This is a genomic window from Amycolatopsis sp. NPDC058340, assembly GCF_042723975.1.
Lineage (GTDB): Bacteria > Actinomycetota > Actinomycetes > Mycobacteriales > Pseudonocardiaceae > Amycolatopsis.
The window spans coordinates 67,102-176,295 of sequence record NZ_JBHXIB010000011.1; the positions used below are offsets into that span (position 1 = coordinate 67,102).

Here is a 109,194-nt window from a genome sequence, read left to right on the forward strand (position 1 = left end):
CGATGGAGTCCGTGAAGGCCTCCTTGAGGGACTCTGGGTCCCTCAAGGAGGCCTTCACGGACTTACCCCAGAGCTCTCCAAGCACCTCCGAACGCCATGAACGGTCCTTTACTTGCAGATTTCGCAAGGAAAGGACCGTTCCCAGCACGCGCAGCGGTGGCTCAGGGGCCGTCGACGCCCGGCGTCCAGCTCTCCGGGTCACCGGATTCGGTCAGCACCGGCTGGTACCGCGCGAAGCCCTCGGGCGCGTCCGGATGCCACGGGAAGTGCCCGTCCGGTGTGGCGACGATCAGTTGCAGCGCCGGGAAGTCCCCGTCCGGGTAGATCAGGAACGCGCTCCCGAAGTACTCGGGATAGTGCCCCTTCGCGACCCGTTCGAAGACCACCGGCGCGCCCTCGAAGAAATCGTCGTAGCGCTTGCCGACTTCGAAGATCTCGCCGGCGGCCGCGCGGTCGACGTAGGCGTCGAGAAGGACCGGCCCCATGTGCTCGGGCAGTCCGATCACGACCGCTTCCGCGACGTTGTGCAACGCCCAGGCGCACGCGGTGAAGCAGAAGGCCGCTTCCTCCTCGTCGCCTTCGACCGCGATGACCGCGTTCCCTCTCGCCTTCGCCTGCGCCTCGATCCACTGGATGAGTTCGGTTTCTTCGGCGGTGAGGGCATCGGCTTCGGAGGTCGTCACGCGCGACATTGTGCCCCACGCGAGCGCCCGCACCTAGTCCCGGGACCGATTTTCCGCGGCATGGCGGGAAAATCGATCAGCCGACCTCGGCCATGACCTCGTCCGACACATCGAAGTTCGCGTAAACGTTCTGCACGTCGTCGCAATCCTCGAGCGCGTCGATGAGCTTGAAGACCTTCTTCGCGCCTTCGACGTCCAGCGGGACGCTGACCGACGGAAGGAACGTGAGGTCCGCGGACTCGTACTCGAAACCGGCTTCCTGCAAGGCTTTCCGGACCGGGACGAGGTCGGTGGCCTCGGAGACGATCTCGAAGTTCTCGTCGAGGTCGTTCACCTCCTCGGCGCCCGCGTCGAGGACGGCCATGAGGACGTCGTCCTCACCGGCGTCACCCTTGGGCATGATCACGACGCCCTTGCGGTTGAACATGTAGGCGACCGAACCCGGGTCGGCGAGCGAGCCGTTGTTCCGGGTGAGCGCGGTGCGCACCTCCATGGCGGCACGGTTCTTGTTGTCGGTGAGGCATTCGATCAGCACGGCCACACCGTTCGGGCCGTAGCCTTCGTAGGTGATGGTCTGCCAGTCGGCGCCACCGGCTTCTTCACCGGCGCCGCGTTTGCGGGCGCGCTCGATGTTGTCCTGCGGGACCGAGTTCTTCTTGGCCTTCTGGATGGCGTCGTAGAGCGTCGGGTTGCCGTCCGGGTCGCCACCGCCGGTCCGGGCCGCCACCTCGATGTTCTTGATCAACCGGGCGAAGAGCTTGCCGCGCTTCGCGTCCAGGTTGGCCTTCTTGTGCTTCGTGGTGGCCCACTTGGAGTGGCCGCTCATCTCTCCTCCATCTACTCCTGTGCCCGCCGCTGAGCACAGTGTCGGTTTTGCTCAATCCTGTCGCACGAGGTCGACGAACAGCCTGTGCACGCGTTCGTCCCCGGTGAGTTCGGGGTGGAACGACGTCGCGAGGACCGCCCCCTGCCGGACCGCGACGATCCTAGCGGCCGCATCCTCGGAGCCCGGCATTTCGGGGACACTGGCGAGTACCTCGACCCCGTCGCCCGCCTTTTCGACCCACGGGGCGCGGATGAACACAGCGTGCACCGGGCCGCCTTCGATACCGGTGAAGTCGAGGTCGGCTTCGAAGGAGTCCACCTGCCGCCCGAACGCGTTGCGCCGGACGACGACGTCGAGCCCGCCGAGTTGCCGCTGGTCAGGCCGTCCGTCGAGGGCCTGCCGGGCGAGCAGGATCATCCCGGCGCAGGAGCCGAACGCGGGCATCCCGTCCGCGATGCGCTCGCGCAGCGGCTCCAGCAGTTCGAAGGTCTCCAGCAGCCTCGACATCGTGGTCGACTCGCCGCCCGGCAGCACCAGACCGTCCACTTCGGACAGTTCGCCCGGACGGCGGACCGGCAGCGCACGCGCGCCGGCGCGTTCCACCATCGCGGCGTGCTCCCGCACGTCGCCCTGCAGTGCGAGCACGCCGACCACCGGCCGTGCCCCCGTCGCGATCGCCACCCGACCTCCCGAAAGACCTTCCCCTTAGCTTAGGCGCCTCGGGGAAGGGCCAGGTCAGGGGACCCCGGCCAGCCTCAGCAGGGCGGCGGTCGCGGCGGCCGCGACGACGACCAGCGCGAACGGCGCCTTGCGCCAGGCCAGCACGCCGCCGACCAGCACTCCGGCGGGCCGGGCGTAGCCGGCGAACTCGTGTCCCTCGGTGAGCGCGGCGACCGCGACCAGTGCGGCCAGCAGGACTACGGCCGAGCGCGCCATCAGCTTCTCGGCCTTGGGCGACACGGTGAACCGCGCCTTCAGCACCGGCCCGGCGAACCGGAAGGCGAAGGTCCCCGCGGCCAGCACGCCGCCGGCGATGATCAGTTCCAGCGGATCCATCAGTGCACTCCCTCGGGTTCGCGTTCGACGGGTTCCTTGGCGGCCACTCCGGCCAGCACGCCGACCAGCGCGAGCAGCACCGGCAGCCCCGCGGGCAGGAATGGCGTCGTGGCCAGCGCGACGGCCACACCGACGAGTACCGGCAGCCGGGCCGCGCGGTCGCGCAGCGACGGCAGGACCAGGGCGAGCAGGACCGCCGGGAACGCCGCGTCGAGGCCGAAGGCATCGGTGTCGCTGATCGCGGTCCCGGCGTACGCCCCGGCGAGGACGCCGACGTTCCAGCAGACGAACAGGCCGATCCCGCACACCCAGTACGCCGCCTTGCGCCGCTCTTCGTCGCGCTGGGCCAGCGCGAACGCGACGGATTCGTCGATCATCAGGTGGCTGCCGACGATCCTCGACGACCACCGCTTCCCCAGTACGTCGCCGATCGCGAAGCCGAACGGCAGATGCCGCGCGTTGGCCAGCAGACCCGCCGCGACTGCCGCGACCGGGCTGCCGCCCGCGGCGATGATGCCGACGAACATGAACTGCGAGGCACCGGCGAAGACCAGCACGGAAAGCAGCATCGGCGCCCAGATCGGGAAGCCGGAGCCCACCGCGATGGCGCCGTAGGAGATGCCGACAATGGTGTCGGCGAGGCAGACCAGCCCGATGTCACGGAGAAGATCGCGCCCCAGGACACGAGTGGTTGTTCGCCATATCGAACGCATAGCGTCATACAATGAACGAACGCAGCCGTGTTCGTCAAGGCGAACGCAACGACCGATGGAGCGAACGCATGTCCCCGACCGCGTCCGACGGTGCCCCACTGGACGTCATCGCCATGTCCCTGCGCCGGGAACGCGCCCGCACCGGGCTGTCCCTCACCGAGGTCGCCAAACGCGCCGGCATCGCGAAATCCACGCTCTCACAGCTGGAGTCCGGCACCGGGAACCCGAGCGTCGAGACGATCTGGGCGTTGTGCGTCGCGCTCGACGTCCCGTTCTCGCGGGTGGTCGAGCCGGAACGCCCCCGGGTGCAGGTCATCCGCTCGGGCAGCGGCCCGACGGTGTTCGCCGAACACGCCGACTACGCCTGCACGCTGCTCAGTTCCTGCCCGCCCGGTGCCCGGCGCGACGTGTACCTGATCCGCGCCGAGCCCGGGAAACCGCGGCTCTCGGATCCGCATATGAGCGGCATCGTGGAGCACATCGTCCTCAGCGCGGGCCGTGCCAAGGTCGGGCCGCTGGACGAGCCGATCGAACTGATGCCCGGCGACTACATCTGCTACCCCGGCGACGTGCCGCATATCTTCGAGGCGCTGGAACCGGGCACGTACGGCGTGGAGATCGCCGAGTACACCTGATCAGGCCGTCTCCTCCGCCTTCTCTTCGGTGACGTCGGCCAGTTTCCAGCCGCCCCTCCGCCGCAGCACCAGGACGTAGTACGCGATCGACAGCAGGGCGACGCAGGCGGTGACGATCAGGCTCGGCCGCCCGACCGCCGGGTCGAGCACGTTCTGGTAGACCACGAACACCAGGACGCCGAGCGCCAGCACCGGCGCGACCGGGAACCACGGCATCCGGTACTTCGCGTGCGCGGTGGCGCCGGTGCGCCTTCCGACGATCGCGCCGAGGCAGAGCGACGCGTAGACCGCCACGATCGACGTACTGGTCACCACCAGCAGCAGTTTCGGGTCGACGAAGCAGAGCAGCGCGGCCACCAGGCCGGTCCCGACGGTGGCGACCCACGGCGTCCCGAACTTCGGGTGCACCGCGGACAGCGCCCGGTTGACCGGCGACGGCCACGCGCGGTCGCGGCCGCTGCTGAACAGCATCCGTGAGCTGATCAGCACGATCGCCAGCACGGCGTTGATGATCGCGAGCGCCACCGCCAGGCCGATCACGGTGTCGAGGGTGCCGCCGCCGCGCGAGCCGATGAAGTAGGACAGCATGTTCTCCGAAGCGAACAGCGCGTTCAGATCGGGCGCGCCGAGCAGGACCGCGGTCACCGGGATCAGCTCGGCGAGCACCGTGATGCCGAGGGCCATCAGGATCGCGCGCGCGATGCCGCGTGAGGCGTCCTGCGTCTCCTCGCCGAAGTACACCGCCGAGCCGTAGCCGTTGTAGGCGAAGATCGCGACCGAGGTGGCGATCGCGATGGCGCCGACCGTGGCCGGTCCGCCGTCCGAGGCGACCGGATGGGCCAGCAGCTCGGTGAACGACCGCGCCGGGTTCAGCAGCCCGAGCGCGCTGACCACGATCAGCGCGAGGATCTCGATCGCCAGGAAGATCCCGGTGACCCAGGCGTTGAGCTTGATGTCGAGCACCCCGACGACGGCCGCGATCACGCAGGTCACGGCGGCGATCACCGAGCCGGGTACGCCGGGCAGGAGCACGCCGAGATAGGTGCCGACGCCGAGCGCGATCACCGCGACGATGAGCACCTGCGTGATGATCATGAGGCCGAGTACCGCGAAGCCGGGCAGGCGGCCGAGCGTGCGGGTGACGATCGCGTACTCGCCGCCCGCCAGCGGGAACGCCGACGCCAGTTCGGCGTAGACGAAGGCCATGAACACTCCGACCACCGCGGCGGCCACGAAGCTGTAGAAGGCACCCGTCCCGGCGCCGGAGATCACTCCCGGCGCGATGATGAAAACCGACGAGGCGGGACTGATCGCGGAGAGCGTGATGAGCAGCGTGCCGAGGGTGCGCAGACCGCGGCGCAGGGCGGGAGTGGACACGGCCGACCTCCTACAAGGTGGGTTCCTTGAATCTCCTTCGAAGAACTGTTGAGCACGCATCAAAGGCCCTCGACGGTGTGACGTCAAGAGCTGATCGCGCGCAGCTCTTGCGTTTTTCGAACAAGATTCGAAGAATGAAGCCATGGCGAGACCGAGCAAGGCACCGGAGCGACGGGCCGAACTGATCGAGGTGGCCAGACAGGCCGTCCTCGAACGCGGCGTGCTGAACCTGCGGCTGAGGGATGTCGCCGAGGGCGCGGGCCTCTCGCCGGGTTCGGTCCTGTACTACTTCCCCACCCTCGCCGATCTGCTCCAGGAGGTGCAGCGCGAGGCGGTGGCGCGATTCTGCTCGGCGAGGGAACAGGCCGCGGGCGCGAAGACGAAACCGTCCGACCGGTTGCGGGCGATGATCCGCAGCGGCCTCCCGACCGGTCCCGACGACGAACTCTGCGTGCTGCTCTACGAACTCGGCACGATCGCCCGCCGCGATCCCGTGTACGCCGCCCGGCACATCACGCTCTACGAGCAGCAGGTCCGGATCTACACCGGGATCCTCGAGGCGGGCGCGGCCACCGGCGAGTTCACCCTGACCGCGGACCCGGTGTCGATCGCGCGGAACCTCGTCGCGCTGGAAGACGGCTACGGCCTGCACCTCACCCAGGCCGTGCCGACGCTGGAAACCGCCACCGCCGAAGCGATGCTGCTCTCCTACGCCCGCACGGCCACCTCGAACCCCTTGGCGCCTGTCGGCGGAGCTGAAGATGCACCGGAAAAGGGACCGAAAGCGTGAACCCGCTGCGCCGTTTCACCCGCGGGTTGACCTACGAACATTTGGAGGACCGTCCATGACCCGCGCCCGCGACCTGGGTGTCCCGCTGCCCGGCCGGACCGGCGAGCACAACGCGCTCACCGACGTCCCCGGCGTCGAGATCGGTTTCACGACCCTCGTCGAGGGCGAATCGGTGCGCACCGGCGTCACCGCCGTCCTGCCTCGCGGGCGCGAGGACTTCGCCGTGCCGTGCGCGGCCGGGACGTACGCCCTCAACGGCAACGGCGAGATGACCGGCACCGCGTGGCTGGCCGAGACCGGGTCGCTGACCCTGCCGGTGCTGATCACCTCGACGCACGCCGTCGGCGCGTGCCATCGCGGCACGATCGACTGGGTCGTGCGCGAACGGCCCGACGTGGCCGCCGAATGGCTGCTGCCGGTGGTCGCCGAGACCTGGGACGGCTACCTGAACGACAGCACCGCACCGACCATCCACAGTGGACACGCCATCGCGGCGATCGACGCCGCGCGCACGGGTCCGGTCAGCGAAGGCTCCGTCGGCGGGGGCACCGGGATGACCTGTTACGGCTTCAAGGGCGGCACCGGCACGGCCTCCCGCGTCGTGTCCTATGGGGACGACGAGTACACCGTGGGAACTTTGGTACAGGCCAACTTCGGCTCACGTCGCGAACTCACCGTCGCGGGCGAGCACGTCGGCGCCGAGCTCGGTGCCGACAATCCGATGGAGGAGGCGTGGGCGGCGCCGCCGGGCGCGGGGTCGGTGATCGTGATCGTCGGCACCGACGCTCCCCTGCTGCCCGGCCAGTGCACGTCGCTCGCCCGCCGTGTCCCGCTCGGCCTCGCCCGCACCGGCACCGCGGGTTCGCATTTCTCCGGCGACCTCTTCCTGGCGTTCAGCACGGCGAATCCGGGGGCGCTCACCAGCCGGTTCCCGCGGACGGACGAGGCCGAGTACGAAAGCATGCGGTTCGTCCCGTGGGGCAGGCTCGATCCCTTCTTCGAGGCCGTCGTGCAGGCGACCGAGGAGGCGGTGCTCAACGCGCTGTTCGCGAACGAGGAGATGACCGGTCACCGCGGGCACCGGGTTCCCGCGCTGCCGACCGGGCGCTGGGTCAGGGGACGGCCGGCGGAAGGTCCATGATGCCGGTGGCTTGCGACCAGGCACAACGCCAGATGCCGCCGGCGTCGGTGTAGACGTCGGTGTGCCAGGCCTCGTGCCGCGGGATGTCCGCCCCGTCGACGGTGAGTTCGATGACGCACCGGTAGCGGAGGACGACGACGTCGGTGCCGACGATGGCGTCCACGTCGCCGGTCAACCCCAGTTCCCGGTAGGCGACCCGCCCGGTGGTGAGGAGATCCAGGTATTCGGCCTTCGTCCACACGGTGCCGGTCGGGTTGCACAACCGGTACTCCGGGGCGTGCAAGCGATCGTAGGCGCCGCGATCCACGTCGAGGAGGCATCGGATCCGATCCTGCTCGGCCTTGATCACTCGGCCTGCCACATCATCGGTCACAACCGCTCCTGTTCACTCGACCATGGCCTCGGCTACACGGTATCGACGGCGACCCGCCGGGCCAAGGCATCAGGTCCTGATCAGCACCTTCTCCGACGGCGGCCGGTCGCCGGATCTCGCGCGGATCCGCGCGAGATCCAGCCGGACCCGCGAGGCGCAGATCTCGTCGGAAAGCGAGTCGAGCAGTTCGAGCGCGTGGCGCAGGCACGACATCGCGCTCCGCCGGTCTCCGCGCCGCAGGTGCAGTTGTCCCCGCCTGCGCAGGACGAGTGCCGTGCGATGCGGGTCGTTCAGCTCGGCGCAAAGCCGCCCGGCCTCGTCGAGTTCCGCTTCGGCCTCGTCGAGAAGACCGAGCTCCGTGCTCGCGACGGCGTACGACGTGTGCGCGTGCGCCATGCCGACGACGTCACCGATCTCGCGGAAGACGGCCAGCGCCCGGCCCGCCGTCGCGCGCGAGGTCTCGGGCCGCCCTGCCGCCCGCGCGAGCACGCAGAGCCCGGTCAGGGCCCTGGCCCGGCCCGCCCGGTCGCCGATCCGGTCGCTGATCCGGCATGACTCGGTGAGCGCTTCACACGCCGCCCGGAAGTCGTCCCGGTACAGGTGGATCTGGCCGATTCCCCGCAGCAACGCGGCTTCCCCGCGCGCGCATCCCGACGCCCTCGCCGCGGTGAGCGCGCATCGGTGGCACCGCGACCATTCCGCGTACAGTCCACTGTGGTCGAAGTACGACGCGGCCACGACGGCCAGTTCCCAAGCGAGCTCGCCGAGCCCGGCGTCGGCCGCGTGCGAGACCGCGGCCTCCAGCGCGGGAACCTCGTCGCGGAACCACGAAAGCGGTTCGGCCACCAGTCCTTCGTCGAGCGAGGTTCTGGCCGCGGTGCCGGGCTCCGGTCGCAACACGCTGCGGGACAACCGGTCCGCCGCCTTCTCCGCGAGCCAGAGCCAGCCGCCGAGCACCCGCTCGGTCGTGTCCGCGCGGTCCTGCTCGGGTTCGGCGGCGACCTCCTCCACGGCGAACGCGCGCAAGAGATCGTGCACCCGGTAACGGGGAGCGCCGGTCGCGCGCGGGGCGGGCTGGACCATGTTCCGATGCCGCAGGTCTTCCAGCGCGCGAGACGTCACTTCCGGCGGTCCGTCGTCGGCGAGCGCCGCCGCCCAGGCGGGGAAATCGGCCGGAGGCAGCAAACCCAGCCTGCGGAACAGCCGTTGCCGGTCCGGCGCCAGCTGCCGGTACCCGAGGGACAGACTGCCTCGGACGGCGAGATCCCCCGCGCACAGCCAATCCAGCCGCCGTCGTTCGACGGAGAGCTCCCCCGCGACGTCGGCGAGCCGCCAGCCGGTGCGGTCGCCGATCCGGCTGCCGACGATCCGCAACGCCAGCGGGAGCCCGCCGCAGTGTTCGAGGACCTGTTGGGCGGCAACGGGATCTTCGTCGACCTCGGTGAGCTTCCCGAGCAGGGCCTCCGCGTCGGCCGGTGGCAGGACGTCGACCGGGACCTGCCTGCCGAGTTCGAGCCCGGCCAGGACCACCCGGCTCGTGACGATCACCGCGCAGCCGCCACCGGCGGGCAGCAACGGCCGCAATTGGGCCTCACCGGCGGCGTCGTCGAGCACGAGCAGCACGCGGCGCCCGTGGACCAGGCTGCGGAAGAGGCAGGCGCATTCGTCGACGTCGGCCGGGATCCCGTCGGTCGGAACGCCGAACGCGCGCAGAAACCCGGCGAGCACGGCCTCCGGAGAACGGGGCTCGTTCGTGGTCCCGCGCAGGGCCGCGTACAGCCTGCCATCGGGATAGTCGTCCGCGACCTGATGCGCGAGCCTGATCGCGAGCGAGGATTTCCCGATCCCGCCGGCGCCGGTCAACAGCACCACCGGCGGGGTTTCGCGGCCGTCGTCCCGGCGCAGTTCCGCCAGCAGATCCGCGATCAGCGCGTCCCTGCCGACGAAGTCCGGGATGCCCGGCGGCAACTGGCTCGGCACGGCGGGTTCCTGGAACGCGGGATATTCGCGTGTCGTCATGCCCTGGCCGTCGCGCAGGATCTCGCAGTGCAGGGAGCGGATCGACGGCGACGGCTCGACCCCGAGTTCGTCGACCAGCGTGCGTCGCCATCCGGCGTAGACGTCGAGCGCCTCCGCGACCCGGCCGGCCCGGGCGAGCGCGGTCATCAACAGCCCGCAGACCCGTTCCCGGAACGGGGCGGCCGTGAGCAGGTCGCGGAGTTCCGGCACCAGCCGGTCGTGCTCGCCGAGCCCGAGTTCGGCCTCGGCCTTGTCCTCCAGAAGCGAAAGCCGCTCCTCCTCCCAGCGCGCCACGACCTCGGCCGCGGCGGGGATCCCCGCCAGTACCGGCCCCCGCCACAGTTCGAGCGCGTCCCGGAAGTGCTGGGCCGCTTCGCGATGGCGGTCACGGGCCAGCAGTGCACGACCCTGCGCGGCGAGGCAGGTGAACCGGCCGGTGTCGGTGTCCTCCGGCCGCGCGTCGAGCTGGTATGCCGCTCCCCTGGTCAGGATCGGCTGTTCGCCCCGTGGCGAGCGCAAGGCGCGGCGCAGGCCCGAGATGAGGCCCTGGATCTGGACTTTCGCCGAGACCGGTGGCGTTTCGCCCCACAGCTCGTCGATGATCCGGCCGGACGGCACCGGACGGCCCGCCTCGATCAGCAGGAGCGCGAACACCCGGCGCGCCTGTGGCGGACCGAGCGGCAGGTCCGTGCCCTGCCACTCGGCCGCGGGTTCACCGAACAGGCGATAGAAATAGAAGTTCTTTTCCTTCACCGATTTCTCCCCCGGTAAATCGAGACACCCCAGTCGAGCGTCTCAGAAATATCCGGGGGCGGCGTCCGGCATTCGAAGGAACAACTCGTTCAGCAGGCGCTGGCCGAGGTGTAAATTCTCAACGAAGTCGCCTCGTCGTTGTCGCCGCTCCCGACGTACGACGACCGGGCGCCCGCCTGCATGCAGCGACTGGTCCCGCTGCCGATGTTGTAGTACCAGCGGGCGTCGACTCCGCGTCGGTTGTACCAGGACGACATCTGGTCGTTGAATCCGTAGTCGACCAGGTTCTTCAGGCCCGCCGACTGGAACTGCAGCCGCCTGCCGTTGAAATCACGGTGCTGCCACAGGCACACGTAGTTCGCGTCGCAGTCCCCGGGTGCCATGGGCGAGAGGGACAATTTGGTCGTCCCGCCGTTCCAGACGACCTCGTCGCCGTCGACCTTCCACCCGGGGGCGAGCTTCGCCGCGTCGATGCCGGCGGCCTTCAGCGTGGCCGCCCCGTCCGTCGCGGCCGAAGCGGGCGTCGCGACGAGCGCCGTCGCGATCGCGGCGGCCCCCAAAGCGGCGGAAACGAACCGAAGAGTGCGCATTTGTCCTCCTTGATCCCGGCGTGCCCTCCGCACGCCGGAATCAAGGTCCCGCGCTCCGCTTCCCGATGCCTAAGCAATCGAAAAGGGAACGCGTTTCCTGCGCTTAGCTCCGCTGGTCGCCGATCAGAGCCAGTCCGCCTCGATGCCGCGGGCACGCAACGACTCCAGCGCCGCTTCGTTGCCCGTGAAGAGCAAAGTCATCGACTTCAGGTTCGGAAAGTGGGCGACGTCGGCGAACTCGTCGACGTCGAACAGGGAGTCCTCGCCGTCCCAGTTCGGCGCGATCTCGAGATAGATCTCGTTGCCGCCGTCCATCTCGATCTCGGTGATCTTCTCCGCGAGCTCCGAGGGAACCTCGAGCTCCGCGAAGTAGGCCAACGCCTCGGGGATCGCCTCGACGCTCCCGGCGTCGTAGATGAAGCCCTTCTCGGCGGCGTACTCCCGCAGGTCGAACTTCGGAAGGAGTTCCTGGTCGTACATCAGCTCTTGGACCACGGCGAGCTTGAAGTTGAGGTCCGCGAACTGGATCGTCTGGCTCATGTCCGGACCCTATCGGCCGGCGTATCCGATCGGGTCCGGTTCCGGGCAAGAGGTCCGATGGCAGGATGGTGGCCTGATGACAGCACTGACACTCGACGACGCCCGGAAGGGCCTCGCCTCGCAACCGTTCAGCGTCCTGCTCGGCGCCCGGGTGGCGGCGTTCGGCGACGGCGCGGCGACGCTGGAACTCGACATCCGCGAAGACCTGTTGCAACAGAACGGATATCTCCACGGCGGCGTACTCGCCTATGCCGCGGACAACGCGATCACCTTCGCGGCCGGGACCACACTGGGTCCGGATGTGCTCACCGGCGGCTTCAGCATCAACTACCTGCGGCCGGCACAGGGAATCCGGCTCGTCGCGGAAGCGCGGGTCCTGCACAGCGGCCGTCGTCAGGCGACTTGCCGCTGCGACCTGCACGTGATCGGCCGGGACGGGACCACGACGCTGAGTGCCGCGGCCCAAGGAAGCGTGCTGACCAGGAACGGCCCCGCCCGCTGACCGACGTGGAACGGCCCGGCGCTCGTGGAAGAGCACCGGGCCGTCGGGTTCACCAGCCGCGTTCGGACAGACGGTGCGGCTCGGGCACGTCGTCGACGTTGATCCCGACCATCGCCTCACCGAGGCCGCGCGAAACCTTCGCGATGACGTCGGGGTCGTCGTGGAACGTGGTGGCCTTGACGATCGCCTCGGCACGCTGCGCCGGGTTGCCCGACTTGAAGATGCCGGAGCCGACGAACACGCCTTCGGCACCGAGCTGCATCATCATCGCGGCGTCGGCCGGGGTCGCGATACCGCCCGCGGTGAACAGCACGACGGGGAGCTTGCCCTTCGCCGCGACCTCCTTGACGAGCTCGTACGGGGCCTGGAGTTCCTTCGCCGCGACGTAAAGCTCGTCCTCGGGCAGCGAGGAGAGGCGGCGCAGCTCCGCGCGGATCTTGCGCATGTGCGTGGTCGCGTTCGAGACGTCGCCGGTACCGGCCTCGCCCTTGGACCGGATCATCGCCGCGCCCTCGTTGATACGGCGCAGCGCCTCGCCGAGGTTGGTCGCTCCACAGACGAAGGGCACGGTGAAGGCCCACTTGTCGATGTGGTTCTCGTAGTCGGCCGGGGTCAGCACCTCGGACTCGTCGATGTAGTCGACGCCGAGCGACTGAAGCAGCTGAGCCTCGACGAAGTGGCCGATGCGGGCCTTCGCCATGACAGGGATCGAGACGGCCTCGATGATGCCGTCGATCAGGTCCGGGTCGCTCATCCGGGCGACGCCGCCCTGCGCGCGGATATCCGCGGGGACCCGCTCGAGCGCCATCACCGCGACGGCGCCGGCGTCCTCGGCGATCTTCGCCTGCTCGGCGGTGACCACGTCCATGATCACACCGCCCTTGAGCATCTCCGCCATCCCGCGCTTGACCCGGGCGGTGCCGGTGAGCGAGGTGGTGGCCGTGTTCGTGGAGTCGTCAGACACTGCTGGACCTTTCGGAAAGCGCACGAGTGAGGGTGACGCCTCCGAGGGTAGGCCGCTTTTGGACCTCTGAAGCAGGCCAGTTCGCGGCGATTTCAGCAGTCCACTGGGTGATCTGGCCCGCGTTTCGTCCTATGGATGCGGTAGTTCGCCGTCGAACCACCGCATCCAGAGGACGAAACGCGTCAGGGGGCCAGGCCCTGCTCGAAGGCGAACAGGCCGTCCGGGTCGTACTTCCGCGCGATCCGGCGCAGCCGCGGCAGGCTTTCGCCGTAGTACGCCTTCGCCCACTCCGGCATCTCCGGGTCGATGTAGTTGATGTACCCGGCCCGCCCGTACTCGCGGCCGAGTTCGTCCCGGACCCCGCCGATCACCTGGCGGGCGTACGCCTCGCCGCCTTCCAGACCGCGGATGATCTGGACGCTGCCCAGCGCGGACCGGTGCGGGAAGCACGACTCGCTCGACGGCACCCGCGCGATCGCGCCGCCGTACGCGTCCACGATCGAGTACAGATGCGGATCGCTCGCCAGCAGCGCCGCCAGCGCGTCCGGGTCGGGCACGGGATGGGTCAGCATCCGCGAAGTGGCCACGTACTCCCCGCGCTCCGCCACCGCGGCGGGGAACGCGGCCTCCTGGGCGAAGGTCCGCATCGTGGCCAGGTGGCCCCGTTCGGTCACTTCGCGTTTGGTCGGCTGAATGCCGACGCGGCGGATCAGATCGTCCAGCAACGGGTTCACCCGCGCCGCGGAGCCGACGAAACACCCGCCGCAGTTCGCGGCCGTGGCGCCGAGGCCCATCCCCGACCACAACTCGTCCGGCATCGCGGGCTGCCACTCCTGCCAGGCCGCGACCAAGGCCGCCAGCGCGGCGGGCGGGAAGACCAGGTTGAAGTCGGTCAGCGTCCTGGCCGCCGCCGTGCGGAAGGTGAACGACGTGACGATGCCGAAGTTGCCGCCACCACCGCCACGTAACGCCCACAGCAGGTCCGGCGCGGTCTCCTCCGACACCAGGCACGCCTTCCCGTCCGCCCCCACGAAACGAACGGATTCCACGTTGTCGCAGGTCAGGCCGTACTTCCGGGCCAGGACCCCGATCCCGCCGCCGAGGGTCAGCCCGGCGATGCCGACCTGAGGGCAGCTTCCGGCGGGCAGCGCGCGGCCCGCCGCCGCCAAGGCCTCGTACACCGGGCCGAGCCGCGCGCCCGCCCCGATCTCCGCCCGGCCACCGGGCAGGATCCGGACCGCGTTCAGCCGGGACAGGTCGACGACGAGCCCTTTGTCCACTATGGAATAACCGGCGTAACTGTGCCCGCCCGACCGGGCCGCGATCGGAATCCGCTGCCTGGCCGCGAAATCGACACAATGGCGGACGTCGTCCTCGTTCGCGCAGACCGCGACTCCGGCCGGAAGCCGATGGTCGTAGAGGCTGAAGAACCCGAGCCTCTTTTCGTCGTAGCCGGGGTCGCCGGGCCGGAACAGCTCACCGGCCAGCCGGGCGCGCAGCCGTTCCCACGGACCACCGCCCTCGGGGATCGCGGCGGGCACCGCCGCCATCATCGGGACCGCCCCAGCCAGCCTCAGCACCGTGCGTCTGTCGAGCTCCATCGCTCATCCCCCACCGTCGGATCCGCCTCCGGGTGTCCGCCATCGAGCATAACGGCGCGTCGACATTCGGGGGGTCCCTCGCCGGTCGCCTTGCCGCGACGCCCTTCGCGGGTGTGTGATCGAGGACACACCTGTACGCGGCATCGTGTGGTGAGGAGATCGGCATGGCCGACAAACAGAGCAAGAACGGAGACTCCGGGGCCGCCGTCGCTGTGGACGACCCGGCGAAAGTCCGCAACGTCGTCCTGGTCGGCCCCTCGGGATCAGGCAAGACGACCCTCGCCGAAGCGCTGCTCGCCGCGTCCGGCACGGTCACGCGGGCGGGCTCGGTGGTGGAAGGGACCACGGTCTGCGACCACGATCCCGCCGCGGTCCGGCAGCAACGGTCGGTCGGCCTTTCGGTCGCGCCGGTCCTGCACCAAGGCCACAAGATCAACCTCATCGACACCCCTGGGTACGCCGATTTCGTCGGTGAGCTGCGGGCCGGGCTCCGTGCCGCCGACGCGGCGTTGTTCGTGGTCTGCGCGGCGGAAGGCGTCGACGCGGCCACGAGCGCGGTCTGGGAGGAGTGCGCCGCGGTCGGGATGCCGAGGGCGGTGGTCGTCTCGCGGCTCGACCATCACCGCGCCGACCCCGAAGGCGAGATCGCTGCCTGCCAGGACGCCTTCGGCGCCGGCGTCCTGCCGCTGTACCTGCCCGCGCGCGACGGGCTCGTCGGGCTCATCACGCGCCGCTATTTCGACTACTCGCAGGGCTTCCCGCCCCAAATCGGCGAACCGGACGACGCGGAGCTCACCCGGATGACCGAGGCTCGCAACGAGCTGATCGAAGGGGTCATCGCCGAGAGCGAGGACGAGTCCCTGATGGACCGGTACCTCTCCGGTGAGGAGATCGCGGAGGACACGCTGATCGCCGACCTCGAGACCGCCGTCGCCCGCGGTTCCTTCCATCCGGTGATCCCGGTGTGCGCGACGACCGGCGTGGGGCTCGCCGAAGTCCTCGACGGGATCGTGCGCGCCTTCCCGTCGCCGCTGGAGCACGTCCCGCCGGAGGTCACCTCGCCCACCGGGGAGCCGCACGCCGGGCTCCGCGCCGACCCCGACGGCCCGCTGGCGGCCGAGGTGGTCCGGACCGCCGTCGACTCCTACGTCGGCCGGGTCTCGCTGGTGCGGGTGTTCTCCGGGACACTGCGCCCGGAACGGTCGGTGCACGTCTCGGGCCACGGCCTCGCCGAACGCGGCCACGAAGACCACGACGCCGACGAACGGGTCGCGCATCTGTACTCGCCGCTCGGGGCGAACCTGCGCGAAGTCCCGTACTGCGTCGCGGGCGACCTCTGCGCGCTCACCAAGGTCGGCTCGGCGGAAACCGGCGACACCGTTTCCTCACCGGAAGACCCGCTGATCATGAAGCCGTGGGCGATGCCGGAGCCGCTGCTGCCGGTCGCCGTCGTCGCGAAGACGCGCAGCGACGAGGACACGCTGGCGCGCAACCTCTCCCGGCTCGTCGCGGGCGACCCCACGCTCCGCCTCGACCGCAACGCCGAGACCAATCAGCTCGTGCTGTGGTGCATGGGCGAGGCCCATGCCGACGTCGTGCTGTCGCGGCTGCGCGCGGGAGGTGCCGACGTGGGCACCGAACCCGTCCGCATCAGCCTGCGCTCGACCTTCGCCGGGCCGGCCCGCGGGCACGGACGGCACGTCAAGCAATCCGGCGGGCACGGCCAGTTCGCCGTCTGCGACATCGAGGTCCTGCCGCTGCCGAGGGGGTCGGGTTTCGAATTCGTGGACAAGGTCGTCGGCGGGTCGGTGCCGCACCAGTTCATTCCGAGTGTCGAGAAGGGGGTCCGGGCGCAAGCCCAGCGTGGGATCGTCGACGGCCATCCGCTGATCGACATCCGGGTGACCCTCGTCGACGGCAAGGCGCACAGCGTCGACTCGTCGGACGCCGCGTTCCAGACCGCCGGCGCGCTGGCACTGAAGGAGGCCGCCGCGGCGGGCAAGATCTCGCTGCTCGAACCACTCGAAGAGGTGGCGGTGCGGCTTCCGGACGAGCACCTCGGCACCGTGCTGGGCGATCTCTCGTCCCGGCGCGGCCGCGTACTCGGCACCGAATCGGGTGAAGGCGGCCGCACCATCATCCGCGCCGAGGTGCCCGCCGTGGAGCTGCTGCGCTACGCGATCGACCTGCGTTCCCTGACCTCGGGTACGGCGACGTTCACCCGCAGGCACGCCCGGTTCGAGCCGATGCCGGAAGGGGCGGTGGCCTACTGAAACTCGAAGCCGCCCGGCCGCCCGTTCCGGTCGGCCAGCAGACCGGCCAGGGTGGCGACGGCGATCTCGGGTGGCGTGCGTGAGCCGATGTTCAGCCCGACCGGGCGGTGGACGCGCGCGATCTCGTGGTCCGGGACGTCCAGTGCCTTGAGCGCGGCGACATGCGGGCCCGCGTGGCGCGGATTGCCGAGCACCCCGACCCATCGCGCCGGGCGGTCCAGCACGGCCTTGAGCACGGCCCCCAGCTCGGGCCGGTCGTGATCGGTGACGACGACGTCGGCGTCCGCGCCGAGTTCCGGCACCGTCGTGACGGCCTCCAGGCCGGTCTCGACGTCCGTCGCGCGTGCGCCGTCCGGCTCGAACAGCACGGCCTTGTAGCCGAGATCCTTGCCGTAGCGCAGGAGGAACGACGCGACCGGCGTCGCGAACACCGCCACCAGCAGCCGATCGCTCATGGGTCCGTCCTCCTAAAGTTCGGGCTCGGCGATCTCGAAGTATTCCGGAAGCGGGGCCGTCCCGGCGAGGCCGAAGTACCGGACCTTCCGGCGTCGCCGCAGATGCAGGGTGTCCCGGACGGCGTCGTTGTGCACGCGCCGCGCGATGACGACGCGGTGCTCGGCGTCGGTCAGCTCTTCGGCCAGCGGGGCGGGCAGGGCCGCTCGGTCGACGCGTGCCAGCCGCAGCGTCAGTTCGCTTTCTTCGGCTTCACGCTCCGGCCTCGGTGCCCGCTCGGCCCGTTCGCCCAGCGCGCGCAGCTCCTCGTCGCCCAGGATCGCGGCGGCCGCCCTGGCGACGACGGCGCGCCGAGCGAGGGCGGCGTCGAGGGCTGCCCAGCCCGCGTCCGTGCGGACGTGCAGCCGGTCGAGCCGGTTCGCCGTCGCGAGCAGGAACAACCCGCCCAATACCACGATCGCGGCGACGAGACCGCCGATCCACACCCAGGTCGTCACCGGCTGAACTCGCGGTCACCCGCGCCGACCCGCCGGGGGTCGGCGGCGATCGCCGTTTCGTACACGCGCAGGACCTGCGTGGTGACCACGGACCAGTCGAACATCGCGACCCGCTCCCCGGCGGCCGCCGCCAGCGACACCCGCCGGGCCGGATCACCGAGCAGTTCGCGCAGGCCGCCGGCGAGCGCCGCCGCGTCGCCGGTCTCGGTCAGCATCCCGGCCTTGCCGTCGTCGAGGACACGGCGGAACGAGTCCAGGCCGCTCGCCAGCACGGGTGTTCCCGCCGCCATGGCCTCGGTGAGGATCATCCCGAAACTCTCGCCGCCCGTGTTCGGCGCGCAGTAGACGTCGACGCTGCGCAGCGCCCGCGCCTTCGTCTCGTCGTCGACCTGGCCGAGCAGCTCGATATGCGGCGCCAGCTCCGGCCCGGCCTCGCGCCGGAGCTGATCGGCGTCGCCGCGGCCGACGACCAGCAGCCGCAGCTCCTCGAACTCCGGCAGCAGCGTCCGCAGCGCCTCCAGCAGCACCCCCATCCCCTTGCGGGGCTCGGTGTACCGCCCGACGAACCCGACCGTGCCGCCCGCTCGCGGGTAGCCGTCCAGCGGGAGCGCGCGGGAGAAGAAGTCGACGTCGACACCGTTGGGCACCTCGACCGCGTCACCCCCGGCGTGCTCGACCTGGACCCGGCGGGCCAGCGCCGAAACCGCGATCCGCGCGGTGATCTTCTCCAGCAGCGGCCGCAGCACCGGCTGGAACGCCGCCAGGGTGCGCGAACGCGTCGTCGCGGTGTGGAAGGTCGCCACGATCGGTCCGTCCGCGACCTTCAGCGCCAGCAAGGAAAGGCTCGGCGCGGCGGGCTCGTGCAGGTGCAGGACGTCGAAGTCGCCGTCGCGGATCCACCGCCGCACCCTGGCGTAGGACACCGGGCCGAATTGCAGCCGCGCGACCGAACCGTTGTACGGGATGCCGAGCGCCTTCCCGGCGGGGACCACGAACTCCGGGACGTCGGAGTCCTCGTCCGCCGGTGCGAGCACGGAGACCTGATGCCCGCGTGCCAGCAGCGCCTTCGCGAGATCGATGACGTGCCCCTGCACGCCGCCCGGTACGTCGAACGAGTACGGGCAGACGATCCCGATCTTCATGACCCGCGCCTGAGCCATCGGCTCAGCTCGCTTCGCCGAGGTCGGCCTGTTCCCCGGCTTCGAAATCGGAGAGCCAGAACTTCTGCATCATGTGCCAGTCGGCCGGATGCGCGGCGATGTCCCCGGCGAAGATGTCCGCCAGCGCCTGGGTGGCCGCCGGCACCTCGGACCGGTTCGTGACCCGGATCCGCGGATGCAGGCGGATCTGCCAGCCGTCCTCGGTGAACCAGCAGCCTGCCGGGATCAGCGCGGCGCCGGTGGTGGCGGCCAGCCGGGCGGGCCCGCCCGGCATCCGGGTCTGCTCGCCGAAGAACTTGACCGGCACGCCGGAGTTCGTCAGATCCCTGTCCCCCACCAGGCAGATCGCCTTGTTCTCGCGCAGCCGCTTGAGCAGCACGCGCATCGCCGAGCTGTCGCCGGTCAGCGGGACGATCTCGAAACCGAGCGATTCGCGGTAGGACACGAACCGCTGGTACAGCGACTCGGGTTTCAGCCGCTCCGCGACCGTGGTGAAACCGCCGAGGTAGTCCGCGAGCCAGACGCCGGCGGCGTCCCAGTTCCCGCTGTGCGGCAGCGCCATCACCGCGCCGTTGCCCTCCGCGAGGGCGGCGTCGAGGTTCTCCACCCCGGTGATCGACTGGGCGACCTTGCGGCTGACCTCCTTGTGGTCCATCGAGGGCAGCCGGAACATCTCGTGCCAGTAGCGGGCGTAGGAGCGCATCGCACGGCGGGTCAGTTCGTCGAGTTCGACGCCGTCGGCCTGCGGCACGACCCTGGCGAGGTTGCGCCGAAGCTGGCGCACTCCGCCGCCGTCCCGCCGGACGGCCAGATCGGCACCCAGCCCGAAGGTCACCGAGCCCATCGACTCCGGCAGCCAGCGCGCGAGCCGCCAGCCCGCCGCGTAGCCGAAGTCACTGAGCCGCTGGGAGAATCCGCTCATGCCCCGCCCTCCGCGGCGGGTGGCCCCGCCGCCTTGGCGGCCCTCGCCGCCTTGGCCACCGCGGAGGTCCGCTGCAGCAGGGTGATCACCGAAAGCACCGCGAGGAGCCAGAGCGTGATGTCCACGGTGTACGGAACGCCCAGACCGTGCAGTCCGGTTCCCACGAGGGCGATGATCAGGCGTTCCGCGCGTTCGACGAGGCCGCCGTCCGCCTCCAGCCCGGATGCCTCGGCGCGGGCCTTCACATACGAGATGACCTGCGCGAGCACCAGGCAGATCAGCGCGGCGGCCGCGGCCGGGCGGTTGTCGTCGTGGACGAAGCACCACCAGGCGATCGCGGCGAACAACGCGCCGTCGACCAGCCTGTCGCAGGTCGCGTCGAGGACGGCCCCGAAGGCCGTGCCGTACCCGCGGGCGCGGGCCATCGCGCCGTCGAGCAGGTCCAGCATCGCGAAGCCCCAGACGGTGAAGGTGCCCCACAGCAGCATGTCGTTGGGAAAGAACCCGAGCGCGCACAGCACCGCCCCGGCCGTGCCGATGACGGTCATCGCGTTGGGGGTCAGACCGGCGCGCACGAGCACCTTCCCCATCGGGTCGGTGACGCGGGAAACTGAGGCGCGCGCGAAAATGTTGAGCATCGGTTCTTCAGGTGCACCTAAAGCAGCAGGGTCGGGTGGCCGCCCGAAGCCTATCCACCCGCACCGACACCCGTCGTCGCGCCCGCCCCTGGACCGGCTCCCGGTCAGTCCGCTTTGGCCAGTTCGGCCGAGTCGGCGAGGTCCGCGAGACTCTCTTCCCGCAACGCCAGTTCCGCCTCGGCCGCGGCGCATTTCGGCGACAGCCCCGCCAGGACGGCGGCGCTGATCTCGCCGAGCGCCTTCACCTGTTCGGGGGTCAGCGGATCGAAGAGGCTCTCGCGGACGGCCTCGACGTGCCCGGGCGCGGCCTCCTCCAGCGCGGCGAAACCCTCGGGGGTGAGCACCGCCCAGGAACCGCGTTTGTCGGTGGGACACGACTCACGCCGTACCCAGCCGTTCGCCTCGAGCCGCGCGACCGCGTGCGAAAGCCTGCTGCGCGACGCCTTGCGCGCGTCGGCCAGTTCACTCATCCGCAGCCGCCGGTCCGGCGCCTCGGACAGGGCGACGAGCACTTCGTAGTAGGTGTGGGGCATGCCCGCCTCGTGCTGAAGCTGGCCCTCCAGATGCGCTTGCAGCATCCGCGTGGCCGCGGAGAAGTCGCGCCAGACTTTTTGCTCCTCGTCGGAGAGCCATCGGGGTTCGGACATGACGCCCATTCTACCCCTGGTTGAGCGCTCAACCAAATTGCGCTACAGTCATGGTTGAGCGCTCAACCAGCTCAGGGTTCACCACAGACTTTGGAGATCGACTTCATGACCACCACCGAAATCCCGGGCTACGTCGCAGGCAAGTGGACGATCGACACCGCCCACTCCGACATCGCCTACACCGTGAAGCACCTCGGCCTGGCGAAGTCCCGCGGCAACTTCACCGCCTTCACCGGCGAGGTCGTCACGGCCGACAACATCCTCGACTCGTCGGTCACCGTCGAGATCGACGCCGCGTCGGTCGCCAGCGGTGTCGACGGGCGTGACACGCACCTCAAGTCCGAGGACTTCTTCCACGTCGACGAGCACCCGGTCATCACCTTCCGCTCGACCGGCATCCGCGAGGACGGCGGCGACTACGTCATCGACGGCGAGCTGACCTGGCGCGGCAAGAGCGTGCCGGTCTCGCTCGAGGCGGAGTTCAACGGCATCGGCACCAACCCGGCCAACGACAACGCCACCACCCTCGGCGTCTCGGCCACCGCCACCGTGAACCGCCGCGACTTCGGCATCGGCCCGGAGGGCAACGCCTTCCTGTCGGAGAAGGTCAAGATCGACATCGAGCTGCAGGCCGCGCTCAACGCCTGAGCCACTGCGCGTGAAGGCCCCCTTCACTCGGCTGAGCCGAGGGAAGGGGGCCTTCACGCGCTTCACGGCCCGGAGCTACCAGGCGTCCGCCAGCAACTGCCGCGTCTCCCCCAGCAACTGCGGCAGCACCTTCGTGTGCCCGATCACCGGCATGAAGTTCGCGTCGCCGCCCCACCTCGGCACCACGTGCTGATGCAGATGCGCGGCGATGCCGGCGCCGGCGATCACACCCTGGTTCATCCCGATGTTGAACCCGTGCGCCGACGACACCTCCCGGATCACCCGCATCGCGTGCTGGGTGAACTCCGCCACCTCGACGGTCTCCTCCGGCGTCAGGTCCGTGTAGTCCGCGACATGGCGGTACGGCACGGCCATCAGGTGACCCGGGTTGTACGGGTACAGGTTCAGCACCGCGTACACCGTCTTCCCTCGCGCGAGGATCAGCGCGTCCTCGTCACTCTTCTCGGGGAGATGACAGAACGGGCACCCCTCGTCGGGTCCCTTCGACCCCTGCACGTAGGCGAGCCGATGCGGGGTCCACAGACGCTGCAACGCGTCCGGGACCCCCACACCGTCCTGTCCGACGGTTTCAGGGCCATCGAGGCCCGTCACCGGAGTACCGCCTCCAAGCCCGCCACGGTCGGCGAAGCGTTCTCACGGCGCTCGACCCAGCCGGCGATCGCCTCGACCGCGTCGGCCACCGGGACGCTGTTGATCTGGCCGCCGTCGCGGAACCGGAACGACACCGCGCCAGCCTCGACGTCCTTCGCGCCCGCCAGGAGCATGAAGGGCACCTTCTGCGTGGTGTGGGTGCGGATCTTCTTCTGCATCCGGTCGCCACTCGCGTCGACGTCGACCCGGATCCCCTTGGCCCGCAACGCTTTCTCGACCCCGCGCAGATGCTCGACCTGGTCCTCGGTGATCGGGATGCCGACCACCTGTACCGGCGACAGCCACGCCGGGAACGCGCCCGCGTAGTGCTCGGTCAGCACGCCGAAGAACCGCTCGATCGAGCCGAACAGCGCGCGGTGGATCATCACCGGACGCTGACGGCTGCCGTCGGCCGCGGTGTACTCCAGTTCGAACTTCTCGGGCAGCATGAAGTCCAGCTGGATGGTCGACATCTGCCAGGTGCGGCCCAGCGCGTCCTTCGCCTGCACCGAGATCTTGGGCCCGTAGAACGCGGCGCCACCCGGATCCGGCACCAGTTCCAGCCCGGAGTCCACGGCGGCGGTGCGCAGCACTTCGGTCGCCTCGTCCCAGACCTCGTCCGAACCGATGTACTTCTCGTCGTTCCGAGTGGACAGTTCGAGGTAGAAGTCGTCGAGACCGTAGTCGCGCAACAGGTTCAGCACGAAGTCCAAAAGGGACTTCAGCTCACCGGGGACCTGCTCCAGGGTGCAGAAGATATGCGCGTCGTCCTGCGTCATGCCGCGCACGCGGGTCAGGCCGTGGATCACGCCGGACTTCTCGTAGCGGTACACCGAACCGAACTCGAACATCCGCAGCGGCAGTTCGCGGTAGGAACGCCCGCGCGAACGGAAGATCAGGTCGTGGAACGGGCAGTTCATCGGCTTGAGGTAGTAGTCCTGGCCGGGTTTGCGGACCGAACCGTCCTCGTTGTGCTCGGCGTCGAGGTGCATCGCCGGGTACATGCCGTCGCGGTACCAGTCGAGGTGACCGGAGGTCTCGAACAGCGCGCCCTTGGTGATATGCGGCGAGTAGACGAAGTCGTACCCGGCCTCGACGTGCCGCTGGCGCGAGTAGTTCTCCATCTCCTGCCGGATGATCCCGCCCTTGGGGTGGAACACCGGCAGCCCCGAGCCGATCTCGTCGGGGAAGGAGAACAGGTCCAGCTCGACCCCGAGCTTGCGGTGGTCGCGCCGCTCGGCCTCGGCCAGGCGCTCCAGGTAGACGTCCTGCGCCTCGGCGGATTCCCACGCGGTGCCGTAGATCCGCTGCAGCTGCGGGTTCTTGTCGTCACCGCGCCAGTACGCGGCGGCGACGCGGGTGAGCTTGAACGCCGGGATGAACTTGGTGGTCGGCACATGCGGGCCGCGGCAGAGGTCGCTCCACACGCGCTCCTTGGTGCGCGGGTCGAGGTTGTCGTAGATGGTCAGCTCGCCGCCGCCCACCTCCATCACCTCGGAAGTGTCCACTGTGGAGTCTTCGGACTTGATGTCGACGAGTTCCAGCTTGAACGGCTCGTCGGCCAGTTCCTTCTTGGCCTCGTCGACCGAGTCGAAGACGCGGCGGGAGAACTGCTGCGCGCCCTTCACGATCTGCTTCATGCGCTTCTCGAGCGCCTGCAGGTCTTCCGGGGTGAACGGGGTGTCGACGGCGAAGTCGTAGTAGAAGCCGTCCTTGACCGGCGGGCCGATGCCGAGCTTGGCCTGCGGGAACTGCTGCTGCACCGCCTGGGCGAGCACGTGGGCGGCCGAGTGGCGGATGACGCTGCGGCCGTCCTCGGTGTTCGCCGCGACGGCTTCGACCTCGGCCTCGGCCTCCGGGGCCCAGGACAGGTCACGGAGGTTCCCCTCGGCGTCGCGCACGACGACGATCGTGTCCGGCCCCTTGGTCGGCAGCCCGGCTTCGCGGACCGCGGTGCCCGCCGTAGTGCCCGCCGGTACCACCACGCGCGGGGCGGTTGCGGCTGCTACTGACGACGGCTGGGACACGATGGACTCCTAGGCAAAGTTGCGTTCTTCCGACAAGTTTGTTGCGATGTTAGTCGTCTCGCCCGGCGCGGCTCACGCGCATTACCCCTAACGCCACGAAGGCCTCCTTCCCATCGGAAGAAGGCCTTCGCGTATCGGGGAACGAGGTCAGACGGTCTCGACGACCTCGTCGAAGTCCAGCCGCGGCAGGCGGTCGAACCAGGGGTTCTCGCCCGGCTTGCCGACGTTGATCACGACGAGGGACTTCCACGGCTTGTCCGCGAAGAACTCCTTGTCGATGCCCTCGGCGTCGAAACCGGTCATCGGGCCGGCGGCCAGCCCGGCGGCGCGGACGCCGATGATGAAGTAACCGACCTGCAGCAGCGCGTTGAGCTTGGCGGTCTCGACGCGGCCCGCCTCGTCGGCGAACAGGTCCTTGGCGCCCGGGAAGTGCGGGAAGGTACGCGGCAGGTTCTCGTGGAACTCGGTGTCGGCGGCCAGCACGACGGTCACCGGCGCGGCCTCGGTCTTGGCGCGGTTGCCCTCGGACATCAGCGGGGACAGTCGCTTCTTGCCCTCTTCGGTGCGGATCACCAGCGCGCGCAGCGGCTGGTTGTTCATCGACGTCGGGGCCCATTTGACCAGCTCGTAGATCGCGCGGATCTGCTCGTCGGTCACCGTCTCGTCGCTGAAGTTGTTCGCGGTGCGGGCTTCGCGGAACAACAGGTCCTGAACGTCCCGCGGGAGGTTCAGGGCTTCGGTCAGCTCAACGCTGGTGGTCATGGGTGGATCTTCCTTCCGTACGCGTCCTGTACCCGTCCCAACCTAGTTGAGCGCTGAACTATTTCTCGCTCAACTATCTCTGCGTGTGGGTCCGGTCACAGGAACGCGTCAGTAGGCACCTCGTCCCTGCACCACGGCGCGGAAGGTCTTCCAGAGGATCACCAGATCGAGGGCGAGCGACCAGTCCTCGACGTAGCGCAGGTCGAGGCGGATGCTCTCGGCCCAGCTGAGGTCGCTGCGGCCACTGACCTGCCAGAGCCCGGTGAGCCCCGGCTTGACCAGGAGACGGCGCCGTGCGTCGGGAGCGTACTTCGCGGTCTCTTCGGGCAGCGGCGGGCGGGGGCCGACGAGCGACATCCGCCCGCTCACGACGTTGAGCAGCTGCGGCAGTTCGTCGAGGGAGTAGCGGCGAAGCAGCCCGCCGACCCGGGTCACCCGCGGGTCCTTGCGCATCTTGAACAACGGGCCGGCGCCTTCGTTGTCCGACTGGAGATCCTGCTTGAGCTTGTCGGCGTTCGTCACCATCGTGCGGAACTTCAGCATCGTGAAGGTGTGCCCGTCGCGCCCGACGCGACGCTGCCGGTAGATCACCGGGCCGTGGTCGTCGAGTTTGATCGCGACCGCGATCGCCAGCAGCAGCGGGGAAACGAGCGTGAGGAGCAGGGCGGAGCCGAACCGGTCGAGAGCCTCCTTGACCAGACGGCGGCCGCCGGTGAACATCGGCGCGGTCACCCGCAGCAGCGGCATGCCGAGCACGCCGGAGACGTTCAGCCGGGGTCCGGCGACCTCCATGAGCATCGGCGCGACCACCATCTCGGCCGAGGTCCCTTCGAGATCCCAGGCCAGCCGCTGAAGGCGCTTCGGGTTCCAGTGCTGATCGGCGGTCACGGCGACCACCCGGTAGCCGCCGCGGCGCACGTGGCCAGCGAGGTCGTCGAGCTTCCCGACGATCGGAACGCCTTCCACCTCACCGCTCCCCCGCTCCGCGCCCGCACCGGAATACGTGCAGACGGCTTCCACCCGCCAGCCGACATGGGGATCGGCCTTGGTGCGGGCGATCAGATCGGCGACCGTGTCCGGACTTCCGGCCGCGAGCACCGGCAGCAGGCATTCACCGAGCCGCCTGCGCCGGTGCAGCACCTGTCTCAGCGCATATCGCTGCAGGAACATGAAGACCGAGATCATCGGGACGACGATGAAGACCCACGGTTGCACGGCGAGCGCGCCGAAGAGCAGGCCGCCCAACGCGACGAGGACGGCCGTGGTCACCAGGCCACGCCCCAGCGTCCGGTATTCCTCCGCACCCTCGCCCAGTACACGCGGGCTCCAGGCACGGCAGGCCGACAACCCGAACAGGAAGGCCGCGGCGGTACCGAGCGCGTGCATGTCGTGCGGATCGGATCGATCGATCAAGAAGGCGCTCATCACGATGAGCACGAACGCGGTGAAAACGTCACTACCGATGACCCAGGCGCGGTAGCGCGATTCCCACGCCGCGTACGGGGGCCGCGCCGACGTGGTGTCGACCGCGGCGGCATCGCCCGCACCCCTTTGCGGAGGAAGCGGAATCGACTGGAGGTCGATGTGCTGCGGCGTCCCGTTGACGGTGGACGACGGCCGCACCGACTCTTCCATCAGACCTCCCGGAGTGGGGATTCCCGAACGCCGGATCAACACGCTGAGTAAATGAGAGCGATCTCGAAGAGTGATCGATTCTCAAGGTCCCTCAGCGGCCGATGGGGCGACACACGCCAAGGTATCGGCCACTCTCCGGCCATCGTTACAAGGATTTCCAGCCACACCCTGGGCGGGCATCCGGCAAATGAATGCCGTGTTGATAACAAGATGATGACGATGCGTAATAGGCCGTATCCTCCGAACAACTACTCAAAGTAGTCACGAATTCCCATGACTCCCGGCCACTTGGAGCACCACTTCCCCGATCGGCCGAACAGCCCGGAAAACTCCACAATGGACGGTGCGCGAAAGTCGATCTCCGGCCGGTCCACTGTGGATTCCACGCCTCGGGAGGACCGCGGCCCGCCGGGCGCGCCCACCTACCTTGTCAATCGGTCACCGGGGTGGCGTTTCGTCACATCACGTCAACGTCACGACGGCCTCGCGGCCGGAGCCGGACGGGTGAGCCGCCCGCCCATGCCCCACATCACTTTCTTCGTGGTCTGGACCTTTGCGGGGACGTTTCGTGCCGAGGATCACAAAGAAGTCTCGTTGATCGGATCATGTGACATTTTCGCGTCGCGACATGAAGGCTCCGGCGAATGTCCACACCGGCCGGAAGGGCGGGCTTCGGAGATCTTCGAAGCGGCGGCACCCGCGCCACGGATGGATCCGCCCGCGTCGGCCGGGCCGCCCCCGACGGCAGAAGTACCGCCCCCACACAACCCGCGTCCGACCTGGGGATCGAATGCCGCCGGACGGCTCACCGCCGACAGTGGCCGAGAATGAATCAAGGCCCCGGACCAACGGTCCAGGGCCTTCATCCGGTGGGCGATACTGGGATCGAACCAGTGACCTCTTCGGTGTGAACGAAGCGCTCTCCCGCTGAGCTAATCGCCCGCTCGCGGTGTCCGGGAGACTCTACCCCACGACTTTAGGGGGCCTGCAAACGGGTGGTTCCCTCCGACCACACTCCGCTCACCAGCCAATACGGAGCGAACAACCACGAGCTAGCCGGGGCTGTCACGGCCGGGGGCCGCCCGCGACGCGTTTCGACATTCGTGCGACGGTGCTATCGCGTGACGACTAAACCGCGCAGTATGTACGTGTGGACTGCCTGCAGGGCGCATGTAGGGCTGCGCGTCGCGCGGGTGATGATGGGGTGACGGAGCACGGACCCGGGGTCCGATGACCCCGTCCGGGTGATCTGCGGCAAAACCGCGTTCCGATCAGCCGGCCGACACGTCACATCATCGCCACTCGGTTCGACCGGGCCGGGAAGGAGACGAAGGGTAGGACGATGCGCAACGATCACGTGACGCTCCGCTCGACGGCGGTGTTCGACCTCCTGGCACCGCGGACCCCCGCGGTCCCGGTCAAGGTGGAACTGCGATACGACACTCGCGACCCGTACGCGGTCGTGGCCGCCTTCCGCACCGGCCGCGCCGGCTGGGTCGAGTGGGTCTACGCGCGCGACCTCCTCGCCGACGGCCTCCTGGCCGACGCGGGTGACGGCGACGTACGCATCCGCCCCTCCGTCGAAGACCCCGAGTCCGTCCTCATCGAACTGAACTCGCCGTCCGGGCACGCCATGTTCGAGGCGTCCGCTCAGGAGCTGGCCGACTTCCTCGACCGGACCTACGACGTCGTGCTGCCGGGCAACGAGCACCTGTGGGTCGACGTCGACGACGCCCTGACACACCTCATTCCCAACGATCTTGCCTGATGACGGCCTTGCGAACAGCAAGTGGCACCCCGGTTGCAGAGCCGTTTTCGGGATCGGATAGTGTTCACACACACCACGGCGACGGGGTGAGAGACAGAACCGCGAGGTCCTGAACTCCCATCCAGACCGAGGATGTGCGGATGTAGCGCAGCTGGTAGCGCATCACCTTGCCAAGGTGAGGGTCGCGGGTTCGAATCCCGTCATCCGCTCGGAAGGCCCTCTCGGGCCTGACACGGTGGAGTGGCCGAGAGGCGAGGCAACGGCCTGCAAAGCCGTGTACACGGGTTCGAATCCCGTCTCCACCTCGCGCGATTAGCTCAGCGGGAGAGCGCTTCCCTGACACGGAAGAGGTCACTGGTTCAATCCCAGTATCGCGCACCATCTGTTTTCGCAGGTCAGAAGCCCTGCTCCTCCTCGGAGGGGCGGGGCTTCAGTCGTAAAAAGGCGATGAAAAGGCGATGGCCTTCGGGGCCGTCTCCAACTGCCCATCACGGAACGTGGCGTGCAGGTGCGGGAACCACTCCCCTAGCTTCGTCCGCTCACTCGGGGTGAGCGCGACCAGCGACCCGATCCACCGGGTCTCGAGCGTTTGGAGAATCTGGCGGCGCATCAGCGGGGTCACATGGTCGTAGACCCTCGCGATGCCTTTCATCTTTTGACCCAATCGTGCTCTGCGGGCGACCTCGGGGATACCGTCCTCGGCGAGCCAGGTGCTGTGACTGTGCCGGCCCTCGTGGAAGGTGAACGTCGGCAGGATCGGCTGCACCACTTCCGCCGACCGCGTGTGTTCAGCGTCACTGCCGTCCCAGACCGGGCGCCAGTAGCGGTTGCGGAAGTTCGACCGCCGCAACGGCGCGCCCTCAGCGCTGCAGAGCACGAACGGGAAGCTGTGGCTGTCGATCAGCTCCTCGTAGAAGACCGCGATGCTCGGCGGCAACTCCACGCTCCGAGTACCCGCCGGAGTCTTGGTCCGGCCCTTCTTCGTTCGGCCGCCCTGTCGTCTCGGCGTCACCGGGCGATTCGGCCGCGGCCCGAGATCAGCCAACCGCGAGGTGTCGATCCGGCGGCCGCCTTTGAACAGACGTCCACCGATCTCCTTCAACGGCTCACGGATCTGGATCGCGCGTGCTTCGTTGTCATACTCGTGCCGCTGCTGACCCACCAGCTCGCCCCAGCGGGACCCGGTGTAGAAGTCAAGCAGCCCGAGCACGAACCCGGCGAGCCCGAGCCCGCTCTCGTACAGCCGCATCGACGCTCGCAGTGCCTGCACCGGTGTCGCGACGAGGTTCTCGACCTCGAACTCACCCGAGGTCACTCGGATGCCGGCGCACGGGTTCGCCGGTATCTTCCTGGCCTTGACCGCGGCGCCGAGGATCGTGGAGAACAACGAGAAGATCGACGCCACCGACGAGTCGGCGTAGTCCTCGTGCAACTCCGAGAGCCACTTCTCGATCTCGACGTAGCTGTTGAAGATCCCCGCCAGCGGCCAGGACGACCACTGCGGCAGCAGATGGTTGTCCAGAAAGGACCGGTACTTCGCCAGCGTCGTCGGCTCTAGCCGCGGACCGACCGCGTCCATGAACTCCTCGGCGAACACACTGAACAACATCTCCGCTTCCCGAGGGTCCAGCCACAGGTTGCGTCGGATCAACGCCTCCTGCTCAACGCCCCACGCCTCGGCAGCCTTCTCTGAGTTGAACCCGGCGCGGCTCCCCCACGTCCCGTCAGGACGTTTGAACCGAGCACGCCACCCTGGCGTTCTACCGCCAGTCGGTTGCGCATAGGCCATATCGAACACACTCTCTTCCTACGGAGAACTCCCGGAACGCCCCGGGACTGGACCGGCCGACGCTCACGCCGCACGCATGCCACCGCGATACGGACGCACCGAACTCTTCGTCAACTGCACGATCTCGGCGACGTCCTCCCGGCTGAACCGGTAGTGCTTGCCGAACCGGCGATGCGGGAACGCCCCGGCCGCGGCCCGGTCCTTCAACGACCTCGGCGACAAGCCGAGCAACGCACCAACCTCCTCGGCCGTAAGCAGGGCATCGGGATCACGCGGCGCGTGCGCCGCCAACGCGCGGATCGCGTTGGCGAGGTCCCGGATCGACGCCGCTAACGCAGCACCGTCATCGACAGGCTCCGGGGCGGAAGCGCTCATCCGCAGAGACTCGTCCGTCACAACAGTTCACCTCCTCCAGTGATGCGGACAGCACGTATCGCCCTGCACGGCTGCGTCACCGGACAGTTCCGGCGCCCGCAGACGTGAGGGCTCGTGACAACGGATCAGCTGATCAGGCGCGGTAGCGTCGGCCGATCGCCAGCTGTACCAGCTGAAACAGCTGGCGCACAAGGCAAACCTGAGCCGAGCTGGAGACCTACCCGATCGCGTGAACTACCGCACCGCCCGGATCTCCCACCGCGTTCGCCGGACCCCGTCGACACCACGGGACTCGCGCGGTCGGGACACTGTGGACCAACCCGCCCGCGGCCGCAGGTCCGCGACCGGACGAAACCCCGCCGCACGCAGACTCGCGCCGCTCTCCCCGTCCTGTGTGTAGGTGATCAGGCGCTGGAACCCGAGGGTCCGAGCGACACGCCACGAAACTCCGTACAGCTTGGAGTTGGCGTTGCGAGTCCCGGTCGTGCAGGTGCGTGTCACCTCAACGCTTACCCCGTCATCGAGATGACGGGCGACCGGGCGCCCGACGATCGCCACGCCGACGAGTTCGGTCTCGTGCGCGACGCCCACCGCGAACTTCATCCCGCGTGGTGGTCGATGGTGCCGGTGATGTGCGGCGATGAACTCGCACGCCTGCCGGAAGGTGACGGGAACAATGGTCAAGCTCAACGTCGTCACCTCCCTCCCGGCGGGCCGGCATTCGACGGATCACAGGCGGCCCACAGTGGAGAGTCGGCCGGGTCTGAGTCCGGACTCGAATTGTTCGGATCGGCCGACGGTGTAGTCGGTGGACAGTCTCTGCGTCCGAGTCCGGACTCGGACCGCAATGCCACGACCGCCACTCGGCGGGCAAGCGGTGGCTTCGCCTCGAGTCGGCCAGCGCTAGCCGCTCGCTCGTTCACGCCGCCGCCTTGCCGACGCCGACGAGCGCACTGCTGTCGGCATCCCGATCCGGCGTGACCCGACGGGAGCGCGGCGACAACGTGGACGGCGGCGAGACCGGCTTGGCCAGGACCGAATCAACGCCGTGCGGATCGGCCCTGAACACGAGAACCGTCTCGTGCGCCGACAGAGCGATCGGATGCTCAAGTGCGCGCTCCGCTCGGACGGCAGTGCGCCGTGGCGCGAGAGTCGTATGTGTATAGGTACGGCCACGTTTGACAGTGGCGGTAAGAGCAAGACAGCGCGCGACCGGCGCCAACCCGACCCCACTGGCGATCCCGACGATCAAGCTCGGAACGTCGAGCAAGTCATGCCGAACGGGGTGCCGCTGCGGCGCACAGGTGACGACCACGTAGCCGCCGGGACGCACCAGCGACCGGTACTGCGAAAGAAGACTCCGTAGCCGATCCACCGCCTCATCGACGTCGCCGTTCGCACCGGCCGGGTGCAACGTGGTCAGGAGGAGCTCGACGCGTCCGGTCAGTCCTGCCGTTGCTACTTCCGCACCACGGTCGAGCAGCCGTTCCGGAAGGCGCTCGTACAGATCAACGAGGATTGCAATCTTCGCTGCGCACACTGTTTCGTGTCGGCGACGCGCGTCGGCACGCAGATGCCACTGGGCGAGGTGATCGAGAAGGTGATTCCGCGCCTAGCTGAAGCCCGGGTCAAACGGGTCACCCTGACCGGTGGGGAGCCGACGATCCACCCTGACTTCCTGGCGATCGTGCGTGCGTTCCGCACGGCCGGGATGGATGTCGGGATATGCACCAACGCCACCACTCTGGACGCGGTCCAGATCGCGACGCTCGCCGAGCTGGCCGTGCATTGCAACGTTTCCCTCGACGGGTTCGCCGCCGATTCCCACGGTAAGTTCCGGGGCGATCGCGGCAGCTTCGCTACCACCGTGGACACTGTCGAAAGGCTCGGCAAGGCCGGGATCCTGCAGGGACTCTTGTGCACGCCGAACACGTTGGCAGAGAACGATGAATATGCGAGGCTGTGCGCGTTCGCGCGCGCGAACGGTGCGCGCTACGTACTGTTGAACCCGTTGGGCAGTATGGGCCGCGGGGTCAAGTCTCGGGCAAAGCTGGCGAAGACGAGTTTGCACATGCGGGAGATCTTCGAGCTGACCGCGCCCTTCGATGGTCCGGAGCTGGACGTCGCGCACATCCGCTTCCCGAACGTCGAGCGCCGCCCGCTGGCCGGTTGTGAGGCCGGCACGATCATCTACGTGTTCACCCCCGGCGAAGTCACCGTGTGCCCGTACCTGGTGTTCGCCGCCCGGACCCCTCAATCCCGACACACCGATACAGAGTTCATCGTCGCCAACATCTTCACCGACCCTGACATCGCCACCCGCCTGGACGACTACCGCTTCCGCGACCGCTATCAGGTCGGCGCCAATCCCACCTGTACAGCGTGCGCAGTGAACTCCTCCTGCGGCAAAGGGTGCCCCGCTGCGGTCGTTGCCGGCGGTGGCCGGATCGGCGACGTGGACAACGAGCAATGTCCAGTCGTCGACGGAGCACACGGCGAGGGACGGCGGCTGCTTCCGCTGATGCCGGCATGACCTGCCGGTTCGCTGATCCTCAACGCCTGCCCGGCACGCTGATCACCCTCGATGGCCCCGGCGGCGTGGGCAAATCCACGACCGCGGACTTGGTCGGCGAGACGCTGGCCGCGGCCGGGTTGCCCGTTCACGCAACGGCACAACCCTCACGTGCGCCGCTGGGCGAACTGGCCCGGCACGGCACCGACGCCTACCGGGACATGACCTTGGCGTGCCTCTGCGCCGCCGACCGGCATCACCAGCTCGACGCCGAGATCCTGCCGGCGCTCGATGACGGGCAGGTCGTGGTGTGCGATCGCTACGTCGCCTCGTCTCTCGTCCTACAAGGCCTCGACGGTCTGCCTGCCGAGGTGGTGTGGCAGCTCAACCACGGCGTCTACCAACCCGACCTGTCGATCATCCTCACCGGTGATCCACAGGTCATCGACTCTCGCCTCCGGGCCCGTGGCGGACACAGCCGCTTCGAACGCGCCGCGGACAACAGCGCCCACGAGACCGACCTGTACATCCACGCCGTCGCCAGCCTGCAGGACAGAGGCTGGCCGGTGACCACGGTGGACGCCACCAACGGGTCACCCGGGACAATCGCCTCTACTGTCGTGTCCCTCATCCAGCAGGTTCTGAGCGAGAAGAGCCCGGCATGCCTCTGAGTCTGATCACCGTCAACGTCGGTGCCCCGTCTCTCGACCGCGCGCGGCGCCAGCTCCGCTGGCTCGCCGAGCGCTCCGAAGACGTGCTGGTCCTGACCGAAACCAAAGCCACCGCAGGCAGCCAGTTCCTCGCCGAAGCATTCACCGCAGCCGGGTACGCCGTGACCTTTCCCGAGCACGCCCCTGGCGAACTCGGCGTCATGATCATCAGCAAGCTCGCCGTCACACCCGACCCGCTCAGCACCGCCATGGACTACTTGCCGGCCCGTGCCGCCGGGGTCGTCGTTGACACCACTGACGGACCGCTCCGCGTCGCCGGCGCCTACGTGCCGTCCCGCGACTCCAGTGCGGACAAGACCGAACGCAAGATGACCTGGTTACAACGCTTCCAAGACGCCCTCGACCACACGGCGAACGACACTCCGCTGCTGCTGCTCGGCGACCTCAACGTCCTCGAGCCCACCCACACACCAGCCCACCGCGGCCAGTTCGCCCCCTTCGAGTACGCCTTCTACACCGGCCTGACCGACCGGCACCACCTCGTCGACCTCTTCCGGCACCTGCACCCCGACCAGGTCGAACACAGCTGGGCCCGCCGACCGGAACTGGGCTACCGCTACGACCACGCCCACGGCTCCTTCACGCTGGCCGAACGGCTCACGGTCTGCGACTACGTCCACGAAACCCGGAAGATCGGCCGGGGCGGCACCCGGCTGACCGACCACTCCGGACTCGCCGTGCAACTGACGCTGGACCCGACCAGCACGCTGCTAACGTCGGACCCCGCCGCGGCGTCCACATCAGCTGAGCCGGAGCCCACGCTGTTCTGATACAGGCTCCGCTCTCGTCGGCCGCCGGGACCCATTGCCGCCCGCCGACCACGAGGGACCACCACAGGATGACCAGCACCACCACGCCCCGAATCGGCGCCCGCGTCCTCCTGCTCGACCCTGCCGACCGCGTGCTGCTCATCCACGCCCTCGACCCCACCGACCCCGGCCACCACTGGTGGGAACTACCCGGCGGCGGACTCGACGACGGCGAAACCCTCCACGACGCGGCCCGCCGCGAGGTCGCCGAAGAGACCGGCCTCACCCTCACCGCGATCGGTCGCAAATTGTGGACCCGCGAATCCCGCTTCCGTTACAAGAACCGCGACCACCACCGCATCGACCACGTCTTCCTCGCCCGTACCACGACCACCACACCCGAGGTCGCGCTTAAACCCACCGAGAACGAGAAAGCCGGGTTGATCGAGCGACGCTGGTGGACAGTGGACGACCTTGAGGACTGCAACGACAAACTCCTCCCCGCCGAGATGCCCGACCTGCTGAAGGCCGTGCTCACCGGACAGTTCAACGACACGCCCCTCGTGATCGCTGGCTGACCAGACGCTTCACCACCAAGCTCGCGGTCAGCAAGATCGGGAGACCCGCGAGATCAGCCGCGACCACCGAGTTGATTCGTCCAGTGTGACCGGTCAGCTCGGCCAGGAGCGAATGCGACTCCAGGTCCCATACCTGCAGATCGGCGCCGGCCGCGGTAGCGACGACCGCCCGCCACGTCTCGCCCTAGCCACGATCCTCGACTCGTCGAAGACCACTCTCGGAGGCTGGTGCCGGGACCACTTGACCCTTTCCCGACGCTGCGCCAGATTCCAGATCCTGGCCGTCCCTTCCACCATGCCCGCGGTGACCCTTCACATCGTCGTCATCCGCGATGGGTCGCAAGATGTTGTGCGATCGCTTGACGGTACGGACGTACTGCGGAAGCAAAGATGACTCGCCGGCTCCTTGAGTAGCTGAACCGATCAGCTCGGTGTGGCCTCTTGCCAGGTGCAGAGAGGTCGCTGAGACCCCACATTCTGATTCTGTGTTGGGATTGACCAGCTTTCTGTCGCGCACTTGCCGCTTCGGGCACGCCGATGATCATCGGTATGGCGACCTCGACAACGGAGCGGTATGAGGTGTGCGTCTCGGCAAGCCGCCGCCGGCGACGGGATATCCCCACCGGCCAGCCGTACAAGTACACCGAGCCGCAGGTCGAGCGGCGGGAGCCTGGTGGGAGCCGGCTTCGCCATCCTGTTCACTTGCGTGTGGAGCGGGTTCATCGTCGGCACCAGGACCGTAGCGCCGGGCACGCTCGGCTTCTGGCGCTTCCTCGTCGCCACCGCCGTGCCGGGCGCCAACGGTTCCTTCAGCGGGCAACCGCATGATCACTCCTCGACACCTACCGGCCGTTCTCTTCGGCGACTCGGCTCCTGTTCCAGCTTCGCCTCGCGGGCGCGCGAATCGCGGAGACAGGACAGAAAGGCACTATTGGAGCGCCGTCCGTCTCACGGGCGGCACTCTCCCTCCTTTGTGGACTATCGATCCAAAGCGGGGGCGCCTCCTTCCGGAGAACGGGCGACGATCACCGGGCAGGGCGCGTAGGACAGCACGTGCTGGCTGGTGGAACCGAGCAGCATTCCGGCCACTCCGCCCCGGCCCCGGCTGCCGACGACGAGCAGCTGCGCGCGGTCTGCGTGGCGGAGCAGTTCCTCGGCGGGACGGCCGCGGACGATCGCCCGCTCCACGGTGACGTCGGGGTATTTCTCCTGCCAGCCGGCGAGTCGTTCGGCCACTACCTCGCTCTCCCGTTCCTCGATGTCGCGTGTGTCGAGCGTCCATCGTGCTTCCTCGAACAGGGCGGAAAGGAAGGCATTGTCCCAGGTGTGGACGGCGATGAGCGGTGCCCGCCGCCACGATGCCTCCTCGAAGGCCAGCGCCAGCGCGGCTTCGCTGGTCCGGGTGCCGTCGATGCCGACGACGACCGCGCCCTCCGTGGGCGGGTCTTCCTCGCTGGCATGGGGGCGCACCACCGCGACCGGGCACTTCGCATGTGCCGCGAGCCCGATCGACACCGAGCCGACCAGCATCCGCCCGAGCGGACGGATCTCTTCCGGGCCCAGCACCAGCAGACCGGCGTCCTCCGACATCGCCAGCAACGCCTGCGCCGGCTTCTCGTAACGCAGAATCAGCTCGGCGTCCACGGAGGGTTCGGCCTCCCTGACGGACTCCCGGGCCTTCCGGAGCAGACGCAGTCCCCGCATCCGCGCCATGTCCGCGAGCTCGTCATGCGTCGGCAACGGCTTCGGATACTCCAATGAGTCCTTGTCGAACGCATGGACAAGCCGTAGCCCGACACGGCGACGCCGGGCCTCCGCGGCGGCCCAGCGCACGGCCGTCAACGAGGACGCCATTCCGTCGACCCCCGCAATTACGGCATTGTCAGGGAATCCGCTCATGAGTCTTCTCCTTGATGTACAGCTGGTTGAGGCGGCGCCCGTTCAGAAGCCGGTGCCGAGAAGTTCGTCGATCGAGCGTCGCGGGGAGTGCGGGACGTCGCCCGAGGGGAAGCCGAAGCGCATGAGTGCTTGCAGGAAGCCGGAAAGCTCCAAATCCTCGGACAGGCCGGCTCGTACTTCGGGCAGATGCAGTGGCTGTGTCAGAACCGACCCGACGAGTCCTTCGTGGACCGCGTCGAGCCAGGTCAGCTGCAACGCGCGTCCGGCACGAAGATGATCGTGCCGGGTATCACCTGGCGTGACGAACGCCAGCAGCGTCTCCTCGGTGAGCCTCCGCTTGAGGACCTCACGATCAGGCAGAGCCGTCGACTCACGGACCAAACCCGCCCACGGCAGTGACCCAGCCGGACGAGCGCTCGATGCCAGGCCTGTCCCGTGCAGGTGCCCTTCGTCGCGAAGCGTCCACAGGGACAGCTCCCGCTGATAGGCCCGGTCATGCTGATGGGTCTCGGCGGCGAATACGAGCAGGTCCGCGACCCTGCCGAGCTCGATCTCGTCGAGGACCGGCCTGGCTTCGATGCCGTTCAAGGACGCGGCGTCGCGGAGGCCCACGATCTGGTGCCTGGTCAGCGACCTTCCCGAGAAACGACGGCGATAGCTGTGCCGTCGTTTGATCGCGGAATACCGGTTCAGCTCCGAGACCGAGGGCGCCAGCGGACCGTCCGGTTCGACGGCGGCCACCACCTCGGGCCTGCCCGGGTCGGGGAACTCCGCGGTGTGAGCCCGGTGGCCGAGCACACGGATGGCGAGTTCGAGATTGGCCAGCGCGGCACCACACGACAGGAGGCGATCACGACCTTGCGGATCGTGCTCGGGAAGCTCCAGTTCCCGCCGCTCGACAAGGACGAGCAAACCGTCCTCGAAGTTCAGCCGCCAGGGCTGAATGTTGTGCACCGACGGCGCCCGCAGCACCGCCTCCGCCAATACCTCCAGCTCCGCGGGCGACCAGCGCTCCGTCGGCCTTCGTCCGGGCATTTCAGTCCTCTCGTACCCCTATCGCGTACCTCTACGATGCGTCGCCGCGCCGGGCAGGCAGCAGATTCGGAGGACTCGGATCACCAGGACCAAGTACCCCACGACGGTGTGACGGCTGCGCCGGACGGAACGGACGAGTACGGTCGAATTCACGACCGAGTGCGACGCAGGGAGGTCACGAGGCATGACGACCAAGGTGTTCCTGGTCGACGACCACGAGATCGTCCGGCGGGGACTCGCCGATCTCCTCGGCAACGAACCGGACATCACGGTCGCCGGTGAAGCGGCCTCAGTGTCCGAAGCCCTCGCTCGAATCCCGAGGAGCGACACGGACATCGCCGTACTCGACGTCCGGCTTCCCGACGGCAACGGCATCGAACTATGCCGGGAACTGCTCTCGACCCAGCCGGACCTGCGCTGCCTGATGCTCACCTCCTATGCCGACGACGAAGCGCTGTTCACCGCGATCATGGCCGGAGCATCCGGCTTCGTCCTCAAACAAGTACTCGGCAACGACCTCATCTCCGCCATCCGCACCATCGCCTCCGGCGGCTCACTGCTCGACAGCCGCACCACCGCCGCACTGATGAACCGCATCCGCCGCGAACGAAATCGGAACGACCCCACCACCGGCATGTCCGGCCAAGAACGCGCGGTCTTCGAACTGATCGGCGAAGGCCTCACCAACCGCGAAATCGGCGAACGCCTGTTCCTCGCCGAAAAAACCGTGAAGAACTACGTCTCCCGCATCCTCGCCAAACTCGGCCTCCAACGCCGCACCCAAGCCGCGGTCCTGGCCACCGAACTCAAAAAGGACTCCGGTTCGACACTGTTCGGCGACCGATAAGCCCCGTGGGCGATCACCCTGCCAGGCGCAGCGGTGGCACTCCGGCGGACCACAGGTCGCGCCGATATCGCAGGAGCCGCGCCTTCAAGTCGCTGAGGTCGGTCCGCCGATCCGGTGGAACGGGCGCCGCGAGCGACCCGCCGGCGGACTCGATCGCGGCCACGAACCGGGCGACGTCGGCGGGTGGCGGCACGAGATCACCGCCGAGGTAGGCGAGTACCAGCAGGTCTTCACCCGAGTGGGTCTCCATGGCGAAAGCCCAGCCATGGCGCTCGTCCCACAGCAGGGCCGTGTCCCGGTCGGGACGGCCAGGCAGCCGCGCGTCCAGCGCGACATACGCCGACGCGGGGTGATCGAGGTCCACGGCGCAGGACTCCGTCCCCACCCCGACCGTGGCACTGACCTCGGTCAGGTAACCGGCCAGCCCGCACCGCAGGTCGTGGTCGGCTTCGATTCCGGTAAGCAGCGAAATCACCTTCCGTCGGATCGGGACGTCGACCGGTCGCTTCGATCCGGCCTTTCGGCCCAGACCGTACGAGTTCCCGGCGGTCATGGGATGGCGTCACACGGCCCCCGGCCAAAGGACTTTCGTCCCCATCCCGAAATCCCGGGCGCCGAAGCGGTTCCTCGGGACCCGTGGCCGTAGCGAACGGGACCAAGGACCCTCTCCCCCGCCGCCCCGCGGACCGGATGCTGCCTTGGTCAACATCGTCCGCGCGAGCAGGAGAACCGGATGAACGCCCTGGACCTCGCCCGATGGCAGTTCGGGATCACCACCGTGTACCACTTCATCTTCGTCCCGTTGACCATCGGACTGTCCTTCCTGGTCGCCGGGATGCAGACGGTCTGGGTCCGCACCGGGGACGACCGCTACCGCCGGATGACGAAGTTCTGGGGAAAGCTCTTCCTCATCAACTTCGCCATGGGCGTGGCGACCGGCATCGTGCAGGAATTCCAGTTCGGCATGAACTGGTCGGACTACAGCACGTTCGTGGGGGACATCTTCGGCGCGCCGCTGGCCATCGAGGGGCTGCTGGCGTTCTTCATGGAGTCGACGTTCCTCGGCCTCTGGATCTTCGGCTGGGACAAACTGCCCAAGAAGCTCCACCTGGCCACGATCTGGATCGCCTCGATCGGCACCGTGCTCTCGGCGTACTTCATCCTGGCCGCGAACTCCTGGATGCAGCACCCGGTCGGCTATGAGGTCAACCCCGTCACCGGCCGCGCGGAACTGAAGGACTTCGGCGCCGTGCTCACCAATTCCACCGCCGTCGGCGCGTTCGCGCACACCATCACCGCGTGCTTCCTCACCGCGGGTATGTTCGTCGTCGGGATCAGCGCCTGGCAGCTCAAGCGACGGCGCGACACCGACGTCTACCGGCCGTCGATGAGGATCGCGCTGATCACGGTGCTGATCGCCGGTTTCGGTGTCGTCCTCACCGGTGACCTGCAGGCCCGGCTGATGACCGAGCAGCAGCCGATGAAGATGGCCGCCGCGGAAGCGCTCTACGACACGGTGGCGCCCGCGTCGTTCTCGTTGTTCACCATCGGTTCTCTCGACGGCTCCGAAGAGAAGTTCAGCATCCGTGTGCCCGGCCTGCTCTCCTTCATGGCCACGGGGAGCTTCGACGGCCGTGTCGAAGGGATCAACGATCTTCAGGCTGCCGGGCAACAGCAGTACGGACCCGGTGAGTACCGGCCGGACATCCCGGTCAGCTATTGGACATTCCGCCTGATGATCGGCTTCGGCTTCCTCTGCATGCTCCTCTCGGTCGTCGGCCTCTGGCTCTTCCGCCGCGGCCGGACACCGCGAGCCCGCTGGTTCTTCCCCGCCGCGACGGCCGCGATCGCCCTGCCCTTCCTGGCCAACAGCGTCGGCTGGATCTTCACCGAAATGGGCAGGCAGCCGTGGTCGGTGTTCGGGGTGCTCAAAACCGCCGACTCGGTGTCCCCGACGGTGTCCGCCGGCAGCGTGCTGACCTCGCTGATCGTCTTCACCGTGCTTTACGGCCTGCTCGCGATCGTCGACGGCTATCTGATGGTGCGCTACGCCAAGGCGGGACCGCCCCCGCCCACCGCGCCGGACGTCGATGCCACCGATCCCGACGAGCCGCGCCCCGCGGCCTTCGCCTACTGAAGCCGCCGCCCCGAAACTGGAGACCTGTCATGGCCCTCACCGACATCTGGTTCCTGCTCATCGCTCTCCTCTGGACCGGCTACTTCGTGCTCGAAGGCTTCGATTTCGGCGTCGGCACCCTGCTGCGCGTCCTCGGCCGCGACGACACCGAACGCCGCGTGCTGATCAACACGATCGGCCCGGTCTGGGACGGCAACGAAGTCTGGCTGCTCGTCGCGGGCGGCGCCACCTTCGCCGCCTTCCCGCTCTGGTACGCGAGTTTGTTCTCCGGCTTCTACCTGGCGCTCTTGCTGGTGCTCGTCGCACTGATCCTGCGCGTGGTGGCGTTCGAGTTCCGCGGCAAGATCGACAGCACGCGCTGGCGGAACACCTGGGACTGGATCATCGTCGTCGCTTCGACGGCTCCGGCCCTGCTGTGGGGTGTCGCCTTCGGCAACATCGTGCACGGTGTCCCGCTCGACGCGCAGCACCACTTCACCGGTACGTTCTTCACTCTTCTCAATCCGTACGCGCTGCTCGGCGGATTGGCCACGCTGAGCCTGTTCACCTTCCACGGCGCGGTCTTCCTCACGCTCAAGACGACGGACGCGCTTCGGGACCGGGCCCGTAATCTCGCCAGGTCACTCGGTGCCGCGGCGATCGTGTTCGGCGGCGGATTCCTCGGCTTCACCGCGCTGGAGCACGGTGGCTGGTCGTGGCTCTCGTCCGCCGTCGCGGCCGTCCTGCTGGTCGCGAGCGTCCTGTTCGCCACCGCCGAACGGGACGGGGCCGCGTTCGCGGGCACCACGGGCGCGATCATCGCCGTCACCTTCACGCTGTTCTGGTCGCTCTATCCGAACGTGCTGCCGTCGACCACGGACGCGGCGTTCAGCCTGACCACGACCAATGCCGCGTCCACGCCGTACACGCTCGAGATCATGACCTGGGTCGCCGCCGTGTTCACCCCGATCGTGCTCGCCTACCAGGCGTGGACGTACTGGGTGTTCCGCAAGCGGATCAGCCGGTCCTCGATCCCGGCGGGTGGCGGCCTTCCCGTGGCACGCCGATGAAGCCGCTCGACCCGCGGCTGCTTCGCCACGCGAGCGCGGTCCGGCCGTTCGTCGTCGCTTGCGCCGTCCTGGGTGTGCTCACCGCGATGCTGGTGATCGCCCAGGCGGAGCTGCTGGCGAAGACGATCACGTCGGCTTTCCTCGACGGCTTGTCGCCTCGTGACCTGCTGATCCCGCTCGGGTTGCTGCTGCTGGTCGTGCTCGTCAGAGCCGGGATCGCCTGGCTCGCCGAGACGGCGGCACACCGTGCCGCCGCCCGGGCGCTCTCCCAGTTGAGGGAGACCGTGATCGCGGCCGCGCTGCGGATCGGTCCCCGGCGGGCGGAGCGGTCACCCGCGGAGATCGCCGCGCTGGCCACTCACGGCGTCGACCGGCTGGAGGGGTACTTCTCGCGATATCTGCCGCAGTTGCTGGTCGCGGCGGTGGTACCGCTGGTGATCGGCGTGCGGATACTGGCGGCAGACTGGGTGGCCGCGGTGATCGTCGGCGTCACCGTACCGCTGATCCCGGTGTTCATGATCCTCATCGGTCTCTACACCCAGCGCGACGTCCGCAAGCAGTGGAAGGCGCTTTCGGTGCTGGGCAACCACTTCCTCGACCTCGTCGCCGGGCTGGCCGAGCTGACCGCGTTCGGCCGCGCCCGTGCGCAGATCCGCTCGCTGCGGGAGATCACCGAGCGCTACCGCACCCGGACGCTGCGGACCCTGCGCGTCGCGTTTCTTTCCGCGCTCGCGCTCGAATTGCTGGCGACGCTGTCGGTCGCGGTCGTCGCCGTGTCGATCGGCCTCCGCCTGCTCGGCGGTGAACTGGACCTGCGGACGGCGCTGGTCGTCCTCATCCTCGCGCCCGAGGTGTACCTGCCGCTCCGGGCGGTCGGCGCCAGATTCCACGACAGCGCCGAGGGCCTCGCCGCGGCGGAAGAGATCCTCGCGCTCGCCGACACCCCCTCCGGAGACACCGGTACTTGTCCGGCACCCGACCTCTCGAAGCTGTCTGTCGGCTGCGAAAACGTCACGGTCGAGGGCCGATCCGGGCCGATCCTCGACGGTTTCACCCTGCGTGTGCGGCCCGGCGAGGTCGTCGGGATCACCGGACCCAGCGGAGCGGGCAAGTCGACACTGCTCGACCTGCTGCTCGGCTGGCGCCGGCCCGACCTCGGCCGGGTCGTGGCAGGCGGCGTCGACCTGGCCGACATCGGGCGGGCGACCTGGCATCGACGTCTCGCCTGGGTACCGCAGCGGCCCCACCTAGTGGCCGGAACCGTGGCGGAGAACATCAGGCTGGGCTCCCCCGGCGCGACCGATGACGTCGTACGCGCGGCAGCTCACTCCGCCGCCCTCGATGTCCCGCTGGACACCGTCGTCGGCGAACTCGGCGCCGGACTGTCCACCGGGCAGCGCAGGCGCGTCGCGCTGGCCAGGGCCCTTCTGCTCGACCGGCCACTGATCCTCCTCGACGAGCCCACCGAAGGAGTCGACGCGGAGACCGAGGCCGCGATCCTCGACCGGCTGCCCCGAGTGCTCGCGGGACGGACCGCGGTGATCGTCAGCCACCACCCTGCGGTATTGGCCCGCTGCGACCGGGTCGTCACCTTGGGCACCCCGCCTCGGACCGCGCGGACCGAGCCACCGCGGGTGGAGAAGCCCACGACGGCTCGCCCAGCCCCCGTCGTACCGGACGCCGGATCCACCACAGTGGACGGTCCGGTCCCGAGATGGAAACCACTGCTGGACGCCGTACGACCGCATCGGTGGCGGCTCGCCTTGGCCTGCCTGGCCGCGACGGCAGCGCTGGGCAGCGGGATCGCGCTCACCGCGACGTCGTCTTGGCTCATCGCGAGCGCCGCGCTGCACCCTCCGGTGCTCAGCCTGATGGTGGCGATCGTCGCGGTGCGGACGTTCGGCCTCGCCAAGGGCATCCTCCGCTACCTCGAACGGCTGCTCTCGCACGATGTCGCCCTGCGCGTCCTCACCGAACTGCGGGTACGGGTGTGGGCGCAGCTGGTCCGGATCGGCCCGGCGGAAGGCGCCCGGCTGCGCCGCGGCGATCTCCTGCACCGGCTGGTATCCGATGTGGACAGTCAGCAGGACGTCCTGGTCCGGGGCGTGGTGCCCGGGGTCTCGACGTTCGCGGTCCTCGCCGGCACCGCCATCATGCTCGGCGTCATGCTGCCGGCGGCCGGGATCGCGGCCGGGATCGGTCTGTTCATCGCGGGAGTGCTCGCCCCGCTCGCGGCGGCCCGGACGGCCCGCCGGGCGCAACGGGACGCCGCCCGGCTGCGCGCGGAGCTGACCACCGGCACCGTCGAGCTCTTGCAGGGCTCGGCGGACCTCATCGTGCACGACGCCGCCGTCCGGCGGCATCTGCGGTTACGCGAACTCGATGCCCGGCTGACGGAACTCTCCCGTCGTTCCGCGCTTCTGCGTGGCCTTGGCACCGGAATCTCCACGGCCGCGGTCGGGCTCACCTCGTTGGCCTGTCTCGTTCTCGGTGCCCTGGCGGTACGGACCGGCACGATCCCCGGCCCCGCACTGGCCGTGCTCGCGTTGACTCCGCTCGCGACCGCAGAGCTCGTCTCGGGTCTGCCGGAGGCGGCACAACGGCTGCTCGGCGCCGGACACTCCGCACGACGGCTCAGCGAACTGGATTCGGCCCCGGCGGCACCGGCGGAACCCGCTCCCGCCGCGACGGCCCCCGCCGCCGCGGAACTCGCGGCCGAGCAGCTGTCGATCCGCTGGCCACAGGCGTGGCAGGACACCGTCCATGACCTCGACCTCCGGGTCGCCGGTGGAAACCGCCTCGCCCTCACCGGCCGGTCCGGATCGGGCAAGAGCACGGTGATCGCGGCACTGATGCGCTATCTCGCCCCGTCCGGAGGCCGAATCCTGCTCGATGGAGTGGACACGCGGACTTACGACGCCGACTCCGTGCGGGCTCAGATCGCCTGGTGCGGACCGGACACCCATCTGTTCGACAGCACACTCCGGGAGAACCTGCGGCTCGCCGGACCAGGTGCGAACGACGACGACCTGGTGGCCGCGCTCGGGTCGGCGCAGCTCGGCCGTTGGCTCGCCTCCCTCCCCGAGGGTCTCGACACGGCGCTGGGCACGCACGGGACACCGGTCTCCGGCGGAGAGCGGCAGCGCATCGGCGTGGCCCGCGCCCTGCTTTCCGGGCGGCCGATCCTGCTTCTCGACGAGCCGACCGCCCACCTCGACACCCCGACCGCCACAGCCCTGGCCTGCGACATCCTGACAGCGACCGAGGGAAGGCCGGTGCTGGTGGCCACCCACCGGCCCTCGGAATTCCCCGGCCTTCCCAGGCTGAACCTGGCGCCGCGACAGGTGGAACCCATTAGTCCATAAAGGACACAGGACGACTCGGCTAGGTGGACAGGGCGGCCCTGAGCGCGCATCACCGGCGAGGAGGTCGACGAGGGCGCAGGCGATCCGGCCTGGCGCGTTCTCGGTGGGGATGTGTCGCGCTTCCGGAATCCGCACGAGCGTGGTTCGCGGTATCTCCCGTGCGAATTTTCCGCGTACTCCACCTTTTCGAAGCGGTCGTCCTCGCCCCAGATCAACAGCTTGGGTGTCTTGGTCCGTCGCAGCGGGCAAAGGAGTTCGAGGGTGTAGCGGCTGTCGGCCGCGCCCGCCATGGCCAGCCACGAGCGGCGTACCCGCGGCTCGGTCCGGCGCCCCGATGCGCCCAATGTGGCATGGGGGACCCTCGCCGTCCCAATGCCACATTGGGCGCACTCAACTCGCCAACACGGCGCGCAAGCAAGACGCGAAGGGGCCCATCACCGCATCAGACGCAGCGAAAGCCCCCTTCAGCCCAGCTGACGAGCACGACACCTTTACCTCACCATTCCCCTGTGGAGCCCGTGACCGCGTGATGGTCACGGGCTCCACAGGGTCCTGGTCAGCTCACTGGACGGTAAGGCTGTATTCGGTTCTATTCCCCTCTGCCACATATCGCGAACGAACTGAACCTCGTCATCGGCTGGCTGGCCGCCGCACGCGGCGACTGGCTGACCGCCGAACACGGATTCCACGCCGCCCTCGACACCCATCCGACGGCGGTGATCCCGGTGGCGGTGGCCGCGGCGGGCGGGATGGCCGCCATGCTGCTCAGCCGAGACGACGCCGCGGCTCGCGGCCACGTGGAGCGCGGACTGGCTCTCCTGCGCGCGAAGGGCTCCTGGGCATGGACAGCCGAGATAGTCCCCCAGGCTGTCGAGTGTTACCTCACCGACGACGAGCCCGACGCCGCGCGACAGCTGGTCGCGGAGGCAGAGGAAGGGCTGGAAGGCATCGACGCACCCTCGGCGCGGACGGCGCTCACGGTGTGCAGGGCACAGCTGGCCGCCTCGGCGGGAGATCACGACGAAGCGGAACAGCATTACCGTGACGCACGGCTGCGCTACGACGAACTCGGGCAGCGTTACCGCGCCGCGCAGTGCGCCGACAAGGCCGCTCGCGTCACCGGCGCCGAGCCCTCGGTGTTCCGTGAGCTGGCCGTCACGTTCGACGCCCTCGGCGCCACCGTCGACGCCGCCCGGTGCCGTCACCACGTCCGCAGCACCGGCACCGTCATCCCTTCCGTGCGTGGCCGCCGCAGCTACGGCACGCAGCTGTCACCGCGCGAACACGATGTCGCACGGTTGCTGGCGAACGGCCACACCAACCGGGAGATCGCCCAAGCCCTGTTCATCTCACGGCGCACCGTCGAGGACCATGTCGCCAACGTACTCCGCAAACTCGCCGCGCCCTCCAGACACGATGTCCGGCTCTGAAGCACCACAGGACCGCTGCGGGCACGTCAGGTCGTGGTGGCCACCAGGCCGTTCCGCTCGGCGATCACACGACGGACAGCGGTCGTGGTGAAGGCCAGCGCGGCGGCGGCGACAGCGGCCAGTGCGGCCAGACCCAGCGCGTAGGAGCCCAACGCGCCGTAGAGGGCGCCCATCACCAGTGGCGGCACGAATCCGCCCAGCCCACCTGCGGCGCCGACGATCCCGGTGACCGAACCGACCTTGTTCCCTGGTGCCAGCAGGGCGACGAGCGCGAAGACCGCTCCGCTGCCGGCGCCGAGCGCGGCGGCCATGGACAGGAAAGTGATCGTGCCGACCGGCATCAAGGCCGGGGTGAACGCCGTGACCGCGGCCGCCGCGGTGACCACCGCGAAGACTCCGGCCAGCACCCGCACCGGACCGAAACGGTCGGAAAGCCATCCGCCCGCAGGGCGCATCAGCACGGCCAAGAGCACGAAGCCCGCCATCCGGTTCGCCGCGTCGGCCTGAGTAAGCCCGTAGGCGGCCTTCAAATAGGCGGGAAGGTAGACGGAAAACGCGACATAACCACCGAAGGCGACCGCGTACAGCGCCGAGGCCTGCCAAGTGATGGGCAGACGAGCCGTGTCGGCCAAGCGGCGGACGGCGGACTCGGTCGGCACCGTCCGGCCCGGCGCGTCCCGCAGCACGAGGAACGCGATGACGGCGTAGAGAGCCAGCACCACGGCGGTGAGCACGAACGGTACCGCCGCTCCGCCGGCGTCCACGAGCTGCACGGTGGTCAAGGCACTGATCGCGGTGCCGCCCATGCCCGCCCCGAACACACCGATCGCCAGCCCACGTCGCCGTGGCGGGAACCAGGCGTTGACGAACGGCACCCCCACGGCGAACGCGGTACCGCCGATGCCGAGGAAGAACCCGCCGATCAGCAGGGCAGCCAGCGAGGTGTTCCCCGCCAGGCCGAGGAAGAGCACCGGCACGATCGTCGCCGCCGAGACCAGCGGGAACATCACGCGTCCGCCGTACCGGTCGGTCAACGCACCCACGGGGATCCGCCCCACCGAGCCGACCACGACCGGTACGGCGACCAACAGCGCCTGCTGGAACGAGCTCAGCCCGAGGTCCTCTTTGAACAATGGGCCGAGCGGGCTCAGCAACGCCCACGCCCAGAAGTTCACCGCGAAGCCCACGGTCGCGATCGCCAGCATGAGCATCCGCCGCCCGGCAGGCGGTCCGTTGTGGTTCTCGTCCTCGTTGCCCTTGGCCGGATGCGTGCCCGGCGTTGTCACGTGCGTCGTCATGTCGCCTCGGACGTTCTCGTCGTAAGTAGTGGACGGCTCAAGGATGCGAACCGGCCCGGCGGCCCAACAGAGATCGACGGTCCCGTCGACGCGGGCCGAACGTCCCTTAACCGGCCGGCCGCCGGACGGCCCGGCACGACGGGACCGAAGGTCCCTCGGTGCGGGACGTTCGCCTGGTGATCGGCGGTCGGCTCTCGCCGAACATGGGTGATGCCTTACCGGCCACCCGCCCTCTGCCCCGGTGTCCGGATCACTCGAAGGAGCCTCGTCCCCGTGCCTTCCCATCCTGTACCTGCGAACGACCACGTTCCCGGACACGGGCCGCTGCTCGGTGCCCGTCGTTTCCTGACCGGGGAGACGGTCGGTGACCACGGACGGACTCTGCACCAGATCGATTCCGGCGCCTGGGAGTCGTTCTACCGCGACCGATGGAGCTACGACCGGGTCGTGCGGTCGACCCACGGCGTCAACTGCACCGGTTCGTGCTCGTGGAACGTGTTTGTCAAGGACGAGCTGATCACGTGGGAGCACCAGGCGACCGACTACCCGACCACGGGACCGGACAGCCCCGACTACGAACCCCGGGGTTGTCCGCGCGGCGCGTCGTTCTCCTGGTACGAGTACTCGCCCTCCCGTGTCCGGCACCCCTACGTGCGAGGCTCGCTGATCACGATGTTCCGGGCCGGGCTTCAGCGGTTCGGCGATCCGGTCGCCGCGTGGGCGGATATCGTCGAGGACCCGCGCAAGGCATCCGTCTACAAAGGACAGCGCGGTCGCGGCGGTTTCGTGCGTGCCTCGTGGGACGAGGTGACCACCATGGTCGCCGCCGCGCACGTGTACACCACCAAGACCCACGGGCCTGACCGCGTGGTCGGGTTCTCGCCCATTCCGGCGATGTCCATGGCGTCCTTCGCGGCGGGCACCCGCTACCACGCGTTGCTGGGCGGCACGCTGCTGTCGTTCTACGACTGGTACGCCGACCTCCCGATCGCGTCACCCCAGGTGTGGGGCGACCAGACCGACGTCCCCGAGGCCGGCGACTGGTGGAACTCCACCTACCTGGTCATGTGGGGCTCCAACATCCCGGTCACCCGCACTCCGGACGCCCACTTCCTCGCCGAGGCCCGCTACCGCGGCACTAAGGTCGTCGCGGTCAGCCCGGACTACGCCGACAACGTCAAGTTCGCCGACGACTGGCTCGCCCCGAGGCCGGGCACCGACGGCGCCTTGGCGATGGCCATGGGCCACGTGATGCTCACCGAGTTCTTCCGCGACCGCCAAGTCCCCTACTTCACGGACTACGTGCGGTCCTACACCGACCTGCCCTTCCTGGTGACGCTTCGCGAGCGCGAGCCGGGCGTCTACGCCGCGGACCGGTTCCTCACCGCCGCGGACCTCGGTGACGAGGACACTGGCGCGCACCACAAGACCGTTCTGCTCGACGACACGTCCGGCGCCCCAGTGGTGCCGGGCGGGTCGCTGGGATTCCGCTACGGCCCAGAGGGAGAAGGCCGGTGGAACCTCGACCTCGGCGACGTCGTGCCCGCGCTCGGCGTGTTCGATCACGCCACCGGACAGGTCCCCGTGGACCTCGCCCGGTTCGACATCGGTGAGACCGAAGGCGGCGCCACCATGCGCCGCGGCGTCCCGGTCATGCGCGTGGGCGGCCACCTCGTCACCGGCGTCTTCGACCTCATCATGGCCCAGTACGGCGTCCGTCGCGGCGACCTGCCCGGCGAATGGCCCACCGGGTACGACGACGCCGGCGCCCCGCACACCCCCGCGTGGCAGGAGCGGCTCACCGGCGTGCCCGCGGCGATGGCGGCCAAGATCGGGCGCGAGTTCGCGCGCAACGCCGAGCGCAGCCGTGGCCGGTCCCTGATCGCGCTGGGCGCGGGCGCGAACCAGTGGTTCCACTCGGATATGACCTATCGCGCGTTCATCGCGCTGGTCACCCTGACCGGCTGCCAAGGGGTCAACGGCGGCGGCTGGGCGCACTACGTCGGCCAGGAGAAGGCGCGGCCGATCACCGGACAACAGCACCTGAGCTTCGCCTTCGACTGGCAGCGCCCGATGCGGCACCAGGCGAGCACGCCCTTCTGGTACCTGCACACCGATCAGTGGCGCTACGAGAAGGTGCCCGCCGACGAGCTCGCCTCGCCGCTGGGACAAGGCCGGCTGGCGGGTATGGCGTTCGCCGACACCGTCGCGGCCGCCCAGCGTATGGGCTGGTCGCCGGGCCACCCCGCGTTCGACCGCAACCCGCTCGATCTCACCGACGAGGCCGCGGCCGCGGGGCTGAGCACGAGCGAGCACATCGTCGCCGAACTGCGCGCGGGTCGGCTCAAGGCCGTCGCCGACGATCCCGACGACCCCGCGAACTTCCCTCGCTGCCTGACCCTGTGGCGGGCGAACCTGCTCGGTTCGTCCGGCAAGGGCAACGAGTTCTTCATGAAGCACCTGCTCGGCGTGGATTCCTTGGCGTCGGCCGACGAGTGCGGTCCCGGTGAGCGGCCCCGCGACGTGGCGTGGCGAGACGAAGCGCCGACCGGCAAGCTCGACCTGCTCACCGCGATCGACTTCCGGATGACCAACACCGGCCTGCATTCCGACGTCGTGCTGCCCGCCGCCACCTGGTACGAGAAACACGACATCTCGACCACCGACATGCACCCGTTCGTGCACGCGTTCTCCCCGGCCGTCGCCCCTCCGGGCGAGGTGCACACCGACTACGACGCCTTCCTCTCCATCGCGGACAAGGTGAGTGAGCTGGCGGTCACCCACCTCGGTACCCGCCGCGACGTGCTCGCCGCGCCGCTGCAGCACGACACCCCCGACGAGCTCGCGACGCCGTCCGGCCGGGTCCGGGACTGGAAACGCGGCGAGTGCGAACCGGTGCCGGGCGTGACGATGCCGAAGCTGGTCGAGATCGAACGCGACTACACGCTCATCGGCGCGAAGATGCGTGCCGTCGGCCCGTTGCTGGACAAGCTCGGCACCACGACCAAGGGCATCACCGTCGACGTCACCACCGAGCTGGAGTACCTGCGCCACCAGAACGGCGTCGTGCCCGACGGACCGTTCGCGGGACGGCCGTCACTGTCCACAGCGGACCGGATGTGCGAGGCGATCCTCGCGCTGTCGGGCACGACGAACGGCCGGGTGGCGCACGAGGGCTTCCAGCAGCTGGAAAAGCGGACCGGGCAGCAGTTCACCGACCTGGTCGAAGGCCACGAAACCGACCACGTCACCTACGCGGCCACCCAGGAGGCGCCGCAACCGGTGATCACCAGCCCGGAGTGGTCCGGTTCGGAGAAGGGCGGCCGCCGCTACTCGCCGTTCACGATCAACGTCGAGCGGCGCAAGCCATGGCACACCCTCACCGGCAGGCAGCATTTCTTCGTCGAGCACGACTGGGTCGCCGAGCTGGGCGAGCACCTGCCCGGCTACCGGCCGCCGCTGAACATGGCCCGGCACTTCGGAAAGCCCGGCGAACTCGCCGACGGTGGCGTGACCGTCCGGTTCCTCACTCCGCACGCGAAGTGGTCCATCCACTCGATGTACCACGACAACGAGCTCATGCTCGCGCTCTCCCGCGGTGGTCCGGTGATCTGGATGAGCGTCGAGGACGCCGCCAAGATCGGTGTCGCCGACAACGACTGGGTCGAGGCCGTCAACCGCAACGGCGTGATCGTCGCCCGCGCCGTCGTCAGCCACCGGATGCCCGAGGGCACGGTGTTCCAGTACCACTCCCCCGAACGCACCGTGAACGTCCCGAAGACCGAGAAGCACGGCAAGGGCGAGGGAAAGCGCGGCGGCTACCACAACTCGATGACCCGGCTGCTCGTCAAGCCGACCCATCTCGCGGGCGGCCACGCCCAGCTGACCTACGCCTTCAACTACTACGGCCCCATCGGCAGCCAGCGCGACGAGATCACCGTGATCCGCCGCCGCGGCCAGGAAGTGGAGTACTGACATGCGCATCCGCGCCCAGGTCGCGATGGTGATGAACCTCGACAAGTGCATCGGCTGTCACACCTGTTCCGTGACCTGCAAACAGACTTGGACCAACCGCGAAGGCACCGAGTACGTCTGGTTCAACAACGTCGAGACGAAACCCGGTATCGGCTACCCCAAGCACTACGAGGACCAGGAACGCTGGAAGGGCGGCTGGAAGCTCGACAAGAAGGGGCGGCTGGTCCTGCGCTCCGGCGGACGCGCGAAGCGGCTTTCACGCATCTTCGCCAATCCCGACCTTCCGACACTTGAGGACTACTACGAGCCCGCGACCTTCGACAAGGACGTCCTCGTCACCGCGCCCGCCGGGCTCACCGACACCCCGGTCAAACAACCGAGGTCGGCCCTCACCGGGGAGCCGATGAACCTCGAATGGGGCGCGAACTGGGAGGACAGCCTCGGCGGCGCCCACGAGCGCGCCGGGACCGACCCGAACATCACCGCGATGGACCCCGACGCAGCGGCACGGGTGAAGTTCGAGTTCGAGAAGACCTTCATGTTCCACCTGCCCCGCATCTGCGAGCACTGCCTCAACCCCGCGTGTGTCTCGGCCTGCCCGTCGGGTGCGATGTACAAACGCGACGAGGACGGCATCGTCCTGGTCGACCAGGACCGTTGCCGCGGCTGGCGGATGTGCGTGAGCTCCTGTCCCTACAAGAAGGTCTACGTCAACCACGCCACCGGCAAGGCCGAGAAGTGCACCTTCTGCTTCCCGCGCATCGAAGCAGGCCAGCCCACCATCTGTTCGGAGACCTGCGTCGGGAGGCTGCGCTATCTGGGGCTGGTCTTCTACGACGAGGACGCGGTGCTCGCCGCCGCCTCCGTCGATGACGAGCAGGAACTGTTGGCCGCGCAACGAGCCGTGTTCCTGGACCCGCACGATCCCGAAACGGTGCGCCTGGCGACCGAGGCGGGCCTGCCCGAGGAATGGATACTCGCCGCGCAGGCCTCGCCGGTGTGGAAGCTGATCAGCGAGTACAAGATCGCTTTGCCGCTGCACCCGGAATACCGCACCCTGCCGATGGTCTGGTACGTCCCGCCGCTATCCCCCGTGCTGGACGCCGTCAACGCCGCGGGGCGCGACGACACCGACGCCGACGACGTCTTCCACACCATCCGCGATCTGCGGATCCCCGTGGAATACCTGGCCGAACTGTTCACCGCGGGTGACGCCGACGCGGTGGCGGGTGTGCTGATGAAGCTCGCCGCGATGCGTTCCTACATGCGCGCCCGCACCCTCGACGGCACCGTCGCCGAGGAACTCTGCGAGGCCGTGGGCATGTCCGGCAAGGAGATCGAGGCGATGTACCGGCTGCTCGCGATCGCCAAGTACGACGAGCGCTACGTCATCCCCACCGCCTATGCCAAGGACGCCGCCGCACTCGAAGCACAGGCGGCGTCCACTTCGGACTGTTCGCTGGACTGCGACGGCGGCCCCGGGATGACCGAACCTGCCGCCACCGCCGAGCGGTTCCACCTCGTGACCGAAGACCGGCAGGTCCGCCCGGGCCGCCGGAGCCTGTTCGCCCGCCGCGGCGACGGCAGGCTCGGCCTGACCATCGACCCCGCCGGAGGCCGCTCATGACCGCGCCCGAACAGTCCTTTGTGGAGGGGGCCGACCGGAGCCGGTTGTTCGAACTCGCTTCGGTTCTGCTCACCTACCCCGACGCCGCACTGATCGGTGCCCGGAAGGAACTGTCCGCCGCCATCGGCGAGATCACCCATCGCGAGGTCCGCGAACAACTCACCGCGTTCCTCGACTGGTTCCTGACCACCGATCCCCTCGAGATCGAGACCCACTACGTGCGCACGTTCGACCTGCGCCGCCGCTCAGGGCTGTACCTGACCTACTACCTGCACGGCGACACCCGCAAGCGCGGCATCGCCCTGCTCACCCTCAAGCAGCGCTACCGCGCCCACGGCCTGCGCCTGACCCCTGGCGAGCTGCCCGATCTGCTGCCGGTGGTACTCGAGTTCGCCGCGATCGCCGGCCAGGGCGACGGCGAGGCACCGCTGCGCCAGCACCGCCGGGGCCTGGAGCTCCTGCGCTCCACTTTGAACGAAAGCGGATCACCGTACCGGCACCTGCTCGAAGCGGTCGTCGCCGCGTTGCCGCCCCTGACCGAGGCCGACCGGGACACCATCCGCGCGCTCGCCGAAGACGGTCCTCCCGTGGAATCGGTCGGACTGGCGCCATACGGCACCGATGTCGACACCATCGGCTTCGGCCCCGACCTCAGTACCGAGGCGTGTGCCCACGCAAACCCCTTCACCAACCGTTCGATGGAGAGTGTCCCGTGAGCACGTTCGTCTGGATCGTCGTCCCCTACGCCTGCCTGGCGGTGTTCGTGCTCGGCCACGTGTGGCGGTGGCGCCACGACCAGTTCGGCTGGACCACCCATACCAGCCAACTGCTGGAGAGCCGCATCCTCCGGCTGGGCTCACCGTTGTTCCACCTCGGAGCGTTCGGTGTCATCGCCGGTCACGCCATGGGCCTGCTGGTACCCGCTTCGGTGACGGCGAAGATCGGCATCTCGGAGCACGTCTACCACGCCACCGCCGTCTGGGGCGGCACCGTCACCGGTGTCATGCTCGTGGCCGGGCTCGTCTTGCTGATCGCCCGCCGCTTCGTCAACCGCCGCGTCCGCCGGGTCACCACGACGATGGACAAGGTGCTCTACGCCGCGCTGGCCGCGATGGTGGTGCTCGGGATGACCGCCACGATCGGCACCAACCTCCTCGGCGAGGGTTACGACTACCGCGAGACGATCGCCGTCTGGTTCCGTGGCGTCTTCTGGTTCTCTCCCGAACAGCACCTGATGACCGGGGCGCCTCTCGTCTACCAGCTGCACGCGATCGGCGGGTTCCTGTTCCTCGCGCTGTGGCCTTTCACGCGGCTCGTCCACGTCTGGTCGGCACCGCTGGCGTATCTGTGGCGGCCCTACGTCGTCTACCGCGGCCGCCGGGGGAAGCCCGTGACCCCTGCCCCGACGCCGGCGGCCGTGCGAGACCGGGCCCTGCGCTGAGCGGACCGGGAACGCTACGTGCGCCCTGCCACCTCTCGAGCAGGAAGGAGATTTCGTGACCGCTTCCGCCCCACCCGGGCTGATCGGCAGGACCGTCGGGGACGTGCTGGTGCGACAGCCCAAGACATCGCCCGTGGACATCTCGGTCGATCAGGCCCGGGCCTGCTTCGCCGACGACCACGTCCACATGCTCCTGCTCATCGAGGCCGGACGGCTCATCGGCACCCTCGTACGCACCGACCTGCCCGCTGACCTGGACGGCACCGGCCTCGCGCTGCCCCACTCGCGGTTGTCAGGCCGGACGGTGCCCGCGGACATGCCCGCCGAGCAGGCGCGCCGTCTCCTCCTGGCTCGCGGGCAGCGGCGTCTCGCCGTGGTCGACGACGGCGGTGCCATCCTGGGCCTGCTCTGCCTCAAACGCCGTCTGACCGGCTTCTGCGGTGACGCCGACGTCGCCGCTCGTGCCGCGGAGCGCTCCGCTCAGCCGATGTAGAGCGCCCTCCCCAAGTACGTGAAGGCCCCCTTCATTGCGTCAAGCGCAATGAAGGGGGCCTTCACGTACTTCACCCAGGGTCAGTCGAGCATCCCGGGACCGAACACTTCGTAGTGAACCCGCTCGGCGGCCAGGCCGCGGCGGACCAGCCCATCGCGGATCTTGTGCATGAACGGCAGCGGACCGCACAGGTAGGCGGTGGTACCCGGGGTCAGCGGCAGCACGTCGACATCCATGAGGCCGGACCGCGAGCGGTCGTCGTGGTCGTTCTCGTACCAGTACAGTTCGTCGACCTCGCCGAGGCCGGACGCGATCTGGGCACATTCACGGCGGAGCGCGTGCTGGGCGGGTGAGCGATCGGCGTGGGCGAGGACGATCCGCCGCGTCGGCTGGGTGCGGGCGAGGTGATCCAGCATGGCGGCCATCGGGGTGATCCCGATCCCGGCGCTGATCAGGAGCACCGGACCGTCGCCGATGTCGAGTGTCGTCTCGCCGGCGGGTGGTCCGAGCAGCAGGACCTGGTCTTCGGTGACGTGGTCGTGCAGGTGATTGGAAACCACGCCGTCCGGGGCACCGTCGTGGCCGCGAACGCGGCGGACGGTGATCCGCAGCGAACCCCGCCCGGGGCCGTGCGACAGTGAGTACTGGCGAGGCTGCCGACGGCCGTCGGGCAGGTCGACAGCGACCGAAACGTACTGGCCGGGCAGGAAGTCCGGTACGGCCGCCCCGTCATCGGGCACCAAGGTGAACGAGACCACGTCGACGGCCTCATCGAGGCGTTTGGCCACGCGCCACCGGCGCCAGAGCCGGGCGGGATCGAGGTCGCCACGTTCGTAGAGGCGGGCTTCGGCGGCGATCAGCCGGCAGGCGAGCAGCCAGTAGACCTCGTGCCACGCCGCGAAGACTTCGGGGGTGACCGCCGCGCCGAGGACGGTGCCGACGGCGTTGAGCAGGTGGTGACCGACGATCGGGTACTGCTCGGCCCGGATGCCCAGCGACACGTGCTTGTGCGCGATCCGCTCGGCGACCCGGTCGAACGGCGCGGTGTCGTCGCCGGCTTCGCTGACCAGGTGCTCCGCGAAGCCGGCCACGGCTGAGGCCAACGCGAGCTGCTGCCGTCCATCCGCCTGGTTGCCCTGGTTGAACAGGTCGAGCAGGTCCGGATGCGCGGCGAACATCGACGAGTAGAACTCACCGGTGATTTCCACGGCGTGCGCGCGCACGACGGGCAAGGTGGCACGAACCACCTCGGCGGATGCTGTGGACAGCAACGAATTCTCCTTCTTCGGGGAGTGGGACCAGGCTTCGCAAAGGCGCCGACGCGGCCACGACCGGTCTCTTTCCCGATCCTGCCGGGAACGGGATGCGGCACCAAGGGATCTTCGGAGTACTCGATCGGGACCTTGGTCCCTACGGAACTCGGCCGATGGCACTGGGGCCGGAACCCCTGGAACGGCACGGTGGAGGGCGTGATCAGCACCGCCCATGGCGCGCGGCTGGCGAACTTACTCCCGATTCGAGGACACGATGACTGCACCAGAAATGCGACCGGTGGTGGTGGGTGTGGACGGCTCTTCTTCGGCCGTCCAAGCGGCGCGATGGGCCGCGACCGAAGCGGCGAGACGGAAGGCACCGCTGTCGATCACGCATGCCTGCATGCTGATCCCGGTGCGGATGCCGCCTGGGGTCGAGTTGCCGAGGCCTTACGCCGACGCGCTGACCGAACAGGGGAGGGAAGTGCTCGCGGCGGCCGCGGAGGCGGCAAGGGAAGCTGCCCCCGAGGTCGGCGTGACCACCGAACTGCGCGGCGGAGCCGCCGCCGAGCACCTCATCGGGCGATCGGCCTCGGCGGACTTGATCGTGCTGGGCTCCCGCGGACTGGGCGGATTCACCGGGCTGCTGGTCGGTTCGATCGCGGTCGCGGTGGCGACGCACGGACACTGCCCGGTCGTCGTCGTCCGGGGAGCGGATCGGCCGCAGGACGCACCGGTCGTCGTCGGTGTGGACGGTTCACCGACGAGTGACGCGGCTCTGGCCTTCGCCTTCGACGCCGCCGCGACACGCGGTACGCGGCTGGTCGCCGTGCGCGCGTGGTCGGACTTCGCCGTGGGCAACGCCTGGGCATTCGGCTCCGCGCTGGATTGGGAGACCGTTCAGGCAGCCGAGGCGCGGCTGGTGGATCAGCAGCTCGGCACCTATCGAAGCAAGTATCCCGACGTGCCCGTCGAGAGTGTCGTCGTTCGCGACCGGCCGGCGCACACGTTGCTCGAACACTCCGAAAACGCCCAGCTCGTCGTGGTCGGCTCTCGCGGCCGAGGCGGTTTCCGCGGCCTGCTCCTCGGCTCCACGAGCCAGGCGCTGATCCACCACTCCGCTTCTCCGGTGGCCGTCGTCCCGCCCGCCCGGCAGTGAAAGCCGCGCTGTAGGACGGCGGCGTCCCCGACTGTCCACTAAGGACTTTGCTGGACCGGTGGGGCCTGAGTGGTACGGCCGCTCTGGTCTCGCCGGTGCTCGCCCGTACCCGGGGCAAGCGAAGTTGACACTCGCTCGGCGTTGCTGCCGGTCGCGATCCTCCTTGCCACCTCCGGTGACCTCCTGGCTTTCCCTGCGACGCCTTCCCACAGCGCTCCCGTCGTCCGCTCGATCACCTTCGGCGCTCCGTTCGCGGCGCCTGTCGTCCTTTGACCGAAGTGGTCGTGCCACTGGGCACCGGCTGCACGCGGCCCGCTCGTGACCGGCGCCGCTGCCGTGCCTTGTCGAGTTCGACGAGGCCATAGGTGAGTGCGGCCAGCACGGGGATCGGGATCCAGGTGTGCCATGGCATCGGCGCGGTGTGGAACAGAGTGTTCATGAACGGCACGTAGGTCAGCACGAGCTGCAGCCCGATGGTCAGCGCGATACCCGCGGGCAGCCAGCGGTTGCGCAGGAATCCGACATGCGGCCGGAGATTCTCCAGGGACCGGCAGTTGATCAGGTAGGCGATCTCGCCGCCGACGAACACGTTCATCGCGACCGTCCTCGCCAACTCCAGCGACGCGCCGGCGGCGACCTGCCACTGGAACGCGCCGAACGAACACGCGAGCAGGATCGCCGAGACGAACACCGTGCGGCCGGCCAGCGCGCCGGTCAGCAGCGGCAGCGAAGGCGGCAGAGGCGGGCGCTTCATCACGCCCGGTTCACGCGGTTCGAATGCCAAAGTGAGGCCCAGCGCGACCGCGGTGGTCATGTTGATCCACAGGATCTGCACCGGCAGGATCGGCAACGCGGTGCCAAGCAGGATCGCGGTCAGGATCACCAGCCCCTCGGCCATGTTCGTGGGCAACGTCCAGATGATGAACTTGCGCAAGTTGTCGAAGACGGCCCTGCCTTCCTCCACCGCGGCCCGGATGGAGGCGAAGTTGTCATCGGCGAGCACCATGTCGGCCGCTTGCTTCGCGACCTCGGTGCCGCCACGTCCCATGGCCACGCCTATGTCCGCACGGCGGAGCGCCGGCGCGTCGTTCACGCCGTCCCCGGTCATGGCCACGACCTCGCCACGCTCCTGAATCTCCTTGACCAGGCGGAGTTTCTCCTCCGGCGACACCCTCGCGTGGACCGATCCGATGCCGAACTCCGCCGCGATCGCCTGTGCGGTCGCCGGATGGTCACCGGTGATCATGGTGACCTCGATACCCGCTTCCTGGCAGGCGCGAACCGCCTCGATCGCCTCCGGACGTGGCGGATCGTGCATACCGACCAGGCCGAGTACGACGACGTTGCCCCGCAATCCCTCTTCGGAGAGTTCGACATCGACCGCGCGCCCGATCGCCAGGACCCGGAGCCCCTCGGTCGCCATGGCTTCGGCCTCGGCACAGTGACCGGCACCGGCCAACTCGAGCAAACGCTCGACAGCCCCCTTCACATAGACGACCCCATTGACGTGCTTCGTCGCCATGAACCGGCGTTCGGAGCTGAAGGGCAGGACTTCGACGCGTTCCGGTACGTCGCCCGCGTCCAGGCCGGCCTTGCGGGCAGCGACCACCAAAGCCGCCTCGGTCGGATCCCCGACCGGCCGCCATCGGCCGTCCTCTTCCGCGATCCGGGCGTCGTTGCACGCCAAAGCGGCAAGCAGGCATTCTCGCGCCGCCGCGTCGGGCGCGGGTACCACCGCCCCCTCCGGCGCGTACCCGATGCCGGAGACCCGGTATCCGCGCCCAGCCACCACGAGCTCGCGGACGGTCATCGCGTTGGCGGTCAGCGTCCCGGTCTTGTCAGTGCAGATCACCGTCGTGCTGCCCAGGGTTTCCACGGCGGGAAGCCGCCGGATGATCGCGTGCCTGCGCGCCATCCGCGCCACCCCGATCGCGAGGGTCACGGTGACCGCGGCCGGAAGGCCCTCGGGAATGGCCCCGACCGCGAGGGCGACGGCGGCGGTCACCATCTGCGCGGGCGGCTGGCCGCGCAGCAACCCGACCGCGACACCGAACAGCGCGAGGCCGAGGATCACGATCGTCAGCAGGCGGCTGAACCTGGCGAGCTTGCGGGTCAACGGTGTCTGGACCGAAACCGTCGTCCCGACCAGGCGATGCACCTGGCCGATCTCGGTGCCCGCACCGGTCGCGACCACGACCCCGCGCCCTGTCCCCGAGGTCACCAAGGTGCCCGAGTACGCCATGTTGGTGCGATCGGCCAGCGCGGTATCCGGTGGCAGTACGAGGGAATCCTTCGCCGACGGCACGGACTCGCCGGTCAGTACCGACTCGTCGATCCGCAGTTCACCGGTGGCCACCAGACGAAGATCCGCACCGACCTGATCACCCGCCTCGAGCAGGACGACGTCGCCCGGTACCAGCTCCACCGAGGGCACCCGTTCGGTGACACCGTCCCGGACGACGGTGGTCTCGGTCCGCACCATCGCCACCAGCGCGTCCAGCGCCCGTTCCGCGCGCGCCTCCTGGAGGAACCCGATGATCGCGTTCACCACGACGACACCGAAGACCACGGAGGCATCCACGGTTTCGCCGAGGGCCGCGGTGACGGCCGCCGCCGCGAGGAGAACGTAAATCAGCGGATGATGCAGCTGTCCGAGCAGCCGCACCGCCCAGTTCCGGCCCCGCCGAGGTGGCAGTTCGTTCGGACCGACTTCCGCCAGCCGCTGCCGCCATACCTCGCGGGAAAGCCCGGCGACGGCGTCGGTTTCGGTCAACAGCAGCACTTCGGGAACGGGAAGCCCGAAGTGCGCGACATTCTCACGATCGACAGTGGTCGCCTCCATCACTCGGCTCCCCCGCGCGTCGCCCGGACGACCATCACCGGGCACTGGGCGTGGTGTACCAAGGCGTGACTGGTCGATCCGAGAACTAGCCCGGCGAAGCCGCCGCGGCCACGGCTGCCGACGACCAGAAGTCGCGCTTTCGCACTCGACTCGAGCAGCCGGTGACGCGGCCTGTCGCGGACGATCACCTGCTCGACGGGCACGTCCGGATACTTCTTCCGCCATCCCGCGAGCCGGTGCTCGAAGACCCGTGCTTCGGTCTCGCGCACCGATTCGCCGGGGAAGGGCAGCGCACCCTCTCCCGTGAACAGGCCGGCGATGTCACCGTCATGCCAGGCGTGCAGCGCTACCAAGGGGGAATCGCGGGCCGACGCCTCTTCGAATGCCCAGGCGATCGCCTTCTCGCTGAACGGGCTGCCGTCCACACCGACCACCACTGGTCCGCTATCGCTCGAACCACGGACTACGACGACAGGGCACTGCGACACCGACGACAACGTGTCGGCGGCCGACTCGGCGAACAACCTGGTGATCTCCCCGGTCGGCGGGCCCATGACCAGCAGCCGCGACCGTGCCGAAGCCTCGGTCATCGCGGCGACCGGGCCGGTTTCGGCGACGATCGTGGTCACCCGCACCTCGGGCACAGCCGATTCGGTCTTCTCACGGACCTCACGCAGGACTTCGTGGGTTATCGCCTCTTTGGTCTTCAGCCACACGTCGGGCGGGAACGACCGGTTACCGAACGGAGCGCCATCGACCCCGTAGGCCATCAGGAGGTTCAGCTCGGTATCCCGCATGCGTGCTTCCTCGGCCGCCCACAACGCCGTTTTCATCGACGAGGCCGAACCGTTCACCGCCGCGACGACCGGAGATCCCCCGGATGTGGCCATGAATTCGCTCCTCCAGTGCACCGAGCATTCGGAAATCGACCCAGCCGACGATATGCAGCGGCGGAAACCCGAGGCTGCGGCCGGAGGTCACGGTGTGGCGGGGCCTTCGGCACTGGAGCGACGAGCCGGATGTCGAAACGATCGACGGCCCGAACCGTTCAGTGGGTGAATTCGGTGCCGGGTCCTACCCGGCGTCCGCTCGGCCGGACAGGTCGTTGGGCCGGGCGGTCCGGGACGTTCTGCCCTCCCCCTGCCTCCGCGGCATCGTTGATCCTGGAGCGCATCCGAACAGGAGGCTCCATGACGACCGGTGCGAACGTGACCCAGCGGATCGAGGTGCACGGCACGGTCCAAGGGGTCGGATTCCGCCCGCACGTCCACCGTGTCGCGACGGCGCTCGGCGTGGACGGCGAGGTCCGCAATGTCGGGGGCCATGTGGTGATCACCGCGTCCGGGCGGCCGGAAGTACTCGAGGCGTTCCACCGTGACGTACTCGACGGTGCGCCGTCGCCGTCGAAGGTCGAACGCATGACCGTCACCCAGCTGCCAGCCGGAGAGTCCGAGAGCGGCTTCTCGGTCCGCGACAGTGCGCCCGGCAGGGGGTCTCGCGCAGTTTCACCGGATCTGGCCACCTGTGCGGCCTGTCTGACGGAACTGTTCGATCCGGCCGACCGGCGCTACCGGTATCCGTTCGTCAACTGCTCCGGATGCGGCCCGCGGGCGACGATCGTCGAGGACCTTCCGTACGACCGCGTCCGGACGACGATGAACCGGTTTCCGATGTGCGGGTCCTGCGCCACGGAGTACCGCGACCCCGGCGACCGCCGGTTCCACGCCGAACCCGTTGCCTGCCCGGCTTGCGGACCACGACTGTCCTGGGCCGGCATCACCGGGCAGGCGGCCCTCGCGGCGGCGGTGGAGACGATCGGCAATGGCGGCGTCGTGGCGATCAAAGGGATCGGCGGGTACCAGCTGGTGTGCGACGCGGCTGACGACCGGGCGATCGGCCGGCTGAGAACGGCGAAACACCGCCCGGCGAAGCCGTTCGCGGTGATGGCACGTGATCTCCGCGAAGCGGCCGAGCTGTCCTTTGTGGACGACGAGAGCGCCGGACTGCTTTCCTCTCCGGCGCGCCCCATCGTGCTCCTCGAAGCGCGTCTGGGAACCGTGGTGTCCGACGCCGTGGCACCACACCTGCCCGAGATCGGCCTGTTCCTGCCGAACAGCCCACTGCATCACCTTCTCCTGCACGACCTCGGCCGTCCGCTGGTGGTGACCAGCGGAAACCGCGCCGGTGAACCGATCGCGATCTCCGACGAGCAGGCCCGGTCCGCGCTCGGACCGCTGTCCGACGGCATCCTCGGGCACGACCGGCCGATCCTCTCCCGTCACGACGACTCGGTTATCCGCGCCGGCCGGGTCGTGCGACGCGCCCGCGGGTACGCGCCCGCCCCGGTCCCGTTGCCCACCGCCTCGCCGGAGCCCGTGCTGGCGGTGGGTGCGCAACTGAAGAACACTGTCACCTTGGCGGCCGGTGAGCACGCCGTGCCGGGCCCGCATATCGGCGACCTCACCGACGTCGCGGCCTTCGAAGCCTTCGAGCACACGACCGACAGGCTGTGCCGGTGGACGAACGTGACCCCAGAATTCTGTGCGCACGACCGGCATCCCCGGTATCGATCGACGCTGTACGCGGCCAAGTGGCCCCGCGAGCGCCGCATTCCGGTGCAGCATCATCACGCCCATGTCGCCGCGACGGCCGCCGAGCACGGGGTTCAAGGACCCTTCATCGGCGTCGCGTACGACGGGCTGGGCTTCGGTGACGACGGAACGCTCTGGGGCGGCGAGATCCTGCTGGCTTCGTATACCGGCTACCGGCGGCTCGCCCGGTTCGGTCACGTGCCGCTCCCCGGCGGCGAGGTCGCCGTCCGGCGCCCCGGCCGGATGGCTTCGGGCTACCTGATCGGCGCGGAGGATTTCGGGGAACCCTCATTGCCGTTCGACCAGGAGAACGGGGAGAGCGCGCTGGTCCGGCGGATGATCGAGCGCGGCGTGAACAGCCCGCTGACCTCCAGCGCGGGAAGGCTTTTCGACGCGGTGGCGGCACTGCTCGGGCTCTGCGAAACGAACACTTACGAGGGTGAAGCGGCCGTTCTGCTCGAGGCGGCCGCCTCCGGTGAACCGAGGCGAGAGCCGCTCCCGTGGAAGCTGCATCGGCGTGGTGGCCTATGGGTCTACGACCCCGTACCGGCCCTGCGTGAACTCCTCGGCTCGACTCGGCCCGCGAGCGAGCTCTCGGCGCGGTTCCACACGACGATCACCGAGGTCACCGTCGCCCTGGTGACGGAGGCCGCCGCGACCAGCGGCACGAAGACGGTGTGTCTCGGGGGTGGCGTGTTCCAGAACCGCAGGCTCACCGACGCGGTCACCGGTTCCCTGACCGGACTGGGTTTCCGCGTGTTCACCGGCGAACGGATCCCGGTCAACGACGGTGGGATCAGCTATGGGCAGGCGGCCGTCGCGGCGGCGTTGCTGGCAGGGAGGTAAGCCATGTGTCTCGGTATCCCCGGCCGGATCGTGAGCGTGGAGGAGGATTTCCCGCGCGGCGGGATCGTCGACTTCGACGGCCTGCGGAGACCGGTCTGCCTCGCCTACACACCGGAGGCCGGGATCGGTGACCACGTGATCGTCCACGTCGGTTTCGCGATCAGTGTGGTGAACGAGGAGGAAGCGGCGCGAACGCTGGCCGTGCTGCGCGCGATGCCCGACGCGATCGAGACGGAGCTGGGGCCGTGAAACACCTCGACGAATACCGGGATCCCGTACTCGCGCGCAGACTCCTCGGCGAACTACGCGCCACCGCAACCAGGCCGTGGACGGTGATGGAGGTCTGCGGCGGCCAAACGCATACGATCGTCCGGCAAGGGATCGACGAACTGCTCCCCTCGGGGATGCGGATGATCCACGGTCCCGGCTGCCCGGTCTGCGTGACCCCGCTCGAAATCATCGACAAGGCGCTCGCCGTCGCCGCCCGGCCGGAAGTGATCTTCACCAGCTACGGCGACATGCTCCGGGTGCCCGGCACGTCCGGCGATCTCGTCGCGCTCAAGGCACGCGGCGCCGATGTCCGCGTCGTCTACTCACCGCTCGACGCCGTACGGATCGCACGGGAGAACCCGGACCGCGAGGTGGTGTTCCTCGCCGTGGGGTTCGAAACGACCGCCCCCGCCAACGCGATGGCGGTGCTGGACGCGGCCAAGGCCGGCGTCGCCAATTTCAGTGTCCTGGTGAGCCACGTTCTCGTGCCACCCGCGATCACCACGCTGCTGGACGCGCCGGACAACCAGGTCCGGGCCTTCCTCGCCGCCGGGCACGTCTGCGCGGTGATGGGCTGGACCGAGTACGAGCCGATCGCCGCCCGGTACGGCGTCCCGATCGTGGTGACCGGCTTCGAGCCGCTCGATCTGCTGGAAGGCATCCTGATGGCGGTGCGGCAGCTCGAAAGCGGCCGTGCCGTGGTGGAGAACCAGTACGTACGAGCCGTGAGCCGGACCGGCAACACCGCCGCCCGCGACGCCGTGGACCGCGTGTTCCGGGTGACCGACCGGAAATGGCGCGGTATCGGCGAGATCCCCGCCAGCGGACTCGCGCTCACCCCGGAATTCGCGGACTTCGACGCGGACCGGCGGTTCGCGACCGGCGCCATCGTCACCCGGGAATCACCGGCCTGTATCGCGGGGGAGATCCTGCGTGGCACCCGGCTTCCGACCGACTGCCAGGCCTACGGAACGGCCTGTACCCCCCGGACCCCGCTCGGCGCGCCGATGGTCTCGGGCGAAGGAACCTGCGCGGCGTTCCACAACGCCGGACGCGGATTGGAGCCGAAATGACCGGTCTCGAAGAACTCGTCTGCCCGGTACCGCAGGCCGAAACCGAACGGGTGCTGCTCGGACACGGCTCCGGCGGGCAGCTCATGGCCGAGCTGCTCGCCGACGTGATCACCGCCGAACTCGGTACCGATGATCCGCTCGAAGACGCCGCGGTCGTCGGTGTCGGGGGCGTGGACACCGTGTTCACGACCGACGGATTCGTCGTGACACCGCGCTTCTTCCCCGGTGGGGACATCGGTTCGCTGGCCGTGCACGGCACTGTCAACGACCTCGCGATGCGCGGCGCCATGCCGGTCGCGCTGAGCCTCGCCTACATCATCGAAGAGGGTTTTCCGATCGACGAACTGCGGCGGGTCACCCGCTCGGCCGCGGCCGCCGCGATCGCGGCCGGTGTCAAGATCGTCACCGGGGACACCAAGGTCGTCGGCCGTGGTGCGGCTGACGGTCTTTACGTCACGACCACCGGTATCGGGCTTCGGCCCGGCGGTGCTCGACCGTCCGCCACCGCGGGCAGGCCAGGTGACCTGGTGCTGTTGTCCGGCCCGATCGGCCTTCACGGCACCGCGATCCTGAGCGCACGCGAAGGTCTCGGCTTCGAGGCGGAGATCTCGTCGGACAGCCGCCCGTTGCACCACCTGGTCGCCGCGATGCTCGCGGTGGGCGGGCCCCACGTGCACACCCTCCGCGACCCCACCCGGGGCGGACTCGCGAGCGCCCTGAACGAACTCGCTTCCGCGTCCGGCGTGGGGATCGAGATCACCGAAGCGGAGGTACCGGTACCGCGGCCGGTCGCCGCGGCGTGCGAACTGCTCGGACTCGACCCGATGCACGTCGCGAACGAGGGCTGCTTGGTGGCGCTGGTCGCCCCGGAAGCCGCGCAGGACGTGCTGCGCGCCATGCGTGCGCGGCCCGACGGTGCGAGTGCCACCGTCATCGGCGAAGTGACGGACGGGCCGGTGGGCCGGGTCAGTGCGCGCACCCTGGTCGGCTCGACCCGGATCGTCGACGTCCTTGTCGGGGAACAGCTTCCCCGCATCTGCTGAGAGCCTGTGGACGGAGCCGAGATTTGTCCGGAAAGTGACCATACGCGTGAACCCGCTGCGACCTCGAAGGCGGGTTCACCAACAGACACTGAGAGAGGTGAGGCCGATGGACGCCGTCCTGGACCTGGCCGGGCTCGACGCGCTGATCCGCACGCTGATCACGAGCGGGCGGACGGTGATCGGCCCGGTGCTGCGCGACGACGCGATCACCCTGGCGGAGCTGGATTCCGCGGCCGATCTCCCGTCCGGCTGGGGTGTCGAGACCGGCCCGGGCCACTACCGAGTACACCGGCGGGCAGACGCCGCGCTGTTCGGGCATTCCGCCGGGTCGCAGTCGTGGAAACGGTTCCTGCACCCTCCCCGCCGTCCCCTGCTCACCAGTGGGCCCGGCGGATTCCAGCCGGTCCGGGAAGATCCGGTCGAATACGCCTTCTTCGGTGTCCGGCCGTGTGATCTGGCCGCGATCGGCAAGCTGCGCCAGATCGTCGGCGGTCAGATGCCGTTCGTGGTCGCCGTCCAGTGCACCGAACCCGGCGGAGTCTGCTTCTGCGCTTCGATGGGCTGTGGGCCGTCGGCCGACGGAGGCTACGACCTCGCACTTACCGAACGGATCGATGGCGAGGGCCACCGATTCCTCGCGGTCGCCGGAACCGCCGCGGGTGCCGAGGTGCTCGACCGCCTGCCAGGACGGCCCGCGCACGAACAGGACGTCGCGCTGGCGGCGGAAGACGTCGCCGCCGCTGCGCGGCGGATGGGCCGGGCCATGCCCGACACAGACCTCCGCGATCTCCTCGCCACAAGCCGCGAACACCCCCGCTGGGAAGACGTCGCCGGACGCTGTCTCACCTGCGGCAACTGCACCATGGTCTGCCCGACCTGCTTCTGCGTGTCCACAGAGGACACGACAGACCTCGACGGCGGTGCGGCACGGTCGCAACGCTGGGCGTCCTGCTTCGAGATCGACTTCTCCCGGCTGCACGGTGGCGCGGTCCGGACGTCGGGGGCCGCTCGTTACCGGCAGTGGATGAGCCACAAGCTCGGCACCTGGCACGATCAGTTCGGCACCTCCGGCTGCGTCGGCTGCGGGCGGTGCATCGCCTGGTGCCCCACGGGAATCGACATCACCGAGGAAGCCGCGGCGCTCGCGGAAGGTGCGTCGGGATGACCTCGCCACACCCGGGAACGCCGCTGCTCGCCGGCCTTTCCGAAACACAACGCTCGACGCTGGCGGCGACCGGCCGGATCGAGGACTACGAACCCGGAACGCGACTGTTCGACGAGAGCGGCGAGGCCGACCGGTGCTGGCTGATCATCTCGGGTCGCGTCGCCGTGGACACTTACATTCCCCATCGCGGTCCCGTGACGCTGCAAAGCGTGGGACCGGGGGAACTGCTCGGCTGGTCGTGGCTGATCCCGCCGTACCGCTGGCATTTCGGCGCGGTGGCCGTCGCCCCGACGCGCGCCTTGGTGCTGGACGCCGGGCAAGTGCGCGCGCTCGTCGAAACCGATCCGGAGCTGGGCTACCGGCTCACCCGGATTCTCCTTGAAACGCTGGTGGACCGTCTGCAGGCCACCAGGCTCCGCCTCCTCGACCTCTACCGGACCCCGGCATGAACCCCGACCCCTGGCTTCCCCGGCCCTACCGAGTGATCGGCAGGATCGCCGAGACCGGCGACTCGGCGACGTTGACACTGGCGCCGGACGGCGACCGATTACCCGAATTCCGCCCGGGCCAGTTCGCCATGCTCTACGCGCACGGTGTCGGGGAAGTGCCCATCTCGGTCAGCGCGATTCCCGGGGACGGGACGCTGGTGCACACCATCCGTGCCGTCGGCGCGGTGAGCCGGGCGCTGCACGACGCCGAGCCCGGCACGGTGCTGGGCGTGCGCGGCCCGTTCGGCACGGCGTGGCGTCTCGACGGCGACGGCGATCTGCTGCTCGTGGCAGGCGGCATCGGGCTCGCCCCGCTCCGGCCCGTGCTCCGGTACGCACTGAAACGTCGTTCTTCGCGCCGCGTCATCCTGATCGCCGGAGCACGGACGCCCGCGGATCTTCTGTACCGGAAGGAACTCCGCGGTCTGTCCGATCCGGACGGTCCCGAGATCGTCCTCACCGTCGACCGCGGTGACGACGGCTGGACCGGGCACGTCGGCTTCGTCACCGAACCACTCGCCACGCATCCGATCGATCCCCTGCAGACCACCGCGCTGCTGTGCGGGCCCGAGCCGATGATGCGCTTCAGCGCAAGGACCCTGCTCCGCCGGGGAGTTCCCGCCGAGCGGATCGAGGTCTCCCTGGAGCGGAACATGCAGTGCGGTACCGGCCTGTGCGGGCACTGCCAGTTCGGCCCGCTGCTCGTCTGCCGGGACGGGCCCGTCGCCGGTTACCCGGTCGCCGAGCCCCTCTTCCAGGTGAAGGAGTTGTGATGCTCTCCATAGCGGTGTGGAAGTTCACCTCGTGCGACGGCTGTCAGCTGACCTTGCTCGACTGCGAGGACGAGCTGTTGCCCTTGACCAGGCAAGTGAAGTTCGCGCATTTCGCCGAGATGACCAGCGTCTCCGAACCGGGGCCCTACGACATCTCGATCGTCGAAGGGTCGGTGACCACCTCCGCCGAAGCGGAAAGAATCCAGCGCGTCCGCGAGCAATCCACCGTTCTGGTCGTGGTCGGCGCGTGCGCCACCTCCGGCGGAATCCAGGCCCTGCGCAACTTCGCCGACGTCGAGGAGTTCCGTTCCGTGGTGTACGCACGTCCGGACCACATCGAGACACTGGCGACGTCGACGGCGATCGCGGAGCACGTCAAGGTCGACTACGAACTTCGCGGTTGCCCCATCGACAAGGGGCAGCTCCTGGAGGTTCTCACCGCGCTGATGGCGGGCCGAGCGCCCGATCTCCCCGACACCAGCGTCTGCACCGAATGCAAACGCCGTGGCCTCACCTGCGTGATGGTCGCGCACGGGACCCCTTGTCTCGGACCGGTGACGCACGCGGGCTGCGGCGCCCTGTGCCCCGCGGTGAACCGTGGCTGCTACGGCTGTTTCGGTCCGATGAAACAACCGAACGTGCCCGCGCTGATCCCGTTGCTGCGCCGGAGCGGAATGGGCGACGACGAACTGCACCTGGTGTTCAGCACTTTCAACACGGCGGCGGAGTGGACATGACCCATCGGGCGAATCGCATCCTGCAAGTGGCGGGACTGGCACGGGTGGAAGGCGAAGGCTCACTTCGTGTGCGCACCGACGGCGACCGGGTCGAGAGTGTCGAGCTCGCCATCTACGAGCCACCGAGATTCTTCGAGGCCTTCCTCCGCGGCCGCGATTTCCGCGAGCCACCGGACATCACCGCCCGGGTGTGCGGGATCTGCCCGGTCGCCTACCAGCTCAGCGCGTGCCGGGCCGTCGAAGACGCTTGTGGTGCCGAGGTGGGAGACGGCCTGCGCGCGCTGCGGCGGCTGCTGTACTGCGGCGAATGGATCTCCAGCCACGCGCTGCACATCTATCTCCTGCACGCGCCGGACTTCCTCGGTTTCCCGGACGGTATCGCGATGGCCACCGCCCATCGCGAGATCGTGGAACGGGGACTCGCGCTCAAGAAGGCCGGGAACCTGATCATGGAGACGATCGGCGGACGCGCGATCCATCCGGTCAACGTCCGGGTCGGCGGCTTCTACCGTGTCCCGGACCCCGCCGGGTTGCGCTCGCTGGCGGACGTGCTCAGGCACGCTTTGGACGACGCGCTGGAGACGGTGCGCTGGGTTTCGGGATTCGACTTCCCCGACCTCGACATCCCCCATGATCTGCTCGCTTTGCGGGACACCGGCGGCTATCCGCTGGATCGGGGTGAACCGGTGGTCAGTACCGGGCTGCGGTTCACCGCACGCGAGTTCCCCGAGCATGTGGAGGAACACCAGGTCTCGCATTCGACGGCGCTGCACGCCCGGCTGGACGGCCGGATGTACCTCACCGGGCCGCTCGCCCGGTACAGCCTCAACTCGGACCGGTTGTCCCCGCTCGCCGCTGGTGCCGCGGCCGACGCCGGTCTCGGGGCGGAATGCCGCAACCCGTTCCGCAGCATCGTGGTGCGCGCCGTCGAGGTCGTGTACGCCCTCGAGGAGGCTTTGCGGATCATCGAGACCTACGACCGGCCGGACCGGCCGTTCGTCGAAGTGACCCCACGCGCGGCGACCGGTCACGGAATCACCGAGGCTCCGCGCGGGCTGCTGTACCACCGCTACGAACTCGACGCGGGCGGGCGAATCCTGAGCGCGGACATCGTTCCGCCGACCTCGCAGAACCAGCCCGCGATCGAGCACGACGTGGCGAGGCTGGTCGATCTCCACGGAGATCTCGACGACCACTCGCTGGTCTCGCTGTGCGAGCGCGCGATCCGCAACTACGACCCTTGCATTTCCTGCTCGGCGCATTTCCTCGACTTCACCAGGGAACAGCGGTGAACCCCATCGTCATCGGCGTCGGAAACGAGTTCCGGCGTGACGACGGCGTGGGACCGGCCGTCGCCCGCGAGGTCTCCCGCCGCGGGATCCCGGCGGAGGTCAGCGATGGGGACACCGTGCGGCTCATGGAATGCTGGGAGGGTGCCGGCCTCGTCGTCCTCATCGACGCCGTCCGCTGTTCCCCCGGTGTGGACGGCCGCTGGCACCGGACCACCCTGCCGGAGCACGGGCCCGTCGCGAGTTCGCACGGCTTCGGGATCCCCGAGGCGGTCGAACTGGCGGAAGCCCTGGGCCGGCTTCCCGAGCGTTTGGTGATCTTCGCGGTCGAGGTGACCGATGTGGACTTCGGTCCGGGGCTGAGTCCTGCCGTCGCGGCGGCCGTCCCGGCCGTCGTGGGCGCGGTCCTCGCCGAAGTCCGGTCGGATACCGCGCCGTGACAGCCGGACCTGAACGGCCCTGAACGTCAGGACAGGACCCCAGCGCTCCCGAGCCGCTCCGAACAGCCGGCGGTCATCAGCTCGACGACCGCCTCCTTGGTGAGTTCGCGGGTCGCGTACACCCCGGCCATCCGGCCCAGGTACAGCACCGCGATGCGGTCGGCCACCGCGAAGACGTCGTTCAGGTTGTGGGACACCACCACAACGGCCAGGCCCCGCTCGGCCAGCCGCCGGATCAACCGGAGCACCACCTCGGTCTGCTGGACGCCCAGCGCCGCGGTCGGCTCGTCCATGATCACCAGTTTCGAATGCCACAGCACGGCCTTGGCTATCGCGACCGCCTGGCGTTGGCCGCCGGAGAGGGAACCGACCGGCTGGCGGACCGAGGTCAGCGTGGTGACGCCGAGGCCGTGCAGTGTCTCCTTGGCGGCCGCCTCCATCCGGTCTTCGTCGAGTGCCCAGTGCCGCAAGGGTTCCCGCCCGAGGAACATGTTCTGCACGACGTCGAGGTTGTCACAGAGGGCGAGATCCTGATACACGGTCTCGATACCGAGCGCCGCGGCGTCACGCGGGCCGCGGATCCGCACCGGCTCGCCCTGCCACAAGAACTCCCCCGCTTCCGGAACGTGGATCCCGGCGATGCACTTGATCAACACGGACTTGCCCGCGCCGTTGTCACCGACGAGCGCCGTCACCTGTCCCGCCGGGATGTCGAGGTCGACCCCGGACAGGGCGCGCAACGGCCCGAACTCCTTGATGACGCCCCGGACGCTCAGCAACGACGGCCCGGCGCCTTCGCACACTTCGGTCATCGACGTTCCTTCCGCCGCAGTTCCCTCGGTCCCAGCCAACCTCCTGCCACGGCTCCACGAAGCTGCCGTTCCACCCGATCCGCGGGGGACCAAAGGCCTTCCCGCCCGGCATCCCGTGTCTGGAGGCACCGCTCAAGCTCCGGGCCCTTCCCTGGCGATGCGGTCGAGTTCGGCGCGCAACGCGTGCGTCAGCAGATCCAGGTCGGGAAACCGGTCCGCATCCGCGATCGCGGTGACGACGACCGTGCCCGCGTAGGTGAACACCTCGAAGTAGACGGTCATGTTCCCGGTGCCTCCCGCCCCGATCGGAATGGCCGATCGGATCGGCCTGCCGTCGAAGGTGATCGGGTCGCCGGGACCGCGGACATGGCTGACCATCGTGTGCATGCGATGTTGATGGTTCAGGTACCACCGGTAGCCGCCCAGCGCGGCCAAGGGCCTGAACAGCCAGCCGAGCACGGCGACCGGCGGCGGCCCCTTGGCGGAAGACTTCTGCGCCCGAACGGCGGCCGACGTCCGCCGCAGGCGTTGCGTCAGGCCACCGGTTGCCGGAACGGACACCAACAGCGGGCTGACCATGTTCCCGCGCACGGGCTCCCCGGACGCGTGACCGGACACCGGAACGCCGATCGCCACGGTGTCGAGGGATTCTCCCCTGGCCACCAGTACCCGGTTCAGCGCTCCGGCCACCGCCACCAAGATCGCGTCGTTGACCGTCGCGTCGTATCGATGCGCCGCCGCCCGCAATTCCGTCGCAGGTATGCGGACAACAGTCATCCTGCCCCGGCCGCCGGTGCGCCTCAGCAGCGAGCACGGTACCGCGCGCGGAGGGTGCAGCCCTCCGGCCGCCGCCGTCGAGGCGCGCAGCGATCTCAGGCCCGCGGGGGCCCGCCGCACCGCGCGGAGCCGTTCCGACCACGCGTCACGAGCGAGCCGGCCGCGGGCCGGACGCGGCCGGGGAAAGGGCGTCCGGGGCGCGGGCCCGCCGGGGTCGACCAGGTCGGCCAGGATGGCGAGCCCGCCCACGCCGTCCGCGAGCACATGGTGCACCACGATCACCAGGGCGGTCTGCCCGCCGGCGAGCCCCGTCACGAACACCGCCGACCACCTCGGACCGGTACGGGGAATCTGCTTCGCAATGACGGAATACGCGAGCTCCAACAGAGCCCGTTCGTCCCCGGGTGCGGCGCATCGCACCACACCGAACAGGCGCCGGATGTCGAAACTCTGGTCATCGACCCAGATCGGCCCACCACACCCGAGTGGCGTCCGGATCAGTAGCTGCCGCAACCGAGGCACGGCGGCGACCCGTTCGGCGAGCAGCCACCGGACACGAGCCGGTTCGAACCCGTCGGCCTCGTCGAACCGCAAGATCAGTCCGAAATGCTCGGGAGCCCGTTCGGCGTCCATCGCCAAGAACGCACGGTCCGTCGGACTCGCCCGGTCGATCACCGGATACCCGGTCCCCGCGTCACCCACGGCCGTCGTCGCCGTGTCCCATTCCGCGCATCATCATCGCCATCATCGCGGCGCAGGCGACGGCGGCGACCAGTGCGCCGATACCGACGACATCGGTCGCCACCAGAACGATCGCGATCACCACCATCGGTACGCAGCAGGCGAACATCAACCACCCGTGCCCGCCGTGTTCTTTGCCGCCGCCGGAGCCGCGCAGGTCGGAGCGGGGATCGCGGGATGTGCTCATCGTGGGCTCCTCGGTGACGTCGGCACGAAGACCTGCCACCACCACGGTCACCTCCCCCGCCCACCGCGGCCAGGGACCTCCGCCTCATCAGCGCGGTCGCAAGGTCCCTACCTCCGCGAGCTGTCGGAGCGGAGAGTCGGCCCGGGCGACAGCCGACTTCACAAGGAGTCCCTCATGACCGTCTCCGACATCGCGGTCGTCGTTACGGCCGTGGCGGCCATCGCCGCGCTGGGCTGGTTCTTCTTCGGCCCCCGGCGGGCGCGGACCGCACAACTGGCCGGTGGAGTGCAGCGGGTCAAGGTCACCGTGCGCGGTGGCTACCGCCCGGACGTCATCCAGCTCCGTCAGGGCGTGCCGGTGGAGCTGGTGTTCGACCGGCAGGAAAGCGGCGACTGCACCTCACGGGTCGTATTCCCCGACCTTCACCTCGGCGCGGCGCTGCCCGCGTTCCAGCGCACGACCGTCCGCCTCACCCCGGCACGGTCCGGCTCGTTCGGCTTCGCCTGCGGCATGAACATGATCCACGGCACGCTCATCGTCGAACCGGGCACCGAGCCCGCTCAGCCGGACGGGAATGTCCAGGAATCGCCCGCACAGACGGCGGAAGCGGGCGCACCGGCAGCCGTCGACGCCGAGGTCGCCCAAGCCGAGGAACGGCGCGCCGAGATCACCGGCCTGACCCGCCTGGTACTCATCGGTGCGGTGCTCACCCTGCCGGTGTTGTTCGCGGTGATGACCCACTCCCTGTTCGGCGCGGACCGGGTGCCCGCCGTACTCCTCGACCACTGGGTCCAGCTCGTGTTGATCACGCCGGTGATGTTCTGTACCGGCTGGCCGATCCACCGCACCGGATGGCTGACCCTGGTCCATCGCGGCGCGGATATGAACAGCCTTATCACCCTGGGCACGACCGCCGCCTTTGGCTACAGCGTTCTCGTCACTCTCGCCCCCGGTCTCCTGCCCAGCGACCTGCGTGAGGTGTATTTCGAAGCCGTCGGCGTGATCCTCACCCTGATCATGCTCGGCCGGCTGCTCGAAGCACGCGCCAAGGCCGGCACCGGCGAAGCCATCCGAGCACTGCTCGGCCTGCGGGCCCGCACCGCGCGCGTACTGCGTGACGGCGACGAAGTCGAGACCCCGATCGACGAGGTGGCAGTAGGCGACGAAGTCCTGATCCGCCCGGGAGAGAAGATCCCGGTCGACGCGACCGTCCTGTCCGGACAGTCCGCCGTGGACGAGTCGATGGTGACCGGGGAGCCCATGCCTGCCACCAAACGCGCCGGTGACACGGTCATCGGCGCGACGATCAACACCACCGGCTCCCTGCGCGTGCGGGCGGCCAAGGTCGGTGCCGACACCATGCTCGCTCAGATCGTCAAGATGGTGCAGCAGGCACAGACGTCCAAAGCGCCGATCCAGCGCCTGGCCGACGCGACCTCCGCCTACTTCGTGCCGGTCGTGATGGCGATCGCCATCGCCGCCTTCGCCGTCTGGTTCGTCGCCGGCCCACCGCCCGCGCTGACGCTCGCCCTGGTGTCCGCGGTCGCCGTGCTGATCATCGCCTGCCCCTGTGCCCTCGGCCTGGCCACGCCGTTGTCGATCATGGTAGGGACCGGGAAGGGCGCCCGCGCGGGCATCCTGATCCGATCCGCCGAGGCGCTGGAGACAGCGCACAAGCTCGACACGATCGTGCTGGACAAGACCGGCACCATCACCGCCGGCGAGCCCGCCCTCACCGACGTCGAGGTCGCCGGGACACTGTCCGAATCCGCATTGCTCGCGCTGGTGGCTGTCGCCGAAGCCGACAGTGAGCATCCGCTGGCCACGGCGATCGTCGCCGGAGCCCGCGACCGCGGCCTCGCCGTGCCGTCAGCCACGGGGTTCGACTCGGTCACCGGCAAAGGCGTGCGAGCCGTCGTTGCCGGGCACGACGTGCTCGTCGGCACCGCGCGCCTGCTGACCGAGGCAGGGGTCGACACCAGGCGGCTCGACCCGATCAGCGAGCGGCTGGCAGGCGAGGGCAAGACCCCGATCCTGGCAGCGGTCGACGGCCACGCCGCGGGCGTCCTCGCGGTCGCCGACACCGTCAAGGACGACTCCGCCGCCGCGATCACCGCGCTGCACCAGCTCGGCATCGAGGTCGTCATGATCACCGGGGACGACGCCCGTACCGCCGCGGCGATCGCCCGTCAGGTCGGCATCACCCGCGTGCTCGCCGAAGTCCTGCCCGAACACAAGGCCGACGAAATCAGCCGCCTGCAAGCGGAAGGCCGCCGGGTCGGCATGGTCGGCGACGGCATCAACGACGCCCCGGCACTGGCCAAGGCAGATGTCGGGCTGGCCATCGGCACCGGAACCGACATCGCCATCGAAGCCGCCGACATCACCCTCATCTCCGGCTCACTCGCCGGAGTGGTCACCGCGATCCGCCTGTCCCGCGCCACCATGCACAACATCCGGCAGAACCTGTTCTTCGCGCTGGTCTACAACGCCATCGGTGTGCCCGTCGCGGCGGGAGTTCTCTACCCGCTGCTCGGACTGCGGCTGTCGCCGATGATCGCCGCCGCCGCGATGGCCCTGTCCTCCCTGTCGGTCGTCGGCAACGCCAACCGGCTGCGCCGCCACCATGCCGTACCGCTGCCCGATGCCGATGCCGAGGCGGTCGAACCCCGTGTCGAAACCGGCGCCGGCCGGGCAGCCGAGGGGGTGCCCACCCGACGATGAACACCATCGACCGCCGCACCTTCGTCCGCGCCGGGCTGGCGCTGGCCGGAACGGGATTGCTCGCCGGCTGCACCTCCCTCGGAACCGGCGCCTCACTGATCCTGCCCACCAGCCCCCGGATCGGGGAGGCGGAAGCACGGCGCCGAACCACCGGCCGCACCCACGAGTTCCGGTTCACCGCCCAGGCGGCCCAGGTCGACCTTGGCGGTCCGCAGGTGAACACCTGGACCTACGACGGCTCCGTGCCCGGCAGGGAGGTCCGCGTCCGCGTCGGTGACGTCATCCAGGCCGAACTGGCCAACCGGCTGCCCGCCGACACCACCATCCACTGGCATGGCTTGGCGCTGCGCAACGACATGGACGGCGCACCTCCACTCACCCAGGACCCCGTCGCACCCGGCGGCTCGTTCACCTACAGGTTCATCGCCGACACCCCCGGTACCCACTGGTTGCATCCCCACTCCGGCACCCAGCTCGACCGCGGCCTCTACGCGCCCGTCATCGTCGAAAACCCAGCCGATCCCGGCGGCTACGACCACGACTGGACCGTCGTGCTCGACGACTGGATCGACGGCACCGGCACCACCCCCGACGAGGTCCTCACCCGGCTGCGTCAAGGCGCGGGCGGCATGGGATCGAGGCACGGGATGGGTGGGAGCTTCGCACCGGGCGGCAACGTCCGCTACCCGTACTACTTGATCAACGGCCGAGTCCCGGCCGCGCCGGTCACGTTCACCGCGCGGCCCCGGCAGCGGGCTCGTATCCGGTTCTTGAACGCCGCCTCCGACACGGCCTTCCGTATCGCCCTCGGCTCACATCGCCTGCGGATCACTCACACCGACGGCTTCGCGGTCCGGCCCGTCGACACCGACACCCTGCTGATCGGGATGGGCGAACGCTATGACGTCACCGTCACCCTCGGCGACGGGGTCTTCCCGCTCGTCGCGCTGGCCGAAAGCAAGGACGCCACCGCATTGGCACTGGTGCGCACCGGCGGCGGAACCCCGCCACCGTCGTCGTTCCGTCCGCCGGAACTGAATGGCGAGCCTCTTGGCTACGACCGGCTCGTGCCGGTCGAGGAGGTGCAGCTGCCGGTGAAGACACCCGACGTGGAACACCGGCTCGACCTGACCGGCGGCATGATGAGCTACGACTGGGGAATCAACGGCCTGCCGTTCGACCCCGCACGGCGCCTGCTGATCCGCGAGGACCGACGCGTCCGGATCATCATTCGCAACCGGACGATGATGTGGCACCCCCTGCACATCCACGGCCACACCTTCCAATTGGGCGATACCGGCCCCCGCAAGGACACCGTCATCGTGCTCCCCGGCCGAACCGCCTCCTGCGATCTCGCCGCGGACAATCCCGGTCAATGGATGATCCACTGTCACAACACCTACCACCACGAAACCGGCATGGCGACCATCCTCGGCTATCAGACCTGACCTCGCCTCCAGAGTCGTTGATCTGTCGAGAACAGTGCCTTCCGCACTTCCTTCACAACCGCGACGGAGAGAACATCGTTCTGTCTAGAAGGCTCAACTGCCGGAAGGGGCGAGCAATGACCATGAACCCGACCTATGTATCGCGATACGACCAGCGAGTGAAGCTCGTGGAAAATGTGCTGAAGGAAAATTCAGCGTTGTCAGCCGAAGACTGTCACGTACTCGCCATTCGACTGCTGCGCGCCCTCGAGGAAATTCCCGAGAAAGTTCGCTGATCAGAACAAGCGTCTCGGAAACTCCACTGAATCAACTCTTCCGGAAGGTCGACCATGCTGATCCTCGTCATCACTCTCCTGGTAACCTGGTTGATTGTCGCCGTCATCGGATTCGCCTTCGAAGCTCTTTTCTGGCTGGCGATCGTCGGCATCGTTCTCTTCGTCGGCACCGCTGCGATCGGATTCGCCCGCCGCAAGGCCCTCCATCGCTGACCCGCCCGGCCGCATCCGTGAAGGCGGCTGAACGTCAGAAGTCGGCCGAGGCGGCCTCAGGCGGAATGCGTACGGCGATCTCACCGCCCAACACGGCGCCCTCGGCCAGGCGGAGCTTGTCGCCACTCCAGAACCGCCCGGCGTCGTACCAGCTCGGCCGGTGTCCTTGGGGCAGCAGGCCCATGGCGTCATAGGTGATCGCGACGATCTCGGCGCAATAGGCGGTCTCCAACGCGAGGTCGTCGGTGTCGCGCCTCTTGAACGGAAGCCGTCCGCCCAGCCAGCGAGAGGCGAGGCGGGCCGTCGACGGGAACGGAGTGCCGTTCAGCCGGGCGATGGTCCGCAGTACGGCATCCTCCATCTCGCCGCTGACCGTATGGTCGAGCTGGCGCAGCCAGACCCGTTGGTGGTATTTCTCGGCCCACACGACGACAGCCCGATGGAGGTCGTGCAACTGGGCACCACGCTGGCGGGCGCCCGTCCAGACGTCCGGCAGGGTACGGCCCAGCTCGGCGTGCCACAGCAGCGGTGGAAGGTCTTCGATCACCACCGCCATGCCGACGTGGTTGACCGGGCTGTTGGTCACGACCCGGATGGTGCGGTCGGCCACGGTCTGCCCCCGAAACAGCCACAGATCTCCTGTGCGCGTTAGGGCGACAGCCTCGTCGAGATCGAGTTCGGTGCTCGGCACAGCTGTAGCCTAGGCATATGCGCTGGTGGAAGGCAGTGGGCTTGGCCGGGCTCGTCGGAGTCGCCGCGACCGGAGCAGTGATCGCGCGCGAGGAGCGGCGGCGCCGCGCCTACACCCCGGACGAGATCCGCGAACGGCTCCACGCGCGTCTCGCCAAGACAGCGCCAGGGCAAGAAGGCTCCGCGCCGGGAAACCAACCGACGCGACAGTGATCCCGGTATCTCGCGACGTCGTACTGCCTCCGCTCGAAGCGGCGGTTGCCGAGGCGGCCAACGACCTCCCTCTCGGGACCATAGGTCCCTACCGCCCTCGGGCCGCACTGCGACACGGTGCCGGTATGACCGAAATATGGCGTAACGACTTGGAAGACGGCCGTACCGTCGAGGTCCGCGTCTATCAGGATGGCAGGCTGCTGCGACGCGAACTCTGCGAGTCCGATGAAGAGGCGACTGCCGTGGTGGAGCGGTGGTGCGAACTCGACGGCGTGACCTGCGAGGTCGACGACCTGGCCGCCCGGCACCGCGCCGGCGACATTCTCGAGCCCGAGCCGACCGACCTGCTCGACGAGAATTCCGCACCGGGCCCCCTCAGGTGAGCGAGCCGGCGGGACGCAGCTCGCGCTGACGGATGGCGGCCCCCATCGACGTCGTACAGGTGATCGTGACACCCGAGAGGTCGTCCGTGCCCGCCGGCCGTGTCGAGCGCACGCCACCGGCGAGCGGCGCGAAGACCGGCGTGAGTCCGTTCGTCCGAACTGTCGCGCACTGAGCGGACGCTCGTGACCAGTGACCCGGTCATTCGTGTGGCGCCGCATCGAGCTGAGCGCCTTCGGGCGGCACCGATGACGTGAAAGGCCTACGGACCCTGCCGCCGGAGGGCTTTGGCCCCTCACCGGCCACGGAACCGGCCGGGAACATCGTCTGAGTACAAGACGAATCGACGCGCGACGAGGTACGCCGACCGGTTGCTTTTCGTGAAGTGAAGGGACGATGGAAATGAAAGCGAAATGGCGCAGCCGGACCAGGCACGGTCGCATCACGGACGCGGTACGCGCCTTCAACAAGCGCGTGCTGAACCCCGTGATGCTGCGAATGGCAGGGCGACGGCATTGGTACACCGCCGTACTCCGGCACACCGGCCGTCGTTCCGGCAAATCGTACGCCACCCCTGTGGTCGCGAACCGCACCGAGAACGGCTTCATCATTCCCTTGCCGTACGGCACCGAAGTCGATTGGCTGCGGAACATGCGGACTGCAGGGCACGCCACCATCGACCTGAAGGGCGACAGCTACGAGGTGGTGAATCCCACGATCGTCGATGCGGCCATCGCCCTTCCACAGGTCTCACCCGGACGCCGACGGGCTTGGCGGTTCTTCGGCATCCAGCACTACGTGCAAGTGAGCATCCGCACCGGGCAGCACTGAATCCGCTGGACTCCGGATACCGGCGGTGTCGTTCGACCGGCACGAACGGCCGGAGCTGATCGAGATCCCGATTCGGAGGGGCCGATCCAGATTCGACCTCGCGACGAAGGGAATACGACCGTGTCACGACCAGAGTTCACCACCACCTCCACCCCTGGCGGGCCGCGGACCGGGTGGGACCCGATGCCCCGCCACACTCATACCCCCCTGTGCGGCAGCCGTGACCGGATCGTCGTGGGGATCGACGACTCACCACAGTCGATCTCCGCGCTTCGCTGGGCAGCGAGGGAAGCCCGGTTGCGCCACACCCACTTGCACATCGTCCACAGTCATCCCGAAGGCACCGACGGCATCGACCTGGAACGGGTATTGGCCCGGGCGTTCAAGACTTCGCCCGCGGTCGACATCGAGTCGCTCTCGGTGTCGGCGAAACCGCCCGAAACCTTGATCGCCGCCTCACACGGTGCCGCGTTGCTCGTCGTGGGGACCCACGTCCAAGGCGCGTTCGCCGAGGTGTTCAAGTCGATCGCCCGGCGCACTGTCGCGTTCGCGACCTGCCCGGTCGCAGTGGTGCCGGCCGAAGACGCCGTGACGGAAGCCGCACATGAGCGAGTCGTCGTCGGTGTCGATGACAGTTTCAGCGCGCGGGACGCGTTGTGGTGGGCCGCCAACGAAAGCCTCTACCGGACCATGGACGGCGGCCGGTGCGACCTGCATGTCGTCCATGTCGTCGCGTCGTCCACGCCGATCCCTCGCCGCCATCCGGACACCGGACTGATCATGGGCGGCACCACCGGCCACGACGAACTGACCGCACCCGAACGGCTTCTGCGGGCTTTGGCGACGGAGATCCTCATCGGCCCGCTGGCCGAGGTCGAGGTCAGCTTCGAAATCCGGCAGGCGGACATGCACGAACGAACCGGTGCGGTGACCGGCACCCTGATGGCCCTCGCCCGGAACGCCGACCTCCTGGTCGTCGGCGCACGCGGCTACGGTGCCTTCAGCGACGCGCTCTCCACGTCGGTGACGAGCAATGCTCTTCACGAAGCCATTTGTCCGGTGGTCATCGCCCCGGACGCCCGCGAGGACGTCCGGGGACGTATCCGCGCCGCCACCCTCGCGATGGAGCACGAACTGGCCCGCGGCGGCGCCATCCGCTGGTAAGCCGCCAGCGGTCGGCGGGTGATCGCCGTGCTCCGATCCGCAAACCCTCACGGCCGATCCGGCCCGAGGAAAACTCGGCGAGAGGACGCTTCGATGCAGGAAAAGAGCGATGGCCCGTTCAGGAAGTGGGCGGCGACAGGGCTGTCCTTGCTGATCGTGCTGTGCCTCACCACGAGTGAGGCGAGTGCCGAAACCACCGGCCGGGCGCCCCGTGCGGTGGACCTGGGGACCCTGCCAGGGCACGTTTTCAGCGAAACGGTGGCCTTGAACAACTTCGGTGAGGTCGCCGGAACTTCCCACGATGGGCAGCTGGCCGCGTCCCGTGCCGTGCGCTGGGACTCCCGCGGCCGGATCAAGGACCTCGGCGTGCTGCCCGGGACCAAACGCAGCGTGGCCAACGCGATCAACGAACGCGGGACGGTCGTCGGCTTCTCCTATACGGCCGACCTCGACGACAGCCGTGCCGTGCGCTGGGAACCCGACGGCCGGATGATCGATCTCGGTACGATCCCTGGCGGCATCAGCAGCTGGGCCGGCGGGATCACCGACCAGGGCATCGTCATCGGGGGTGCCCGGCTCGCCGACCGCCGCCATCGCGCGGTGAAGTGGGACCGGGACGGCCGGATCACGGATCTGGGTGCGCTACCCGGTGACTCTCAGGCGAACACGGCAGCCGTCGACGACAACGGCGTGGTTGTCGGTACCTCCTATGTGGACCTGGCGAACGCCCGTCCGGTGCGCTGGGACCGGAACGGCGCCGGCGCGCTGGCACTTCTGCCCGGAGACACCACTGGCAGTCCGTTGTGCGTCAACGACAACGGGGTAAGCGCCGGTAACGCCTACCGATCCGACTCCGGTCCCCATGCTCGCCGGTGGGATGGCCACGGCCGGGTCACCGAACTGAAACCTCCGCCGGGCGGTGTGCGCAGCCGGGCGAGCGCCATCAACGACCGGGGCACCGTCGTCGGCAGCGCCGACCTGGCCGATCAGCGGACTCATGCCGTCCGCTGGAGCCGGACCGGAGCCGTCATGGAATTGACCGCTCTCGGCGGGCCGAGCAGCGCCGTGGCGATCAACCTGTGGGGCACCGTCGCGGGCAGTGCTCAACGCGACGACGGCCGCGGCCACGCCGTTCGATGGGACGCCGCAGGCCGCATCACCGACCTGGGGACCCTTCCTGGCAGCACCTTGCCGAGCGAGGCAGTCTCGATCAATGACCGTGGCACCGTGATCGGCAACGCCTACACGGCGAACGGTGCCTGGCACGCGGCCCTCTGGCACACCGACCGCTGATGTCCGTGAAGGCCTCCTTGAGGGACTCTGGGTCCCTCAAGGAGGCCTTCACGGACATCACCCAGGCGAGAAGCCGCGAGTCATGGAATCAGGTCGATGGGTGCTTCGCCAGGATTTCCCGGAGTGCGGACACGAAGCGCAGTGATGCGTCATGGTCACGCTGCCAGACATTGCGGCCGAAGATCAGGCCCGTCGCACCGGCCTCCATCGACTCCCGTGCCTTCTCGAGCATCGCCTCGTCCCCCGCCTTGGTCCCGCCCGAGACCAGCACCAGCGTCCGGTTCGCCGACCGGACCACCGCGTCGATGGCCTGCTGCGACGTGAACTCCGCGTCGTACGTTCCCGGGACCTCCGCTCGCTTCTCCGGATGCGGGAAGTTCACCTTCACGACATCGGCGCCCAGTTCGGAAGCGGTACGCGCGGCGTAGTCGACCGCATAGAAGGAGTCCTTACCACCCTTGGCCTCGATCGCCTCGCCGCGCGGGTAAGCCCAGACGATCAGCGGCATGCCGAGCCGGTGCGCGTCGTCGCGCACCCGCCGGTACTGCTCGAAATCCGCCTCCTGAGAAGGAGTTCCGACATAGAGTGTGTATCCGACAGCGTCCGCGCCGAGCCGGACGGCGTCCTCGACGGTCGCGTTCACCGGGGAAAGGGCCCGCGCGTCGGAAGGGATATCGGTCTTTCCGTTCAGCTTGAGCACCAGCGGGATCTCTCCGGCGTAGTCCCAGTAGAACTTCTCGGCGAGGCCGATCTGCACGACGATCCCGTTGAATCCACCCTCGACGGCGAGCTTGACGATGTAGCGAGGGTCGCTCGCCGCCGGGTTCTCGAAGAAGTCCCGTGGGCCGTGCTCGAGTCCCTGGTCGTACGGCAGGAAGAACGCCGTCCCGTTACCGAGGCCGTGCTGATGCAGGATCCGGTGCAGCCTTGCCTTCTTTCCCGTGTTCAAGCCGAGTTCCGCCAGCGCGGGTCGATTCGCCATGGGATTCCTCCGTCTCTTCGTCCGGTTCGGGAGCGAGGCTCAGCACGGCATCCGTGGTGTCCGCTGCCACGATCGCGTATCGGCGGTCGAAGTCGAGAACCACGTGACCTGCGCGCGGTTTCGCCCGTGTCAACCGGAACCTTCGCCCACCGGGTCAGCGTATGACCAGGGCGGCCCGCCCCGCTGAGGCCGAACAGACCGCGCCGGAGGGACCTACGACCCTCGCCGCCGACCGAACGCCTCGGCGAGGCTCGAAGGACCTCGAAGCTGACGGGAGCACACCATGAACAAGCGATCCGGCGACCGGCGCAAACCCAACCCGGGCGCGCTCGGTTTCCTGGCCGGGGTTCAGGTGACCCTCGCTGTTGTCGCGTGGACCGATCTCGCGATGCGGCCCGCGGCCGAGATCCGTGGCTCGAAGCGTCGGTGGGCATTGATCATCGCCGTCAACTTCGCCGGCCCGATCGCCTATCTCACCTGGGGCAGACGGCCGATGAACCCGGCCACCGAGGCCGTCGGACGGCCACACGAGGAATCGTGATGCGCTTCCGCGACCGCCGTGAAGCGGGCCGCGCACTCGCCATGCGTCTGCGGTATCTCCGCGGGCACCAGGTCATCGTGCTCGGACTGCCGCGTGGCGGCGTCGTCATCGCCAAGGAGATCGCCGACGTTCTCGGCGCACCACTGGACATCCTGCTGGTCCGTAAGATCGGCGTTCCCGGCAGGCCGGAGCTCGCCATGGGCGCTCTCGGTGAGGGCGACGTCCTGGTCACCAACCACGACGTCGTCCGCGCTGGGGAAATCACCCGCACCGAGGTAGTCGCGGCCGCGGGGGCGCAACGTGCCGAACTGGCCCGCCGTTCCGCACTCTACCGGCGTGGCCGCCCACCGCTCCCAGTGGCCGGACAGACAGTCGTCTTGGCCGACGACGGAGTCGCCACCGGGAGTACCGTGTCCGCGGCGATCCGGGTCCTGCGGGCCCGCCAGGTGGGCAAGATCATCCTCGCTGTCCCCGTCGGCCCGGAACACGTCATCGACCAGCTCGGGCGCGATGTCGACCAGGTGGTCTGCTTGTCCGCTCCCCGCCGGTTCCGCTCGGTCGGCCACAGCTACGACGCATTCCCTCAACTCGCGGACGCCGATGTGCTCGCACTGCTGGACGACACACCGAATCCCCTCCGGAGGCCGTCATGAACTGGGCACCCATCACGAAAACGGCCGTCACCGCGAACCTCGACGAGTACGAACGTACCTACGAGGAATTCTCCTGGCGGAGCGCCCGAGAACTGCTCTCCGGACTACCTGACGGGCGTGGTTTGAACATCGCCTACGAAGCGGTCGACCGGCATGCCACCGGGCCGGAAGCCGGCAAGACGGCACTGCGCTGGCTGGATCGCGACGACGGGGTCCACGACTTCACCTACGCCGAACTCGCCGAACGTACTAACCGGTTCGCCGATCTCCTCACCGGGCTCGGGGTGCGCCGGGGTGAACGGGTCTTCACACTCCTCGGCCGTGTTCCGGACCTCTACATCGCGACCTTGGGGGCGCTCAAGGCCGGCTGTGTGCTGTCGCCGCTGTTCTCCGCTTTCGGCCCGGAGCCGGTCCGGCAGCGGATTCAGCTGGGCGAAGGCGCTGTCCTGGTGACCTCCCCCGCGTTGTACCGCCGGAAGGTCCGCCGGTTACGCGCCGAGCTGCCCTCGCTGCGGCATGTTCTGCTCACGGGAAGCGACGCCGAACCGGACACCATCGCACTCGAACCGGCAATGGCCGCGTGCAGCACCACGTACGAGATCGGTGCCACCGCACCGGAAGATCCGGCCTTGCTGCATTTCACGAGCGGTACCACCGGTACCCCGAAGGGCGCCCTGCACGTCCATGCCGCCGTCCTCGCCCACCAGATCACCGCGCGGTACGCGCTCGACCTCCGTGCGGACGACATCTTCTGGTGCACCGCCGATCCAGGCTGGGTCACCGGCATGTCCTACGGCGTCATCGCTCCACTCACCCTCGGTGCGACACTCGTCAGCGACGAGGGCGAGTTCGACGCGCGGCGCTGGTACCGCGTTCTCTCCTCGCAGCACGTCACCAACTGGTACACCGCCCCGACCGCGCTGCGGATGCTGATGCGCGAAGGCGACGCGATCTCCGACGGCTTCGATCTCTCCGCGTTGCGGTTCATCGCGAGCGTGGGCGAACCGCTCAATCCCGAAGTCGTGGTCTGGGGGCAGAAAGCGCTGGGCTTGCCGGTGCACGACAACTGGTGGCAGACCGAGACGGGCGCGATCATGATCGCCAATTTCGCGAGTGAGGAGATCCGGCCGGGTTCGATGGGCAGGCCGCTGCCGGGAATCGAGGCGGGCCTGCTCGCACGTGGGGACGACGGCCGGGCGAAGGTGGCCGGCGGTCACGTCCGCGAGATCACCGAGCCGGGCGTCGAAGGTGAACTCGCGCTCCGGCCCGGCTGGCCGTCGATGTTCCGTACCTACTGGGACGATCCCGCCCGTTACGCCAAGGCGTTCGCGGACGGCTGGTACCTCACCGGCGACGTCGCCCGCCGCGACGCCGACGGTTACTACTGGTTCGTCGGCAGGGCCGACGACGTCATCAAGTCGGCCGGGCACCTGGTCGGCCCGTTCGAGGTGGAGAGCGCTCTGCTGGCCCATCCGGCGGTGGCCGAAGCCGGGGTGATCGGGACACCCGATCCGGTCGCGGGTGAGCTGGTCAAGGCCTACGTCTCCCTCAAGCCGGGTCACGAACCCACCGAAGACCTCCGCCTCGACCTGCTCGCGTTCGGCCGCAAAGCGCTCGGCGCCGTGGCCCCCAAGGAGATCGTCTTCGACCAGCATCTTCCGCACACCCGCAGCGGCAAGGTCATGCGGCGGCTGCTCAAGGCGCGGGAACTCGGACTCCCGGAAGGCGATGTGTCCACTTTGGAAGGTGCACGATGAGCGAACGGCAGGCAGCGCGGACACCTCGTGCCAAACAACGACACGAGCTGCTCCGGCAAATGATACGGATCCGGCGGTTCGAAGAGCGCTGCGTCGAGTTGTACAGCGCGGCCTCGATCCGTGGGTTCATGCACCTCTACATCGGTGAAGAGGCGGTCGCCGCGGGGATCATGCACGCCGCCGGGGCAGAAGACCCGGTGGTGTCCACCTATCGCGATCACGGGCACGCACTGGCGCGGGGCCTCTCGATGGAGGCGGTGCTCGCGGAGATGTACGGGCGCACCAACGGATGCAGCCGCGGCCGTGGCGGATCGATGCACCTCTTCGATGCCGGACACCGGTTCTACGGTGGCAACGCGATCGTCGCCGGCGGGCTTCCGGTGGCCGTTGGACTGGCGCTCGCCGACCGGATGCGCGGCAGACCCACCGCCACCGTGTGCCTGTTCGGAGACGGTGCCGTGGCGGAAGGCGAGTTCCACGAATGCCTCAACTTGGCCGCGCTCTGGCGGCTGCCGGTCTTGTTCTGCTGCGAGAACAACCTCTATGCGATGGGCACGGCGATCGAACGCGCGCAGGCCGAAACCGACCTCGCCGTCCGCGCGGCGTCCTACGGAATGCGGTCATGGCCGGTCGACGGGATGGACGCGGTCGCGGTCGCCGAGGCCGCCGAGCGCGCGCTGGAGGGCATCCGGGGCGGTTCCGGGCCGTGCTTCCTCGAATTGCGCACTTATCGCTTCCGCGCACACTCGATGTACGACGCCGAACGGTACCGGGAAAAGTCCGAAGTACAGGAGTGGAAAAAGCGCGACCCGATCGAGAAGATGACAACGCTGATGCGAGAAGACGGCGAACTCACCGACGACGACATCGCGGCTATCGAGTCCGAAGTGGACAAAGAGATCCAGGACGCGATCGCGGCCGCCGAAGCCGGCCCGCTCGAGCCCGTCGAAGACCTGACCCGGTTCGTCTACTCGGAGCGACCATGACCAAGACGACGTACCGCGAGGCCTTGCGCGAAGGTCTCCGCGAAGCACTCAAGGAAGACGAGCGGGTCTTCATGATGGGCGAGGACATCGGCCGGTACGGCGGCTGCTTCGGGGTGAGTCTCGGGCTGCTGGAGGAGTTCGGGCCCACCCGGATCCGCGACACACCGTTGTCCGAATCCGCCTTCGTCGGCGCCGGAATCGGCGCGGCGCTCGGCGGGATGCGGCCGATCGTCGAGATCATGACGGTCAACTTCAGCCTGCTCGCCCTCGACCAGATCCTGAACAACGCCGCCACTCTGCTGCACATGTCCGGCGGCGCGCTCAACGTCCCGCTCGTCATCCGGATGACCACCGGCGCCGGACGCCAGCTCGCGGCCCAGCATTCGCACAGCCTCGAGGGCTGGTACGCGCATATCCCCGGCCTCAAGGTGATCACTCCGGCGACACTGGAAGACGCACGGGGAATGCTGCTGACCGCGCTACGCGACCCCGACCCGGTCCTGCTGTTCGAACACGGCGCGCTCTACAACGTCTCGGAGGAGCTCGCCGACGACGCGGGCGCGGTGGACATCGAGCATGCGGCCGTCCGGCGGAGCGGCAAAGATGTCACGATCACCGCGTACGGTGGCACGCTGCGCACCGCGCTGACCGCCGCGGACGAACTCTCCACGCAAGGCATCGACGCCGAGGTCATCGACCTTCGTGTCCTCCGCCCGCTCGACGAAGCGACCGTCATCGCCTCGGTCACCCGGACCCATCGGCTGGTCGTCGTCGACGAGGGCTGGCGCAGCGGCAGCCTCTCCGCGGAGATCGCGGCCCGTGTCGCCGAGAAGGCGCTCTACGAACTGGACGCGCCGATCGAACGAGTATGTGCGGCCGAGGTGCCGATCCCGTACGCCAGACAGCTCGAAGAGGCGGCGCTTCCCCAGCCGTCGGACATCGTGGCGGCGGCGAAACGAGCGGTGGGCTGAGATGGCCGACTTCCTGATGCCTTCGCTCGGCGCGGACATGGACTCGGGCACCGTCATCGAATGGCTGGTGGCGCCGGGAGACGAGGTCCACCGCGGTGACATCGTCGCGGTCGTCGACACCGCCAAGGCGGCCATCGAGGTGGAATGCTTCACCTCCGGGACCGTGGAAGAGATCCTGGTGCCGCCGGGGACCTCGGTCGCGGTCGGTACTCCGCTGGCCCGGATCGGCTCCGCCGTACCCGGAAAGGAGCCGGAGGCACCCACCGCACCTGCCCCGGTGCCGGCACCACGCGCGGAGCTGCCGCGCAAGATCGCGCGCGGGTTGGCGAACCCGCCGGCACGCGCCTTCGCCACCCAGGTCGGGGTCGATCTGGGCACCGTGCACGGAACCGGCCGTGATGGCCGGATCACCCACGCCGACGTCGAACGCGCCCGCGCGCGACACCGCACGGCCGAGATCGGTGCCCGGCCGTTCAAGGTCTCGCCCTACGCCCGGCGGCTCGCCACGGAACGCGGTATCGATCTGGGATCGCTCGAACCCAGCGCCGCCGACGGCGCGCTTCACGCTCGCGACCTTCCGGCCGTCACACCGCCGTCCACGGCGCCGGTGACCGAACCACCGCGGCACACCGTCGATCCAGCCGCCTTGCGGCAGACGATCGCCACCCTGATGGCTCGTTCGAAGCGCGAGATCCCGCACTACTACCTGTCGACGACGATCGATCTGAAGGCCGCGACCGACTGGCTGCGAGAGCACAACCTCAAGGCGCCGATCCCCGAGCGGATCGTCCCCGCGGCCTTGCTGCTCAAGGCAACGGCCGTCGCCGCTCGCGAGGTTCCCGAGCTCAACGGCCACTGGGTCGACGGTGCCTTCCGGCCGTCGGCCGAGATCCATCTCGGTGTCGCGGTCTCGTTACGCGGCGGCGGCCTCATCGCCCCCGCGATCGCCGACGCCGACCAGCTCTCCCTGCCGGAGATGATGCGGCGGTTGCGCGATCTGGTGTCCAGGGCACGATCGGGTTCCCTGCGCTCGCGAGAGCTGACGACCGCCACACTCACCGTGACCGACCTCGGCGACAACGGCGTCGAGTCGGTCCACGGCGTCATCCATCCGCCGCAGGTGGCGCTCGCCGGCTTCGGAGCGATCAGCCGGCGTCCCTTCGCGGTCGGCGACCTCCTCGGAGTACGGCCGCTCGTCACCGCGACGCTCGCCGGCGACCACCGCGCGACCGACGGCGCGACCGGCGCCCGATTCCTCAAGCTCGTGACCGCCCTGCTGCAGAAACCGGAGGAGCTATGACCCAGCCACTCACCCAAGACCGGGCACATGCGGCGATCCGCACGGCGCTACGCGGATTCGCCACCGAAGCCGACCTGGAGACACTGGATCCCGGTGAGAACCTTCGCGAGGCACTCGAACTGGATTCGCTGGACTTCCTGACCTTCGTGGAACGGCTATCCGGAGATCTCGGGACACGGATCGAAGAGGCCGACTACGCCAAGCTGTCCACACTGGATTCCACCACCGAATTCCTGCTGACAAGGGGCTAGCCGTGCTCCAGACCGTGGACGTCGGCGAACTGGCGATCGAGGCGTACCGCTCCATCGTCCCCGACCAGATCATGGAACCGTTGCTCGAGACCGCACGGGCCCTTCGCGGCGTGAAAGTGCTGCATCTGAGCGCCACCCCGTACGGAGGCGGTGTCTCCGAGCTGCTGCGCTCCTCGGTGCCGCTGTACAACGATCTCGGTATCGAGACGACATGGAAGATCATCAGTGGGAAGCCGCCGTTTTTCACGGTGACGAAGAAGATGCACAACGCGCTCCAAGGCGAGACCAAACAGCCGATCACCGTGGCGGATCGGATCCTCTACGAGCGAACCGCCCGGGAAAACGCGGCCGAACTCTCGGCGGATCCGCAGTTCGGCGAGTTCGACTTCGTCTTCGTCCACGATCCACAGCCGTCCGCCGTACTGTCCTTTGTGGATATAACGGCCGCGTCGTGGATCTGGCGCTGCCATATCGACACCTCGGCCCCGGCGCCCGAAGCCTGGGACTACCTCAGCGGGTTCATCTCCCCCTATGACGCGACCGTGTTCACGATGGCGAGCTTCGCACCGCCGGATCTGCCCCGTGGGCGGGTCGACATCATCCCGCCGGCGATCGATCCGCTGAGTCCCAAGAACATGTCACTCGACGATCGCACGGTGCACGCGGTCCTCAACTGGATCGGCATCGAACCCGGCAGACCGCTGATCACGCAGGTCTCCAGATTCGATCCGTGGAAGGACCCGCTCGGAGTGATCGAGGCGTTCCGGATAGTGCGGCGCGACGTACCGGACCTTCAGCTCGCCCTGGTCGGTTCGATGGCACTGGACGACCCGGAGGCGTGGGATGTGTACAGCACGATCAGCGCCGAGACCGCGGGCGACCCGGCCATCCACCTGTTCACGAATCTCACCGGAGTCGGGAACATAGAGGTCAACGCCTTTCAACGGATGTCGACCGTGATGGTGCAGAAGTCCATCCGGGAAGGGTTCGGCCTGGTCGTCTCGGAAGCACTCTGGAAGGGCACTCCGATCGTCGCGGGTGCGGCGGGTGGCATCCCGCTTCAGGTGGCGGACGAGTCAGGCGGCCTGCTCGTCGATTCGGTCGACAGCTGCGCCGAGGCGATCGGCACCCTGCTCGCCGATCCGGCGCCGGCCGCCGCACTCGGGGCCGCCGGACGGGAACGCGTCCGGCGGCACTTCCTGCTGCCCCGCCTGTTACTGGACGAGCTGACCTTGCTCGAAGGCATCGGACGCGGAGCGGCCCCGTCCGAGCTGACCACCTCGGGTGACCATCGCGACCCGGTCTGCGGGATGACCACCTATACCGCCGATCCCGCACTGGCGGCCGAGTTCGACGGACAGAGGTTCCGCTTCTGTTCGCGCCGCTGCCAAGAGATCTTCACCCGGTCCCGGGCGGGAGCACATCCATGACGGCGCGACGATGGCACGGCGGCGAGCTCCGGCAGGACAGGCTCACCGGCGACTGGGTAATACTCGCTCCGGGCCGGGCGACTCGGCCGCACGGAAGCGGCGGACCGTGCCCGTTCTGCCCCGGCGCCGGCGAGGACACCCCACCCGAAACGTGGCGGCTGCCCGGTCCGGGCGGGAGTGGCTGGCAGGTCCGCTCCGTTCCCAATCGCTACGCTCTGTCCGACCGGCACGAGGTGATCATCGAGTCACCCGACCACAAGTGGGATTTCCGCACCGCGGCCGACGCCGAGGCCGAAGCCGTGCTGCACGCGTGGCAGCAGCGGCATCTGGCTCTGCGAAAGACCGCCGCCCAAGTGGTGATCTTCCGTAACCATGGCCTGGCAGCGGGGACTTCGAGACCTCACCCGCATTCCCAGATCGCCGGGCTGCCCGTGCTTTCGCGGTCCGCGCGGCGGGGGCTCGAACTACTTCGCGACCATCCGCGTGGGCACCGGTTCGCCGAAGAGCAACTAGCCGCTGAACTCGCCGCAGGCACCCGGATCGTGCACACCGGGCCGCACAGCGTCGCGTTCGCCCCCTTCGCCCCGAACACCGCTTTCGAGGTCCGGATCGTCCCGCGAGCCTGCCAGGCCGACTTCGCCGCCGTCCCGCGTGCGGAACTCGCCGACGTCGCGCGAACCCTGCGCATGCTGCTTCAAGCACTCGATGAGGAACTCGGTGATCCGGCGTACAACCTCGTCGTGGAGACCGCGCCGACCGGCTGGGAACGGGCGCCTTTCCTGTCCTGGTCCCTGCGGGTCCTGCCGCGGCTGGAGATCGCCGCGGGTCTCGAACTGGCCACCGGTATTCCCGTCGTGACCGCGACACCCGAAGACACGGCGGCGGCCCTGCGCGCGAGGATCGGTGCCCTTGCCTGAGCCCTGCCGCAGCTGAAGACGTCTGCCGGATCACCGAGATGACGGAGAAACCCATGTCCCCCAGCGATATCGTCGCTCTGCGCGACCGAACCGCGAACAAGAGCCTGCTCATGGCCGCTGCCGCGGCGGTCGTGGTGTACATCGCCGGGGACATCCTCTCGGCCTCGTTGTACGACGGCTACAGCTATCGGGACCAGGCGATCAGCGAACTGACCGCTTTCGGGTCGCCCGTCCGGCCGATGATGGTGACGGTCGTCCTGATCCACAACGCCTTGTTGCTGGCGTTCGGGATCGGCATCCTCCGCGTGGCCCGGCGCGGGATCGTGGGGTGGCTCGGCGCCCTCCAGGTCGCGGAGTTCGTCCTCGTGGGCATCGCGACGCACACGTTCTGGGCGATGAGTTCACGCGGAACGGCGCCAGGATTCAACGACACCATGCACATCGCCCTGTCGGGCGTGTTCAGCCTGCTCGTCGTGACGATGATGATCCTCTCGGCCGTCGCTTTCCCAGGCGGATTCCGCGGCTACGCGCTCGCGACGACGATCGTGGTCGTCGCCTTCGGCATCGCGTCTTCGCTCGCGATGCGTGGGCTCGCTCGGAACGACACCCCGTGGGCCGGGGTCTTCGAGCGGATCAACGCCTACGCCTACTTCGCCTGGCTGGTGGTTCTGGCCGCGACGATTCGTCGCGAGCTCTGTTCTCCCGGCGTCAGGTGAGAATGCTCTGACCGCCCGCCCGCGCCGCAGGACCGGCACAGACACCCGAGACGACGGCGACCGGGCACCGTGCGCGTTCCAGGACCTCGTGGCTGGTGACGCCGAGAATCGGCCTGGTATGCAGTCGCCTGCCATGGGAGCCGACCACGAGCAGCCCGGCGTCGGCGGATTCCCCGAGCAGCCCCCGGGCCTCGTCACGCTGACGAACAAGGCGCGGCAGGATGTCGACATCGGGCCAGGCGGATGCCGTGGTCTCCGCGCATGCCGCGAGCAGTTTCTCCGCATCGGACTCGGCGTTTCGGTCGTACCACACCCGCACCGGCACAAGCGGGCGCTGCCGCAGGGCGGCGGTCTCGGCGGCGAACGCCAGCGCCGTCTCGCCGGCGGGTGAATCGTCCACGCCGACGACGACCGGCCCCGGGGCCGGATCGGCCGCACGGAGGACGACCACCGGCGACACCGCCCGGGCGGCCACCATTCTCGTGACATGCCCCAGGTAAGGCCGGTCGCGTCCCGCCGCACCGAGCGCGACGAGCGAACTGGAGGCGGACCGCTGGATCAGGGTCTCCACCACATCACCGGGTTCGGCCACACAGCGCACCGTCAGTTCGGGAGCGGCCGCGGTCGCGACCGCCGACGCGGCACGCAGGCACCGTGTGCCGTATCCGCCGGCCGGGTCCCGATCGGAGACGGGTGCGTAGATCCAGAGAAGTTCCAAGGGCACACGACGGCGCGCGGCCTCCGTCGCGGCCCAGCCGACAGCGGCCAGACCTGGACTCGAACCGTCCACGCAGGCCAGAACCGGAGATTCACTGTCCACAGTCGTCACCTTCCGAAAGGAATGCTCAGGCGCCCACCATCGGTCATGTGGCCACGTTCCGCCCGGCGCCGGCCGCGCGACTGCGCAGGAAGGCCTGGCACGCGCCAAGGAGGTCTTCCCGGGTGGCGACCGCGACACGCTGCCGGATCCCCTGCGGGATCAGAGGTTCACCCGATCCCGGGGCCGGAGTCACCACGACCGGTACCCTGGCACGCAGAGCGCAGACCACGCCGAATTCCCGAGCGGTCAGCTCCGCCTCGTGCGAGCGGACATCGACGGCGAGGTCCGGCGGATCGGCCTCGTCGAGGGGACAGGTCCCGCCTGGGGAGAACGCCCGGCAGATTCCGGACCGGACATGACATGCGCTGACGCGGCAGCCCGCTTCGCGCAGCGCTTTCGCGACTGCGTCGGAATCGCCGAACACGGCCTCGGTCAGCAGGACTCGCATCGCATTCCTCACTTCCGTCGTCTTCCAGCATGTTTCGTTGAAAGTGCACACGGGAGTGGCCGTAGACCCCGATGACCAGGGCCCTTCGGCACCGCTATCGGGACGCCTTCCTGCCAGTGCCCCGGCACGACGAGCAGGCCGTTCTTCCCCTGCCCTGGCACGATGCGCACTTTCCTTCTCCTGTTCCGTGACACCACATGCACTTCACGTCCGCTCTCCTTCCGTTCACCCCAGGGGCGTGGTCAAGGTTTCGAGCGCCGCACGGATGCGCTTGCCCGCCTCCTCGGCGACGGGGCGGAGCTCTTCGCGTTCCGGCACGTCGATCATCACCCGCGGATCGAGCGCCTGGACCAGGGTGCGCTCGGCGCCGACGGCGCGGACGACGACATTGCAGGGCAGCAGCAGACCGATCATGCGATCCACCTCCAACGCGCGGTGGGCCAGCGTCGGGTTGCACGCGCCGAGGATCACGTAGGGCTCCATGTCGGCGTCGAGCTTCTCGCGCATGGTCGCCTTGACATCGATCTCGGTCAGCACCCCGAAGCCCTGCTCCTTCAGTGCCGCGCGCACTTCTGCGACAGCCTTCTCGTACGGCAGTTCCAGGGTGACACTCAGGTCGTACCTCATGGTGATCATTCCTTTCTTTCCTTATCCGAGCCCGCGGCTCATCCGCCGTGCAGTGCGGCGGGTGCGAATGCCGCCGCGGCCGCGACTCCAGCCGCGACCGTCAGAACCAGAGAAGCGAACGTCCGCCGGACGGTTCGCTCCGGCAGCCGGCCTCCGAACCGGCCGGCCACCAGCGAAGCCAGGAGGGCCGCTCCGGCGAAAGACAGTGCGACGGCGAGGTCCGGCACAGTGGCCGCGTGGGCGGCCAGCCCGCCCAGCGAGGTGAGCACGATGACCACCAGCGAGGTCGCGACCGCTTCCGGCGCGGTGAGTCCCAGCAGCATGGTCAACGCCGGCACGATGACGAATCCACCGCCGACACCGAAGAGACCGGTCAGCACGCCCACGACGGCACCGGCGCCCAGCGCCTTGGGCAGGCATCGGCGCCAGTTCACCTCGCCCACGCCGACGCGGCAGGCACCTTCCGGCTCGCTGGTGGCCGTGAGCATCCGTACCGCGACCACCGTCATCAGGACGGCGAACGCGACCAGCACCCATCGGTCCGGCAGCAGCCTTCCGAGTGCGGTACCGGCGAACGCGGCCGGCACGCTCGCCGCGGCGAAGACGAGCGCGACGGGCCAGCGAATCACCCTCGCCCGCCACCTGGCCACCAGACCACCGGACGCTGACACCGCCACGACCAGCAGCGACGTCGGGATCGCCGCACTGAGCGGCATTCCGACGCCGTAGACCAGTGCCGGAATCGCCAGGATGGAGCCGCCCGCACCCAGCACGCCCAGTGCGGATCCGATGACGAGGCCGAACGCCACGGCCAGCAGCATCGTCATGCGTCGGCCTCAGCCTGCGACCATCGGCAGCCCGGCCCGCGCCGCCCGATCGAACTCGTCGTCGACCGCGACGACCCGGTGCCCGGCGGCCGCGAGCACCGAAGCCGCGATCGAGGCACGATAGCCCGCCTGGCAATGCACCCAGACTTCACCGGCGGGCACCTCGCCAACGCGGCCCAGCAGCTCGTGCAGGGGGACGTGCAGGGCGCCGTCGATGTGGTTCCGGGTCCATTCCAGGTCGCGCCGGACATCGAGAACGGTCACCGGCCGGTGATGGCGGACCATGGCCAGCTCTTCGAAGCGTGCACGGGGAAACGTGCCCAGTGACGCACCGCCCGACCAGTCCACCGGAGCGCCCGTGGCCGCGGTCTCGACGCGGTCGACGCCGATCCGGAACAGTTCACGTTGCGCTTCGGCGACCTGTCCCGGGGTCTCACCGAGCAGGGAGAGTGGGGTGCCCCAGGGGATGAGCCAGCCCAGGTAGGTGGCGAAACTGCCGTCTATGCCGAAGTTGAGGCTCCCGACCAGGTGACCGGCCGCGAACGCGGTCCGTGAGCGCAGGTCCACCACCCACTCCCCCGCTTCGATGCGCGAGCGCAACTCGCCGGGTTCGGCCTTCACGGGCGCGGTGAGGTCTGGGGCGTCAGGACCCGCGCTGTTCGCCGGGCCCATGTGCGCGTAATAGGCCGGATAGGCGTCCAGGCCGGCGAGCAATTCGTCGACGTAGGCACGTTCGTCCTGGTTCAGCACCGGGTTGACCTGCTTCTCCCGGCCGATCGTCGACCGGTCGGCTGCCGACTGGGTGGCGGAGCAGAAACTGCCGAAGCCGTGCGTGGGATAGATCTCGGCGTCGTCCGGCAGTAGCTCGGCCAACCGATGCGCGGACGCGTACTGGCGCTTCACCAGCTCGCCGGTGTTCTCGGGGCCGAGCAGGTCGGGACGGCCGGTCGAGCCGTACAGCAGGGAACCGCCCGTGAACACGGCCGGGCCCCGGCCCGGTGCTTCCAGGACATAGGACAGATGCGTGAACGTATGCCCTGGTGTCGCCAGCGCACGCACGCGCATGGTCCGCCCGACTTCGACCACGTCACCGTCCGCGACAGGTGCGCGTTCGAAGGAGACCGGATCGGCGGCGTTCACATGATATGCCGCCCCCGTGGCGTGAGCCAGCGCGAGTCCACCGGTCACGTAGTCGTTGTGGATATGGGTTTCGAACACGTCCGTGACCCGCAGCCCGCGCACTTGGGCGAGGTCCAGGACGCGATCGATGTCACGCTGGGGGTCGACCACGAACGCCACCTCGCCATCGCCGACGAGGTAACCGCGGTCGCCCAAGGTCGGCGTGTCGATGGGGATGATCTCGATCATGCTCCTCCTTTCGATACCCCCAGGGGTATACAAATCCAGGGTAGCGCAACCGGCCCGACGACATACTGATACCCCGGGGGGCATCGTGGAAAACCGGCACTTCCTTGGCCTGGATCAGCATCTCAGCGCCGGAACACGAATATCCAGTGCTCTTGGTCCCTTATCCGCCTGACTCGACCAGTACCCCCGCGGGTATGCTGAACACACGAAATGGCCTTGACCTCGTAAAGGAACCCAGATGTGCCAGAGGATCGTCTGTCGGAAGTGCGGGAAGCCGACCTACCGCGGCTGCGGTAACCACGTCGAACAGGTACTGGGTGACGTACCCGCCGCTCAGCGCTGCGCCTGTTCCGCCGAGCGGCCCGAGCGGAAGCCTTGGCGACTGTTCGGCCGCCGCTGAGCGCGGCAAGGACCGGCGGCACAACCACCGGACGAGGTGGTGAACGGCCCCTACGACCGGCCGCGCGAACAGGCACGCGGCGGCGTCCAGGTCACCGGGGCCGACTTGCGCCTGCCACTCAGGGGAGCTGCTCCGCCCTGCCGCCTGGAGCGTCAGGCCAGGCTAAGGAACAGCTTCTCGAGCTGCTTGCGATCGGCGGCGCCCTGCTCGGAGTCGTCCGACAGGCACTTTTCCAGCCCACTGGCGATCAGCTGGAACCCGGCCCGGTCCAGTGCCCGCGACACAGCGGCGAGCTGAGTGATGACGTCCCGGCAGTCCCGGCCGTCGTCGAGCATCTGGATCAGGCCGCCGACCTGGCCCTGTGCCCGCCGCAGCCGTTTGCGCACATCCGCGAGCACCTCTTCGTTCAGCTCCACACCGACCTCCTCTGGTACCCCCCAGGGTACCTGGCGAGAAGCTTCGGCACGCACCCCGTCACTGCTCCAGGCCGTTCGACGCCGCACTAGGCGAACAGCGATCGCCTCATCCGCAGGACGGCCACGCCGAGGAACAGCGCGGCGAACGCGACGAGAACCGCCAAGGGCCCCAAGACGCCGGACAGCCCGCTACCTCGGGAAAGGATCGCCGTCCAGGCGTCGACGGCCCAGGCGTGCGGAGTGGCGTGTCCCGCGATCCTGACCGCGGGCGGCACGATCTCCAGCGGCCAGGTACAGCCGCCGAGCATGCCGGCCCCGATCCCGACGGCGGGCCCGACGGCCGACGCCTGATCAGCGGTGCGGAAGACGGTCCCGCTCAACATCCCCGCCCCGGCGCCCACCAGTGCCCAAGTGATCGTCAGTGCGGCGGCCGCGACCGGATCGCCCCAGCTCACGCCGAAGAGCAGGGAACCGGCACCGATGATCAGCGCCGACTGGAGCAGGGCAAGCACGAGATAGCAGAGCGTTTCGCCGAGTACGACGTCGCGTGCACGGACCGGCCCCGCCATGACCCGCGCGTGGATGCCCAGATCTCGCGTCTGGATCAGGGCCGCTCCCAAGGCCATCGCGTTGATGAAGACGAAGAACACCAGCATCGTCGGTGCGCTGTAGCCGAACCCTGGCGGCAGGACCTCACCCGCACTGCCGACCACCTCCGACCGGACCAGCACCTGGGGTGTCGTGACGTCAAGAGACCGGGCGATCGGGAGCAGGGTCTCGAAGGATTGCCCGGTCTGCCGTGCGGCGAAACCGGCGGCCTGCACAGCCGACGCGTGGTCGGCGATCACCGACGCCACGGCGGACCATGCTCCCTGCCCGGATCCGGCCGAACTGGTGACCAGTAAGGGGAACTCGATCGATCCCCCGCCGGCCAACGTGCCCTCCAGGTTGGCGGGAACAAGCAGGACGGCATCGATCTCGTTACGGCGCAGAGCATCCGTTGCCTCGTTCTCGCCACTGAACCGGCTGATCACCAGTGCTTCGGCCCTGTCGAGACTTTGCGTCAGTTCACCGGACAACCGTCCGTCCCCTGCCACCAGCCCGATCCTGAACCCGGATTGGCCTTGCACGACCGTCCCGATCACCAAGATCACGACCACCGGCAACAGCACCATGAAGAACAGAGCGATCCGGTCCCCCACCATTCGCCGCAGCGACACCGCCGCGATCGTCAGGATGTTCATCGCGATCTCCTCCGGTACAACACCGCTGTCGCCACCGAGACGACGCCACAGAAGGCGAGGATCGCCATCACCGGCAGGATGACGCTGGTCCAGCCTGCACCACCGGCGAGGTCGGTGAAGGCACGTAACGCCCAACCGTTCGGGGTCAGGAGCGCCAATCGCCGCATGAACTCCGGCGCACCGCCGATCAGGACGAAGTTCCCGCCGAGCAACACCAGCCCGAAGATGATGATCGAGGCGATACCGTCGGCCTGCCGGTCGCTTCCCGCGATGGCGATGACGAAAGCCGTCAAACAGACCAACGTCAGTGCCAGCGCCAAGATCACCGCGCCGACGGCGAGCGGCGGACCCCACTCCGCGCCGAAGAACAAACTCGTCACGACCGCGACCGACGAGAGGCTCGCGGCACCGTAGACGAACGTCGCCAGCGCTTTGCCCACCAGGATCGAACGAGGCCGCACCGGCGCGACGCCGATCCTGTCGAGAGTCCCATTCCGGCGTTCCTCGAAGTAACCCTTGGCACCGAAACCGATCGCGAAGAACATGAAGAAGATCCCCATCGCAGGCCCGTAATACCCGACACCGGTGAGCTTTTCGGTGCCGGCGGCCTTCGGGACGACCCGCTCCGGCAGACGTAGCCCGGCCGCCTCCTCCGGCAGGTTTCCCGGCGGTGCTCCGGCGGCGACGGCCACGGCGACCGAGAGGCGGTCGGCGTTCAGCTGCGCGACGAACGATTCGGCGATCGACCGCGCGACCGCACCGGCCAGTGGCGAGTCCACACTGGACAGCACGGTGATCGGCCGGATTTCGCCCCCGGTGGCGGCAGCGGAGAAGCCGCTGGGCAGGACGAAGGCGGCCCCGAGGTCGCCCTCGTCGAGCAGCGCTCGCGCCTCGGCCGTTCCTTTCACCTCGACGAGGGTCAGTACCGATTCCAGTTCAGGGCCGGCCAAGTGGGCGGTGAACGCGGCGGCCAGCACACCGCCGTCTTCATTGACGACGGCGACATCGGTGTGAAAGCTCTCCGCACCGCGGAAGGCGAAGCTGACCAGCATGGCCACCGCCACCGGCGCCAGGAACCCGAGTATCCACGCGGACCGGTCCCGTAACCGCTGCCGCAAGTCCTTTCCGGCCACGACGAATGCCGCGTTCATCGGCTGACTCCTCAATCCCGCAAGGCGGTGCCGGTGAGGTGCAGGAACACCGCTTCGAGGTCCGGCTCGGTCACTTCGACCGCTCGCACGCTCGCTCCGGCCCGCTCGACCGTGTCCAGCACTCCCGGCAGCAGATGCCTGCCGTCACGGACGATCAACTGCAGTTCGTCCCCGACGACGCCGGCCCGCTCGACTCCCGGCATGTCGCGGCAGAGCTTCACGAGCGAGGTCAGATCGCCGTCCGCGGTCAGGTTGATCCGGTCGTGCTCACCGAGCCGGTCGATCAGATCCCTGCGGGTGCCTTCGGCGATCAAACGGCCGTGATCGACGATGCCGACCCGGTCGCACAGCCGCTCCGCCTCTTCCATGTAGTGCGTGGTGTAGAGCACGGCCATGCCCGAGGCACCGAGTGATCGGACGTTCTCCATGATCGCGTGCCTGCTCTGCGGGTCGACGCCGACCGTCGGCTCGTCGAGCACCAGCAGCGTCGGCCGGTGCATCAGGCCGGCGCCGATATTGAGCCTGCGACGCATCCCACCGGAGTACGCTTCGACCTTTTCCTTCGCCCGCTCGGACAGCCCGATCAGTTCGAGCACTTCCCCCACTCGCCGTTCCAGTGCCTTTCCGCGCAACCGGTACAACTTCCCGAAAAAGCGCAGGTTCTCTCGCGCACTGAGGTCCGGGTACAGAGCGACGTCCTGCGGGACGTAGCCGACCTGGGCCCTGGCGTCGAGCATCGCGCCGCCACCGGGCACACCCGCGATGGCGACGCTTCCCGCGTCCGGCCGGAGCAGACCGCACACCAAGCGGATCGTCGTCGTCTTCCCGGCCCCGTTCGGTCCGAGCAGCCCGTACGTTTCCCCTGGCGCTATCGCGAAACTGACGTCGTCGACGGCGATCCGGTCGCCGAAACGCTTGGTCAGCCCGGAGACCGCCAGCACCTCGGCGAGCGCGGGCGACGGCTCGGTCAACGATCGGCCGCTCATCTAGACGGCCGGGGTGATGAGGCCGTAGTGGCCGTCGTAGCGGTGATAGAGCACGCTCCCCCGGCCGCGTTCGGCGTCGAGGAAGAAGAGGAACGGCAACCCGAGCAAGCCGAGTCGGTCCACCGCTTCGGTCGTGGACAAGAGCGGCGCGGGCTGCGTGCTGATGGTCAGCGCGAGCTTGAACGGAGCGAGCAGATGTGGCCCCGGCGGTGTCGGCTGCGCAAGCCGGTGCATGGTCGGGCCCGCGTGGTAGAGCACGCTGTCCTGCCCGGTCCCGGATTCGGTGAACAGGTGGAAGTCGTAGTCAAGAAGGTGCATATCGACGGCCGCTTCATCCACAGTGGAGGGAGCCAGCGAATAGGACTTGTGCCGGATGATCTCCCGCTCGGCCGCCGGCCGCGGGTACCACGGATCCTGCCGCGACGGCACCGAATCGTGTCGCCATTCACCGGGCTCCGCGCTCGGACGCCTTCCGCGCCTGGCCTCCCAATGCAGTGCGCTCCGCTCCAGCTGACGACGCAGCTTCGCGTCCAGCAGGTCGATCGCCTCCTCGACGGTCGGCGCGGTCACCTGCGCGCGAACCGGTCTTCCGTTCACATCGAGGGTCGCCTGCGCGATCACCGGGCGGTCCATCGCGGGATTTCCGTGCCTGCTCAACCGCACCGATGCCGCCAGCACCGGACGGTGCGCGGCCCCGAAGAGACGCGCCACCTTCTTTCCGGCACGATCGGCGAGCGCGGGCGGGATGTCTCCGCGAATCATCACTCGCACTTCCGGCTTCACCGTGATCCCGGTCGTCCGCATCCGTTCAGTCCTTCCCAAGATTTCCACCTCTTCATCGGACACCGGTGGCGCCTGCCTCACCTAGGGACCAAGGGCGTCGAGAGGAGAGACCTTGGGGCCTGTAAGGCTGCCACCGGAGAATTGGAGCCGGTGCGTCACGCACCGCTTTCAGGCCGTGGTCCACTTTTCGGACACCTGCCGCCATTCCCGCTCCCACACGGCGTTGCGCAGACGCCCCAGCATCGAACGACCGGCGAGAAGAACGCTCGTAAGCAGCATCACGCACACGATCCAGAAGGCGACGCCGACACCGACGCCCTGGCCTGCCACGTCGGCACGCGTCACCGGCGCGTCGACCGCGTTCCCTCTCGCGTCGAGCCAGATCGGTATTTCGGCGCCGGTCGTCGACTCGGGATCCACGGTGACGACGCCCTCTCGGACCGGCCCGCCGGGCACGGTCCAGCGAGCACGCACCTTCACCGTCTCCTCGATGGGTACTCCATCGAACCGAACCTGGGCGGGCGGCGCGTCGGCCACCAGCACCGCCGTCGCTTCGTGACGATTCGCGGACTGCTCGCCCGCTCGCCGCAATCCAGCGTCGTAGGCCTCGGACCCCATCGCCACCGCGAACGGAATCGCCAGCAGGGCGAGCAGGACGACACCGATCACCAGTGCCGTCTCGACCCGGTCAGTTGGACGGACGAGCGGGTTCCGGCCGACGTGAAGCCGTCGCCGAACCGCCGTGACGATACCCGGCTGTGTTCGCATGGTGCTCTCCTCGATCAGGGTCGTACAGGGGCACGGATGTCGGCGGCCTGTCTTCCAGCTTCTTTCCTTGAAGGAACAACCGGGAGTGGCCGTGGACCCCGGCGAGCCGGGACCTTCGGCACCCTGCCGCCCGAGCCGGCCCTTCGGCCCATCGACTGCGGACCTAAGCCCCATGGCACTGCCACGACGTACGTAGATCCTTTGTCGAGAAGGCAACCGTGTCGTCCGGAACGGGTGGTCACGCTGATGTTGCGAAAGCCGCTTTCGCAACATCAACGAGAGGTGCACGGTCGCGCACGTCGCGGAACGGGCATGGATGGACCGCCCACCGCAACCAGCCACGTTCGCCTTACCCCTCACCGGCCCGAGTCGCCACTCACGGCCTCCACTTCACCTTTGTCTTCAGGCAAATGAGCCCTCCAAGCGGAAGATCGGAAAGACTGATGGCGGAGCAGGAACAACCGGGCGGAGCCGCACCAGGCGCACCGGCGGAGACTGACGGCAAAGTGTTCTCGAAGCGGTTCGGCTTGCCGACCGCGACGGCGCTGGTGGTCGGCTCGATCATCGGCACGGGCGTGTTCGCCCTTCCCTCGTCACTCGCCCCGTACGGCCTGTCGAGTCTCCTGGCCTTCGCCTTGGTCACCATCGGCGCCTTGGCGCTGGGGCTGGTGTTCGGCTGGCTCAACAAACGCGTGCCGGGCTCGGGCGGACCGTACTTGTACGCACGGGACGCCTTCGGTGACTTCGGCGGCTTCGTCACCGCCTGGGCCTACTGGCTTACCGCGTGGGTGGGCAACGCCGGTATCGCGGTCGCCTGGGTCGGCTACGTGGAAGTGTTCGTCAACACCGAGCACAACCCGTGGTGGTCGATCGCCATCGCGCTCATCGGCCTGTGGCTACCGGCAGCGATCAACATCTCCGGCGTCCGGAACCTCGCATGGTTCCAGATCGTCACCACGATCCTCAAATTCGTGCCGCTGGTGTTCATGGCGACCATCGGGCTGTTCTTCATCAAGGTCGAGAACCTCGGTTCGTTCAATCCCAGCGGGTTGTCGTGGCTGGGGGCCATCTCCGCGGCGGCCGCGATCGCGTTGTTCAGCTACCTCGGCCTGGAAACCGCCTCGGTGGCCGCCGGGCGCGTCCGCGACCCGAGCCGGAACGTGTCCCGGGCGACCGTGCTCGGCACGCTGGTCTGCGCCGTCGTCTACGTTCTGGGGACCGTCACGGTGTTCGGCACCGTGGGGCAAGGCGCGCTGATCGACTCGACGGCGCCGTTCTCCGATTCGGCCATCGCCATCTTCGGGGGGAGCTGGGCCGGGCAGGCCATGGCCGTGGTGGCGATCGTCTCCGGGCTCGGCTGCCTGAACGGCTGGACGTTGATCTGCGCCGAGATGCCGATGGCCGCCGCCCGTGACCGGCTGTTCCCCGCCCAGTTCGCCAAGCTGAACAGCAAGGAGATCCCGGTCTTCGGCATCGTGGCCGCCACCGTGCTGGCGTCGGTGCTCACCGCGTTCGGTTACTGGAACTTCCAGTCCGTGTTCACCAACGTGGTGCTGCTGGGTGTCTTCACCGCGGTGATCCCTTACCTGTACTCCGCCGCCGCGCACCTCTACTGGCTCATCGTCCAGGGCCGCGCGCTGAACTGGCCGCATCTGATCCGCGACCTGGTTGTCACCGCCTTCGCGCTGCTCTTCAGCTTCTGGGCACTGGCAGGCAGCGGATACCAGGCGGTGTACTACGGCGTGTTCGCCTTCTTCCTCGGCATCCCCGTCTACGTCTGGATGAAATCCCAGCGCAAGGAATACGGCGAGACCCCCGTATCCCCCATCCGCTATCCCGCGGACAGTCCCTATTTCCTCTCTCCCAACGGGAACAACGGCGCGAGCACCAAGAACGCTCCCCCGTCTCCGTCCGAAACGCAGGAGCAGTCATGACTTTCGCCGTTCATTCGGAGGTCGGCCGGTTGCGGCAGGCCATCGTGCACCGTCCCGGCCTCGAGCTCAGCCGGTTGACCCCACGCAACATCGGCGAGCTCCTCTTCGACGACGTACTGTGGGCCAAGCAGGCGAAGCAGGAGCACGACGCGTTCGCCGAAGCCCTGCGAGACAAGGGCGTCCGCGTGCACTACTACGGTCAGTTGCTGGCGGAAACGCTCGCACTCCCCGAGGGCAGGGCGTTCGTGCTGGACCGGGTGTGCACTCCCGAAATCCTCGGCCCGGCGCTGGCCGCTCCGTTGCGTGCCCTGTTCGACGACCTCGACGGGGAGAATCTGGCCGAGTACCTGGTGGGCGGTGTCCTGAAGGCCGACCTTTCCCCGCTGCGGGCGCGGAGTCTCCGATGGGACACCCTCGCCGCCGACGACTTCGTCCTCCCGCCGTTGCCCAATCATCTCTTCCAGCGCGACGATTCCTGCTGGGTGTACCGCGGTGTTTCGGTCAACCCGATGGCGAAACCCGCCCGGCAACGCGAATCCCTGCACACCCGGGCCATCTACCGCCACCATCCGATGTTCGCCGGGGCCGGGTTCCACACCTACTACGGTGACGACGACGCCGACCACCAGCCGGCCACGATCGAAGGCGGCGACGTGCACGTCCTCGGCGAGGGCGCCGTCCTCATCGGAATGGGCGAGCGCACCACGCCCATGGCCGTGGAAATCCTCGCCAAGGCGTTGTTCTCTTCCGGTCAGGCACACACCGTCGTCGCCGTCGAGCTTCCGCACTCCCACGCCACGATGCACCTGGACACGGTGATGAGCATGGTCGACCGTGCCACCTTCGTGGTCTACCCCTACTTCGACCACGACTCCCGCAGCTGGACCGTCACCGCGGGAGAAGAACCCTCCACCCTGAGCGTGCGCGCCAACGGGAACCTCTGGCACACCCTCGCCGAGGTCCTGAAGGTTCCCGAGATCACGCTGCTCAGCACCGACGAGGACATCCGCGCCGCCGAGCGGGAGCAATGGGACGACGGTACGAACTACCTCGCCGTCGCCCCCGGGGTCGTCCTCGGCTACGAACGCAACGTCGCCACCAACACCATGCTGCGCAAGCACGGCATCGAAGTCGTCACCATCGCCGGAAGCGAGCTGGGACGCGGCCGTGGCGGCCCGCGCTGCATGACCTGCCCGATCGACCGCGACCCGAGCTGAACGGATCCGAAATGGCCTTCAACCTGCGCAACCGCAGCTACCTCACCGAACTCGACTTCACCAAGGAAGAACTCCTCTTCCTGCTCGACCTCGCCGCCCAGCTCAAATCCGCGGCCTACGCCGGGATCGCGCAAAACCGGCTGGTGGGCAAACATCTGGCGCTCATCTTCGAGAAGGCCTCCACCCGCACCCGATGCGCGTTCGAGGTCGCCGCCGCCGAAGAAGGAGCGACCACGACCTACCTCGGCCCCCAGGACGCCCACCTGGGACACAAGGAATCCGCCCGTGACACCGCTCGCGTGCTCGGCCGCATGTACGACGGGATCGAATACCGCGGCCACGAGCAGGTCACCGTCGAAGAGCTGGCCCGGTACTCCGGTGTACCCGTCTACAATGGACTCACCGCGACGAGCCACCCCACGCAATCACTCTGCGACGTGTTCACCATGCGCGAGAACAGCAACAAACCCCTCCAGGACATCGCTTTCTGCTATCTCGGCGACACCCGCAACAACGTCGCCCGATCCCTGCTCGCCATGGGCGCCAAACTCGGCATGGACGTCCGGCTGGCCGGACCCCGCGCGCTCTGGCCGGACGAAGAGTACCTGGCGACCTGTCTACGGGAAGGCGCGGCCAGCGGTGCCCGGATCACCGTCACCGACGACGTCGACGAGGCCGTGGCGGGCGCGGACTTCGTCCACACCGATGTCTGGGTATCCATGGGCGAACCCGCCGGCACCTGGCACGAGCGGGTCGCACTGCTGGCGCCGTACCAGGTCACGGCGAAGACGCTCAGCGCCACCGGCAACCCCGGCGTCCGGTTCCTGCACTGCCTGCCCGCCCTGCACGACCGCGACACCGAGGTCGGAGCCGAAGCGTTCAAAGAATTCGGGCTCGACGGCGTCGAGGTCACCGACGAAGTCTTCGAATCCCCGGCGTCGCTGGTGTTCGAGCAGGCGGAGAACCGGATGCATACCATCAAGGCGATCCTGGTCGCCACACTGGGGAGCTGACCATGCGGATTCTCGTCGCCCTGGGCGGCAATGCCCTGTTGCGCCGCGGTGAACGGCCGGACGCCGACCTCCAGCAGGTCAACGTGCTCGCCGCTGCCGAGGCCATCGCGGGCCTCGCCACCGAGCACGAAGTCGTGCTCACGCACGGCAACGGCCCCCAGGTCGGAATGCTGGCCCTGGAAAGCGCGGCGGACCCCGCTCTGAGCCGGCCCTACCCGCTCGACGTCCTCGGCGCGCAGACCCAGGGCATGATCGGCTACCTGCTCGGCCAGGCACTGCAGAACGTCGTTCCCGGCAAGCAGGTCGCCACACTCATGACGCAGACACTCGTCTCCGTCGCCGATCCCGCGTTCAGCGATCCCACCAAATTCGTCGGCCCGGTCTACACCGAGGAGCAGTCCGCCGCACTGGCCGCCGAACGTGACTGGACCGTCCGCCAGGACGGCTCTTCCTGGCGGAGGGTCGTCCCGTCGCCCAGACCACAGCGCGTAGTGGAGACTCCGGTGATCCGCGCGCTCGTCGAAGCCGGAACGATCGTGGTCTGCGCCGGCGGGGGCGGTGTCCCCGTGGTGCGGGACGAACACACCGGACGCTTGCGGGGCGTCGAGGCCGTCGTCGACAAGGACCAGACCGCGGCCCTGCTCGCCGAAGCCCTGGACGCCGACGCGCTGCTGCTGCTCACCGACGTGCCCGCGGTCGTCGACGGCTACGGCACCCCGCACGCCACTCCGATCCACCACACCACACCGGCACGGCTGCGGTCCCGCGATTTCCCGGCCGGTTCGATGGGCCCGAAGGTCGACGCCGCCTGCCGCTTCGTCGAACTCACCGGCAACACCGCCGCCATCGGTGCCCTCGACTCACCCGCCGCGATGCTGCGGGGCACCGAAGGCACCGTCATCACGCCCACCGGCAAGGCGTGACCGGTGGGCCGCCGCTCCGCGGACAGGCTTCGTGTCGCGAAAGCCACTTTGGGGACGTCTGATGCCCCGAAAG

Annotated in this window: 105 protein-coding genes and 4 tRNA genes; 59 read left to right on the plus strand and 50 right to left on the minus strand. The window is 68.7% G+C overall.

All coding sequences use genetic code 11. The features are described 5' to 3' along the window. Positions 1-161: 161 nt before the first annotated feature. The 5 genes from ACFWIW_RS15865 to ACFWIW_RS15885 form a co-directional block, all read right to left on the minus strand. On the minus strand, positions 162-692 hold the full coding sequence (locus ACFWIW_RS15865) for a DUF4262 domain-containing protein (protein WP_378369108.1): 531 nt from the start codon (positions 690-692) through the stop codon (positions 162-164). Positions 693-759: 67 nt separating this feature from the next. After that, the gene (locus ACFWIW_RS15870) at positions 760-1,509 is read right to left on the minus strand and encodes a YebC/PmpR family DNA-binding transcriptional regulator (protein WP_016334762.1); all 750 of its coding nucleotides are present in this window, start codon (positions 1,507-1,509) and stop codon (positions 760-762) included. Between the two features lie 51 nt (positions 1,510-1,560). Then, a complete protein-coding gene (pdxT, locus tag ACFWIW_RS15875) occupies positions 1,561-2,190 on the minus strand; it encodes a pyridoxal 5'-phosphate synthase glutaminase subunit PdxT (RefSeq protein ID WP_378369109.1) in 630 nt (209 codons plus the stop codon). A 54-nt stretch (positions 2,191-2,244) separates the two neighbouring features. Then, the gene (locus ACFWIW_RS15880; RefSeq protein ID WP_007034928.1) at positions 2,245-2,565 is read right to left on the minus strand and encodes an AzlD domain-containing protein; all 321 of its coding nucleotides are present in this window, start codon (positions 2,563-2,565) and stop codon (positions 2,245-2,247) included. Beyond that, on the minus strand, positions 2,565-3,278 hold the full coding sequence (locus ACFWIW_RS15885) for an AzlC family ABC transporter permease (protein WP_378369110.1): 714 nt from the start codon (positions 3,276-3,278) through the stop codon (positions 2,565-2,567). The genes ACFWIW_RS15880 and ACFWIW_RS15885 overlap by 1 nt, the downstream gene beginning before the upstream one ends. Positions 3,279-3,346: 68 nt before the next feature. Here ACFWIW_RS15885 and ACFWIW_RS15890 point away from each other — a divergent pair, with 68 nt between their 5' ends. Beyond that, positions 3,347-3,913, plus strand: a complete 567-nt coding sequence (locus ACFWIW_RS15890; protein ID WP_378369111.1) for a helix-turn-helix domain-containing protein — start codon at positions 3,347-3,349, stop codon at positions 3,911-3,913. Here ACFWIW_RS15890 and ACFWIW_RS15895 read toward each other — a convergent pair whose 3' ends face one another. After that, positions 3,914-5,290, minus strand: a complete 1,377-nt coding sequence (locus ACFWIW_RS15895; RefSeq protein WP_378369112.1) for an APC family permease — start codon at positions 5,288-5,290, stop codon at positions 3,914-3,916. A 142-nt stretch (positions 5,291-5,432) separates the two neighbouring features. Between ACFWIW_RS15895 and ACFWIW_RS15900 the strand changes: the two genes are divergently transcribed. Both ACFWIW_RS15900 and ACFWIW_RS15905 read left to right on the plus strand, forming a co-directional pair. Then, entirely contained in the window at positions 5,433-6,080 is a 648-nt protein-coding gene (locus ACFWIW_RS15900; protein WP_378369113.1) for a TetR/AcrR family transcriptional regulator, read from the plus strand. 55 nt (positions 6,081-6,135) lie between these two features. Further along, complete coding sequence (locus ACFWIW_RS15905) at positions 6,136-7,221, plus strand: P1 family peptidase (protein WP_378369114.1); 1,086 nt, start codon at positions 6,136-6,138, stop codon at positions 7,219-7,221. On the opposite strand, the gene ACFWIW_RS15910 is transcribed toward ACFWIW_RS15905, so the two are convergent. The 4 genes from ACFWIW_RS15910 to ACFWIW_RS15925 form a co-directional block, all read right to left on the minus strand. Beyond that, on the minus strand, positions 7,193-7,594 hold the full coding sequence (locus ACFWIW_RS15910; protein WP_378369115.1) for a nuclear transport factor 2 family protein: 402 nt from the start codon (positions 7,592-7,594) through the stop codon (positions 7,193-7,195). The genes ACFWIW_RS15905 and ACFWIW_RS15910 overlap by 29 nt on opposite strands. A gap of 69 nt (positions 7,595-7,663) precedes the next feature. Further along, positions 7,664-10,366, minus strand: a complete 2,703-nt coding sequence (locus tag ACFWIW_RS15915; protein ID WP_378369116.1) for a BTAD domain-containing putative transcriptional regulator — start codon at positions 10,364-10,366, stop codon at positions 7,664-7,666. Between the two features lie 89 nt (positions 10,367-10,455). Next, complete coding sequence (locus ACFWIW_RS15920) at positions 10,456-10,956, minus strand: peptidase inhibitor family I36 protein (protein ID WP_378369117.1); 501 nt, start codon at positions 10,954-10,956, stop codon at positions 10,456-10,458. Positions 10,957-11,079: 123 nt separating this feature from the next. Then, positions 11,080-11,496 (minus strand): DUF6892 domain-containing protein, encoded by a 417-nt coding sequence (locus tag ACFWIW_RS15925; protein WP_378369118.1) that lies wholly within the window; start codon positions 11,494-11,496, stop codon positions 11,080-11,082. A 76-nt stretch (positions 11,497-11,572) separates the two neighbouring features. On the opposite strand from ACFWIW_RS15925, the gene ACFWIW_RS15930 reads away from it, so the two are divergent. Next, positions 11,573-11,998 carry a PaaI family thioesterase gene (locus ACFWIW_RS15930; RefSeq protein ID WP_378369119.1) on the plus strand — a complete coding sequence of 142 codons (426 nt, stop codon included), beginning with the start codon at positions 11,573-11,575 and terminating at the stop codon, positions 11,996-11,998. A 49-nt stretch (positions 11,999-12,047) separates the two neighbouring features. Here ACFWIW_RS15930 and pdxS read toward each other — a convergent pair whose 3' ends face one another. Together pdxS and ACFWIW_RS15940 are read right to left on the minus strand one after the other, a co-directional pair. Continuing rightward, positions 12,048-12,962, minus strand: a complete 915-nt coding sequence (gene pdxS, locus ACFWIW_RS15935) for a pyridoxal 5'-phosphate synthase lyase subunit PdxS (RefSeq protein WP_005159101.1) — start codon at positions 12,960-12,962, stop codon at positions 12,048-12,050. Positions 12,963-13,144: 182 nt separating this feature from the next. Beyond that, positions 13,145-14,563 carry an FAD-binding oxidoreductase gene (locus tag ACFWIW_RS15940; protein ID WP_378369120.1) on the minus strand — a complete coding sequence of 473 codons (1,419 nt, stop codon included), beginning with the start codon at positions 14,561-14,563 and terminating at the stop codon, positions 13,145-13,147. A gap of 164 nt (positions 14,564-14,727) precedes the next feature. On the opposite strand from ACFWIW_RS15940, the gene ACFWIW_RS15945 reads away from it, so the two are divergent. After that, on the plus strand, positions 14,728-16,836 hold the full coding sequence (locus tag ACFWIW_RS15945) for an elongation factor G-like protein EF-G2 (protein ID WP_378369121.1): 2,109 nt from the start codon (positions 14,728-14,730) through the stop codon (positions 16,834-16,836). Here ACFWIW_RS15945 and ACFWIW_RS15950 read toward each other — a convergent pair. The 6 genes from ACFWIW_RS15950 to ACFWIW_RS15975 form a co-directional block, all read right to left on the minus strand. Beyond that, positions 16,830-17,291: an XdhC family protein gene (locus ACFWIW_RS15950; RefSeq protein ID WP_378369122.1), complete on the minus strand. Its 462-nt coding sequence runs from the start codon at positions 17,289-17,291 to the stop codon at positions 16,830-16,832. The two genes, ACFWIW_RS15945 and ACFWIW_RS15950, sit on opposite strands and share 7 nt — an antisense overlap. A 12-nt stretch (positions 17,292-17,303) precedes the next feature. After that, positions 17,304-17,786 carry an NUDIX hydrolase gene (locus ACFWIW_RS15955; protein ID WP_378369123.1) on the minus strand — a complete coding sequence of 161 codons (483 nt, stop codon included), beginning with the start codon at positions 17,784-17,786 and terminating at the stop codon, positions 17,304-17,306. After that, a complete protein-coding gene (locus ACFWIW_RS15960) occupies positions 17,783-18,928 on the minus strand; it encodes a glycosyltransferase family 4 protein (RefSeq protein ID WP_378369217.1) in 1,146 nt (381 codons plus the stop codon). The genes ACFWIW_RS15955 and ACFWIW_RS15960 overlap by 4 nt, the downstream gene beginning before the upstream one ends. 22 nt (positions 18,929-18,950) lie before the next feature. Further along, on the minus strand, positions 18,951-19,868 hold the full coding sequence (locus ACFWIW_RS15965) for a phosphatidylinositol mannoside acyltransferase (protein WP_378369124.1): 918 nt from the start codon (positions 19,866-19,868) through the stop codon (positions 18,951-18,953). After that, complete coding sequence (gene pgsA / locus ACFWIW_RS15970) at positions 19,865-20,506, minus strand: phosphatidylinositol phosphate synthase (RefSeq protein ID WP_378369125.1); 642 nt, start codon at positions 20,504-20,506, stop codon at positions 19,865-19,867. The genes ACFWIW_RS15965 and pgsA overlap by 4 nt, the downstream gene beginning before the upstream one ends. A 104-nt stretch (positions 20,507-20,610) precedes the next feature. Then, entirely contained in the window at positions 20,611-21,153 is a 543-nt protein-coding gene (locus ACFWIW_RS15975; protein ID WP_378369126.1) for a MarR family winged helix-turn-helix transcriptional regulator, read from the minus strand. 105 nt (positions 21,154-21,258) lie between these two features. On the opposite strand from ACFWIW_RS15975, the gene ACFWIW_RS15980 reads away from it, so the two are divergent. Continuing rightward, complete coding sequence (locus ACFWIW_RS15980) at positions 21,259-21,801, plus strand: YceI family protein (protein ID WP_378369127.1); 543 nt, start codon at positions 21,259-21,261, stop codon at positions 21,799-21,801. Positions 21,802-21,876: 75 nt separating this feature from the next. Here the strand turns inward: ACFWIW_RS15980 and ACFWIW_RS15985 are convergent, their stop codons facing one another. The 5 genes from ACFWIW_RS15985 to ACFWIW_RS16005 all read right to left on the minus strand — a co-directional run bounded on the left by ACFWIW_RS15985 (position 21,877) and on the right by ACFWIW_RS16005 (position 27,818). Beyond that, a complete protein-coding gene (locus tag ACFWIW_RS15985; RefSeq protein ID WP_378369128.1) occupies positions 21,877-22,413 on the minus strand; it encodes an HIT family protein in 537 nt (178 codons plus the stop codon). Continuing rightward, entirely contained in the window at positions 22,410-24,437 is a 2,028-nt protein-coding gene (thrS, locus tag ACFWIW_RS15990) for a threonine--tRNA ligase (protein WP_378369129.1), read from the minus strand. The genes ACFWIW_RS15985 and thrS overlap by 4 nt, the downstream gene beginning before the upstream one ends. A 189-nt stretch (positions 24,438-24,626) precedes the next feature. Next, a complete protein-coding gene (locus tag ACFWIW_RS15995) occupies positions 24,627-25,241 on the minus strand; it encodes a malonic semialdehyde reductase (RefSeq protein ID WP_378369130.1) in 615 nt (204 codons plus the stop codon). Positions 25,242-25,349: 108 nt separating this feature from the next. Further along, complete coding sequence (locus ACFWIW_RS16000) at positions 25,350-26,876, minus strand: sugar transferase (protein ID WP_378369131.1); 1,527 nt, start codon at positions 26,874-26,876, stop codon at positions 25,350-25,352. Positions 26,877-27,746: 870 nt separating this feature from the next. Then, positions 27,747-27,818 (minus strand) — tRNA-Val (locus tag ACFWIW_RS16005). A 400-nt stretch (positions 27,819-28,218) separates the two neighbouring features. Between ACFWIW_RS16005 and ACFWIW_RS16010 the strand changes: the two genes are divergently transcribed. The 4 genes from ACFWIW_RS16010 to ACFWIW_RS16025 all read left to right on the plus strand — a co-directional run bounded on the left by ACFWIW_RS16010 (position 28,219) and on the right by ACFWIW_RS16025 (position 29,025). Then, a complete protein-coding gene (locus ACFWIW_RS16010) occupies positions 28,219-28,644 on the plus strand; it encodes an SsgA family sporulation/cell division regulator (RefSeq protein ID WP_005159130.1) in 426 nt (141 codons plus the stop codon). A 136-nt stretch (positions 28,645-28,780) separates the two neighbouring features. Next, positions 28,781-28,853, plus strand: a tRNA-Gly gene (locus tag ACFWIW_RS16015). Between the two features lie 25 nt (positions 28,854-28,878). Continuing rightward, a tRNA-Cys gene (locus ACFWIW_RS16020) sits at positions 28,879-28,949 on the plus strand. Position 28,950: 1 nt separating this feature from the next. Further along, positions 28,951-29,025, plus strand: a tRNA-Val gene (locus tag ACFWIW_RS16025). Between the two features lie 49 nt (positions 29,026-29,074). Here ACFWIW_RS16025 and ACFWIW_RS16030 read toward each other — a convergent pair. The 4 genes from ACFWIW_RS16030 to ACFWIW_RS16045 all read right to left on the minus strand — a co-directional run bounded on the left by ACFWIW_RS16030 (position 29,075) and on the right by ACFWIW_RS16045 (position 32,348). After that, the gene (locus ACFWIW_RS16030) at positions 29,075-30,295 is read right to left on the minus strand and encodes a tyrosine-type recombinase/integrase (protein WP_378369132.1); all 1,221 of its coding nucleotides are present in this window, start codon (positions 30,293-30,295) and stop codon (positions 29,075-29,077) included. Positions 30,296-30,496: 201 nt separating this feature from the next. Then, entirely contained in the window at positions 30,497-30,808 is a 312-nt protein-coding gene (locus ACFWIW_RS16035) for a helix-turn-helix domain-containing protein (RefSeq protein WP_378369133.1), read from the minus strand. Positions 30,809-31,042: 234 nt separating this feature from the next. Further along, positions 31,043-31,498, minus strand: coding sequence for an XF1762 family protein (locus tag ACFWIW_RS16040; RefSeq protein ID WP_378369134.1), 456 nt, complete (start codon positions 31,496-31,498; stop codon positions 31,043-31,045). A 229-nt stretch (positions 31,499-31,727) separates the two neighbouring features. Next, a complete protein-coding gene (locus ACFWIW_RS16045; RefSeq protein ID WP_378369135.1) occupies positions 31,728-32,348 on the minus strand; it encodes a hypothetical protein in 621 nt (206 codons plus the stop codon). Between the two features lie 6 nt (positions 32,349-32,354). Between ACFWIW_RS16045 and ACFWIW_RS16050 the strand changes: the two genes are divergently transcribed. The 4 genes from ACFWIW_RS16050 (at position 32,355) to ACFWIW_RS16065 (ending at position 35,378) form a co-directional block, all read left to right on the plus strand. Continuing rightward, the gene (locus ACFWIW_RS16050) at positions 32,355-33,341 is read left to right on the plus strand and encodes a radical SAM protein (RefSeq protein WP_378369136.1); all 987 of its coding nucleotides are present in this window, start codon (positions 32,355-32,357) and stop codon (positions 33,339-33,341) included. Then, positions 33,338-33,991 carry a dTMP kinase gene (gene tmk / locus ACFWIW_RS16055; RefSeq protein ID WP_378369137.1) on the plus strand — a complete coding sequence of 218 codons (654 nt, stop codon included), beginning with the start codon at positions 33,338-33,340 and terminating at the stop codon, positions 33,989-33,991. The genes ACFWIW_RS16050 and tmk overlap by 4 nt, the downstream gene beginning before the upstream one ends. Then, entirely contained in the window at positions 33,982-34,821 is an 840-nt protein-coding gene (locus tag ACFWIW_RS16060) for an endonuclease/exonuclease/phosphatase family protein (RefSeq protein WP_378369138.1), read from the plus strand. The genes tmk and ACFWIW_RS16060 overlap by 10 nt, the downstream gene beginning before the upstream one ends. A 68-nt stretch (positions 34,822-34,889) precedes the next feature. After that, a complete protein-coding gene (locus ACFWIW_RS16065) occupies positions 34,890-35,378 on the plus strand; it encodes an NUDIX hydrolase (protein ID WP_378369139.1) in 489 nt (162 codons plus the stop codon). 978 nt (positions 35,379-36,356) lie between these two features. Here ACFWIW_RS16065 and ACFWIW_RS16070 read toward each other — a convergent pair. Beyond that, positions 36,357-37,277, minus strand: a complete 921-nt coding sequence (locus ACFWIW_RS16070) for a universal stress protein (RefSeq protein ID WP_378369140.1) — start codon at positions 37,275-37,277, stop codon at positions 36,357-36,359. A gap of 42 nt (positions 37,278-37,319) precedes the next feature. Continuing rightward, a complete protein-coding gene (locus tag ACFWIW_RS16075) occupies positions 37,320-38,312 on the minus strand; it encodes an Acg family FMN-binding oxidoreductase (RefSeq protein WP_378369141.1) in 993 nt (330 codons plus the stop codon). 184 nt (positions 38,313-38,496) lie between these two features. Here ACFWIW_RS16075 and ACFWIW_RS16080 point away from each other — a divergent pair, with 184 nt between their 5' ends. Then, on the plus strand, positions 38,497-39,159 hold the full coding sequence (locus ACFWIW_RS16080; RefSeq protein WP_378369142.1) for a response regulator: 663 nt from the start codon (positions 38,497-38,499) through the stop codon (positions 39,157-39,159). A 13-nt stretch (positions 39,160-39,172) separates the two neighbouring features. Here the strand turns inward: ACFWIW_RS16080 and ACFWIW_RS16085 are convergent, their stop codons facing one another. Continuing rightward, on the minus strand, positions 39,173-39,634 hold the full coding sequence (locus ACFWIW_RS16085; RefSeq protein ID WP_378369143.1) for a DUF6292 family protein: 462 nt from the start codon (positions 39,632-39,634) through the stop codon (positions 39,173-39,175). 258 nt (positions 39,635-39,892) lie between these two features. Here ACFWIW_RS16085 and ACFWIW_RS16090 point away from each other — a divergent pair, with 258 nt between their 5' ends. The 4 genes from ACFWIW_RS16090 (at position 39,893) to ACFWIW_RS16105 (ending at position 47,140) form a co-directional block, all read left to right on the plus strand. Next, positions 39,893-41,296, plus strand: coding sequence for a cytochrome ubiquinol oxidase subunit I (locus tag ACFWIW_RS16090; protein ID WP_378369144.1), 1,404 nt, complete (start codon positions 39,893-39,895; stop codon positions 41,294-41,296). A gap of 29 nt (positions 41,297-41,325) precedes the next feature. After that, positions 41,326-42,345, plus strand: a complete 1,020-nt coding sequence (gene cydB / locus ACFWIW_RS16095) for a cytochrome d ubiquinol oxidase subunit II (RefSeq protein ID WP_378369145.1) — start codon at positions 41,326-41,328, stop codon at positions 42,343-42,345. Then, entirely contained in the window at positions 42,342-45,710 is a 3,369-nt protein-coding gene (gene cydD / locus ACFWIW_RS16100; RefSeq protein ID WP_378369218.1) for a thiol reductant ABC exporter subunit CydD, read from the plus strand. The genes cydB and cydD overlap by 4 nt, the downstream gene beginning before the upstream one ends. Before the next feature lie 725 nt (positions 45,711-46,435). Then, positions 46,436-47,140: a LuxR C-terminal-related transcriptional regulator gene (locus tag ACFWIW_RS16105; protein ID WP_378369146.1), complete on the plus strand. Its 705-nt coding sequence runs from the start codon at positions 46,436-46,438 to the stop codon at positions 47,138-47,140. Positions 47,141-47,166: 26 nt separating this feature from the next. On the opposite strand, the gene ACFWIW_RS16110 is transcribed toward ACFWIW_RS16105, so the two are convergent. Further along, positions 47,167-48,351, minus strand: a complete 1,185-nt coding sequence (locus ACFWIW_RS16110; RefSeq protein WP_378369219.1) for an MFS transporter — start codon at positions 48,349-48,351, stop codon at positions 47,167-47,169. A gap of 360 nt (positions 48,352-48,711) precedes the next feature. Here ACFWIW_RS16110 and ACFWIW_RS16115 point away from each other — a divergent pair, with 360 nt between their 5' ends. The 5 genes from ACFWIW_RS16115 to ACFWIW_RS16135 are packed head-to-tail and all read left to right on the plus strand — an operon-like array spanning position 48,712 to position 55,974. Beyond that, positions 48,712-52,413 (plus strand): nitrate reductase subunit alpha, encoded by a 3,702-nt coding sequence (locus ACFWIW_RS16115; RefSeq protein WP_378369147.1) that lies wholly within the window; start codon positions 48,712-48,714, stop codon positions 52,411-52,413. 1 nt (position 52,414) lies between these two features. Next, a complete protein-coding gene (gene narH / locus ACFWIW_RS16120; RefSeq protein WP_378369148.1) occupies positions 52,415-54,040 on the plus strand; it encodes a nitrate reductase subunit beta in 1,626 nt (541 codons plus the stop codon). Further along, on the plus strand, positions 54,037-54,756 hold the full coding sequence (narJ, locus tag ACFWIW_RS16125) for a nitrate reductase molybdenum cofactor assembly chaperone (RefSeq protein WP_378369149.1): 720 nt from the start codon (positions 54,037-54,039) through the stop codon (positions 54,754-54,756). Before narH ends, narJ begins: the two co-directional genes overlap by 4 nt. Beyond that, a complete protein-coding gene (gene narI / locus ACFWIW_RS16130; RefSeq protein WP_378369150.1) occupies positions 54,753-55,481 on the plus strand; it encodes a respiratory nitrate reductase subunit gamma in 729 nt (242 codons plus the stop codon). Before narJ ends, narI begins: the two co-directional genes overlap by 4 nt. Before the next feature lie 55 nt (positions 55,482-55,536). Beyond that, positions 55,537-55,974: a CBS domain-containing protein gene (locus ACFWIW_RS16135; RefSeq protein ID WP_378369151.1), complete on the plus strand. Its 438-nt coding sequence runs from the start codon at positions 55,537-55,539 to the stop codon at positions 55,972-55,974. Between the two features lie 80 nt (positions 55,975-56,054). Here ACFWIW_RS16135 and ACFWIW_RS16140 read toward each other — a convergent pair whose 3' ends face one another. Then, positions 56,055-57,245: a globin domain-containing protein gene (locus ACFWIW_RS16140; protein WP_378369152.1), complete on the minus strand. Its 1,191-nt coding sequence runs from the start codon at positions 57,243-57,245 to the stop codon at positions 56,055-56,057. Between the two features lie 256 nt (positions 57,246-57,501). On the opposite strand from ACFWIW_RS16140, the gene ACFWIW_RS16145 reads away from it, so the two are divergent. Beyond that, the gene (locus ACFWIW_RS16145) at positions 57,502-58,386 is read left to right on the plus strand and encodes a universal stress protein (protein WP_378369153.1); all 885 of its coding nucleotides are present in this window, start codon (positions 57,502-57,504) and stop codon (positions 58,384-58,386) included. 232 nt (positions 58,387-58,618) lie between these two features. Here the strand turns inward: ACFWIW_RS16145 and ACFWIW_RS16150 are convergent, their stop codons facing one another. Next, complete coding sequence (locus ACFWIW_RS16150; protein WP_378369154.1) at positions 58,619-61,228, minus strand: HAD-IC family P-type ATPase; 2,610 nt, start codon at positions 61,226-61,228, stop codon at positions 58,619-58,621. Then, a complete protein-coding gene (locus ACFWIW_RS16155; protein WP_378369155.1) occupies positions 61,228-62,118 on the minus strand; it encodes a universal stress protein in 891 nt (296 codons plus the stop codon). Before ACFWIW_RS16155 ends, ACFWIW_RS16150 begins: the two co-directional genes overlap by 1 nt. A 300-nt stretch (positions 62,119-62,418) precedes the next feature. Between ACFWIW_RS16155 and hypF the strand changes: the two genes are divergently transcribed. From hypF to ACFWIW_RS16205, 10 genes are all read left to right on the plus strand, one after another. After that, positions 62,419-64,665 carry a carbamoyltransferase HypF gene (gene hypF, locus ACFWIW_RS16160; protein ID WP_378369156.1) on the plus strand — a complete coding sequence of 749 codons (2,247 nt, stop codon included), beginning with the start codon at positions 62,419-62,421 and terminating at the stop codon, positions 64,663-64,665. Between the two features lie 3 nt (positions 64,666-64,668). Next, on the plus strand, positions 64,669-64,914 hold the full coding sequence (locus ACFWIW_RS16165) for a HypC/HybG/HupF family hydrogenase formation chaperone (RefSeq protein ID WP_378369157.1): 246 nt from the start codon (positions 64,669-64,671) through the stop codon (positions 64,912-64,914). Continuing rightward, positions 64,911-66,008, plus strand: a complete 1,098-nt coding sequence (hypD, locus tag ACFWIW_RS16170) for a hydrogenase formation protein HypD (RefSeq protein ID WP_378369158.1) — start codon at positions 64,911-64,913, stop codon at positions 66,006-66,008. The genes ACFWIW_RS16165 and hypD overlap by 4 nt, the downstream gene beginning before the upstream one ends. Next, entirely contained in the window at positions 66,005-67,051 is a 1,047-nt protein-coding gene (gene hypE, locus ACFWIW_RS16175) for a hydrogenase expression/formation protein HypE (protein ID WP_378369159.1), read from the plus strand. The genes hypD and hypE overlap by 4 nt, the downstream gene beginning before the upstream one ends. Positions 67,052-67,157: 106 nt before the next feature. Next, entirely contained in the window at positions 67,158-68,216 is a 1,059-nt protein-coding gene (locus tag ACFWIW_RS16180) for a 4Fe-4S dicluster domain-containing protein (protein ID WP_378369160.1), read from the plus strand. Further along, on the plus strand, positions 68,213-68,665 hold the full coding sequence (locus tag ACFWIW_RS16185; protein WP_378369161.1) for a Crp/Fnr family transcriptional regulator: 453 nt from the start codon (positions 68,213-68,215) through the stop codon (positions 68,663-68,665). Before ACFWIW_RS16180 ends, ACFWIW_RS16185 begins: the two co-directional genes overlap by 4 nt. After that, the gene (locus ACFWIW_RS16190) at positions 68,662-69,477 is read left to right on the plus strand and encodes an FAD/NAD(P)-binding protein (protein WP_378369162.1); all 816 of its coding nucleotides are present in this window, start codon (positions 68,662-68,664) and stop codon (positions 69,475-69,477) included. The genes ACFWIW_RS16185 and ACFWIW_RS16190 overlap by 4 nt, the downstream gene beginning before the upstream one ends. Further along, positions 69,477-70,214, plus strand: a complete 738-nt coding sequence (locus ACFWIW_RS16195; protein WP_378369163.1) for an oxidoreductase — start codon at positions 69,477-69,479, stop codon at positions 70,212-70,214. Before ACFWIW_RS16190 ends, ACFWIW_RS16195 begins: the two co-directional genes overlap by 1 nt. Next, the gene (locus tag ACFWIW_RS16200; protein ID WP_378369164.1) at positions 70,211-71,506 is read left to right on the plus strand and encodes a Ni/Fe hydrogenase subunit alpha; all 1,296 of its coding nucleotides are present in this window, start codon (positions 70,211-70,213) and stop codon (positions 71,504-71,506) included. Before ACFWIW_RS16195 ends, ACFWIW_RS16200 begins: the two co-directional genes overlap by 4 nt. Then, positions 71,503-71,943: a hydrogenase maturation protease gene (locus ACFWIW_RS16205; RefSeq protein ID WP_378369165.1), complete on the plus strand. Its 441-nt coding sequence runs from the start codon at positions 71,503-71,505 to the stop codon at positions 71,941-71,943. Before ACFWIW_RS16200 ends, ACFWIW_RS16205 begins: the two co-directional genes overlap by 4 nt. Before the next feature lie 26 nt (positions 71,944-71,969). Here ACFWIW_RS16205 and ACFWIW_RS16210 read toward each other — a convergent pair whose 3' ends face one another. From ACFWIW_RS16210 to ACFWIW_RS16220, 3 genes are all read right to left on the minus strand, one after another. Beyond that, positions 71,970-72,755, minus strand: a complete 786-nt coding sequence (locus ACFWIW_RS16210) for an ATP-binding cassette domain-containing protein (RefSeq protein ID WP_378369166.1) — start codon at positions 72,753-72,755, stop codon at positions 71,970-71,972. Between the two features lie 132 nt (positions 72,756-72,887). Then, complete coding sequence (locus ACFWIW_RS16215) at positions 72,888-74,234, minus strand: wax ester/triacylglycerol synthase domain-containing protein (RefSeq protein WP_378369167.1); 1,347 nt, start codon at positions 74,232-74,234, stop codon at positions 72,888-72,890. Then, complete coding sequence (locus ACFWIW_RS16220) at positions 74,227-74,460, minus strand: hypothetical protein (RefSeq protein WP_378369168.1); 234 nt, start codon at positions 74,458-74,460, stop codon at positions 74,227-74,229. Before ACFWIW_RS16220 ends, ACFWIW_RS16215 begins: the two co-directional genes overlap by 8 nt. A 174-nt stretch (positions 74,461-74,634) precedes the next feature. Between ACFWIW_RS16220 and ACFWIW_RS16225 the strand changes: the two genes are divergently transcribed. The 4 genes from ACFWIW_RS16225 (at position 74,635) to ACFWIW_RS16240 (ending at position 79,120) form a co-directional block, all read left to right on the plus strand. Next, positions 74,635-77,184: a heavy metal translocating P-type ATPase gene (locus ACFWIW_RS16225; RefSeq protein ID WP_378369169.1), complete on the plus strand. Its 2,550-nt coding sequence runs from the start codon at positions 74,635-74,637 to the stop codon at positions 77,182-77,184. Further along, positions 77,181-78,632: a multicopper oxidase family protein gene (locus tag ACFWIW_RS16230; RefSeq protein ID WP_378369170.1), complete on the plus strand. Its 1,452-nt coding sequence runs from the start codon at positions 77,181-77,183 to the stop codon at positions 78,630-78,632. The genes ACFWIW_RS16225 and ACFWIW_RS16230 overlap by 4 nt, the downstream gene beginning before the upstream one ends. A gap of 116 nt (positions 78,633-78,748) precedes the next feature. Further along, a complete protein-coding gene (locus ACFWIW_RS16235; protein WP_378369171.1) occupies positions 78,749-78,907 on the plus strand; it encodes a DUF6307 family protein in 159 nt (52 codons plus the stop codon). Between the two features lie 54 nt (positions 78,908-78,961). Beyond that, positions 78,962-79,120 carry a hypothetical protein gene (locus ACFWIW_RS16240; protein ID WP_378369172.1) on the plus strand — a complete coding sequence of 53 codons (159 nt, stop codon included), beginning with the start codon at positions 78,962-78,964 and terminating at the stop codon, positions 79,118-79,120. 34 nt (positions 79,121-79,154) lie between these two features. Here ACFWIW_RS16240 and ACFWIW_RS16245 read toward each other — a convergent pair whose 3' ends face one another. Beyond that, positions 79,155-79,811: a hypothetical protein gene (locus ACFWIW_RS16245; RefSeq protein ID WP_378369173.1), complete on the minus strand. Its 657-nt coding sequence runs from the start codon at positions 79,809-79,811 to the stop codon at positions 79,155-79,157. Positions 79,812-79,828: 17 nt separating this feature from the next. Between ACFWIW_RS16245 and ACFWIW_RS16250 the strand changes: the two genes are divergently transcribed. From ACFWIW_RS16250 to ACFWIW_RS16270, 5 genes are all read left to right on the plus strand, one after another. Beyond that, complete coding sequence (locus ACFWIW_RS16250) at positions 79,829-80,023, plus strand: hypothetical protein (RefSeq protein ID WP_378369174.1); 195 nt, start codon at positions 79,829-79,831, stop codon at positions 80,021-80,023. Between the two features lie 125 nt (positions 80,024-80,148). After that, positions 80,149-80,406 carry a hypothetical protein gene (locus ACFWIW_RS16255; protein WP_378369175.1) on the plus strand — a complete coding sequence of 86 codons (258 nt, stop codon included), beginning with the start codon at positions 80,149-80,151 and terminating at the stop codon, positions 80,404-80,406. A gap of 400 nt (positions 80,407-80,806) precedes the next feature. Then, on the plus strand, positions 80,807-81,235 hold the full coding sequence (locus ACFWIW_RS16260) for a nitroreductase/quinone reductase family protein (protein WP_378369176.1): 429 nt from the start codon (positions 80,807-80,809) through the stop codon (positions 81,233-81,235). A gap of 183 nt (positions 81,236-81,418) precedes the next feature. Continuing rightward, positions 81,419-82,399 carry a universal stress protein gene (locus ACFWIW_RS16265; protein ID WP_378369177.1) on the plus strand — a complete coding sequence of 327 codons (981 nt, stop codon included), beginning with the start codon at positions 81,419-81,421 and terminating at the stop codon, positions 82,397-82,399. Positions 82,400-82,492: 93 nt separating this feature from the next. After that, positions 82,493-83,692 (plus strand): hypothetical protein, encoded by a 1,200-nt coding sequence (locus ACFWIW_RS16270; RefSeq protein ID WP_378369178.1) that lies wholly within the window; start codon positions 82,493-82,495, stop codon positions 83,690-83,692. 88 nt (positions 83,693-83,780) lie between these two features. Here ACFWIW_RS16270 and ACFWIW_RS16275 read toward each other — a convergent pair whose 3' ends face one another. After that, positions 83,781-84,674: a class I fructose-bisphosphate aldolase gene (locus ACFWIW_RS16275; protein WP_378369179.1), complete on the minus strand. Its 894-nt coding sequence runs from the start codon at positions 84,672-84,674 to the stop codon at positions 83,781-83,783. Between the two features lie 283 nt (positions 84,675-84,957). Here ACFWIW_RS16275 and ACFWIW_RS16280 point away from each other — a divergent pair, with 283 nt between their 5' ends. The 10 genes from ACFWIW_RS16280 to ACFWIW_RS16325 are packed head-to-tail and all read left to right on the plus strand — an operon-like array spanning position 84,958 to position 94,196. Continuing rightward, positions 84,958-85,215: a PLD nuclease N-terminal domain-containing protein gene (locus ACFWIW_RS16280; protein ID WP_378369180.1), complete on the plus strand. Its 258-nt coding sequence runs from the start codon at positions 84,958-84,960 to the stop codon at positions 85,213-85,215. Beyond that, a complete protein-coding gene (locus ACFWIW_RS16285) occupies positions 85,215-85,868 on the plus strand; it encodes a phosphoribosyltransferase (RefSeq protein WP_378369181.1) in 654 nt (217 codons plus the stop codon). The genes ACFWIW_RS16280 and ACFWIW_RS16285 overlap by 1 nt, the downstream gene beginning before the upstream one ends. Continuing rightward, positions 85,865-87,625 carry an acetate--CoA ligase gene (gene acsA / locus ACFWIW_RS16290; RefSeq protein ID WP_378369182.1) on the plus strand — a complete coding sequence of 587 codons (1,761 nt, stop codon included), beginning with the start codon at positions 85,865-85,867 and terminating at the stop codon, positions 87,623-87,625. The genes ACFWIW_RS16285 and acsA overlap by 4 nt, the downstream gene beginning before the upstream one ends. Next, complete coding sequence (gene pdhA / locus ACFWIW_RS16295) at positions 87,622-88,611, plus strand: pyruvate dehydrogenase (acetyl-transferring) E1 component subunit alpha (protein ID WP_378369183.1); 990 nt, start codon at positions 87,622-87,624, stop codon at positions 88,609-88,611. The genes acsA and pdhA overlap by 4 nt, the downstream gene beginning before the upstream one ends. Beyond that, positions 88,608-89,582: an alpha-ketoacid dehydrogenase subunit beta gene (locus ACFWIW_RS16300; RefSeq protein ID WP_378369184.1), complete on the plus strand. Its 975-nt coding sequence runs from the start codon at positions 88,608-88,610 to the stop codon at positions 89,580-89,582. Before pdhA ends, ACFWIW_RS16300 begins: the two co-directional genes overlap by 4 nt. A gap of 1 nt (position 89,583) precedes the next feature. Then, complete coding sequence (locus tag ACFWIW_RS16305) at positions 89,584-90,882, plus strand: 2-oxo acid dehydrogenase subunit E2 (protein WP_378369185.1); 1,299 nt, start codon at positions 89,584-89,586, stop codon at positions 90,880-90,882. Further along, on the plus strand, positions 90,879-91,133 hold the full coding sequence (locus ACFWIW_RS16310; protein WP_378369186.1) for an acyl carrier protein: 255 nt from the start codon (positions 90,879-90,881) through the stop codon (positions 91,131-91,133). Before ACFWIW_RS16305 ends, ACFWIW_RS16310 begins: the two co-directional genes overlap by 4 nt. A 2-nt stretch (positions 91,134-91,135) precedes the next feature. After that, positions 91,136-92,563 (plus strand): glycosyltransferase, encoded by a 1,428-nt coding sequence (locus ACFWIW_RS16315; protein ID WP_378369187.1) that lies wholly within the window; start codon positions 91,136-91,138, stop codon positions 92,561-92,563. Continuing rightward, positions 92,560-93,480 (plus strand): galactose-1-phosphate uridylyltransferase, encoded by a 921-nt coding sequence (locus ACFWIW_RS16320; protein WP_378369188.1) that lies wholly within the window; start codon positions 92,560-92,562, stop codon positions 93,478-93,480. The genes ACFWIW_RS16315 and ACFWIW_RS16320 overlap by 4 nt, the downstream gene beginning before the upstream one ends. Positions 93,481-93,533: 53 nt before the next feature. Next, positions 93,534-94,196 carry a DUF998 domain-containing protein gene (locus ACFWIW_RS16325; RefSeq protein ID WP_378369189.1) on the plus strand — a complete coding sequence of 221 codons (663 nt, stop codon included), beginning with the start codon at positions 93,534-93,536 and terminating at the stop codon, positions 94,194-94,196. Here ACFWIW_RS16325 and ACFWIW_RS16330 read toward each other — a convergent pair. The 5 genes from ACFWIW_RS16330 to ACFWIW_RS16350 all read right to left on the minus strand — a co-directional run bounded on the left by ACFWIW_RS16330 (position 94,189) and on the right by ACFWIW_RS16350 (position 98,286). Further along, the gene (locus ACFWIW_RS16330) at positions 94,189-95,016 is read right to left on the minus strand and encodes a universal stress protein (RefSeq protein WP_378369190.1); all 828 of its coding nucleotides are present in this window, start codon (positions 95,014-95,016) and stop codon (positions 94,189-94,191) included. The genes ACFWIW_RS16325 and ACFWIW_RS16330 overlap by 8 nt on opposite strands. 43 nt (positions 95,017-95,059) lie before the next feature. Continuing rightward, a complete protein-coding gene (locus ACFWIW_RS16335) occupies positions 95,060-95,464 on the minus strand; it encodes a hypothetical protein (RefSeq protein ID WP_378369191.1) in 405 nt (134 codons plus the stop codon). Positions 95,465-95,689: 225 nt separating this feature from the next. Next, on the minus strand, positions 95,690-96,091 hold the full coding sequence (locus ACFWIW_RS16340; protein ID WP_378369192.1) for a DUF302 domain-containing protein: 402 nt from the start codon (positions 96,089-96,091) through the stop codon (positions 95,690-95,692). A 38-nt stretch (positions 96,092-96,129) separates the two neighbouring features. Further along, positions 96,130-96,918 carry a sulfite exporter TauE/SafE family protein gene (locus tag ACFWIW_RS16345; RefSeq protein WP_378369193.1) on the minus strand — a complete coding sequence of 263 codons (789 nt, stop codon included), beginning with the start codon at positions 96,916-96,918 and terminating at the stop codon, positions 96,130-96,132. 9 nt (positions 96,919-96,927) lie between these two features. Continuing rightward, positions 96,928-98,286, minus strand: coding sequence for a rhodanese-like domain-containing protein (locus ACFWIW_RS16350; protein ID WP_378369194.1), 1,359 nt, complete (start codon positions 98,284-98,286; stop codon positions 96,928-96,930). A 238-nt stretch (positions 98,287-98,524) separates the two neighbouring features. Between ACFWIW_RS16350 and ACFWIW_RS16355 the strand changes: the two genes are divergently transcribed. Further along, the gene (locus tag ACFWIW_RS16355; protein ID WP_378369195.1) at positions 98,525-98,686 is read left to right on the plus strand and encodes a hypothetical protein; all 162 of its coding nucleotides are present in this window, start codon (positions 98,525-98,527) and stop codon (positions 98,684-98,686) included. A 152-nt stretch (positions 98,687-98,838) separates the two neighbouring features. On the opposite strand, the gene ACFWIW_RS16360 is transcribed toward ACFWIW_RS16355, so the two are convergent. From ACFWIW_RS16360 to ACFWIW_RS16385, 6 genes are all read right to left on the minus strand, one after another. Continuing rightward, positions 98,839-99,102, minus strand: a complete 264-nt coding sequence (locus tag ACFWIW_RS16360) for a metal-sensitive transcriptional regulator (protein ID WP_378369196.1) — start codon at positions 99,100-99,102, stop codon at positions 98,839-98,841. Positions 99,103-99,188: 86 nt separating this feature from the next. Continuing rightward, positions 99,189-100,346 carry an ABC transporter permease gene (locus ACFWIW_RS16365; RefSeq protein ID WP_378369197.1) on the minus strand — a complete coding sequence of 386 codons (1,158 nt, stop codon included), beginning with the start codon at positions 100,344-100,346 and terminating at the stop codon, positions 99,189-99,191. Continuing rightward, entirely contained in the window at positions 100,343-101,497 is a 1,155-nt protein-coding gene (locus tag ACFWIW_RS16370; RefSeq protein WP_378369198.1) for an ABC transporter permease, read from the minus strand. The genes ACFWIW_RS16365 and ACFWIW_RS16370 overlap by 4 nt, the downstream gene beginning before the upstream one ends. A gap of 11 nt (positions 101,498-101,508) precedes the next feature. Next, positions 101,509-102,468, minus strand: a complete 960-nt coding sequence (locus ACFWIW_RS16375; RefSeq protein ID WP_378369199.1) for an ATP-binding cassette domain-containing protein — start codon at positions 102,466-102,468, stop codon at positions 101,509-101,511. 15 nt (positions 102,469-102,483) lie between these two features. Next, positions 102,484-103,287 (minus strand): HPF/RaiA family ribosome-associated protein, encoded by an 804-nt coding sequence (locus ACFWIW_RS16380; protein WP_378369200.1) that lies wholly within the window; start codon positions 103,285-103,287, stop codon positions 102,484-102,486. Positions 103,288-103,434: 147 nt separating this feature from the next. After that, positions 103,435-104,034 carry a hypothetical protein gene (locus tag ACFWIW_RS16385; protein ID WP_378369201.1) on the minus strand — a complete coding sequence of 200 codons (600 nt, stop codon included), beginning with the start codon at positions 104,032-104,034 and terminating at the stop codon, positions 103,435-103,437. Between the two features lie 443 nt (positions 104,035-104,477). Here ACFWIW_RS16385 and ACFWIW_RS16390 point away from each other — a divergent pair, with 443 nt between their 5' ends. From ACFWIW_RS16390 to ACFWIW_RS16405, 4 genes are read left to right on the plus strand one after another with little or no spacing between them, the layout of a single operon-like run. Further along, entirely contained in the window at positions 104,478-105,968 is a 1,491-nt protein-coding gene (locus ACFWIW_RS16390; protein WP_378369202.1) for an APC family permease, read from the plus strand. Continuing rightward, positions 105,965-107,185 carry an arginine deiminase gene (locus ACFWIW_RS16395; protein ID WP_378369203.1) on the plus strand — a complete coding sequence of 407 codons (1,221 nt, stop codon included), beginning with the start codon at positions 105,965-105,967 and terminating at the stop codon, positions 107,183-107,185. Before ACFWIW_RS16390 ends, ACFWIW_RS16395 begins: the two co-directional genes overlap by 4 nt. Before the next feature lie 11 nt (positions 107,186-107,196). Further along, positions 107,197-108,198 (plus strand): ornithine carbamoyltransferase, encoded by a 1,002-nt coding sequence (argF, locus tag ACFWIW_RS16400; protein ID WP_378369204.1) that lies wholly within the window; start codon positions 107,197-107,199, stop codon positions 108,196-108,198. Positions 108,199-108,200: 2 nt separating this feature from the next. Beyond that, the gene (locus ACFWIW_RS16405; RefSeq protein WP_378369205.1) at positions 108,201-109,121 is read left to right on the plus strand and encodes a carbamate kinase; all 921 of its coding nucleotides are present in this window, start codon (positions 108,201-108,203) and stop codon (positions 109,119-109,121) included. Positions 109,122-109,194: the final 73 nt, after the last annotated feature.

Excerpts from the sequence above, each read along its gene's own strand:
- ACFWIW_RS16195 (WP_378369163.1), top strand. The coding sequence starts at position 69,477 with ATGCTCTCCATAGCGGTGTGGAAGTTCACCTCGTGCGACGGCTGTCAG.
- cydD (WP_378369218.1), top strand. The coding sequence starts at position 42,342 with ATGAAGCCGCTCGACCCGCGGCTGCTTCGCCACGCGAGCGCGGTCCGG.
- ACFWIW_RS16355 (WP_378369195.1), top strand. The coding sequence starts at position 98,525 with ATGTGCCAGAGGATCGTCTGTCGGAAGTGCGGGAAGCCGACCTACCGC.
- ACFWIW_RS16385 (WP_378369201.1), bottom strand. The coding sequence starts at position 104,034 with ATGCGAACACAGCCGGGTATCGTCACGGCGGTTCGGCGACGGCTTCAC.
- ACFWIW_RS15940 (WP_378369120.1), bottom strand. The coding sequence starts at position 14,563 with ATGGAGCTCGACAGACGCACGGTGCTGAGGCTGGCTGGGGCGGTCCCG.
- acsA (WP_378369182.1), top strand. The coding sequence starts at position 85,865 with ATGAACTGGGCACCCATCACGAAAACGGCCGTCACCGCGAACCTCGAC.
- hypE (WP_378369159.1), top strand. The coding sequence starts at position 66,005 with ATGACCGGTCTCGAAGAACTCGTCTGCCCGGTACCGCAGGCCGAAACC.
- ACFWIW_RS16010 (WP_005159130.1), top strand. The coding sequence starts at position 28,219 with ATGCGCAACGATCACGTGACGCTCCGCTCGACGGCGGTGTTCGACCTC.
- ACFWIW_RS15890 (WP_378369111.1), top strand. The coding sequence starts at position 3,347 with ATGTCCCCGACCGCGTCCGACGGTGCCCCACTGGACGTCATCGCCATG.
- hypF (WP_378369156.1), top strand. The coding sequence starts at position 62,419 with ATGACGACCGGTGCGAACGTGACCCAGCGGATCGAGGTGCACGGCACG.
- ACFWIW_RS16190 (WP_378369162.1), top strand. The coding sequence starts at position 68,662 with ATGAACCCCGACCCCTGGCTTCCCCGGCCCTACCGAGTGATCGGCAGG.
- ACFWIW_RS16060 (WP_378369138.1), top strand. The coding sequence starts at position 33,982 with ATGCCTCTGAGTCTGATCACCGTCAACGTCGGTGCCCCGTCTCTCGAC.
- ACFWIW_RS16035 (WP_378369133.1), bottom strand. The coding sequence starts at position 30,808 with ATGAGCGCTTCCGCCCCGGAGCCTGTCGATGACGGTGCTGCGTTAGCG.
- cydB (WP_378369145.1), top strand. The coding sequence starts at position 41,326 with ATGGCCCTCACCGACATCTGGTTCCTGCTCATCGCTCTCCTCTGGACC.
- tmk (WP_378369137.1), top strand. The coding sequence starts at position 33,338 with ATGACCTGCCGGTTCGCTGATCCTCAACGCCTGCCCGGCACGCTGATC.
- ACFWIW_RS16150 (WP_378369154.1), bottom strand. The coding sequence starts at position 61,228 with ATGGAGGCGACCACTGTCGATCGTGAGAATGTCGCGCACTTCGGGCTT.
- ACFWIW_RS16110 (WP_378369219.1), bottom strand. The coding sequence starts at position 48,351 with ATGCTCATGCTGGCGATCGCGACCGTGGGCTTCGCGGTGAACTTCTGG.
- ACFWIW_RS15900 (WP_378369113.1), top strand. The coding sequence starts at position 5,433 with ATGGCGAGACCGAGCAAGGCACCGGAGCGACGGGCCGAACTGATCGAG.
- ACFWIW_RS16225 (WP_378369169.1), top strand. The coding sequence starts at position 74,635 with ATGACCGTCTCCGACATCGCGGTCGTCGTTACGGCCGTGGCGGCCATC.
- ACFWIW_RS16250 (WP_378369174.1), top strand. The coding sequence starts at position 79,829 with ATGCGCTGGTGGAAGGCAGTGGGCTTGGCCGGGCTCGTCGGAGTCGCC.
- ACFWIW_RS16335 (WP_378369191.1), bottom strand. The coding sequence starts at position 95,464 with ATGCGAGTCCTGCTGACCGAGGCCGTGTTCGGCGATTCCGACGCAGTC.
- ACFWIW_RS16090 (WP_378369144.1), top strand. The coding sequence starts at position 39,893 with ATGAACGCCCTGGACCTCGCCCGATGGCAGTTCGGGATCACCACCGTG.
- ACFWIW_RS16380 (WP_378369200.1), bottom strand. The coding sequence starts at position 103,287 with ATGCGGACGACCGGGATCACGGTGAAGCCGGAAGTGCGAGTGATGATT.
- ACFWIW_RS16270 (WP_378369178.1), top strand. The coding sequence starts at position 82,493 with ATGCAGGAAAAGAGCGATGGCCCGTTCAGGAAGTGGGCGGCGACAGGG.
- ACFWIW_RS15865 (WP_378369108.1), bottom strand. The coding sequence starts at position 692 with ATGTCGCGCGTGACGACCTCCGAAGCCGATGCCCTCACCGCCGAAGAA.
- ACFWIW_RS16265 (WP_378369177.1), top strand. The coding sequence starts at position 81,419 with ATGCCCCGCCACACTCATACCCCCCTGTGCGGCAGCCGTGACCGGATC.
- ACFWIW_RS15965 (WP_378369124.1), bottom strand. The coding sequence starts at position 19,868 with ATGAGCGGATTCTCCCAGCGGCTCAGTGACTTCGGCTACGCGGCGGGC.
- ACFWIW_RS16080 (WP_378369142.1), top strand. The coding sequence starts at position 38,497 with ATGACGACCAAGGTGTTCCTGGTCGACGACCACGAGATCGTCCGGCGG.
- ACFWIW_RS16230 (WP_378369170.1), top strand. The coding sequence starts at position 77,181 with ATGAACACCATCGACCGCCGCACCTTCGTCCGCGCCGGGCTGGCGCTG.
- ACFWIW_RS16065 (WP_378369139.1), top strand. The coding sequence starts at position 34,890 with ATGACCAGCACCACCACGCCCCGAATCGGCGCCCGCGTCCTCCTGCTC.
- ACFWIW_RS16305 (WP_378369185.1), top strand. The coding sequence starts at position 89,584 with ATGGCCGACTTCCTGATGCCTTCGCTCGGCGCGGACATGGACTCGGGC.
- ACFWIW_RS16255 (WP_378369175.1), top strand. The coding sequence starts at position 80,149 with ATGACCGAAATATGGCGTAACGACTTGGAAGACGGCCGTACCGTCGAG.
- ACFWIW_RS15980 (WP_378369127.1), top strand. The coding sequence starts at position 21,259 with ATGACCACCACCGAAATCCCGGGCTACGTCGCAGGCAAGTGGACGATC.
- ACFWIW_RS16310 (WP_378369186.1), top strand. The coding sequence starts at position 90,879 with ATGACCCAGCCACTCACCCAAGACCGGGCACATGCGGCGATCCGCACG.
- ACFWIW_RS16405 (WP_378369205.1), top strand. The coding sequence starts at position 108,201 with ATGCGGATTCTCGTCGCCCTGGGCGGCAATGCCCTGTTGCGCCGCGGT.
- ACFWIW_RS15905 (WP_378369114.1), top strand. The coding sequence starts at position 6,136 with ATGACCCGCGCCCGCGACCTGGGTGTCCCGCTGCCCGGCCGGACCGGC.
- ACFWIW_RS16235 (WP_378369171.1), top strand. The coding sequence starts at position 78,749 with ATGACCATGAACCCGACCTATGTATCGCGATACGACCAGCGAGTGAAG.
- ACFWIW_RS15950 (WP_378369122.1), bottom strand. The coding sequence starts at position 17,291 with ATGAGCGATCGGCTGCTGGTGGCGGTGTTCGCGACGCCGGTCGCGTCG.
- ACFWIW_RS16280 (WP_378369180.1), top strand. The coding sequence starts at position 84,958 with ATGAACAAGCGATCCGGCGACCGGCGCAAACCCAACCCGGGCGCGCTC.
- ACFWIW_RS15925 (WP_378369118.1), bottom strand. The coding sequence starts at position 11,496 with ATGAGCCAGACGATCCAGTTCGCGGACCTCAACTTCAAGCTCGCCGTG.
- ACFWIW_RS16155 (WP_378369155.1), bottom strand. The coding sequence starts at position 62,118 with ATGGCCACATCCGGGGGATCTCCGGTCGTCGCGGCGGTGAACGGTTCG.
- ACFWIW_RS16365 (WP_378369197.1), bottom strand. The coding sequence starts at position 100,346 with ATGAACATCCTGACGATCGCGGCGGTGTCGCTGCGGCGAATGGTGGGG.
- ACFWIW_RS16210 (WP_378369166.1), bottom strand. The coding sequence starts at position 72,755 with ATGACCGAAGTGTGCGAAGGCGCCGGGCCGTCGTTGCTGAGCGTCCGG.
- argF (WP_378369204.1), top strand. The coding sequence starts at position 107,197 with ATGGCCTTCAACCTGCGCAACCGCAGCTACCTCACCGAACTCGACTTC.
- ACFWIW_RS16325 (WP_378369189.1), top strand. The coding sequence starts at position 93,534 with ATGTCCCCCAGCGATATCGTCGCTCTGCGCGACCGAACCGCGAACAAG.
- pdhA (WP_378369183.1), top strand. The coding sequence starts at position 87,622 with ATGAGCGAACGGCAGGCAGCGCGGACACCTCGTGCCAAACAACGACAC.
- ACFWIW_RS16185 (WP_378369161.1), top strand. The coding sequence starts at position 68,213 with ATGACCTCGCCACACCCGGGAACGCCGCTGCTCGCCGGCCTTTCCGAA.
- ACFWIW_RS16220 (WP_378369168.1), bottom strand. The coding sequence starts at position 74,460 with ATGAGCACATCCCGCGATCCCCGCTCCGACCTGCGCGGCTCCGGCGGC.
- ACFWIW_RS16180 (WP_378369160.1), top strand. The coding sequence starts at position 67,158 with ATGGACGCCGTCCTGGACCTGGCCGGGCTCGACGCGCTGATCCGCACG.
- pgsA (WP_378369125.1), bottom strand. The coding sequence starts at position 20,506 with ATGCTCAACATTTTCGCGCGCGCCTCAGTTTCCCGCGTCACCGACCCG.
- ACFWIW_RS16275 (WP_378369179.1), bottom strand. The coding sequence starts at position 84,674 with ATGGCGAATCGACCCGCGCTGGCGGAACTCGGCTTGAACACGGGAAAG.
- ACFWIW_RS16340 (WP_378369192.1), bottom strand. The coding sequence starts at position 96,091 with ATGAGGTACGACCTGAGTGTCACCCTGGAACTGCCGTACGAGAAGGCT.
- ACFWIW_RS15960 (WP_378369217.1), bottom strand. The coding sequence starts at position 18,928 with ATGAAGATCGGGATCGTCTGCCCGTACTCGTTCGACGTACCGGGCGGC.
- narJ (WP_378369149.1), top strand. The coding sequence starts at position 54,037 with ATGACCGCGCCCGAACAGTCCTTTGTGGAGGGGGCCGACCGGAGCCGG.
- ACFWIW_RS16070 (WP_378369140.1), bottom strand. The coding sequence starts at position 37,277 with ATGAGCGGATTCCCTGACAATGCCGTAATTGCGGGGGTCGACGGAATG.
- ACFWIW_RS16395 (WP_378369203.1), top strand. The coding sequence starts at position 105,965 with ATGACTTTCGCCGTTCATTCGGAGGTCGGCCGGTTGCGGCAGGCCATC.
- ACFWIW_RS16390 (WP_378369202.1), top strand. The coding sequence starts at position 104,478 with ATGGCGGAGCAGGAACAACCGGGCGGAGCCGCACCAGGCGCACCGGCG.
- ACFWIW_RS16350 (WP_378369194.1), bottom strand. The coding sequence starts at position 98,286 with ATGATCGAGATCATCCCCATCGACACGCCGACCTTGGGCGACCGCGGT.
- ACFWIW_RS16000 (WP_378369131.1), bottom strand. The coding sequence starts at position 26,876 with ATGGAAGAGTCGGTGCGGCCGTCGTCCACCGTCAACGGGACGCCGCAG.
- narH (WP_378369148.1), top strand. The coding sequence starts at position 52,415 with ATGCGCATCCGCGCCCAGGTCGCGATGGTGATGAACCTCGACAAGTGC.
- ACFWIW_RS16145 (WP_378369153.1), top strand. The coding sequence starts at position 57,502 with ATGACTGCACCAGAAATGCGACCGGTGGTGGTGGGTGTGGACGGCTCT.
- ACFWIW_RS16300 (WP_378369184.1), top strand. The coding sequence starts at position 88,608 with ATGACCAAGACGACGTACCGCGAGGCCTTGCGCGAAGGTCTCCGCGAA.
- ACFWIW_RS16370 (WP_378369198.1), bottom strand. The coding sequence starts at position 101,497 with ATGAACGCGGCATTCGTCGTGGCCGGAAAGGACTTGCGGCAGCGGTTA.
- ACFWIW_RS16075 (WP_378369141.1), bottom strand. The coding sequence starts at position 38,312 with ATGCCCGGACGAAGGCCGACGGAGCGCTGGTCGCCCGCGGAGCTGGAG.
- ACFWIW_RS15945 (WP_378369121.1), top strand. The coding sequence starts at position 14,728 with ATGGCCGACAAACAGAGCAAGAACGGAGACTCCGGGGCCGCCGTCGCT.
- ACFWIW_RS15995 (WP_378369130.1), bottom strand. The coding sequence starts at position 25,241 with ATGACCACCAGCGTTGAGCTGACCGAAGCCCTGAACCTCCCGCGGGAC.
- ACFWIW_RS15880 (WP_007034928.1), bottom strand. The coding sequence starts at position 2,565 with ATGGATCCGCTGGAACTGATCATCGCCGGCGGCGTGCTGGCCGCGGGG.
- ACFWIW_RS16200 (WP_378369164.1), top strand. The coding sequence starts at position 70,211 with ATGACCCATCGGGCGAATCGCATCCTGCAAGTGGCGGGACTGGCACGG.
- ACFWIW_RS16285 (WP_378369181.1), top strand. The coding sequence starts at position 85,215 with ATGCGCTTCCGCGACCGCCGTGAAGCGGGCCGCGCACTCGCCATGCGT.
- ACFWIW_RS15920 (WP_378369117.1), bottom strand. The coding sequence starts at position 10,956 with ATGCGCACTCTTCGGTTCGTTTCCGCCGCTTTGGGGGCCGCCGCGATC.
- ACFWIW_RS16240 (WP_378369172.1), top strand. The coding sequence starts at position 78,962 with ATGCTGATCCTCGTCATCACTCTCCTGGTAACCTGGTTGATTGTCGCC.
- ACFWIW_RS15975 (WP_378369126.1), bottom strand. The coding sequence starts at position 21,153 with ATGTCCGAACCCCGATGGCTCTCCGACGAGGAGCAAAAAGTCTGGCGC.
- ACFWIW_RS15870 (WP_016334762.1), bottom strand. The coding sequence starts at position 1,509 with ATGAGCGGCCACTCCAAGTGGGCCACCACGAAGCACAAGAAGGCCAAC.
- ACFWIW_RS15930 (WP_378369119.1), top strand. The coding sequence starts at position 11,573 with ATGACAGCACTGACACTCGACGACGCCCGGAAGGGCCTCGCCTCGCAA.
- ACFWIW_RS16345 (WP_378369193.1), bottom strand. The coding sequence starts at position 96,918 with ATGACGATGCTGCTGGCCGTGGCGTTCGGCCTCGTCATCGGATCCGCA.
- ACFWIW_RS16320 (WP_378369188.1), top strand. The coding sequence starts at position 92,560 with ATGACGGCGCGACGATGGCACGGCGGCGAGCTCCGGCAGGACAGGCTC.
- ACFWIW_RS15885 (WP_378369110.1), bottom strand. The coding sequence starts at position 3,278 with ATGCGTTCGATATGGCGAACAACCACTCGTGTCCTGGGGCGCGATCTT.
- ACFWIW_RS16260 (WP_378369176.1), top strand. The coding sequence starts at position 80,807 with ATGAAAGCGAAATGGCGCAGCCGGACCAGGCACGGTCGCATCACGGAC.
- ACFWIW_RS16165 (WP_378369157.1), top strand. The coding sequence starts at position 64,669 with ATGTGTCTCGGTATCCCCGGCCGGATCGTGAGCGTGGAGGAGGATTTC.